This is a genomic window from Sphaerisporangium cinnabarinum, from assembly GCF_055567015.1.
This window is the reverse complement of record NZ_JBVHRG010000002.1, coordinates 455,604-569,256: the sequence shown is the minus strand read 5'-3', so window position 1 is coordinate 569,256 and position 113,653 is coordinate 455,604. Positions and strand designations below refer to the sequence as shown.

The 113,653-nt window shown below is 73.2% G+C and carries 108 protein-coding genes and 4 tRNA genes (2 of these 112 only partly in view); 88 read left to right on the top strand and 24 right to left on the bottom strand.

Going from position 1 to position 113,653, the window contains the following annotated elements; all coding sequences use genetic code 11:
* The 15 genes from ACZ4MO_RS05590 to ACZ4MO_RS05520 all read left to right on the top strand — a co-directional run.
* Positions 1-1,365, top strand: part of the annotated coding region (locus tag ACZ4MO_RS05590; protein ID WP_499278629.1) for a fibronectin type III domain-containing protein (this coding region is incomplete at its 5' end). The annotated region extends 1,319 nt beyond the left edge of the window; 1,365 of its 2,684 annotated nt are in view.
* A gap of 47 nt (positions 1,366-1,412) precedes the next feature.
* Complete coding sequence (locus ACZ4MO_RS05585; RefSeq protein WP_186810340.1) at positions 1,413-2,387, top strand: AAA family ATPase; 975 nt, start codon at positions 1,413-1,415, stop codon at positions 2,385-2,387.
* An 83-nt stretch (positions 2,388-2,470) separates the two neighbouring features.
* The gene (locus ACZ4MO_RS05580) at positions 2,471-3,814 is read left to right on the top strand and encodes a DUF58 domain-containing protein (protein ID WP_255436992.1); all 1,344 of its coding nucleotides are present in this window, start codon (positions 2,471-2,473) and stop codon (positions 3,812-3,814) included.
* Entirely contained in the window at positions 3,814-6,315 is a 2,502-nt protein-coding gene (locus ACZ4MO_RS05575; protein WP_175007811.1) for a transglutaminaseTgpA domain-containing protein, read from the top strand. Before ACZ4MO_RS05580 ends, ACZ4MO_RS05575 begins: the two co-directional genes overlap by 1 nt.
* Positions 6,312-7,928, top strand: a complete 1,617-nt coding sequence (locus ACZ4MO_RS05570; RefSeq protein ID WP_175007812.1) for an RDD family protein — start codon at positions 6,312-6,314, stop codon at positions 7,926-7,928. The genes ACZ4MO_RS05575 and ACZ4MO_RS05570 overlap by 4 nt, the downstream gene beginning before the upstream one ends.
* Entirely contained in the window at positions 7,925-8,782 is an 858-nt protein-coding gene (locus ACZ4MO_RS05565; RefSeq protein ID WP_175007813.1) for a protein phosphatase 2C domain-containing protein, read from the top strand. The genes ACZ4MO_RS05570 and ACZ4MO_RS05565 overlap by 4 nt, the downstream gene beginning before the upstream one ends.
* Positions 8,779-10,497, top strand: a complete 1,719-nt coding sequence (locus ACZ4MO_RS05560; protein ID WP_499278628.1) for an FHA domain-containing protein — start codon at positions 8,779-8,781, stop codon at positions 10,495-10,497. Before ACZ4MO_RS05565 ends, ACZ4MO_RS05560 begins: the two co-directional genes overlap by 4 nt.
* On the top strand, positions 10,494-12,287 hold the full coding sequence (locus ACZ4MO_RS05555; protein WP_175007815.1) for a protein kinase domain-containing protein: 1,794 nt from the start codon (positions 10,494-10,496) through the stop codon (positions 12,285-12,287). Before ACZ4MO_RS05560 ends, ACZ4MO_RS05555 begins: the two co-directional genes overlap by 4 nt.
* Positions 12,284-12,985, top strand: a complete 702-nt coding sequence (locus ACZ4MO_RS05550; RefSeq protein WP_043654136.1) for a hypothetical protein — start codon at positions 12,284-12,286, stop codon at positions 12,983-12,985. The genes ACZ4MO_RS05555 and ACZ4MO_RS05550 overlap by 4 nt, the downstream gene beginning before the upstream one ends.
* A 103-nt stretch (positions 12,986-13,088) precedes the next feature.
* On the top strand, positions 13,089-17,582 hold the full coding sequence (locus tag ACZ4MO_RS05545) for an FtsK/SpoIIIE domain-containing protein (RefSeq protein ID WP_175007816.1): 4,494 nt from the start codon (positions 13,089-13,091) through the stop codon (positions 17,580-17,582).
* Between the two features lie 135 nt (positions 17,583-17,717).
* Positions 17,718-17,990, top strand: a complete 273-nt coding sequence (locus tag ACZ4MO_RS05540) for a WXG100 family type VII secretion target (RefSeq protein WP_021482523.1) — start codon at positions 17,718-17,720, stop codon at positions 17,988-17,990.
* Between the two features lie 130 nt (positions 17,991-18,120).
* Complete coding sequence (locus ACZ4MO_RS05535; RefSeq protein WP_175007817.1) at positions 18,121-18,594, top strand: LpqN/LpqT family lipoprotein; 474 nt, start codon at positions 18,121-18,123, stop codon at positions 18,592-18,594.
* Positions 18,595-18,811: 217 nt separating this feature from the next.
* Positions 18,812-20,224, top strand: a complete 1,413-nt coding sequence (locus ACZ4MO_RS05530) for an FAD-dependent oxidoreductase (protein ID WP_074808848.1) — start codon at positions 18,812-18,814, stop codon at positions 20,222-20,224.
* A 230-nt stretch (positions 20,225-20,454) separates the two neighbouring features.
* Complete coding sequence (htpX, locus tag ACZ4MO_RS05525; RefSeq protein WP_074808849.1) at positions 20,455-21,339, top strand: zinc metalloprotease HtpX; 885 nt, start codon at positions 20,455-20,457, stop codon at positions 21,337-21,339.
* Positions 21,340-21,626: 287 nt separating this feature from the next.
* On the top strand, positions 21,627-23,384 hold the full coding sequence (locus ACZ4MO_RS05520) for an FAD-binding protein (protein ID WP_175007818.1): 1,758 nt from the start codon (positions 21,627-21,629) through the stop codon (positions 23,382-23,384).
* Here the strand turns inward: ACZ4MO_RS05520 and ACZ4MO_RS05515 are convergent.
* From ACZ4MO_RS05515 to rarD, 3 genes are read right to left on the bottom strand one after another with little or no spacing between them, the layout of a single operon-like run.
* Entirely contained in the window at positions 23,337-24,299 is a 963-nt protein-coding gene (locus ACZ4MO_RS05515) for an HAD hydrolase family protein (RefSeq protein ID WP_209827105.1), read from the bottom strand. The genes ACZ4MO_RS05520 and ACZ4MO_RS05515 overlap by 48 nt on opposite strands.
* Before the next feature lie 6 nt (positions 24,300-24,305).
* Positions 24,306-24,800 (bottom strand): YajQ family cyclic di-GMP-binding protein, encoded by a 495-nt coding sequence (locus tag ACZ4MO_RS05510; RefSeq protein ID WP_144680650.1) that lies wholly within the window; start codon positions 24,798-24,800, stop codon positions 24,306-24,308.
* Between the two features lie 56 nt (positions 24,801-24,856).
* On the bottom strand, positions 24,857-25,894 hold the full coding sequence (gene rarD, locus ACZ4MO_RS05505; RefSeq protein ID WP_175007819.1) for an EamA family transporter RarD: 1,038 nt from the start codon (positions 25,892-25,894) through the stop codon (positions 24,857-24,859).
* Between the two features lie 128 nt (positions 25,895-26,022).
* Here rarD and ACZ4MO_RS05500 point away from each other — a divergent pair.
* The 7 genes from ACZ4MO_RS05500 (at position 26,023) to ACZ4MO_RS05470 (ending at position 29,445) form a co-directional block, all read left to right on the top strand.
* Positions 26,023-26,104, top strand: a tRNA-Tyr gene (locus tag ACZ4MO_RS05500).
* Positions 26,105-26,269: 165 nt separating this feature from the next.
* Positions 26,270-26,342, top strand: a tRNA-Thr gene (locus tag ACZ4MO_RS05495).
* Between the two features lie 61 nt (positions 26,343-26,403).
* Positions 26,404-26,480: transfer RNA gene (locus ACZ4MO_RS05490), tRNA-Met, on the top strand.
* An 86-nt stretch (positions 26,481-26,566) separates the two neighbouring features.
* On the top strand, positions 26,567-26,737 hold the full coding sequence (gene rpmG, locus ACZ4MO_RS05485; protein ID WP_021482899.1) for a 50S ribosomal protein L33: 171 nt from the start codon (positions 26,567-26,569) through the stop codon (positions 26,735-26,737).
* Between the two features lie 28 nt (positions 26,738-26,765).
* Positions 26,766-27,227, top strand: a complete 462-nt coding sequence (locus tag ACZ4MO_RS05480) for an FAS1-like dehydratase domain-containing protein (RefSeq protein WP_175007820.1) — start codon at positions 26,766-26,768, stop codon at positions 27,225-27,227.
* Positions 27,224-27,658: a MaoC/PaaZ C-terminal domain-containing protein gene (locus ACZ4MO_RS05475; RefSeq protein ID WP_175007821.1), complete on the top strand. Its 435-nt coding sequence runs from the start codon at positions 27,224-27,226 to the stop codon at positions 27,656-27,658. Before ACZ4MO_RS05480 ends, ACZ4MO_RS05475 begins: the two co-directional genes overlap by 4 nt.
* Before the next feature lie 257 nt (positions 27,659-27,915).
* On the top strand, positions 27,916-29,445 hold the full coding sequence (locus tag ACZ4MO_RS05470; RefSeq protein WP_175007822.1) for a YyaL domain-containing protein: 1,530 nt from the start codon (positions 27,916-27,918) through the stop codon (positions 29,443-29,445).
* A gap of 9 nt (positions 29,446-29,454) precedes the next feature.
* Here the strand turns inward: ACZ4MO_RS05470 and ACZ4MO_RS05465 are convergent, their stop codons facing one another.
* Complete coding sequence (locus ACZ4MO_RS05465) at positions 29,455-30,597, bottom strand: LacI family DNA-binding transcriptional regulator (protein ID WP_168944725.1); 1,143 nt, start codon at positions 30,595-30,597, stop codon at positions 29,455-29,457.
* A 192-nt stretch (positions 30,598-30,789) separates the two neighbouring features.
* Here ACZ4MO_RS05465 and ACZ4MO_RS05460 point away from each other — a divergent pair, with 192 nt between their 5' ends.
* The 3 genes from ACZ4MO_RS05460 to ACZ4MO_RS05450 all read left to right on the top strand — a co-directional run bounded on the left by ACZ4MO_RS05460 (position 30,790) and on the right by ACZ4MO_RS05450 (position 34,947).
* A complete protein-coding gene (locus tag ACZ4MO_RS05460) occupies positions 30,790-32,271 on the top strand; it encodes an MFS transporter (protein WP_499278627.1) in 1,482 nt (493 codons plus the stop codon).
* Positions 32,268-33,581: an MFS transporter gene (locus tag ACZ4MO_RS05455; protein ID WP_175007824.1), complete on the top strand. Its 1,314-nt coding sequence runs from the start codon at positions 32,268-32,270 to the stop codon at positions 33,579-33,581. The genes ACZ4MO_RS05460 and ACZ4MO_RS05455 overlap by 4 nt, the downstream gene beginning before the upstream one ends.
* 178 nt (positions 33,582-33,759) lie before the next feature.
* A complete protein-coding gene (locus tag ACZ4MO_RS05450; RefSeq protein WP_175008177.1) occupies positions 33,760-34,947 on the top strand; it encodes a UDP-N-acetylmuramate dehydrogenase in 1,188 nt (395 codons plus the stop codon).
* A gap of 18 nt (positions 34,948-34,965) precedes the next feature.
* Here ACZ4MO_RS05450 and ACZ4MO_RS05445 read toward each other — a convergent pair whose 3' ends face one another.
* The 3 genes from ACZ4MO_RS05445 to ACZ4MO_RS05435 all read right to left on the bottom strand — a co-directional run bounded on the left by ACZ4MO_RS05445 (position 34,966) and on the right by ACZ4MO_RS05435 (position 37,457).
* Entirely contained in the window at positions 34,966-35,970 is a 1,005-nt protein-coding gene (locus ACZ4MO_RS05445; protein WP_499278626.1) for a L,D-transpeptidase family protein, read from the bottom strand.
* Positions 35,971-36,115: 145 nt separating this feature from the next.
* A complete protein-coding gene (locus ACZ4MO_RS05440; protein ID WP_175007825.1) occupies positions 36,116-36,511 on the bottom strand; it encodes a GntR family transcriptional regulator in 396 nt (131 codons plus the stop codon).
* Entirely contained in the window at positions 36,504-37,457 is a 954-nt protein-coding gene (locus ACZ4MO_RS05435) for a hypothetical protein (protein WP_175007826.1), read from the bottom strand. The genes ACZ4MO_RS05440 and ACZ4MO_RS05435 overlap by 8 nt, the downstream gene beginning before the upstream one ends.
* A gap of 148 nt (positions 37,458-37,605) precedes the next feature.
* Here ACZ4MO_RS05435 and ACZ4MO_RS05430 point away from each other — a divergent pair, with 148 nt between their 5' ends.
* Complete coding sequence (locus tag ACZ4MO_RS05430) at positions 37,606-38,934, top strand: aminoglycoside phosphotransferase family protein (RefSeq protein WP_175007827.1); 1,329 nt, start codon at positions 37,606-37,608, stop codon at positions 38,932-38,934.
* A gap of 64 nt (positions 38,935-38,998) precedes the next feature.
* Entirely contained in the window at positions 38,999-39,391 is a 393-nt protein-coding gene (locus tag ACZ4MO_RS05425; RefSeq protein ID WP_175007828.1) for a hypothetical protein, read from the top strand.
* A gap of 73 nt (positions 39,392-39,464) precedes the next feature.
* Here ACZ4MO_RS05425 and ACZ4MO_RS05420 read toward each other — a convergent pair whose 3' ends face one another.
* Genes ACZ4MO_RS05420 through ACZ4MO_RS05410 form a run of 3 tightly spaced genes read right to left on the bottom strand, consistent with a single transcriptional unit; the run spans position 39,465 to position 42,120 of the window.
* Positions 39,465-40,139 carry a winged helix-turn-helix domain-containing protein gene (locus ACZ4MO_RS05420; RefSeq protein ID WP_175007829.1) on the bottom strand — a complete coding sequence of 225 codons (675 nt, stop codon included), beginning with the start codon at positions 40,137-40,139 and terminating at the stop codon, positions 39,465-39,467.
* Complete coding sequence (locus tag ACZ4MO_RS05415; protein ID WP_255436995.1) at positions 40,136-41,803, bottom strand: sensor histidine kinase; 1,668 nt, start codon at positions 41,801-41,803, stop codon at positions 40,136-40,138. Before ACZ4MO_RS05415 ends, ACZ4MO_RS05420 begins: the two co-directional genes overlap by 4 nt.
* Positions 41,800-42,120, bottom strand: coding sequence for a hypothetical protein (locus tag ACZ4MO_RS05410; RefSeq protein WP_186810341.1), 321 nt, complete (start codon positions 42,118-42,120; stop codon positions 41,800-41,802). The genes ACZ4MO_RS05415 and ACZ4MO_RS05410 overlap by 4 nt, the downstream gene beginning before the upstream one ends.
* 121 nt (positions 42,121-42,241) lie before the next feature.
* Here ACZ4MO_RS05410 and ACZ4MO_RS05405 point away from each other — a divergent pair, with 121 nt between their 5' ends.
* Positions 42,242-43,012 carry a methyltransferase domain-containing protein gene (locus tag ACZ4MO_RS05405; protein ID WP_175007831.1) on the top strand — a complete coding sequence of 257 codons (771 nt, stop codon included), beginning with the start codon at positions 42,242-42,244 and terminating at the stop codon, positions 43,010-43,012.
* A 48-nt stretch (positions 43,013-43,060) separates the two neighbouring features.
* On the opposite strand, the gene ACZ4MO_RS05400 is transcribed toward ACZ4MO_RS05405, so the two are convergent.
* The 5 genes from ACZ4MO_RS05400 to ACZ4MO_RS05380 all read right to left on the bottom strand — a co-directional run bounded on the left by ACZ4MO_RS05400 (position 43,061) and on the right by ACZ4MO_RS05380 (position 48,032).
* On the bottom strand, positions 43,061-44,080 hold the full coding sequence (locus ACZ4MO_RS05400; protein WP_175007832.1) for an adenosine deaminase: 1,020 nt from the start codon (positions 44,078-44,080) through the stop codon (positions 43,061-43,063).
* A gap of 113 nt (positions 44,081-44,193) precedes the next feature.
* Positions 44,194-44,865 (bottom strand): response regulator, encoded by a 672-nt coding sequence (locus ACZ4MO_RS05395; protein WP_209827117.1) that lies wholly within the window; start codon positions 44,863-44,865, stop codon positions 44,194-44,196.
* Complete coding sequence (locus tag ACZ4MO_RS05390) at positions 44,862-46,184, bottom strand: histidine kinase (RefSeq protein WP_175007833.1); 1,323 nt, start codon at positions 46,182-46,184, stop codon at positions 44,862-44,864. The genes ACZ4MO_RS05395 and ACZ4MO_RS05390 overlap by 4 nt, the downstream gene beginning before the upstream one ends.
* Positions 46,171-47,028 carry an ABC transporter permease gene (locus ACZ4MO_RS05385; protein WP_175007834.1) on the bottom strand — a complete coding sequence of 286 codons (858 nt, stop codon included), beginning with the start codon at positions 47,026-47,028 and terminating at the stop codon, positions 46,171-46,173. Before ACZ4MO_RS05385 ends, ACZ4MO_RS05390 begins: the two co-directional genes overlap by 14 nt.
* Positions 47,025-48,032, bottom strand: a complete 1,008-nt coding sequence (locus tag ACZ4MO_RS05380; protein ID WP_175007835.1) for an ATP-binding cassette domain-containing protein — start codon at positions 48,030-48,032, stop codon at positions 47,025-47,027. Before ACZ4MO_RS05380 ends, ACZ4MO_RS05385 begins: the two co-directional genes overlap by 4 nt.
* Before the next feature lie 205 nt (positions 48,033-48,237).
* On the opposite strand from ACZ4MO_RS05380, the gene ACZ4MO_RS05375 reads away from it, so the two are divergent.
* From ACZ4MO_RS05375 to rplA, 5 genes are all read left to right on the top strand, one after another.
* Positions 48,238-48,310 (top strand) — tRNA-Trp (locus ACZ4MO_RS05375).
* 106 nt (positions 48,311-48,416) lie between these two features.
* Positions 48,417-48,698, top strand: a complete 282-nt coding sequence (gene secE / locus ACZ4MO_RS05370) for a preprotein translocase subunit SecE (RefSeq protein WP_083385244.1) — start codon at positions 48,417-48,419, stop codon at positions 48,696-48,698.
* A gap of 114 nt (positions 48,699-48,812) precedes the next feature.
* Positions 48,813-49,670 carry a transcription termination/antitermination protein NusG gene (nusG, locus tag ACZ4MO_RS05365; RefSeq protein WP_175007836.1) on the top strand — a complete coding sequence of 286 codons (858 nt, stop codon included), beginning with the start codon at positions 48,813-48,815 and terminating at the stop codon, positions 49,668-49,670.
* 96 nt (positions 49,671-49,766) lie between these two features.
* Positions 49,767-50,198: a 50S ribosomal protein L11 gene (gene rplK / locus ACZ4MO_RS05360; RefSeq protein ID WP_021482529.1), complete on the top strand. Its 432-nt coding sequence runs from the start codon at positions 49,767-49,769 to the stop codon at positions 50,196-50,198.
* 119 nt (positions 50,199-50,317) lie between these two features.
* A complete protein-coding gene (gene rplA / locus ACZ4MO_RS05355) occupies positions 50,318-51,034 on the top strand; it encodes a 50S ribosomal protein L1 (RefSeq protein ID WP_034653773.1) in 717 nt (238 codons plus the stop codon).
* Positions 51,035-51,150: 116 nt separating this feature from the next.
* Here the strand turns inward: rplA and ACZ4MO_RS05350 are convergent, their stop codons facing one another.
* The 3 genes from ACZ4MO_RS05350 to ACZ4MO_RS05340 all read right to left on the bottom strand — a co-directional run bounded on the left by ACZ4MO_RS05350 (position 51,151) and on the right by ACZ4MO_RS05340 (position 53,608).
* Positions 51,151-52,440, bottom strand: a complete 1,290-nt coding sequence (locus ACZ4MO_RS05350; protein WP_222592344.1) for a glycosyl hydrolase family 18 protein — start codon at positions 52,438-52,440, stop codon at positions 51,151-51,153.
* 209 nt (positions 52,441-52,649) lie between these two features.
* Positions 52,650-53,204 (bottom strand): hypothetical protein, encoded by a 555-nt coding sequence (locus tag ACZ4MO_RS05345; RefSeq protein ID WP_175007837.1) that lies wholly within the window; start codon positions 53,202-53,204, stop codon positions 52,650-52,652.
* Positions 53,201-53,608 carry a DUF4383 domain-containing protein gene (locus ACZ4MO_RS05340; protein ID WP_175007838.1) on the bottom strand — a complete coding sequence of 136 codons (408 nt, stop codon included), beginning with the start codon at positions 53,606-53,608 and terminating at the stop codon, positions 53,201-53,203. Before ACZ4MO_RS05340 ends, ACZ4MO_RS05345 begins: the two co-directional genes overlap by 4 nt.
* A gap of 332 nt (positions 53,609-53,940) precedes the next feature.
* On the opposite strand from ACZ4MO_RS05340, the gene ACZ4MO_RS05335 reads away from it, so the two are divergent.
* From ACZ4MO_RS05335 to ACZ4MO_RS05125, 43 genes are all read left to right on the top strand, one after another.
* Positions 53,941-54,576, top strand: a complete 636-nt coding sequence (locus tag ACZ4MO_RS05335) for an RNA polymerase sigma factor (RefSeq protein ID WP_167405793.1) — start codon at positions 53,941-53,943, stop codon at positions 54,574-54,576.
* Entirely contained in the window at positions 54,573-55,070 is a 498-nt protein-coding gene (locus ACZ4MO_RS05330) for a hypothetical protein (protein WP_034653625.1), read from the top strand. The genes ACZ4MO_RS05335 and ACZ4MO_RS05330 overlap by 4 nt, the downstream gene beginning before the upstream one ends.
* A gap of 144 nt (positions 55,071-55,214) precedes the next feature.
* Complete coding sequence (locus ACZ4MO_RS05325; RefSeq protein ID WP_175007839.1) at positions 55,215-57,005, top strand: S8 family serine peptidase; 1,791 nt, start codon at positions 55,215-55,217, stop codon at positions 57,003-57,005.
* A 14-nt stretch (positions 57,006-57,019) separates the two neighbouring features.
* Positions 57,020-59,587, top strand: a complete 2,568-nt coding sequence (locus ACZ4MO_RS05320; RefSeq protein WP_499278625.1) for a CHAT domain-containing protein — start codon at positions 57,020-57,022, stop codon at positions 59,585-59,587.
* Positions 59,588-59,854: 267 nt separating this feature from the next.
* A complete protein-coding gene (gene rplJ, locus ACZ4MO_RS05315; protein ID WP_024840304.1) occupies positions 59,855-60,385 on the top strand; it encodes a 50S ribosomal protein L10 in 531 nt (176 codons plus the stop codon).
* A 113-nt stretch (positions 60,386-60,498) separates the two neighbouring features.
* Complete coding sequence (rplL, locus tag ACZ4MO_RS05310; protein ID WP_024840305.1) at positions 60,499-60,891, top strand: 50S ribosomal protein L7/L12; 393 nt, start codon at positions 60,499-60,501, stop codon at positions 60,889-60,891.
* A gap of 524 nt (positions 60,892-61,415) precedes the next feature.
* A complete protein-coding gene (gene rpoB, locus ACZ4MO_RS05305; protein WP_175007841.1) occupies positions 61,416-64,928 on the top strand; it encodes a DNA-directed RNA polymerase subunit beta in 3,513 nt (1,170 codons plus the stop codon).
* A gap of 116 nt (positions 64,929-65,044) precedes the next feature.
* Complete coding sequence (locus tag ACZ4MO_RS05300) at positions 65,045-68,926, top strand: DNA-directed RNA polymerase subunit beta' (protein WP_021479868.1); 3,882 nt, start codon at positions 65,045-65,047, stop codon at positions 68,924-68,926.
* Between the two features lie 458 nt (positions 68,927-69,384).
* The gene (gene rpsL, locus ACZ4MO_RS05295; protein ID WP_021479869.1) at positions 69,385-69,759 is read left to right on the top strand and encodes a 30S ribosomal protein S12; all 375 of its coding nucleotides are present in this window, start codon (positions 69,385-69,387) and stop codon (positions 69,757-69,759) included.
* The gene (gene rpsG / locus ACZ4MO_RS05290; RefSeq protein ID WP_021479870.1) at positions 69,759-70,229 is read left to right on the top strand and encodes a 30S ribosomal protein S7; all 471 of its coding nucleotides are present in this window, start codon (positions 69,759-69,761) and stop codon (positions 70,227-70,229) included. Before rpsL ends, rpsG begins: the two co-directional genes overlap by 1 nt.
* 131 nt (positions 70,230-70,360) lie before the next feature.
* Positions 70,361-72,448: an elongation factor G gene (gene fusA / locus ACZ4MO_RS05285; protein ID WP_286186186.1), complete on the top strand. Its 2,088-nt coding sequence runs from the start codon at positions 70,361-70,363 to the stop codon at positions 72,446-72,448.
* Between the two features lie 128 nt (positions 72,449-72,576).
* Positions 72,577-73,773 carry an elongation factor Tu gene (gene tuf, locus ACZ4MO_RS05280; RefSeq protein ID WP_053369624.1) on the top strand — a complete coding sequence of 399 codons (1,197 nt, stop codon included), beginning with the start codon at positions 72,577-72,579 and terminating at the stop codon, positions 73,771-73,773.
* A gap of 479 nt (positions 73,774-74,252) precedes the next feature.
* Entirely contained in the window at positions 74,253-74,561 is a 309-nt protein-coding gene (rpsJ, locus tag ACZ4MO_RS05275) for a 30S ribosomal protein S10 (RefSeq protein ID WP_012867945.1), read from the top strand.
* Between the two features lie 14 nt (positions 74,562-74,575).
* Entirely contained in the window at positions 74,576-75,238 is a 663-nt protein-coding gene (gene rplC, locus ACZ4MO_RS05270) for a 50S ribosomal protein L3 (protein WP_021479874.1), read from the top strand.
* Positions 75,239-75,243: 5 nt separating this feature from the next.
* On the top strand, positions 75,244-75,948 hold the full coding sequence (gene rplD / locus ACZ4MO_RS05265) for a 50S ribosomal protein L4 (RefSeq protein WP_021479875.1): 705 nt from the start codon (positions 75,244-75,246) through the stop codon (positions 75,946-75,948).
* A gap of 5 nt (positions 75,949-75,953) precedes the next feature.
* The gene (gene rplW, locus ACZ4MO_RS05260) at positions 75,954-76,235 is read left to right on the top strand and encodes a 50S ribosomal protein L23 (RefSeq protein ID WP_499278637.1); all 282 of its coding nucleotides are present in this window, start codon (positions 75,954-75,956) and stop codon (positions 76,233-76,235) included.
* Between the two features lie 31 nt (positions 76,236-76,266).
* Complete coding sequence (rplB, locus tag ACZ4MO_RS05255; protein ID WP_021479877.1) at positions 76,267-77,103, top strand: 50S ribosomal protein L2; 837 nt, start codon at positions 76,267-76,269, stop codon at positions 77,101-77,103.
* A gap of 15 nt (positions 77,104-77,118) precedes the next feature.
* On the top strand, positions 77,119-77,400 hold the full coding sequence (rpsS, locus tag ACZ4MO_RS05250) for a 30S ribosomal protein S19 (protein WP_021479878.1): 282 nt from the start codon (positions 77,119-77,121) through the stop codon (positions 77,398-77,400).
* 58 nt (positions 77,401-77,458) lie between these two features.
* The gene (gene rplV, locus ACZ4MO_RS05245) at positions 77,459-77,830 is read left to right on the top strand and encodes a 50S ribosomal protein L22 (protein WP_021479879.1); all 372 of its coding nucleotides are present in this window, start codon (positions 77,459-77,461) and stop codon (positions 77,828-77,830) included.
* Positions 77,830-78,675: a 30S ribosomal protein S3 gene (gene rpsC / locus ACZ4MO_RS05240; protein ID WP_034654910.1), complete on the top strand. Its 846-nt coding sequence runs from the start codon at positions 77,830-77,832 to the stop codon at positions 78,673-78,675. Before rplV ends, rpsC begins: the two co-directional genes overlap by 1 nt.
* Positions 78,676-78,678: 3 nt before the next feature.
* Positions 78,679-79,098 carry a 50S ribosomal protein L16 gene (gene rplP, locus ACZ4MO_RS05235; RefSeq protein WP_021480428.1) on the top strand — a complete coding sequence of 140 codons (420 nt, stop codon included), beginning with the start codon at positions 78,679-78,681 and terminating at the stop codon, positions 79,096-79,098.
* Positions 79,098-79,334 carry a 50S ribosomal protein L29 gene (gene rpmC / locus ACZ4MO_RS05230; RefSeq protein WP_021480429.1) on the top strand — a complete coding sequence of 79 codons (237 nt, stop codon included), beginning with the start codon at positions 79,098-79,100 and terminating at the stop codon, positions 79,332-79,334. Before rplP ends, rpmC begins: the two co-directional genes overlap by 1 nt.
* A gap of 11 nt (positions 79,335-79,345) precedes the next feature.
* Positions 79,346-79,636, top strand: a complete 291-nt coding sequence (gene rpsQ, locus ACZ4MO_RS05225) for a 30S ribosomal protein S17 (protein WP_021480430.1) — start codon at positions 79,346-79,348, stop codon at positions 79,634-79,636.
* 207 nt (positions 79,637-79,843) lie between these two features.
* Positions 79,844-80,212, top strand: coding sequence for a 50S ribosomal protein L14 (rplN, locus tag ACZ4MO_RS05220; RefSeq protein ID WP_021480431.1), 369 nt, complete (start codon positions 79,844-79,846; stop codon positions 80,210-80,212).
* Positions 80,213-80,214: 2 nt separating this feature from the next.
* The gene (gene rplX / locus ACZ4MO_RS05215; RefSeq protein WP_021480432.1) at positions 80,215-80,556 is read left to right on the top strand and encodes a 50S ribosomal protein L24; all 342 of its coding nucleotides are present in this window, start codon (positions 80,215-80,217) and stop codon (positions 80,554-80,556) included.
* A complete protein-coding gene (gene rplE, locus ACZ4MO_RS05210; RefSeq protein ID WP_087471317.1) occupies positions 80,556-81,125 on the top strand; it encodes a 50S ribosomal protein L5 in 570 nt (189 codons plus the stop codon). The genes rplX and rplE overlap by 1 nt, the downstream gene beginning before the upstream one ends.
* 1 nt (position 81,126) lies before the next feature.
* Positions 81,127-81,312: a type Z 30S ribosomal protein S14 gene (locus ACZ4MO_RS05205; protein ID WP_021480434.1), complete on the top strand. Its 186-nt coding sequence runs from the start codon at positions 81,127-81,129 to the stop codon at positions 81,310-81,312.
* An 81-nt stretch (positions 81,313-81,393) separates the two neighbouring features.
* Positions 81,394-81,792, top strand: a complete 399-nt coding sequence (gene rpsH / locus ACZ4MO_RS05200) for a 30S ribosomal protein S8 (RefSeq protein ID WP_021480435.1) — start codon at positions 81,394-81,396, stop codon at positions 81,790-81,792.
* 19 nt (positions 81,793-81,811) lie between these two features.
* Positions 81,812-82,348 carry a 50S ribosomal protein L6 gene (gene rplF / locus ACZ4MO_RS05195; protein WP_021480436.1) on the top strand — a complete coding sequence of 179 codons (537 nt, stop codon included), beginning with the start codon at positions 81,812-81,814 and terminating at the stop codon, positions 82,346-82,348.
* A gap of 2 nt (positions 82,349-82,350) precedes the next feature.
* Positions 82,351-82,722, top strand: coding sequence for a 50S ribosomal protein L18 (gene rplR, locus ACZ4MO_RS05190; RefSeq protein WP_021480437.1), 372 nt, complete (start codon positions 82,351-82,353; stop codon positions 82,720-82,722).
* A gap of 40 nt (positions 82,723-82,762) precedes the next feature.
* Positions 82,763-83,419, top strand: a complete 657-nt coding sequence (gene rpsE, locus ACZ4MO_RS05185; RefSeq protein ID WP_021480438.1) for a 30S ribosomal protein S5 — start codon at positions 82,763-82,765, stop codon at positions 83,417-83,419.
* Positions 83,419-83,601, top strand: coding sequence for a 50S ribosomal protein L30 (rpmD, locus tag ACZ4MO_RS05180; protein ID WP_021480439.1), 183 nt, complete (start codon positions 83,419-83,421; stop codon positions 83,599-83,601). The genes rpsE and rpmD overlap by 1 nt, the downstream gene beginning before the upstream one ends.
* A 2-nt stretch (positions 83,602-83,603) precedes the next feature.
* Positions 83,604-84,158 carry a 50S ribosomal protein L15 gene (rplO, locus tag ACZ4MO_RS05175; protein WP_074808895.1) on the top strand — a complete coding sequence of 185 codons (555 nt, stop codon included), beginning with the start codon at positions 83,604-83,606 and terminating at the stop codon, positions 84,156-84,158.
* Between the two features lie 310 nt (positions 84,159-84,468).
* A complete protein-coding gene (gene secY / locus ACZ4MO_RS05170; RefSeq protein WP_175007842.1) occupies positions 84,469-85,767 on the top strand; it encodes a preprotein translocase subunit SecY in 1,299 nt (432 codons plus the stop codon).
* A gap of 50 nt (positions 85,768-85,817) precedes the next feature.
* Complete coding sequence (locus ACZ4MO_RS05165; protein WP_175008180.1) at positions 85,818-86,375, top strand: adenylate kinase; 558 nt, start codon at positions 85,818-85,820, stop codon at positions 86,373-86,375.
* Between the two features lie 40 nt (positions 86,376-86,415).
* Positions 86,416-87,252 (top strand): type I methionyl aminopeptidase, encoded by an 837-nt coding sequence (gene map, locus ACZ4MO_RS05160; protein ID WP_074808899.1) that lies wholly within the window; start codon positions 86,416-86,418, stop codon positions 87,250-87,252.
* 304 nt (positions 87,253-87,556) lie between these two features.
* Positions 87,557-87,778 (top strand): translation initiation factor IF-1, encoded by a 222-nt coding sequence (gene infA / locus ACZ4MO_RS05155; protein WP_012867920.1) that lies wholly within the window; start codon positions 87,557-87,559, stop codon positions 87,776-87,778.
* A gap of 96 nt (positions 87,779-87,874) precedes the next feature.
* Entirely contained in the window at positions 87,875-87,988 is a 114-nt protein-coding gene (rpmJ, locus tag ACZ4MO_RS05150; RefSeq protein ID WP_009740505.1) for a 50S ribosomal protein L36, read from the top strand.
* Between the two features lie 237 nt (positions 87,989-88,225).
* Positions 88,226-88,600 (top strand): 30S ribosomal protein S13, encoded by a 375-nt coding sequence (gene rpsM, locus ACZ4MO_RS05145; RefSeq protein WP_021479758.1) that lies wholly within the window; start codon positions 88,226-88,228, stop codon positions 88,598-88,600.
* A gap of 113 nt (positions 88,601-88,713) precedes the next feature.
* On the top strand, positions 88,714-89,118 hold the full coding sequence (gene rpsK / locus ACZ4MO_RS05140) for a 30S ribosomal protein S11 (protein ID WP_021479759.1): 405 nt from the start codon (positions 88,714-88,716) through the stop codon (positions 89,116-89,118).
* A 217-nt stretch (positions 89,119-89,335) separates the two neighbouring features.
* Positions 89,336-90,355, top strand: coding sequence for a DNA-directed RNA polymerase subunit alpha (locus ACZ4MO_RS05135; RefSeq protein ID WP_074808900.1), 1,020 nt, complete (start codon positions 89,336-89,338; stop codon positions 90,353-90,355).
* A gap of 74 nt (positions 90,356-90,429) precedes the next feature.
* Complete coding sequence (gene rplQ / locus ACZ4MO_RS05130) at positions 90,430-90,987, top strand: 50S ribosomal protein L17 (RefSeq protein WP_175007843.1); 558 nt, start codon at positions 90,430-90,432, stop codon at positions 90,985-90,987.
* Positions 90,988-91,206: 219 nt separating this feature from the next.
* The gene (locus ACZ4MO_RS05125; RefSeq protein WP_255436996.1) at positions 91,207-92,094 is read left to right on the top strand and encodes an alpha/beta fold hydrolase; all 888 of its coding nucleotides are present in this window, start codon (positions 91,207-91,209) and stop codon (positions 92,092-92,094) included.
* 16 nt (positions 92,095-92,110) lie between these two features.
* On the opposite strand, the gene ACZ4MO_RS05120 is transcribed toward ACZ4MO_RS05125, so the two are convergent.
* Positions 92,111-92,881, bottom strand: coding sequence for an ROK family protein (locus ACZ4MO_RS05120; protein WP_108050515.1), 771 nt, complete (start codon positions 92,879-92,881; stop codon positions 92,111-92,113).
* A 62-nt stretch (positions 92,882-92,943) separates the two neighbouring features.
* Between ACZ4MO_RS05120 and truA the strand changes: the two genes are divergently transcribed.
* Positions 92,944-93,891, top strand: a complete 948-nt coding sequence (gene truA / locus ACZ4MO_RS05115; RefSeq protein ID WP_175007844.1) for a tRNA pseudouridine(38-40) synthase TruA — start codon at positions 92,944-92,946, stop codon at positions 93,889-93,891.
* A 56-nt stretch (positions 93,892-93,947) separates the two neighbouring features.
* On the opposite strand, the gene ACZ4MO_RS05110 is transcribed toward truA, so the two are convergent.
* Entirely contained in the window at positions 93,948-94,349 is a 402-nt protein-coding gene (locus tag ACZ4MO_RS05110; RefSeq protein ID WP_175007845.1) for a DUF5709 domain-containing protein, read from the bottom strand.
* Between the two features lie 144 nt (positions 94,350-94,493).
* On the opposite strand from ACZ4MO_RS05110, the gene ACZ4MO_RS05105 reads away from it, so the two are divergent.
* The 9 genes from ACZ4MO_RS05105 to ACZ4MO_RS05065 all read left to right on the top strand — a co-directional run bounded on the left by ACZ4MO_RS05105 (position 94,494) and on the right by ACZ4MO_RS05065 (position 107,465).
* A complete protein-coding gene (locus ACZ4MO_RS05105; protein ID WP_175007846.1) occupies positions 94,494-95,093 on the top strand; it encodes a DUF937 domain-containing protein in 600 nt (199 codons plus the stop codon).
* Positions 95,094-95,156: 63 nt separating this feature from the next.
* Positions 95,157-96,851, top strand: a complete 1,695-nt coding sequence (locus tag ACZ4MO_RS05100) for an ATP-binding cassette domain-containing protein (RefSeq protein WP_175007847.1) — start codon at positions 95,157-95,159, stop codon at positions 96,849-96,851.
* A gap of 272 nt (positions 96,852-97,123) precedes the next feature.
* On the top strand, positions 97,124-101,962 hold the full coding sequence (locus tag ACZ4MO_RS05095) for a DUF7927 domain-containing protein (RefSeq protein ID WP_186810342.1): 4,839 nt from the start codon (positions 97,124-97,126) through the stop codon (positions 101,960-101,962).
* 129 nt (positions 101,963-102,091) lie between these two features.
* A complete protein-coding gene (trhO, locus tag ACZ4MO_RS05090) occupies positions 102,092-103,012 on the top strand; it encodes an oxygen-dependent tRNA uridine(34) hydroxylase TrhO (RefSeq protein ID WP_499278624.1) in 921 nt (306 codons plus the stop codon).
* 170 nt (positions 103,013-103,182) lie between these two features.
* On the top strand, positions 103,183-103,626 hold the full coding sequence (gene rplM, locus ACZ4MO_RS05085; protein ID WP_021479847.1) for a 50S ribosomal protein L13: 444 nt from the start codon (positions 103,183-103,185) through the stop codon (positions 103,624-103,626).
* A gap of 45 nt (positions 103,627-103,671) precedes the next feature.
* Positions 103,672-104,160 carry a 30S ribosomal protein S9 gene (gene rpsI / locus ACZ4MO_RS05080; RefSeq protein WP_074808912.1) on the top strand — a complete coding sequence of 163 codons (489 nt, stop codon included), beginning with the start codon at positions 103,672-103,674 and terminating at the stop codon, positions 104,158-104,160.
* 149 nt (positions 104,161-104,309) lie between these two features.
* Positions 104,310-105,671 (top strand): phosphoglucosamine mutase, encoded by a 1,362-nt coding sequence (glmM, locus tag ACZ4MO_RS05075; RefSeq protein WP_175007849.1) that lies wholly within the window; start codon positions 104,310-104,312, stop codon positions 105,669-105,671.
* The gene (locus ACZ4MO_RS05070) at positions 105,668-106,312 is read left to right on the top strand and encodes a peptide deformylase (protein ID WP_499278623.1); all 645 of its coding nucleotides are present in this window, start codon (positions 105,668-105,670) and stop codon (positions 106,310-106,312) included. The genes glmM and ACZ4MO_RS05070 overlap by 4 nt, the downstream gene beginning before the upstream one ends.
* 265 nt (positions 106,313-106,577) lie before the next feature.
* Positions 106,578-107,465 carry a VTT domain-containing protein gene (locus ACZ4MO_RS05065; RefSeq protein ID WP_175007850.1) on the top strand — a complete coding sequence of 296 codons (888 nt, stop codon included), beginning with the start codon at positions 106,578-106,580 and terminating at the stop codon, positions 107,463-107,465.
* 38 nt (positions 107,466-107,503) lie between these two features.
* On the opposite strand, the gene coaA is transcribed toward ACZ4MO_RS05065, so the two are convergent.
* Together coaA and ACZ4MO_RS05055 are read right to left on the bottom strand one after the other, a co-directional pair.
* Positions 107,504-108,448: a type I pantothenate kinase gene (gene coaA / locus ACZ4MO_RS05060; RefSeq protein ID WP_499278636.1), complete on the bottom strand. Its 945-nt coding sequence runs from the start codon at positions 108,446-108,448 to the stop codon at positions 107,504-107,506.
* A 139-nt stretch (positions 108,449-108,587) separates the two neighbouring features.
* Positions 108,588-109,484 (bottom strand): DUF72 domain-containing protein, encoded by an 897-nt coding sequence (locus tag ACZ4MO_RS05055; RefSeq protein ID WP_175007851.1) that lies wholly within the window; start codon positions 109,482-109,484, stop codon positions 108,588-108,590.
* A gap of 143 nt (positions 109,485-109,627) precedes the next feature.
* Between ACZ4MO_RS05055 and glmS the strand changes: the two genes are divergently transcribed.
* Complete coding sequence (glmS, locus tag ACZ4MO_RS05050; RefSeq protein WP_175007852.1) at positions 109,628-111,505, top strand: glutamine--fructose-6-phosphate transaminase (isomerizing); 1,878 nt, start codon at positions 109,628-109,630, stop codon at positions 111,503-111,505.
* Between the two features lie 119 nt (positions 111,506-111,624).
* Positions 111,625-111,975, top strand: a complete 351-nt coding sequence (locus tag ACZ4MO_RS05045) for a holo-ACP synthase (protein ID WP_021482029.1) — start codon at positions 111,625-111,627, stop codon at positions 111,973-111,975.
* A gap of 166 nt (positions 111,976-112,141) precedes the next feature.
* On the opposite strand, the gene ACZ4MO_RS05040 is transcribed toward ACZ4MO_RS05045, so the two are convergent.
* Both ACZ4MO_RS05040 and ACZ4MO_RS05035 read right to left on the bottom strand, forming a co-directional pair.
* Positions 112,142-113,068 (bottom strand): hypothetical protein, encoded by a 927-nt coding sequence (locus ACZ4MO_RS05040; RefSeq protein WP_499278622.1) that lies wholly within the window; start codon positions 113,066-113,068, stop codon positions 112,142-112,144.
* A gap of 210 nt (positions 113,069-113,278) precedes the next feature.
* Positions 113,279-113,653, bottom strand: partial view of a TIGR03560 family F420-dependent LLM class oxidoreductase gene (locus ACZ4MO_RS05035; RefSeq protein ID WP_175007854.1) — the final stretch only. 675 nt of this gene lie beyond the right edge of the window; only the last 375 of its 1,050 coding nucleotides appear in the window; its start codon lies beyond the right edge, outside the window; the stop codon is at positions 113,279-113,281.

Sequence of the window (113,653 nt, the reverse complement as noted above, 5' to 3'; positions counted from 1 at the left end):
ACCGACCGCTCGCCGATCCAGGCCGTCAACCTCGAGATCTCGCCCGCGCCTCCGGGCGGAGCCGTGCAGAAGACGGCCCTGACCGGGACGTCGGTGACGTGGGACGGCCTGCAGAACGGCGTCGCCTACAAGGTGCGTGCCCAGGCCGTGAACCTCGCCCCCGACCCCTCGGACTGGGGTGACTACTCGGCGGCCGAGACGCCGGCGGGCAAGCCGGCAGCGCCGGCCAAGCCGGCGGTGCAGCGCACCTCGATCGGCGACACGTCGCAGATGCAGGTCTCGTGGGGCGCCCCGGACGGCAACGGCGCCCCGCTCACGCGGTACACGATCGAGGCGCTGCGGGGCGGGAGCGTCGTGCAGACCGCGACCGCCGACGGCGGCGCGACGTCCACCACGATCGGCGTCCCGGCGGACACGACCGGGTACGCGTTCCGCGTGCGTGCGCACAACAAGGCGACGGACAAGCTCGGCGACGCCGAGTTCTCGCCCGCGTCCGACCCGGTGCGCGCGTTCGCGAAGCCTGGAGCGGTGTCGAACCTCAGCGCCGACGCCAACGGCGCGAACGGCGAGATCCAGCTGTCGTTCGGCGCGGCGTCGGGCAACGGCGTGCGGGCCGACGAGATCACCTACCAGTACGACGCCGGCGGCGGCTGGCAGGCGCTCGGCGCGAACAAGGTCGTCGGCGGCCTGTCGAACGGCAAGCCGTACCGGATCGCGGTACGCGCGGTCGCGGGTGTCGACGGCGCGCGCGAGCCGGGGGCGGCGGCGACGGCGAACGAGGAGTCGCCCTACGGGCCCATCCCGGCGCCGGAGGTGTCGATGAACGGCGGCGACCGCTCGATCACGTACAGCTGGTCGACCGCGGGCAACGGGCGGGGCTACTCCGTGCAGGTGCGCGGCGCCGTCCAGTCGGACCAGAAGCAGGGATCCGGGAGCCTCTCGGTGGGCTACTCCGAGACGCGCGAGATCTGCGTCCGGGTCATCCCGACGGAGGGCGCCGCGAAGGAGACGTGCAGGTCGGCGACGTCCGACAAGAAGCCCGAGCCCGTCCTCACGGTGAGCAAGGGGAGCAACCACAAGCTCCCTGACGGCAAGTGGCCGGGGTACTGCAGCCACTCGTCGTGCGCCGAGCTCTACCTCACCATCAAGGACGGTCCGGCCAACACCGCGTTCCGGGTGACGTGCTACGGCGGCGGGTCGCAGATCGGCTCCGGCAACTACAGTCGCGACGCCCAGGGCCGCGCCCTGCAGACGGACGGGAACGGGAACTACTCCGGCGGCCAGCAGTGCGTCTACGGCCAGCCGGGCGGCTCGGCGCGGATCGAGACGACCATCGGGAGCACGAACACCATGACGTGGTACTAGCGCGGACCGCGCCCCACCTCGGACAGCACAGCGAACGGAAGCGACGAATGACCACCATGACCCCCGAGCAGGCCACCTGGTTCGCTCAGACCTTCGACCGCCTCGTCGGCAACGTGGGCCAGGCCGTCCTGGGCAAGGCGCACGTGGTGCGCCTGACCCTGACGTGCATGCTCTCCGAGGGCCACATCCTCCTCGAGGACGCGCCCGGCACCGGCAAGACCTCGCTCGCGCGCGCCCTCGCCGCGAGCGTCCAGGGCACGAACAACCGCATCCAGTTCACCCCGGACCTCCTGCCGTCCGACGTGACGGGCGTGACGATCTACGACCAGAAGACGGGGAAGTTCGAGTTCCACCAGGGCCCGATCTTCGCGTCCATCGTCCTCGCGGACGAGATCAACCGCGCCTCGCCCAAGACGCAGTCCGCGCTCCTCGAGGTCATGGAGGAGGGCCGGGTCACGGTCGACGGCGTCGGCCACGAGGTCGGCCGCCCGTTCATGGTCATCGCGACGCAGAACCCCATCGAGCAGGCCGGGACGTACCGCCTGCCCGAGGCGCAGCTCGACCGCTTCCTCATGAAGGCGTCGATCGGCTACCCGGACCACGCCTCGACGGTCGAGATCCTCTCCGGGGCGTCGGTCCGCGACCGGAGCAAGACGCTCCAGCCGCTCATCACGACGCAGGCCGTGACGGAGATGGCCGAGCTCGGCGCGCGCGTGCACGTCGACGGCGCGGTGCTCGAGTACGTCTCGCGGCTCGCCGAGGAGACGCGCAACGCGCCGGAGGTGCGCGTCGGCGTCTCCGTCCGTGGTGCGCTCGCCCTCGTGCGCTGCGCGAAGGTGTGGGCCGCCGCGCACGGGCGCAACTACGTCCTGCCGGACGACGTCAAGGAGCTGGCGCAGCCGACGTGGGCGCACCGCCTCGTGCTCGACCCCGAGGCCGAGTTCGCGGGCGCGTCGAACGAGGCCGTGCTCGGCCGCCTGCTCGCCGACGTCGCGGCGCCGCAGGAGCGCCGCAGCGCCTGAGGCGACCGGCGTCCCGCACGCCGGCCGCACGCCGTCCCGCCGCCGGCGGATCCACGGCCCCGCACCGACCGAGAGCTCATGCCATGAACGCCACCCCCGGCCCGACCAGCGGTCGCCCGAGCGCCCGCTCCGGCCGCACCGCCAGCGGCGGCCGCCCGGGCGCACCCCGCGCGGGGTTCGCCCTCGCCGGGCTGCTCCGCCCCCTGGCCGCACCCCTCGCGCGGATCACCGCGCCGGTCGGGCGTGCGCTCGCGCCCGCCGCGCGAACGGTCCGGCCCGTGACGTCCGCCGTCAGCCCGTTCGGCTGGGCCGCGCTCGTCGTCACGGTCGCGTGCTGGTGGGCGGGGCTGGCGCTGTCGTGGCTCGAGCTGCTCGTCGTGGCGGTCCTGCTCACGGTCGCGCTGCTCGCGGCCGTGGCGTTCGTCCTGGGGCGCTTCCGGTACGCCGTCGTGCTCGACCTCGCGCAGCAGCGTGTCACGGTGGGGGACCGCGCGGTGGGCCGGCTCGACGTCCGCAACGACTCGGCCCGCCCGCTGCTCCCGTCGGTCATGGAGCTGCCCGTGGGGCAGGGCATGGCGACGTTCCCCGTGCCGCGCCTGCGTCCGCAGGGGAGCCACGAGGAGATCTTCACCGTGCCGACCCACCGGCGGTCGGTCATCTCCGTCGGACCGGTGCGCTCGGTGCGGGCCGACCCGCTCGGGCTCCTGCGCCGCGAGGTCGTGTGGACCGAGCCGGAGGAGCTCTTCGTCCACCCGCGGGTCAAGAACCTGTCCGGCTCGTCGACCGGCTTCCTCAAGGACCTCGAGGGCCGCGTGACCACCGACATCTCGAACTCCGACGTGTCGTTCCACGCGCTGCGCGACTACGTGCCCGGCGACGACCGCCGTCACATCCACTGGAAGACGACGGCCCGCACGGGTCAGCTCATGGTCCGCCAGTTCGAGGAGACGCGGCGCTCGCACCTCGCGGTGCTGCTCTCGACGCGGGCCGAGGACTACGCGCACGACGACGAGTTCGAGCTCGCCGTGAGCGCGTGCGGGTCGCTCGGGCTGCAGGCGATCAAGGAGGACCGCGGCGTCACCGTCCTCGTCAACGACGGCTCCCTGCGTGGCGACCACCGCACGCGCCTCCTCGACGACCTCGCGCGCGTGGAGACGCAGTCGCAGCGGACGTCGCTCGTCGACGTCGCGCGCGTCGCGGGCCTGACGATCACGGACGCGTCGGTCGTGGCGTTCATCGTCGGGAGCCGGGTCACCCCGACGGAGCTCCGCGCGGCGTCGGCGCGCCTGCCGCAGGACGTGCGCGTCATGGCGATCCAGTGCGTGCCCGGCGCGTCCCTCAGCCGGCACGCCATCGCGGAGCTCGTCGTCCTCACCATCGGCGAGCTCGGCGAGCTCCCCCTCGCCCTGCGGAGGCTGAACGACTGATGAGCGCTCCCAGCACCACGACGCGCGGCTCGCGCCGCGCCACGCCGGTCGGCACCCCGGCGCCCTCGTCCGGCACGTCGCAGCGGAACACCACCCGGCTGCGGGGCGCCGACACCCCGCGCGCCCTCACGGCGCTCGGCGCCGTCGACGCGCTCGCGCTCGTCCTCGTCCTCGGCGCCACGGTCGTCGGGTTCGGCCCCGTCTGGGGCTCCTCGGGCTACCTGCTCCCCGCGGCGGGGGGCGCCGTCGTCGGTCTCGGGGTCGCGTGGCTCGGCGCCTGGCGGCGCTGGGCGGCCTACACCGTGCTCCCGGTCGCGGTCCTCGCGTACCTCCTCCTGGGTGGCGTGCTCGCCCTGCCCGCCGACGCGATCGGCGGCGTGCTCCCGTCGCTCGCGACGATCTCCGACCTCGCGCGGGGGGCGGTGACGGGCTGGAAGGAGTTCGTCACGACGGTCCCGCCGCTGCACTCGTTCCCGCACCTCGCCGTCGTCCCGTACCTCCTCATGCTCGTCACGGGGCTCCTCGCGGGCACGATCGCGTGGCGCGCGCGCCGTGCCGCGTGGGCGCTCGTGCCGGTGGCCGTCGCGTTCGTGGCGGTCATCCTGCTCGGGACCGTCATCGCGGCGTACCCGGTCGCACAGGGCCTCGTGCTCGGCGGCGTCGGCCTGCTCTGGGCCGGGTGGCGCGTCACCGCCGCGCGGCTCGGCGCGCACCAGATCACGACGGAGGCGAGCCGCGCCGCGACCCGGCGCCTCTGGTGGCACCGCGTGCGTACGGGCGCGGCGATGCTCGTCGTCGGGGGCGTCGCGGCGGCGTTCGCGGCCCCCGCGCTCCTGCCCGACGACCCGCGCACGGTCTTGCGCGAGACGGTCGTCCCGCCGCTCGACCTGCACCAGTACGTCAGCCCGCTCACGGCGTTCCGCAAGTACGCCAAGGACATGCGCGAGGACGAGCTGTTCACCGTGCGGGGCCTGCCCCCGGGCGCGAAGGTCCGCCTCGCCGCGCTCGACACGTACAACGGCGTCGTCTACGACGTCTCGAGCGGGCTGCCCGGCTCGGGCGTCTACACGCGTGCGGGCCAGGAGATCGCGACGGTCGCGCCCGGCACGCCGACGCGCCTCGACGTCCAGGTCGGCGACTACACCGGGGTGTGGGTGCCCGACGCCGGCCAGCTCGCGGGCATCACCTACACCGGCGAGCGGGCGCGCGAGCTCGGCGACACGACGTACTACAACGCGACGACCGGCACGGCGCTGTCGACCGCCGGGCTGCGCCCGGGCGACACCTACACGCTCGACACGCTCGTCACGGCCGAGCCGACCGAGGACGACCTCCGCGCGGGGGCGATCGACCAGTCCGTGCAGGTCCCCACCCCGCCGAAGGGCGTGCTGCCCGCGTCGCTCGCGGGCAAGGCCGCGCAGTTCATGGGCGAGGAGACCGAGCCGGTCGACCAGCTCTTCGCGCTGCGCGACGGCCTCGTCGCGAGCGGCATCTTCTCGAGCGGGCTCGACACGCAGCCGCCGTCGCGACCGGGCCACTCGGCGGAACGGATCGACACGCTGCTCGCCGACGAGGAGATGGTGGGCGACGACGAGCAGTTCGCCGTCGCGCTCGCCCTCATGGCCAACCAGGCAGGCATCCCCGCGCGGGTCGTCATGGGCTTCTACCCCGACCTGGAGAAGAACCCGCTCGAGCCGGGCGAGCCGTACACCGCGACCGGGACCGACGTGCACGCGTGGGCCGAGGTGCCGTTCGTCGGGCACGGCTGGGTGCCGATCACGGCGATCCCGGACGAGGACAACAAGATCCAGCCGGAGCCGAAGAGCCTCCAGGTGCCCAAGCCCCCGATCCTCGAGGACCCGGAGCCGCCGGAGGAGCCCGCCGAGGCCGAGGCCGGGAAGATCGACGACGAGGAGAAGGAGAAGGCCGACAGCGACGGGTTCGACTGGGGCCAGGCCGTCCTCATCGGCGTCGCCGTGGTCGTGCCCCTCGCGCTGCTCGCGCTGCCGATCGTGCTCGTGCTCGCCTACAAGGCGCGGCGCCGGGCCCGGCGCCGCACCGCGGAACGGCCCGTCGACCGCGTGAGCGGCGGCTGGCGCGAGGTGCTCGACGCCGCGACCGACCTCGGGACGCCCGTCCCCGCCGGCTCGACACGCCGCGAGGGCGCGGGGGTGCTCGCGCAGGCGTACGGCGCCACGGCGACCATCCCGCTCGCGCACCGCGCGGACGCGACCGTCTTCGGCACCGGGGAGCCGACGGAGCAGGAGATCGAGGCGTTCTGGGCGGACGTCGACTCCGTCGTCGGAGGGCTACGCTCCTCCGTGAACCGTCGCGCTCGCGTGCGTGCCGCGCTCTCGCTGCGGTCCGTGCGCGCGGGCGGCGGTTCCGCGGGCCTGCGCCGGTGGCTGCCCGGCCGCCGCGCCGGGGCGCGGGGTGGCGCCGTGCCGCCGGCGGCAGGGTCGTCGTCGGGGCCGTCGAGACGACAGGGAGACGAGTCATGAGCGACGTGACGTGCCCCGCCTGCGGGTCCGCGCAGTCCCCGGGGGCCGCGTTCTGCGCGGTGTGCGGGCAGCCCTTCCCGCGGACGGGCCGGCCCGTCGCCGCACCGTCGTCCGGCCCGGTCGGCGGGGTCCAGGCCGTCGCCGGCCGCGGGGGCCCCGGTGGCCCGGAGCTGCCGTACGCCGCCGTCGCGCACGCGACCCCGGACACGACGACCGAGCCCGAGGTCTACGCGGCGACGCAGAAGGCCTTCGCCCCGGTCTCGTCCGGGGCGTCGCCGTCGTCCCTCGCGGCCGCGCCGTTCGCGGGGACCGGGCGCCGCTTCCTCGCGTACGTCGTCGACGTGGCCGTGCCGTCCGTCGTGGCGCTCGTGGTGCTCGTGGCCGGCCTCGCGATCGTGGGCGCGCCGCTGGGCAGCGTGCAGACGGTGACACAGGACGAGGCCGCCGCGCTGCTCGGCAAGATCCTCCTCGTCTACGTGGCGGCCGCGGTGCTCGCGCTCGCGTGGTGGGTCGGGGTGTGGTTCTGGGAGGGCTCGACGGGCAAGACGCTCGGCAACCTCGCGACCGGCGTCCGCACGGTGGACGCGGGGACGCGCGGTCCGGTCGGGTTCGGGCGCGCGGCGCTGCGCTGGATCATCGTCGGGGTCGTGCCGCTGGGCGGGATCCTCGTCGTGCTGCTCAGCCCGCGCTTCGACTCCTCGGGCCGGTCGCAGGGCTGGCACGACAAGGCGGGCCGGTCGCTCGTGCTCGACGTGCGCGGCGTCGCCCCCGCGTCCTCGGGGTACGACGGCGTCGCCTCGCTCGTGGAGCGCGGCCCGGCGGCGTACGGCGCCCCGGCCGGGTATCCCGCCGCCCCGGGCGGCCACACGGCGTCGTACCCGGTGCCCGACGCCGGGCGCCCGCCCGCCCCGTCGGCCGCGACCCCCGCCGCGTCGTTCGCGCCGCCGCCGTCTGCCGCCTCGCCCGCCCGTCCCGACGAGGCGGCAGGGGCGGTGCCGACGGCGTCCGCCCCCGTGCCGGACCCGTGGGCCTTCCCGTCCACGCCCGCGCCCGCCGAGGGCGGCCTCATCACGGGCGTCCCCGGCGTCGGGGGCGGTGCCTCCGCCCCGCCGCCCGCACCCGACGCGCCCCCACCTGCCCCCGCACCGACGCCCGCCCCGGTGCCCGCGCCCGCCCCGGCGGCTGCCGCCGCACCGGCGGCCCCCGAGGCGGCCGAGCCCGAGTGGGACAGCACCCGGATGTCCGCGCGCGACGTGCGCGCGATGGACCCCGCGCCGGACGTGGCCGTCGTCCTCGAGCTCGAGTCGGGGGAGCGGCGCACCGTCGACCGTCCGACCCTCGTCGGCCGCAACCCGCAGGCGCCCGACGACGGCCCGTGGACGCTCGTCGCGGTCGACGACCCGACGCGCTCCGTCTCCAAGACGCACGCCGAGCTGCGCGTCGACCCGAGCGGCCTGTGGCTCACCGACCGCGGCTCGACGAACGGCACCGTCGTCTCGGTGCCCGGATCACCGCCCCGTGTCGCCGAGCCCGGGACACGCGTGCGCGTCCCCGTCGGCGCGACCATCCACGTGGGCGACCGTCGCCTCGTCGTCCACCCGGGAGTCTCGTGACCACCGACCAGCCCGCCGAGGTGCACCTGGCCTGGGGCGCGGCGTCGCACCGTGGCGCCCGCCGCCTCCTCAACGAGGACCGCTTCCTCGCCGCGCGCTCCGTGTTCTTCGTCGCCGACGGCATGGGCGGGCACGAGGCGGGCGAGGTCGCGAGCGCGACGGCCGTCGAGGCCCTGCGCCCGCTCGCCGACCTCGAGGTCGTCACGCCCGAGGAGGTGCGGACCCGGATCGCGGTCGCGCAGGAGAACGTGCAGGCGATCGTCACCGAGCCGGGCCGCGGCGCCGGCACGACCGTCACGGGCGTCGTCGTCTCCGAGCAGGACGGCAACCCGTACTGGCTCGTCGTCAACGTCGGCGACTCGCGGACCTACCACCTGGCGGGCGGTCGGCTGGAGCAGGTGAGCGTGGACCACTCGGAGGTGCAGGAGATGGTCGACGCCGGTCTCCTCACCCCGACCGAGGCGCTCACGCACCCGCGGCGGCACGTCGTCACGCGCGCGCTCGGCTCGCGCAACGCCCCGCAGGCCGACTTCTGGTACCTGCCCATCGAGCGGCACGACCGCGTGCTCGTCTGCTCCGACGGCCTCACCGGCGAGCTGTCCGACGAGCGGATCGCGGAGGTCCTCCTCGCCACGCCGGACCCGCAGGCCGCCGCCGAGCGGCTGGTCCACGAGGCCATCGCCGCCGGTGGCCGGGATAACATCACAGTCGTCGTCGTCGACGCGACGGGCGTGTCCGACGACACGAGCGGCGGGAGCACGACACCGCGGGACCAGGCGGGGGCGCCGGGTCCGGTCGTCGACGAGGACACGCTGCCCAGGGATGTTCGTCTGCAGATCGGGGGTCTGACGTGACGCTGCGCTACGTCACCGGAACGGCACGCACCGTGGTGCGCGGGGGCGCGGTCGTCGTGCTGCCCGCACCGGTGGAGCCCTCGCTCGTCGAGCAGGTGTGGGACCAGCTCGGCACCGACGCGGGCGTCGTCGAGGTCCTCCAGGTCCTCACGGGCGCGTTCGGGTCGAGCCTGCGCACGGTGCCCCCGTTCGTCGTCGCGGTCGTCACCGGCCGCCGCGTCCACGTGGCCGCGCGCGGCCGCCTCTCCGTCACGCTCGAGCTCGACGGCGGCGACCGCGTCCAGGTCGAGGGCGAGGGCGTCACCACCTGGTCGGAGCGGGTCCTGGACGACGTCGTCGAGCTGCTCGTCCAGGCCGACGCGGGCGTCGTGCCCGTCGAGCCCGCCCCGCCCGGCGGGCCGCTCCTCGGGGATGCGCTCTCCGTGCCGCTCGAGTCGGGCGTGGTGCTCGCGGCCGCGGTCGCGTGGCCGCTCGTCGAGCGGCCGGAGCAGCCCGCCGCGACCGGCAGCGAGGACCGGGGCAGCGACGACCTCGGTCCCGACGCCGGAGCCGACGGCCGCCCGCTCGCCGCCCCGGAGACGGATGGGGCCGCCCGCCCCGAGCCGCTCGCGGGACCGGGCGCACACCACTCCGCCGCGGAGACCGCGACGCTCGCCGAGGCGCCCGCGGCGCCGTCGGCGACGACGGTCCTCGGCGGGCTCGGGGCGACGCTCCGGCTCCCGGAGGAGACGATCGCGCCGCAGCCCGACGCCGCCGAGCCGGCGCCCGTCGCGGAGCCGGCAGCGCCGGTCTCCGAGGCGCCGCCGGAGGAGGACGACGACTACGCCCACCTGTGGGGCTCCACCATCCTGCGGACCGTCGAGGACGCCGCGGTCCGCGCCGCGGAGGACGAGGAGACGGACGAGGCCGACGAGCCCGCGTCGTCCGCCCCGGTGCCGCCCGCGCCCCCGGCCGTCCCGGCCCCGCCGGCGGACGAGGCACCCGTGCCCGCCCCGCCGCCCGCGCCGGACGGCCTCATCGCCGGCGTCCCGCGCGAGTGGACGGGCGCGACGCCCGCCGCCGCGCACCGGGCGGCGACCGTCACGCCCGACGACGAGCCCGGGCAGGACGCGCCCGTCGCCGGTCTCGACCACGACGGCCACACCGTGCTCTCCTCGGCGATCGCCGACCTGCGCGCGGCGGCCCAGGAGCCGGTGGCCGACGACGCGCCCGCGCCGCCCCCTGTCCCGTCCTTCAGCCCGCCGCCCGCGCCCGGGCAGCAGCAGATCCTCGCGCGCACGTGCCCCGAGGGCCACGCGAACCAGCCGTCGCGCGACACGTGCGCCGTGTGCGACGCCCCGCTCGACGGCGACGCCGAGCTCGCCGTGCGCCCGCCGCTCGGCCGGGTCGTGGTGTCGACGGGCCAGACGCTCGAGCTCGACCGGCCCGTCGTCGTGGGCCGTCGCCCGCGCTCGCCGCGCACCCAGGCCGCGGAGCTGCCGCGCCTCGTCACGGTGCCGAGCCCGCAGCAGGACATCTCGCGCTCGCACCTGGAGATCACGCTCGAGGGCTGGCACGTCCTCGTCAGCGACATGGCGACGACGAACGGGACCACGCTCCTGCGCGGCGGCCAGCCGCCGCGGCGCCTGCACCCGTCCGAGCCGGTCCTCGTCGTCGACGGCGACGTCGCCGACCTGGGCGACGGCGTGACCCTGCGGTTCGAGGGGATCCGGTGAGCAGCAAGCGCGCACCGTCCCCACCACCGGAGATCCGCGGTTTCGAGTACGTCTCGCTCATCGGCTCGGGCGGGTTCTCGGACGTCTTCCTGTACCAGCAGCAGCGCCCGCGCCGCCGCGTCGCGGTGAAGGTCCTGCTGCACGAGTGGTCGAGCCACTCGCAGCGCGCGGCGTTCGACGCCGAGGCCGACCTCATGGCCACGCTCTCGACGCACCCGTCGATCGTCACGATGTACGAGGCGGACATCGCGGACGACGGCCGCCCGTACCTGGCGATGGAGTACTGCTCGCGGCCCAACCTCGGCGCGCGCTACCGCACCGAGCGGCTCCCCGTCGCGGAGGCGCTGCGCACGGCCGTCCAGATCGCCGGTGCCGTCGAGACGGCGCACCGCGCCGGGATCCTGCACCGCGACATCAAGCCCGCGAACATCCTCGTCACCGAGTACGGGCACCCCGCGCTCACGGACTTCGGCATCTCGTCCACGGTCGACGACGCGGCACGCGCCGAGGGCATGTCGATCCCGTGGTCACCGCCGGAGTCGTTCGCGGAGCCCCCGCGCAGCGGCATCGCGACGGACGTCTGGGCGCTCGCCGCGACGACGTACACGCTGCTCGCCGGGCGCACCCCGTTCGAGGTGCCCGGGGGGTCGAACTCGAGCGCGAACCTCATCTCGCGCATCGAGGGCTCGCCGCTGCCCCCGACGGGCCGCACCGACGTCCCCGCCTCGCTCGAGCGCGTGCTCGCGACGGCGATGGCGAAGAGCCCGGCGTCGCGCTACCCGACGGTCCTCGCGTTCGCGCGCGCCCTCCAGCAGGTGCAGAACGAGCTGTCGTACGCGGTGACGCCGATCGACCTGCTCGACGACTCGGGCCACGTCCAGGAGGAGGAGCCGGACGACGACGCCGGGACGCGCCTGCGCCAGGTCGTCTCGATCGACCCGTCCGGGACCGGGACGTCCGCTGGGCCCGTCGCGCCCGGCCGTCCGACGCAGCCGACGACCCCGCTGCACACCGTCCCGCCCGGCGCGTGGCCGGGGCAGACCGTCGCGCCAGGCACCGCGCCCGGGCAGCCGGCGCCGTACCGCCCGCAGGTGCCGTACGCGCCCGCCGCGTGGGACCAGGGGCCGGCGGCGGGGACGTCCGGCACCGTGCCGACGACCGCCGTCGGGCAGGGTGGTGCGTCCGTCGCGGAGCTCACGGACCCGTCCCGGATGTACCCGGGAGCGCGGCGTCCCGGCGGTTGGGGGACCCCGCCCGTCGAGGACACCGTGCACCGGACCGCCGGGCCGGAGCAGGGGGCCGACGACGCGTCCCCGCAGGAGCAGCGCTCGGGGCGTGGTGCGCTCTGGGCGACGGTCGCGGGCGTCGTCGGCGTCGCGGTCGCCGTCGGGGGGTTCTTCCTCCTGCGCCCCGACGCGACGCCGGACGACACGGAGACCACCGCGGGCGGCGAGAGCTCGACCGCGCCCGACGACGACTTCGTCCCGTCGGACAACCTCGGCGACCTCGTGCCCCCGGTGAACGACCTCGTCGGCACCTACGACCCGGCGCGCGAGGTCGCGACGTTCACGTGGGCCTACGACTCGGACAAGGCGCTCGAGGACGACTCCTTCTGGTGGCGCAAGATCGACCCGATCGAGGAGACGCCGTTCAAGGAGAACTTCGACAAGACGTCGGTCGAGCTCCGGGCCAAGCCCGGCGAGCAGGTGTGCATCGAGGTCATCGTCGACCGGGACGGCAAGGTCTCGGCCGCGCCGCAGAAGACGTGCGTCACGGGGGAGGCGGCATGAGCGAGCTGGCGGTCGAGTTCTGCGGCGAGTGGTTCCGCCCGTCCACCGACGGCGACCCGTTCGACATCGGGCGCGACGGGGACCTCGCGATCGAGGACAACCCGTACCTGCACCGGCGCTTCCTGCGCATCGCGCACGAGGGCGGCATCTGGTGGCTCGCCAACGTGGGGTCGCTCATCTCCGCGACGGTGTGCGACTCGGGCGGCGGCGTCCAGTCGTGGCTCTCGCCGGGCAACCGCCTGCCCATCGTCTTCCCGACGACGTCGATCGTGTTCACCGCGGGGCCGACGACGTACGAGATCACCGCGCAGCTGCGCGGCGCGCCCTACCAGGAGATCCGCTCGGAGGACCCGGAGGCGGGCGGCGCGACGACGATCGGCATGATCACGTTCACGACGAGCCAGAAGCAGCTCATCGTGGCGCTCGCCGAGCCGATGCTGCGGCGCGACGGCACGGGCCTGTCGGAGATCCCGTCGTCCGCCGCGGCGGCGGCTCGGCTCGGCTGGGCGACGACGCGCTTCAACCGCAAGCTCGACAACGTGTGCGACAAGCTCGACCGGATCGGCGTCAAGGGCCTGCGCGGCGGGCCCGGCGCGCTCGCGACGAACCGCCGGGCGCGGCTCGTCGAGTACGCCGTGGCGTCGCGCCTCGTGACGGCGGCCGACCTGCCCCTGCTCGACCTGACCGACGACGGCTGAGCCCGCCCGCTCCTGCGAGCGCGCGCCGCGCGTTCCGGTCGGTCGCGCCCGTCGACCGCTCGCCGTCCGCCGCTGACCACCCGGACCCGAACGAGGAACTCCCGTGCGAATCAAGCTCACGCTGCACCGCCCCGACGCCAGCACGACGAACGTCGCCGTCACGGCCGACGCGACGGCGTCGGTGCGCGACGTCGCCGAGGCGCTGTTCGCGGGCGACCCGACACGCGCGGGCACCGCCGTCCCGGACCGGCTCACGCTGCAGGTCGGGACGTCGCCGTCGGGCAGCGGCCAGGGTCGCGTGCTGTCGCCGACGAGCGACCTCGTCGAGGCGGGGCTGCGCTCGGGGTCGACCGTCTCGATCGTGCGGGTCTCCGAGCAGTTCGACTCGCCGGGCCAGGACCGCGGGGCCGCCGTCGCCGTGCTGCGCGTGCTCGAGGGCCCGGACGCGGGGCGCGAGTTCTCGCTGCCGGTCGGCACGAGCTACCTCGGGCGCGACCGCAACATGGACATCCGCCTGAGCGACCCCCAGGTGTCGAAGCGGCACGCGCGCATCACGGTCGGCGAGACGATCGAGATCACGGACACGAACTCCGCGAACGGCCTGGTCATGGGCGGCCAGCGGATGCTGCGCTCGACGCTCACGTCCGCGGACACGGTGACGATCGGGACGACCGTGGTCTCGGTCGTCGCGCTGCACCGCACGACGAGCCTCGCGCCCACGAGCCCGGTCGTGGAGTTCAACCGGTCCCCGCGCGTCGTGGCCCGCTTCCCCGAGCGCAAGCTCAAGGCGCCCAAGCCGCCGCAGCCGCCCGAGCCGCAGCGGTTCCCCTACCTGGCGATGGTCGCGCCGCTCCTCATGGGCGTGATCCTCTACTCCGTCACGCGCAACGTCCTGTCGATCGTCTTCATCGGGCTCAGCCCGATCCTCATGCTCGGCAACTACCTCGACCAGAAGGTGCAGGCGCGGCGCAAGCTCAAGGCGCAGCGCGAGCAGTTCGAGGCCGCCGTCGTCGCGATGCGCGACACGATCGACCGCACGCACGCGGTCGAGCGCGCGGTGCGGCTCTCCGAGGCGCCGTCGGTCGCCGACACGGTCGACGCGGTCCGTCGTCTCGGCGGCCTGCTGTGGACGCACCGCCCGGAGCACGACGCGTTCCTCTCCGTCCGGATCGGGCTCGGCTCCGCGCCCGCGCGCACGCAGCTCGAGCAGCCGAGCGAGAACAACACGCTGCCGGAGTTCTGGAACGAGCTCGAGAAGCTGCACACGCAGTGCGCCACGATCTCCGGCGTCCCCGTCGTCGCGCCGCTGCGGACCGTGGGCGCTCTCGGCGTCGCGGGGGCGGGCGCCGCGGTCGACGCCGTCGCGCGCGGCGTGCTGGTCCAGCTCGCGGGCCTGCACTCGCCGTCGGAGCTCGTGCTCGCGGCGGTGACGTCGCAGCGCTCGCGCGCGGACTGGGAGTGGCTCGAGTGGCTCCCGCACACCGGGTCGCCTCACAGCCCGCTCGGCGGCGACCACCTCGCCGACAACCCGGGGGCCGCGCAGTCGCTCCTGTCCCAGCTCGAGGACCTCGTCGAGCTGCGCGGCGCCGACCTCGGCACGCACGCCGAGCTGCGCGGGCCCATCGACCCCGAGGAGGGGGAGGACACCCCCAAGCCGGTCCTGCCGACCGTCGTCGTGCTCGTCGAGGACGACGCCCCGGTGGACCGCTCGCGCCTCACGCGCCTCGTCGAGCGCGGCGCGGACGCCGGCGTGCACGTCGTGTGGGTCGCGCCCTCCGTCGAGCAGCTCCCGGCCGCGTGCCGCACGTTCGTGCTCGTGGACAGCGCCGACACCGCCCACACCGCCGACACCGCCGGCCCGGGGGGCACCGCCGGCGCGACGAGCGGCGAGGTCCGCGTCGGCCGCCTGACGTTCCCCGTGGCGTGCGAGACGGTCGACCTCGCGACGGCGCACGAGGTCGCGCGCATCCTGGCCCCCGTGGTCGACGTCGGCGCGCCCGTCGACGACGACTCGGACCTCCCGCGCTCGGTCTCCTACCTCGCGCTCGCGGGCACGGCCCTCGCGGAGGACCCGAGCCGGCTCATCGACGCGTGGCGCGAGAACGGGTCGCTCACGCCGCGCGACGGCTCCCCGCCGGTGCGGCGCTCCGTCCCGACCAACCTCCGCGGGCTCGTCGGCCACTCCGGCACCGAGCCGCTCTACCTCGACCTGCGCACGCAGGGCCCGCACGCGCTCGTGGGCGGGACGACGGGCGCGGGCAAGTCCGAGTTCCTCCAGTCGTGGGTGCTCGGCATGGCCGCGGCGCACAGCCCGGACCGCGTGACGTTCCTCTTCGTCGACTACAAGGGCGGCGCCGCGTTCGCGGACTGCGTGAACCTGCCGCACACGGTCGGGCTCGTCACCGACCTCTCGCCCCACCTCGTGCGCCGGGCGCTCACGTCGCTGCGCGCCGAGCTGCGCTATCGCGAGCACCTGCTCAACCGGAAGAAGGCCAAGGACCTCGCGTCCCTCGAGCGCACGGGCGACCCCGACGCGCCGCCGAGCCTGCTCATCGTCGTCGACGAGTTCGCGGCGCTGGTCAACGAGGTACCCGAGTTCGTGGACGGCGTCGTGGACGTCGCCCAGCGCGGCCGGTCCCTCGGGCTGCACCTCATCCTCGCCACGCAGCGTCCCGCGGGCGTCATCAAGGACAACCTGCGCGCCAACACGAACCTGCGCGTCGCGCTGCGCATGGCCGACGAGGATGACTCGACGGACATCCTCGGCATCCCCATGGCCGCGCACTTCGACCCGTCGATCCCGGGCCGCGGCGCGGTGAAGACCGGTCCTGGTCGCATCACGCCGTTCCAGACCGGCTATGCGGGCGGCTGGACGACGTCGCGCCCCGAGCGTCCCCGCATCGACGTGCAGGAGATGTCGTTCGGCACCGGCGTGCGCTGGGAGCTCCCGGAACCCGAGGTCGAGGAGGTCACCGACCCGGGCCCCAACGACATCGCGCGCGTCGTCGCGACGATCTCCCGGGCCGCGACCGAGGCCGCGGTCCCGATGCCGCGCAAGCCGTGGCTCGCCGAGCTCGCGCCGACGTACGACCTCGCGCGCCTGCCGAACCCGCGCACGGACACGATGCTGCTGCTCGGCGTGGAGGACGACCCGAAGTCGCAGGCCCAGCCGACGGTGTTCTACGAGCCCGACCGCGACGGCAACATGGCGATCTACGGCACGGGCGGGTCGGGCAAGAGCGCGACGCTGCGGACGATCGCGGTCTCGGCCGCCATCACCGCGCGCGGCGGCCCCGTCCAGGTCTACGCGATCGACGCGGGCGCGAGCGGCCTGCGGATGCTCGAGGACCTGCCGCACGTCGGCGCCGTGATCTCGGGCGACGACGAGGAGCGCGTCCAGCGCCTCCTGCGCACCCTGCGCGACCTCGTCGACGAGCGGTCCGCCCGCTACGCCGCCGTCCGCGCCGGCAGCCTGGACGAGTACCGTCGGCTCGCGAACGCGCCCGACGAGCCGCGCATCCTGCTCCTGGTCGACGGCATCGGTGCGTTCCGCGAGTCGTACGAGTTCCGGCCCGCGCACGCGTTCCCGGTGTGGGGCGCGTTCACGGCCGTCGCGACCGACGGGCGCCAGGTCGGCGTCCACGTCGTCGTCGCGGGCGACCGCGCGGCGTCGGTCCCGACGTCGCTCGGCTCGACGATCCAGAAGCGGCTCGTGCTGCGCCTCGCGAGCGAGGACGACTACCTGACGCTCGGCGTCCCGAAGGACGTGCTGTCGCTGACGTCCCCGCCCGGGCGCGGCGTCCTCGACGAGAACGAGGTCCAGGTCGCGGTGCTCGGCGGCGACCCGAACGTCGCGCTCCAGGCGCGCGAGCTCGGCAAGCTCCGCGACGCGATGACGCGGCTCGGCATCCCGCAGGCGCCGGGTGTGGAGCGGCTGCCGGACGGCTTCGCGCTCGAGTCGCTGCCCGAGGTCACGGGCGGGCGTCCGACGATCGGTCTCGACGACCTCGACATCGCGCCCGTCGGGCTCCCCGCGCGCGGCACGTTCATGCTCTCCGGCCCTCCCGGGGGCGGGCGCACGACGGCGCTCGTCACCATCGCGCAGGCCGTGCGCCGGGCGCGCGCGGGCCGGGTCGTGTACCTCTCGCCGCGCCGCACGAGCATCTCGGCACTCGACGCGTGGGACACCGTCGCGACGTCGCCCGAGGAGGTCGTGACGCTCCTCGAGACGCTCACGCAGGCGATCGAGAGCGGGTCGCTGCGCCCGGGCACGCTCACCGTGCTCATCGAGTCGGTCACCGAGCTCACCGGCACCCCCGCCGAGCAGCCCCTCGTCGCGTTCGTGCGGGCCGCCACGCGGGCCGAGCAGCTCGTCGTGGGCGAGGCGGAGTCCTCGACGTGGGGCCAGGCGTGGGCGATCGCGCAGCCGTTCAAGGCGGGGCGCACCGGTCTGCTCCTGACGCCCGGCGACCTCGACGGCGACACGCTGCTCGGGACGGGCCTGGGTCGGATCCGCCGCGCGGACTTCCCGCCGGGACGCGGCTTCCTCGTGGTCTCGGGGAGGGCGCGCAAGCTGCACGTCGCGCTCCCGCGGTAGCGACGTGACGACCACGGGCACCTCATGGGGACACCTCCCCATCGACGGCGTTCGTGGGCCGATGGTTGAGTACTGCCATCGACAACGGGACGACGTCCACGCAGGGTGGGGGTCGAGACACAGAAGGAGAACACCATGGCTGGTGGCATGTGGGGCGCGAACGTCGAGGAGCTCCGTGGGCTCGGTCAGACGCTGCAGCAGAAGGCGGACGAGATCCGGACGACGATGCAGAACCTGAACTCCCAGATCCAGAGCGTGCCGTGGGAGGGCCCCGACGCCCAGCAGTTCAAGGGCAGCGACTGGCCGGCCGCGCAGACGCAGCTCAACAACGTCGCGCAGACGCTGACCGACGCGGGCCAGAAGGCCACGCAGAACGCGCAGCAGCAGGAGCAGGCTTCGAACAGCTGATCCGGCTGAGCTCCGCCGAGGGCGCGGGACCCCGAGAGGGTCCCGCGCCCTCGGCGTGTCCGCGACCGGCCCCGGGTGCGAGACTGCTGACGCGCCCCGCGGCGCTCACCCCGACGAGAGGACCTGACGCATGACCGAGCTGCGCTACCCGAGCGACGACTTCCCCGCCCCGGTGGGGGTGCGCGTCGTCGCGCCGGAGCGGTGGGTCCCGCTGCCGCACGTCGGGCTGCCGCTCGCGCTCGGCCGCGAGGTCGACCCGGGGGAGTTCAACCCGAACGTCATCGTCACGGTGTCGCGGATCCGGGCGGAGCAGACGCTCGACGACGCGCACGCCGAGGTGCTCCGCAAGCTCCGGCCGATGCCGCGCCTGCGCGAGCTCGACGGCGGCGAGGTGGACGTCGACGGCCTGCCGGGGCGCTGGCTGGAGGCGTCGTTCAAGGGCGGCGGGGGGAAGGTCCTCGTGCAGGCGGTGCGCACGGTCGTGGTCCCGCGCGGCCCCGTGGCCGACCTCGTGCAGACGACGGGGACGTGCACGCTGACGCAGCACCCGTGGGCCGCGGGGGAGATCCGCGCGGTCCAGGGGAGCCTCCGCGTCGACCGCTGACCCCCGGCGTTACATTCGCCCGGACCGCAAGACGGGGTATCCAGCAGGCGAGACCGGTGTCAGGCTGGTCACGGAGGAGAGGGTCCGAGTGAGGCAACCCTCACCCCAGTCGTACAATCGAGAGGTCTCCTGCGGCCGGTACCCACCGGTCGACGCGGAACGGCCCGTCGGCCGCGCGGGAGAGACCCCCGTCCTCGACCGGAAGGCGCCCTGTCCTGTGAGCAGCATCCGTCCACTGCGCGTCGCGATCGTCGGCGCTGGTCCCGCCGGGATCTACGCCGCGGACATCCTGTCCAAGACCGACCTCGACGTGAGCATCGACCTGTTCGAGCGCCTGCCCGCGCCGTTCGGCCTCGTGCGCTACGGCGTCGCGCCGGACCACCCGCGCATCAAGCAGATCATCGTGGCGCTCCACAAGGTGCTGAGCCGCGGCGACATCCGCCTGCTCGCGAACGTGGACTACGGCGTCGACCTCAAGCTGGACGACCTGCGCCAGTACTACGACGCGGTGATCTTCTCGACCGGCTCCATCCGCGACGCGGCGCTCCCGATCGAGGGCATCGACCTCCCGGGCTCGTACGGCGCGGCCGACTTCGTGTCCTGGTACGACGGCCACCCCGACGTCCCGCGCACGTGGCCGCTCGAGGCGCAGCAGGTCGCCGTCCTCGGCGCGGGGAACGTCGCGCTCGACGTCGCGCGCGTCCTGGCGAAGCACGCCGACGACCTGCTCCCGACCGAGGTCCCGCAGAACGTCTACGAGGCGCTCAAGGCCTCGCCGGTCACCGACGTGCACGTCTTCGCCCGCCGCGGTCCGGCGCAGGCCAAGTTCTCGCCGCTCGAGCTGCGCGAGCTCGGCCACGTCCCGGACGTCGACGTGATCGTCTACCCGGAGGACTTCGAGTTCGACGAGGGCTCGATGGCCGCCATCAGCTCCTCGAACCAGACGAAGCAGGTCGTCAAGACCCTTACCGACTGGACGCTCAAGGACCCGAGCCAGAACACGGCGTCGCGTCGCCTGCACCTGCACTTCCTCCACGCGCCGTCGGCCGTCCTCGGCGACGGCAAGGTCGAGGCGCTGCGGACCGAGCGCACGCGTCTCAACGGCGACGGCACGGTCTCCGGCACGGGCGAGTTCCACGAGTGGCCCGTGCAGGCCGTGTACCGCGCGGTCGGCTACTTCGGCTCGCCGCTCCCGGAGATCCCCTTCGACGAGCTCAAGGGCGTCATCCCCAACCGCGAGGGCCGCGTCGTCGACATCGACGGCGAGCACCTCCCCGGCGTCTATGCGACGGGCTGGATCAAGCGCGGCCCCGTGGGCCTCATCGGGCACACGAAGTCCGACGCGTCCGAGACCGTCCGGCACCTCGTCGAGGACGTCACGGGTGCGGGAGACGGCGGCGACGTCGCGGCGGCCGACCTCACGGCGGGCCGGGTCGCTCCGCTCGGCGAGCCCGAGGCCGTCCTGGACTTCCTGCGCGAGCGCGGCGTGGACCCGATCGAGTGGTCCGGCTGGGAGCTCCTCGACGCGTACGAGCGCTCGCTCGGCGAGCCGCACGGGCGCGAGCGCATCAAGGTCGTCCCGCGCGAGGACATGATCCGCGTCGCGCGCGGCCAGTCGCAGGCCGGCTGACCGTCCCCCTGCCGCACGCCGACGGCGTCCCACCCGCACCGGGTGGGGCGCCGTCGTCGTCCCGGGGGTGGTGCCGGGCCTCCCTCGCCGCGGGTGCCCGACGCCGTCGCCCCGCCCGGGAACGGGACGGTCGCCTCGGGCGTTCATCCAGGTGGGCGTCGGCAGGGTCGGCGCCCGTCGGGCGCCCGGCACTCCGCGCGGGGCCCCCGAGGCGCGGAAGGGAGCACAGCGTGGGGCGTCAGCACTTCAACGGTCTCAAGACGGCGGGCCTGTTCGGCGTCATGTGGGCCATCGTCCTGGGCCTGTGGGCCCTGTTCGGCGCGCGCGCGAACCTGCTGTGGCTGTTCGTCGGCATCGGCCTCGTCACGACGTTCTACGGCTACTGGAACTCCGACAAGATCGCGATCCGTGCGATGCACGCGCGCCCGGTGAGCGAGCTCGAGCAGCCCGCCATGTACCGGATCGTGCGCGAGCTCTCCACGGAGGCGCGCCAGCCGATGCCGCGCCTGTACGTGTCGCCCACCCAGGCGCCCAACGCGTTCGCGACGGGTCGCAACCCGAAGAACGCGGCCGTGTGCTGCACGGAGGGCATCCTGCGCCTCCTCGACGAGCGTGAGCTGCGCGGCGTCCTCGGCCACGAGCTCATGCACGTGTACAACCGCGACATCCTCACGTCGTCGGTCGCGGGCGCGCTCGCCGGGGTCATCACGTCGCTCGCGCAGTTCCTGCTGATCTTCGGCGGCGACCGGGACCGCGGCGGCAACCCGCTCGCGGCGATCGCCATGGTGGTCCTCGCGCCGATCGCGGCGATGCTCGTGCAGCTCGCGATCTCACGCACGCGGGAGTACGACGCGGACGAGGACGGTGCGAAGCTCACCGGCGACCCCCTCGCGCTCGCGTCGGCGCTGCGCAAGCTCGACGCCGGGACGCAGCGCGCGCCCCTGCCGCAGAACCGCGACCTCGTCGACGTCTCGCACCTGATGATCGCCAACCCCTTCCGCGGTGCGGGCGTCGGCAAGATGTTCGCGACGCACCCGCCGATGGCGGAGCGCATCAAGCGCCTCGAGGCGATGGCCGGCCACGGCCCGGGCTACGGCGGCATCACGTACCACTGAGGCCCCCCGCCGACCCCGGGTGAGAGCGCTGACCCCGGGTCGGGCGCCGGTGCTCCGCGGCGTCGGGTCGACGTGTGACCGAGCAGCGTGACCGGCGTGCGTGACCCAGCGGCGTGACCCAGGAGCGTGACCGGGGAGCGTGACGTACCGGCCGCGTGAGCCACCTCACGACCCGGACTATGGTCGCCGCCGTCGACCTAGCGTGGAGGGCAGGCCTGAGCCCCTCGGGCCCGTCTCCGCGGCCGGAGCGTCGCGAGGACCCGCGGTGCTCCGACGGAGGTCTCCCCATGCAGTCGAGTCATCGGCGTCTCGCCACGAACGTCCTGGTCGTCGGGACGGGGGGCGCGGGGCTGCGCGCCTCGATCGAGCTTGCGGAACGGGGTGTCGACGTCCTCGCGGTGGGCAAGCGCCGCCGTCACGACGCGCACACGAGCCTGGCGGCGGGCGGCATCAACGCCGCTCTGGGGACGATGGACCCCGAGGACTCGTGGCAGCAGCACGCGGCCGACACCCTCACGGAGTCCTACCTCCTCGCCGACCCCGAGGTCGTGCAGGTCGTCACGCGGAACGCGGCGCGAGGGATCGAGGACCTCGTGCGCTGGGGGATGCCGTTCGCGCGCGAGGCGGACGGGCGCATCAGCCAGCGCTTCTTCGGGGCGCACACCTACCGCCGCACGGCGTTCGCCGGCGACTACACGGGCCTGGAGATCCAGCGCACGCTCGTGCGGCGCGCGAACGAGCTGCACGTGCCGGTGCTCGACACGGTCTACGTGACGCGTCTGCTCACGGCGGGCGGGCGCGTCTTCGGCGCCTACGGGTTCGACGTGACGGACGGCACGCGCGTGACCGTCCACGCCGACGCGGTGATCCTCGCGGCGGGCGGCCACACGCGCATCTGGCGCCGGACGTCGTCGCGGCGCGACGAGAACACGGGCGACTCCTGGCGCCTCGCCGTCGACGCGGGAGCGCGCCTGCGCGACGCGGAGCTCGTCCAGTTCCACCCCTCGGGGATCCTCGAGCCCGACGACGCGGCCGGCACCCTCGTCTCCGAGGCCGCACGCGGGGAGGGCGGGATCCTGCGCAACGCGCTCGGCGAACGCTTCATGGAGCGCTACGACCCCGAGCGGCTCGAGCTCTCGACGCGCGACCGCGTCGCGCTCGCGAGCTTCACGGAGATCGCGGAGGGGCGCGGGACGCCGAAGGGCGGCGTGCACCTCGACGTCTCGCACCTGCCCCGCGAGCAGGTGCTCCAGCGGCTGCCGCGCGTCTACCGCATGATGCTCGACCTGCAGATGCTCGACATCACGACGACGCCCATGGAGGTCGCCCCGACGGCGCACTACTCGATGGGTGGGGTCCGGGTCGAGGCCGCCGACCATGCGACCGAGGTCGAGGGCCTCTACGTGATCGGCGAGGCGGCGAGCGGCCTGCACGGTGCCAACCGCCTCGGCGGGAACTCGCTCGTCGAGCTGCTCGTGTACGGGCGGCTCACGGGGGCGGCCGCCGCGGACTTCGCGATCGGGTCCGACGCGCCCCGGCGCGACCGCGACGCGGTCGCGGCCGCTGCCCACGAGGTCGACCTCGCCCTCGGGCTCGGCACCGCCGTCGGCGCCGAGCCGGCGGCGCAGGAGAACGCGCGGCGGCTGCAGCGCGCCGTGCGTGACGTCATGACCGAGCACGCGGGCGTGGTGCGGTCCGCCGACGGGCTCACCGAAGGGCTGCGGCGACTGGACGAGGTGGAGGACCGGACGCGGGCCGTCGTCGCGCACCCCGACATCGCCGGGTACGACGACCTCGCGCACGTGCTCGACCTGAAAGGATCCTTGCTCGCCGCGCGTGCGACGCTCGACTCGGCCCTCGCCCGTCGCGAGACGCGCGGGTGCCACAACCGCTCCGACTTTCCCGACACCGACCCGGCGCTGCAGGTGAACCTCGTGTGGTCGCCCCGGGAAGGCGTCACGGCCGAGGAGATCCCGCCCGTGCCCGCCGAGATCGCGTCACTCGTGCGCCACGACGACTCCGTGGTGGGCAAGCTCGTCGAGTAGGACGCGCGCGACGCCGTCGTCGTCGTTCGAGGCCGCGCCGTCGGTCGCCGCCGCGACCACGTCGGGGTGCGCGTTCGCGACGGCGAACGAGCGCCCCGCCCAGCGCAGCATCGGCAGGTCGTTGGGCATGTCGCCGAACGCCCAGACGTCGGCGGCGTCGACGCCGAGGCGTGCGCACCAGCGCGCGAGCGCGGCGTCCTTGGTGACCGTGGGGGCGAGCAGCTCCGCGAGCCCCGCCGCACCGGAGTAGGCGAGGTGGGCGCGGTCCCCGACGGCGTCGCGCACGCGCGCGAAGAACGACTCCTGCGCCGTCGTCTGGCCCTCCGCGACGACGACGGGTTGCGTCGCGGGGGCGTCCTCGACGGGGACGGCGGGGTCGCGCGCGAGGATCTTGCCGACCGGCTGCCGCACCGGGCCGTCGGGCGCGGTGCCGCGGCGGAGCGTGGTCTCGACCGCGGCGACGACGTCGGCGTCGTCGTCCGGGGTGGAGCGGAAGCCCGGGTCGAACGTCGGGCCGTCGACGCGCTCGAACGCGAGCGCGACTCCCGGGACGGTGGCCCGCAGGTCCGCGACGAGCGTCGAGGCCTCGCTGTCCGTGAAGCCGCACACGTCGAGCGGGCTCGCGGTCGCGAGGTCCCAGACGGCGGCCCCGCCGAGGCAGATGACGTGCCCGTGCCCACCCACGACGTCGGCCAGCGCGCCGAGCCAGCGCGGCGGCCGGGCGGTGACGAACACCACCTCGACGCCCGCGCGCTCGGCCGCGAGCAGCGCGGAGCGGGTGCGCGCCGAGACGGTGCCGTCGGAGCGCAGGAGCGTGCCGTCGAGGTCCGTCGCGACGACGCGCGGGAGCCCGCTCGACGACGCGGCGGGACGGCCCGGCGCGACCGGGCGCGGGCCGCCGTCGGGCAGGGTCACGGCGGGCTACCGGTAGTTGACGAACTGCAGCGCGACGTCGAGGTCGGCGCCCTTGAGCAGCGCGATGACGGTCTGGAGGTCGTCGCGCGACTTGCTCGTCACACGCACCTCGTCGCCCGTGATCTGGGTCTTCACGGCCTTGGGGCCCTCGTCGCGGATGATCTTGGTGATCTTCTTCGCGTTCTCGCTCGACAGGCCCTCCTTGAGGGTCGCGACGAGGCGGTACTCCTTGCCCGACGCCTTGGGCTCCTTGTCGCCCGTGTCGAGGGACTTGAGAGAGATGCCGCGCTTGATGAGCTTGGTCTCGAACACGTCGAGGATCGCGAGCACGCGCTCGGCCGAGTTGGCGACCATGACGATGGTCTCGCCGCTCCAGGCGATGGACGCGCCGACGTTGCGGAAGTCGTAGCGCTGCGAGACCTCCTTGGCGGCCTGGTTCAGCGCGTTGTCGACCTCCTGGCGGTCGACCTTGCTGACGATGTCGAACGACGAGTCGGCCATGGGTGGTCCTCTCTCGGGCCGGGAAGGGTGCTGGGTCCCACCGTAGTCGAGCGGGCTCAGGGACGGGCTGCGAGGCGCGTCGCCCGGGCGGTGCGCAGGCCGTCGACCGAGAGGACGACGAGCGCGAGCCAGACGAGCCCGAAGCCCGCCCAGCGCGTCGGCGACATGGGCTCGTGGAACACGAGCAGGCCGAACAGGAACTGCAGCGCCGGGCCCAGGTACTGCAGGAGCCCGACGACGCTGAGCGGCAGCCGCCGGGCGGCCGCGCTGAACAGCAGCAGCGGCAGGGCCGTGACGATCCCCGCGGAGGCGAGCAGCAGCGCGTGGCCCACGCCCTCGGTGCCGAACGTGCCGGCTCCCGTGGCGCCCAGCCACACCAGGTACCCGAGCGCGACGGGTGTGAGCACCGCCGTCTCGACGGCGAGCCCCGGGAGCGCCTCGACGGTGCGCCCCACGTGGTTCTTCACCAGGCCGTAGAGGCCGAACGAGCCCGCGAGGACGAGCGCGATCCACGGCAGTCCGCCGGCGCCGGTGCTGATGACGACGACGGCGGCCCCGCCGACGCCGACCGCGACCCACTGCGCGGGCCGCAGCCGCTCGCGCAGCACGGCGACGGCGAGGAGCACGGTGACGAGCGGGTTGATGAAGTAGCCGAGCGCGGCGTCGAGCACGTGCCCGGAGAGGACGCCGTACACGTAGACCGTCCAGTTCGTCACGATGAGGACGGCGGCGACGGCGAGCGTCCCGAGCGTGCGGGGCGACCGGAGGGCGGCGACGAAGCCGCCGAGCTGGCGCGTCGCGGCGAGCAGCACGAGGCAGAAGAGCAGGCTCCACACGACGCGGTGGGCGATGATCTCGAGCGGTGCGGCCGGCTCCAGGAGCGGGAAGTACAGGGGCATCGCGCCCCAGAGGAAAAACGCGCCGGCACCGAGCAGCAGGCCCCAGCGGTCCGTCGGGGCGGGTGCGCCGCGGCCCGTGCTCGACGGCGCGGGTGCCGCGGCGTCGGACGGTGCGGCGGGGACGGACGGGGCGTCGGGGGGTGCGGGCGTCCCGGTGCCGGGGAGGTGGTCCGGCGCGGGGGAGGGGTGGGTCACCGCACCACTGTACGGAGGGGCGCCCACACGCGGATTTCGCACCTGGTCCGGTCGGGCTGTATCGTTGGCTCGCCCGCACGGCAGGGGCTGCACCTGGTGCAGCGTCCTGGCGAGCGACAACTCCACACGGCAGGTTGCCCGAGCGGCCAAAGGGATCTGACTGTAAATCAGACGGCTCAGCCTTCGGGGGTTCGAATCCCTCACCTGCCACCGGAGCGACGGGGCGTCACCCACGGGTGGCGCCCCGTCGTCGTGCCGGTCCGGTGCGTGGGGAGTGCCCGTGAGGGCGTCGTCGGGCACGGTCCGACGGCCCGGAAACGGCGGAACGATGCCGATTTCTCTCGGCGCCGTGTTCCGTGTAGAGTTTTCCGCGCTGCCCCGATAGCTCAGTCGGCAGAGCGTCTCCATGGTAAGGAGAAGGTCAAGGGTTCGATTCCCTTTCGGGGCTCTGTGGTGACGCGGGGTCGTCTTGCTGGAATACTGCAAGGCGACCTCGCGTTCAGTCACGCGGCGGGGTAGCTCAGATGGTTAGAGCGCACGACTCATAATCGTGAGGTCGCGGGTTCGATCCCCGCCTCCGCTACCACTTTCGACAACCTCGCACGGCGGCCGGCGTCGTGCGACCTGCACAGCACATGCGCCCTCCGGAGGCGCGAGAGGTGGCTCACTACCGTGGCAAGCAAGAGCGCTGACGTTCGCCCCAAGATCACGCTGGCCTGCGTGGACTGCAAGGAGCGCAACTACATCACGAAGAAGAACCGTCGCAACGACCCGGACCGCCTGGAGCTCGCGAAGTTCTGCCCGCGCTGCGGCAAGCACACCGCGCACCGCGAGACCCGCTGAGCCTCCGGCTCCGCACCCGCGCCCCGCAGTGAGCGTCAACCTGGCCTACGTCGGCCGCGAGTACCCCGCGAACGCGCCGTACTCGGTGGGGCGCGAGAGGCTGCGCGAGTTCGCGGGCGCCGTCGGCGCCACCCACCCCGTGCACCACGACCTCGTGGCGGCGCGGGGTGCTGGCTATCCGGACCTCGTCGCACCTCCGACCTTCGCGGTCGTCGTCGCCCAGCGGGCGGAGGGGCAGCTCATCGAGGACCCGGAGGCGGGCATCGACTTCTCGCGCGTCGTCCACGCCGACGAGCGCTTCACGCACCACCGGCCGATCGTCGCGGGCGACGAGCTCGTCACCGTGCTGCACGTGGACTCGATCGTCGAGCGAGCCGGCCTCGCGATGGTCACCACGCGCTGCGAGATCGCCGCGACCCTGGCCGACGGCGGCACCGAGCCGGTCGCGACCGTCACCTCGACGCTCGCCGTCCGCGGGGAGGGCACATGAGCTCCGACGACACCCGTCCCGTCCTCGCGGACCTGACGGTCGGCGACGTGGTCGGCACGCGCACGGTCGAGGTCGACCGCGCCCGCCTCGTGCGGTACGCCGGGGCGAGCGGCGACTTCAACCCCATCCACTGGAACGACGCGTTCGCGGCCGAGGTAGGCCTGCCGGGCGTCATCGCGCACGGCATGTTCACCATGGGTGCCGCCGTCGCGCTGGTGGAGGACTGGGCCGGGGGCCCGGGTGCGGTCGTCGACTACCAGACCCGGTTCACACGTCCGGTGCCCGTGCCGAACCCCGGTGTCGCGACGCTCGAGGTGACCGCTACCGTCGGCGCCATCGACGCCGAGGCGGGCACCGTCCGCGTCGACCTCACGGTCACGTTCGAGGGCGCGCGCGTGCTCGGCAAGACCCAGGCGGTCGTCCGCCTCTGACCTGCGGTCGCCCCGGGCGACCACGTGCTCCTGACGCCACGAGGGCGCCGCACCCGACCGGGTGCGGCGCCCTCGTCGTCGGCAGCGACTCCCCGAGCGGACCGGGCCGAGGGCCTCGGCACCTTCGGCGCGTGTCGTGGCAGACGACGGGCAGGCGACGGGCTGAGCCTCCACGCCGCCAGCGCGGCACCCCTTCCGTCGTGAGAGCGCTCCCACTAGGGTGGGTCGCGCCACTCACGACGTCGAAGGAGACGCTCATGACCCAGCACGGCGGCCGCTCTGGACGGCCCGACCTCCCCGCGCACGACCCCGGTCCCGCTCGTGGCGTCGACCGACGCACCGTCCTCGCCCTCGGCGGCGCGCTCGCGCTCGCAGGGCTGACGGCCGCCCCGGCCGCGGCGACGAGCACCGGCCCGCTGCCCGCCGCGGGTGCGCTCGAGCGTGGCGGGCGCGGCGGCCCGTCCCGCGACCGGGCGGCGTCGGTCCGGCGCGCGCACGACTTCCTCACGGCGGCGACGGACGCGTACCCGGCCGAGAACCCCGGCCCCCGCCTCGCGCAGTCCTACGCCGACCAGCTCGGGCTGTTCTCGACGGCGTTCGTCTACGACAACGCCCTCGCGATCCTCGCGACGCTCACCGCGGGGCGCCGCTACCTCGACCGCGCCCGGGCGCTCGGCGACGGGCTCGTGTTCGCGCTCGAGCACGACCCCGACCACGACGACGGCCGGCTCCGGCAGGCGTACAACGTCGGGCCCTACACCTTCTACGACGGCACACCGCAGGAGCACGGGCTCGTGCTCCCCGACGGCACGGCGAACGTCGGGTGGCAGTTCGGGTTCCTCGGGACGGCGGTCGGGGACATGGCCTGGCCGGGCATCGCGCTGCTGCACCTGCACGCGGCGACACGTGACCGGCGCTACCTGGACGCCGCCCGGCGGATCGGCGAGTGGATCGTCGCGAACACGTGGTCGCGGGCACCTCTCGGCGGGTTCTCGTTCGGCGTGGACGGCACGAACACCCCGGTCCCCAACGGCTCGACCGAGCACAACGTCGACTGCGTCGCGTTCTTCCGCCAGCTCGGGTCGGTGACGCGCGACCGGCGCTGGAGCCGTGCCGCCGAGCACGCGCGCGCGTTCGTCGACCGCATGTGGGAGCCCGGCGGCGGCTACCTCTACACCGGCACGAACGACGGCACGGAGATCAACCGGGACCCGCTCCCGCTGGACCCGCAGACCTGGGGGTGGCTCGCGCTGCGCGAGCGGCGCTACGCCCGCGCGCTGGACTGGGCGGACGACGCGCTGGCCGCGCGCGACGTCGCAGGGGAGGGGGTGTCCCAGCTCCCGGCGGGCACGGTCGTCGAGGGCGTGACGTTCTCGAGCGCGAGCCTCACGTCGACCGCGTCGTACAACGGGCTGCCTGTGCACCAGCAGGGCGTGTGGCTCGAGGGGACGGCGCAGCTCGCGTCGGCGCTCGCGGACCGTGGGGCGCGCGGGCGGGGGAACCGCGACGACCGGCGGCGCGGTCGCCGAGGCTGCGAGCGCGACGACGACCGGGTGCGCGCCGAGGGCCTGCTGCGCGAGGTGCAGGGGGCGCAGGAGGCGGTCGGTGCCGGCCAGACGATGGGGGGCGCTCCGCTGCCCGAGCGTGCGGGCGTGGTCGCGGCGTCGAGCCTCCTCGACTCGGGCTTCGGGTTCGGGTACTTCCAGGTCCAGCACGTCGGGGCGACGTCCTGGTACCTGCTCGCCGCGGCCCGCGCGAACCCGTTGCAGCCGGGCCGCCTGGGCTGACGCGGGGCGTCAGGTGGTGGGGGCGGGGCCCGTCGTCGTCCCCACCACCAGCTCGACGTCGAGCTCGACCGTGGTGGGCGCCTCGCCCGCGAGCTGGCGGATGACGGCCAGCCCCAGCTCCGCGCCCTTGCGGGCGAGCGGCTGGTGCACGCTCGTCAGCACGTCGGGTGCCAGCCAGGGGAGGTCGAGCCCGTCGAAGCCCGCGACCGAGACGTCGTCGGGCACGCGCAGCCCGAGCTCGCGCGCGGCGAGCAGCGCGCCGGCCGCGAGGAGGTCGGAGTGGGCGATGACGGCGGTCGGCCGGGTCGCGGGATCGGCCGGCTCGGTCGTGCCGTCGGCTGCGGGGCGGCCGAGCAGGGCGAGCGTCGCGGAACGGCCGTGCTCGACGAGCGAGGCCTCGGTCTCCCAGCTCGCGACGGGCTCGACGACGTCGCGCACGCCCGCGAGGCGGTTGGCCGTCGGGGTCCGGTCCACCTGGGCCAGCCGCGCGGCGTCGAGCGGTCCGCTGCGGTCCGAGGTGTCGAGGGGGAGCGAGACCTCGGCGATGCGCGTGTGCCCGAGCTCGACCAGGTGCCGCACGGCGTCCGCGGTGCCGACGCGGTCGTGGATGAGGACGAGCGGGGCGCCCTCGACGGGCCGGCCCTCGCCGACGACGACGGGCACGCCGCGCCGCTGGAGCGCGGCGAGCGTCGCGTCGTCCGTGCCGACCCCCCACACGAGCACCGCGACGTCCATGGCGGCGCTCTCGACGAGCGGGTCGACGGCGCGCGCGGGGTCGTCGGACGGGATGCCGGGGATGAGCAGCACGCCGAGGCCGTTCTCGCCCAGGGTCGAGACGAGGCCGTCGAGCACCTGGACGGCGACGGGGTCGCGGAACGCGCGGCGGAGCTGGTCGCCGACGACGACGCCCACGACTCCCGACCGGCCCGAGCGGAGCTGGCGGCCCAGCGGGTTCGGTCCCGTGTACCCGAGCTCCTTCGCCGCGTCGAGGACGCGCGCGCGGGTCTCCGGGGTGATCGGGCCGGCGCCGGAGAACGCGAGCGACGCCGTCGAGACGGAGACCCCCGCGAGCTCGGCGACCTTGGCGAGCGTGGGCCGGTGAGCCGGCGCGGCGGGCGCCGCGGGCTCCCGGTTCCCGGGGGTGTCGCTCATCACGCTCCCTGCCTCCCGCGTGCGCGGGATTCTCGATTGACGCGCGGCCAGCGTACCCGCACACTGGTGACCATGCCTCGAATCGATTCGAAGCGCACTCTCGTCCGTCGGATCGAATCGATTCGAGGAGGTGCTGCGCAGTTCTCGTCCGGCCCCGCGTCCGACGCCCGCGCCCTGGCCAGGGCCCGCTGGGTGCTCCTCGGGGTGTTCGCGCTCAACGGCGTCATGATGTCGAGCTGGCTCGCGCGCCTCCCGTCCGTGCGCGACGCGCTCGGCCTCGGCCCCGCGGACCTCGGCGTCGTGCTCCTCGCGGGCGCCGTCGGTGCGCTCCTCACGGTCACCGCGGCCGGGCCCTTCGTCACGCGGTTCGGCGGCCGGGTCGCGTTCGCCGTCTCGGCGGGCCTGTTCGGCGTCGCGTTCCTCCTGCTCGGGCTCGGCCCCGCGACCGGGTCGGTCGCGCTCCTCGCCGCGGGCATCTTCGTCAACGGCATGGCGTTCTCGCTCGGCAACGTGCCGATGAACGTGGAGAGCGCGGGCATCGAGCGTCGCGTCGGGCGCACGATCCTTCCCCAGTTCCACGCCGCGTTCTCCGTCGGCGCCGTCGTGGGCTCGCTGGTCGGTGCGGCCTGCGCCCACGCCGAGGTGCCCGTCGTCGTGCAGTTCGTCGCGACCGGGGTCGTGGCCACGGTGTGGCGGCTCGCCGCGATCCCCGCCACGGTCCACGACACGCTCCCACTGCGGACCCCCGCGCCCGGCACCGCGGCGCCGGACCCGGTCGACGCGCTCGGCGACGCCGTCGTCGACGTCGAGACGGCGGGCCTGCGCGCGCGCCTCGCCCGGCGCGGTGCCCGGCTCGGCGCCGCGCTGTCGGCGTGGCGCGAGCCCCGCACCCTGCTCATCGGGCTCGTCATCCTCTCGGCCGCGCTCTCCGAGGGCTCCGCCAACGACTGGCTGTCGCTCGCCGTCGTGGACGGGTTCGCGCAGACCGAGGCCGTCGGCGCCGTCGTGTTCGGCACGTTCGTCGCCGCCATGACCGTCATGCGTCTCGCGGGCACGCGTCTCATCGACCGGTTCGGCCGCGTCACCGTGCTCCGCGCGTCGGGCGTCGCGTCGATCGCCGGGCTCGTGCTCTTCGGGTTCGCGCCGACGCTCCAGCTCGCGGGAGTCGGGGTCGTCCTGTGGGGCTTCGGAGCCGCCCTCGCGGTGCCCGTCGGGATCGCCGCGGCGTCCGACGAGCCGCTGCGGGCCGCGAGCCGGGTCTCGGTCGTCTCGGCGTTCTCCTCGATGGCGTCGCTCGCCGCGCCGCCGCTCCTCGGCCTCGCCGCCGAGGCGATGGGCGCGCGCCACGCGCTCGTCCTCATCGTCGCCGCGATGGTCCTCAGCGTCCTGCTGGCCCGCCAGGTCGCGCCCCTGGGCGCCGCCGCCGCCCGCGCGGCGCGCCCGGTGCGCGGCACGGACGACGCCGGACCCGTCGCGGTGCAGGATGGTCCGGTGGACGTCCCGGCCGGCGGCGCGCACGTCACGTCCGACGAGGGCACGCCCCGTCCTCGGCGGCCCCGCCGACCGTGGCGGAGCGTCCGCGCCGGGACCCCCACCGTCCACCGGGCCGCGCGCGCCGCGTCCCGCCGCCCCCGCAACCGCCCGTCGCACCGCCGCGAGGAGACCTCCGCATGACCACCGCCCGTCCTGACCGCCGTGTCGTCGCCCTCGCGACGTGGGCTGTCTTCGCCGTCTTCTTCCTCAACGGCTTCAACTTCGCGACGTGGGCCTCCCGCCTGCCCGCGGTGCGGGACTCGCTCGGCTTCACCGAGGCGCAGATGGGTCTCCTGCTGCTCTTCATGGCCGTCGGGTCGCTGCTCGCGCTGCCCCTGTCCGGCCTGGTCGTCCAGCGCCTCGGCGCCTCGAAGGCCGTCACGGTCTTCGCCGTCGCCAACGTCGTCGGGCTCGTCACCGCGGTCACGGGCGTCGCGACGGGGGAGGACGTCGTCGTGCGCGTCGGGCTGTTCCTCGCGGGGATCGGCACGGGCGTGTGGGACGCGGCGATGAACCTCGAGGGCGCCGCCGTCGAGCAGCGGCTCGGCAAGGCGATCATGCCGCGTTTCCACGCCGGGTTCTCGTTCGGCACCATGGCCGGCGCCGGCGTCGGCGCGCTCATGGCCGCGTTCCACGTGCCGGTCCAGGTGCACCTCACCGCCGCCGTCGTGCTGAGCCTCGTCGGCGTCCTGTGGTGCGTGCGGTTCTTCCTCCCGGCGGGCCAGGTGGACCACGCGGTCGCCGACTCCGTCGAGGACGCGACCGGCGCCGACCCCGCCGCCGCGGCCGGGAGCGGGTCGTCGCACGGCAGCGGCAAGGACCCGCGCGGGGCCCTCAGCGCGTGGACCGAGCCGCGCACGCTCCTCATCGGCCTCGTCGTGCTCGCCGCCGCGCTCACCGAGGGCGCGGCGAACGACTGGGTGAGCCTCGCCGTCGTCGACGGCTTCGGCACGTCCGACGCGATGGGCGCCGTCGGCCTCGCCGTCTTCCTCACCGCCATGACCGGGATGCGCCTGCTCGGGACCGGGCTGCTCGACCGCTACGGCCGCGTCGCCGTCCTGCGCCTCGGTGCGGGGCTCGCGCTGCTGGGCCTGCTCGTGTTCACGCTGTCCCCGAACCTCTGGGTCGCGCTCGTCGGCGTCGTGGCGTGGGGCATGGGCGCCGCGCTCGGGTTCCCCGTGGGGATGAGCGCCGCGTCCGACGACCCGGCGCGCGCCGCGGTGCGCGTCAGCGTCGTCGCGACCATCGGGTACTCCGCGTTCTTCATGGGCCCGCCGCTCATCGGCTTCCTCGCCGAGCACGTCGGCTACCGCGGCGCGCTCCTCGTGATCGCGGTGCCCGTCGTCGTCGGCCTGCTCGTCGTCGGCGCGACCCGCCCGCTCCCCACGGCCGCGGGCACCGCGGGCCGGCAGGCCACGCAGCGCACCGACCGCGCCGGGCGCGCCGACTGAGGGTCGTCCCGGCCCTCCGGGCGGCGCCCGGTCGACCGCCGTTCTCGCTCGGCGCAGCGGGCGAGCGCGGGAGGCGCGGCCCGGGCCGGGGAACCCGAACTACGCTGGACGCGTGACCTGTGAACCCGCCGCCCCCGTGGACCGTGACCTGCCCGAGATCGTCGGGACCGCTCCGGGGCTGCGCCCCGAGGCCGTCGGGACGCCGTCGCTCGCCGAGCTGACGACGCTGCGCGTGGGCGGCCCGGCGGACCGCTACCTCGAGGCGCACAGCGAGGCCGAGCTGCTGGAGATCGTGCGGGCCGCCGACGAGGCGGGGGAGCCGCTCCTCGTCGTCGGAGGGGGCTCGAACCTGCTCGTGGGCGACGAGGGGTTCGGCGGTGTCGTCGTGCGCGACCTGCGGCGCGGGATCACCGTCGACGCGGAGGACTCGTGCGGTGGCGCGAGCTTCCACGCCCCGGCGGGCCAGGACTGGGACGAGCTCGTGGCACGCGCGGTCGCGGAGGAGTGGGTCGGGGTCGAGGCGCTGTCGGGCATCCCCGGCACCGTGGGCGCGGCGCCGGTCCAGAACATCGGCGCGTACGGGCAGGACGTCGCGGGCGTGATCTCGACGGTCCGGGTCTGGGACCGCGCGCGCTCGCGCGTGCGCACGCTCGCCCTGGGCGAGCTCGCGTTCGGCTACCGGACGTCGCTGCTCAAGCGCAGCATGCACGTGGACGCCGACGCCGGGTCGGACGACGACGGCCCCTGGTACCCGTCACCGCGCTACGTCGTGCTGGACGTCGGCTTCCAGGCGCGCCTGGGGTCGCTGTCGGCGCCGGTCGCGTACCCGGAGCTCGCCCGCACGCTCGACGTCGAGGTCGGGGACCGCGCACCGAGCGCCGACGTGCGCGCCGCGGTGCTCGCCCTGCGTGCGCGCAAGGGCATGCTGCTCGACGGCGTCGGCCCCGACGTCGACCCCGCGGCGGGGCCCGACCACGACCGCTGGAGCGCGGGGTCGTTCTTCACCAACCCCGTCGTCCCGGCCGAGCAGGCGGACCTGCTCCCGGCCGAGGCCCCGCGGTACCCGGTCCGCACGGCGACCCCGACCCGGACCACCGGCCCGAGCCTCGGGGAGATCGACCCGACGCTCGTGAAGACGTCGGCCGCGTGGCTCATCGAGCACGCGGGCTTCACCAAGGGGTTCGGCGTGCACGGCCCGTCGAGCCTCGCGCGGCTGTCCACGAAGCACACCCTCGCGCTGACGAACCGCGGCGGGGCGAGCGCGGAGGACGTCGTCGAGCTCGCGCGCGCGGTGCGTGACGGCGTCGTCGAGGCGTTCGGCGTCGAGCTCGTGCCGGAGCCGGTGCTCGTGGGCGTCGCGCTCTGACTCAGCGAGGGGCCGGGCTCAGTAGACGAGGACCGTCGTGCCGGGGTCGGCGCGCCAGGTGTCCCAGAGCCAGTTCATCGCCGAGTTCGCGACGCGGACGCACCCGTGCGACGCGGGCCACGGCGGGATCGACCCCGACCCGTGCACCGCGATCCCCCCGGTGTAGAACTTGGGGCGCCACATGTCGCCGAGCTCGAGGCTCGACGAGTGGTTCCCGTCGACCTGCCGGCCCACCTGGAACGTGCCGCGTGGCGTGCTGGCGCGGTAGGTGCGCCCCTTCGCCTCGTACGACTCCCCGTTCCCGGACGACGCGTTGACCACCGTGACGACGCGACCGTCCTCGACGGCGAGCAGGAGCTGGCGGTCGAGGTCGATCTCGACGACCTTGCCCGACCCGCTGCGCGGCTGCGGCGTGACGCCCTCGTCGAGCGCGGCCTGGGTCGCGGGCCCGACGACGCCGTCGCGCGAGAGGCCCGCCGCCTTCTGCAGGGCCCACACGGCCTGCTGGGTGCCGCCGCCGAAGTCGCCGTCGGGTGCGCCGATGAAGTAGCCGAGGTCGGCCAGGCGCTGCTGGAGCGCGACGACACGCTCGCCGGTCGCCCCGCGCGCCAGCTCGACCGGCTCCGGCGGTGCCTCGGGCGTCGGCTCCGGCGCGGGCTCGGCGGCGGGCGGCGGCGTGCTGGGCTCGGGCGTCTCGGTGGGCGTCGGCTCGGGCTCGGGCGTCTCGGTGGGGGTGGGCTCCGGCGTCGTGGTCGGCGCGGACGGGCTCGGGCTCGTCGGCTCCGGCGACGCCGGGCTCTCCGAGGCCGACGGCGTCCGGCCGGGCTCCATGTCGGGCAGGCCCGCCTGGCAGCCCGCGAGGGCCAGCGCGGCGGCGAGCGCGGGCACGACGGCGCGCGCGACCACCCGCCGGACGGGGCCGCGACGGCGTGCTGCCGCCGCCGGCCGCGTCCCGGGCGCGGTCGCCACCGGGGTCGCCGCCGCGGTCGCCACCGCGGTCGAGCGGACGGTTCGCTGCTCCACCTGGTCCCCCTTCGTCTGGCGCGGCGTCGCCGCGGAGTCCATCATGCGCCGTGCACCGCGCCCCGACGGGCGACGGTACCGGTTCGCGGTGGATCGTGACCCGGTCGTGACGCACGGACCGCGGCACCGGTCGGCCGGGGCCAGGTCAGTGCGGTGCGGCCCGGTCCGTCCCGGGCTCGCCGAGCAGCGCCCCGCGCAGGACGTCGACGATCGCGTCGTCGGACAGCCCGGCCGCGCGGCCGGCGCGCACGAGCTCGTGCGCGGCGTGGCGCGCGGCGACGTCCGTGGGGGAGACGCCGTCGGCCACGACGGTCCCGGCGCGGCGACGCGTCGTGACGACCCCCGCCGCCTCGAGCTCCCGGTACGCGCGGGCCACCGTCCCGGGGGCGAGCCCGAGGTCGGTCGCGAGCGCGCGGATCGTCGGGAGGCGGTCGCCGACGCGCAGGCGCCCGGCGGCGACGTGCGCGACGACCTGGCTCCGGATCTGCTCGTAGGGGGCCAGGCCGGTGCGCAGGTCGATCTCGACGCGGAGCTCACCCATCGCCACGCCCGTGCCCCGCGGACGCCGGGGCGGCGGCCTCCGCGTCGGGGTCGGGGGCGGGCCGCACGCCGACGGCGATCGCCACGAGGGCGATCGCGACGGCGACGGCCACGAGCACGGCCGCCCCGGGGTAGCCCGCCCGGGCTGCGGCGTTCGCGCCGTAGGCGAGCGTTCCGGCCGCGGTGAGCCCGAGCGCGAGCTGGGTGCCGCGCAGGACGCGGTGCGCGGACGCGCGGCGCAACGCGACGTCCCACCCCGGCTCGACGCGCGGGACGGCGGGGCGGCGCGCGACCAGCCGGAGCACCCCCTCCGCGCCGGCCACGAGCAGCACCGCGCCGACCGCGAGCCAGACCCCGTAGAACCACCCGGGGTAGGGGCTCGTCGTCGAGGTGACGTCGCCGAGCACGCGCGTCACGGACCGCCCGTCCGCCCCGGCGGTGAGGCCGCCGACCGCGGTGAGCACGAGCACGAGGGCACCGAGGGCCCAGGTGAGGCGGCGCAGGCCGCGCGGCGCGACGTCGGCCACGGTGCGGGGCCGCAGCGTGGCCGCCCGGACCGCCGTGCGCTGGCGCGGCCACGTGCGCTCGCCCACGGCGTGCGCCCCGAGGAACGCCAGGCCGACGAGCGCGGGGGAGAGCCCCACGAGCACGCCCTCCGCGAGTCCGCCGACGGCGGTCGTCACGGCCTGCACGAGGACGACCCCGACGAGCGCGGCGGCGGTCGCCGCGGCGACGCTCACGGTCGTCGCGTGCCGTCGCGCGGCGCGACGCACCGGGTCCCCGTCGGCGAGCCCGTGCAGCGCGGGCGCCGGCTCGCGCGTCAGTGCGCGCACGACGAGCACCACGAGTGCTCCGACGCCCGCGAGCGCGGCGAGGGCGACGACGCTCCAGACCAGGTCGTACCCGGCAGGGAGGAACAGCGCGACCCCGCCCGGCTCCTCCGTCACGTTTTGTGTCAACACAACGGTACATTCGCACGCCGGCCGCGCCCGGGTCAAGGGTGTGCCGCTCCGGGCCCGTCCTTCGGCGTTCGGGATGAGAGGACTCTCATCGGGCTCTCACCCCGGGCCCACGCGCGCACGATGCCCTGGGTCCATGACGATCGCCCTCGCCGCCCCCGACCAGCGCGCCTGGCTCGACCTGCTCACCGGGCCCGAGGCGGAAGGGCTGCTCGCCGCGGCGCTCGGGGCCGACGGCGCCGGGCTCGGCACGTGGTGCGTCCACCAGGTGCACGCGCGCCCCGGTGCGGAGGTCACCGTCGGGTACGACGTCGTCGCCCGCCGCAGGCTCCCGGCCCGGCCCGGCGGGGCGGTGGCGTCCGTCGACGCGACCGCGTACCTGCTCGCGACGACCGCGCCCCTCCCGCCCGACGCCGTCGGGCCGGGCGTCGCGCGCCTGGAGGACGGGCCGCGCGTCGTGCACGTGTGGCGGCACCCGGCCGACCCGTTGCTGCCCGCGCTCGCGGCGGCGTGCGACGCGCCCGGGCTCACGCGCCGCCTGGACGACGCCGGCGTGCTCGCCCCGGGCGAGGTCGTCGAGTCCGTCGCGATGGTCGCCTACCGGCCGCTGCGCCGCGCGGTCCTCCGCGCCCGGACGCCTGTGCGGACGCTCTACGTCAAGGTCGTCCGGCCCGGCCGGGCACGCGCGCTCGCGCGCCGCCACGACCTCTTCGAGGACGGGGCCGTGCGTGCCCCGCGGTGCCTCGCCCGGGACGACGACGGACTCGTGGTCCTCGAGGAGGCGCGCGGCCCGTCGCTCGCGCAGCACCTCGCGGCGTCGGGTCCGGCCGCGCAGCCGGGGGCGATCGACCCGCGCGAGCTGCTCCGCGCGCTCGACGCGCTGCCCGCGCGTGCGACGACGCTGCGCCGCCGGCCCGCGTGGGCGGAGCGCGTGGAGCACTACGCGACGTCGGCGCTCGCGGTCCACGGCCTCGACGCCGAGCGTGTGCGGCGCGTCGCGCGCGCCGTCGGCGACGCGGTCGCGACGCGGGACCCGGGCCCCGTGGTCGCGACGCACGGCGACTTCTACGAGGCGAACGTCCTGCTCGCCGCGGGCTCGGACGCCGACGACGGCCCGGGGACGACGGCCCGGCCGCGCATGGCCGTGCTGCTCGACGTGGACACGCTCGGGCCGGGCCACCGCGTGGACGACCTCGCGTGCCTCGTCGGGCACCTCGCCGTCCTGCCCGCGCTGGCACCGTCCGTGTACGGGGGCGTGGGCGGTCTCGTCGAGCGGTGCCTCGCGGTGTTCGGCGCCGCCGTCGACCCGGTGGGCCTGCGCGCCCGGGCCGCGGGCGTCGTGCTGTCCCTCGTGCCGGGCGCCGGTTCGCGCGAGCTCGCGGAGGCCTGGCTCGCGGTCGCCGAAGGGCTGCTCCCGCTTCCTGAGAGCACTCTCATGACGGCCTCCTCGGTCTCTTACGCGTGAGCGGGAGGCTCGAGACCTGCACGGCCGAGGGGTCGTGCGCACCATCGGACGAAGGAGAAGCACCATGAAGGCACGCAGCGCATGGATCGTCACCGGGGCGCTCGGCGCGGTCGGTCTCGGGGCGACGATGGCCGCCGCCCAGGGCGCGCTCGACGCCCCCGACGGGGCGGTGGTCTCCCCGTCGGTCGAGGTGACGACGTCCGACGTCGCGACGGCAGCCACGACCGCGGCGGCCACCCCGAGCCCGACGGACGTCCAGAACGGGACGTCGATCACGACCGTCACCGCGAACACGTCCGGGTCGCCCGCGACCGCGGCCTCCGCCACCACGGCCCAGACCGCGAACAGCCCGGCGAGCGCGAACACCGCCCCGACGGCGAACACCGCCCCGACCGCGCAGACGGCGAGCACGCCGGCCAGCCCGGTGACGCCGCCGTCGCCGCAGTCCGCGGCCTGACCGGGGTCGGGCCTCGCCGCCCGCACCCGCGCGACGCCCGTCCCGGTCCCCCGGGGCGGGCGTCGTCGTCGGTTCAGGAGCGCCGCGACGCGTCCGCGAGGCGGTAGCCCATCCCGCGCACGGTGACGAAGTGCTCCGCGCCGAGCTTGTTGCGCAGGTACCGCACGTACACGTCCACGACGTTGGAGCCGGGGTCGAAGTCGTAGCCCCACACGCGCGACAGGAGCTGCTCGCGGGAGAGGACCTGCCCGGGGTTGCGCAGGAACGCCTCGGCGAGCGCGAACTCCCGCGCCGAGAGGTCCACCTCGCGGTCGGACGTCCGGGCCCGCCGCGTGCGCAGGTCCAGGCTCAGCGCGCCGTGCGTGAGCACCGTGACCTCGCCCGCCGGCTCGCTGCGCAGCCGGAGCCGGATGCGCGCGAGGAGCTCCTCGAAGCGGAACGGCTTGGCCATGTAGTCGTCGGCGCCGCCCTCGAGACCGGCCACGGTGTCCGTGACGGACGTGCGCGCCGTGAGGATGATGACGGGGATCGCGTTCCCGGTCTCCCGCAGCCGGCGCAGCACGGTGAAGCCGTCCTGGTCCGGCAGGCCGAGGTCGAGCACGAGGAGCGCGAAGTCGCCGCTGCTCGCGAGGTCGAACGCCTCGCGGCCGGTCGCGACCGTCGTGCTCGCGTAGCCCGCCGCGCGCAGCCCCTTGGCCACGAACGAGGCGATGCGGGTCTCGTCCTCGGCGACGAGGATCTGGCTCACCGGGTGGTCCTTCCGTCGGGGTCCGTGCCGGTCTCGGTGCCGGTCTCTGTCCTGGTCCGAGCGCCGTCCCCGTTCTCGGGGCCCGCCCCCGCGCTGGTCGAGTGCGCGCCCGGGGCGTCCGGGGGCAGCTCGGGGGTCGCGGCGGACGGCGCCGTGGGCGCGGTCGGCGCGGTGGCCCCGGAGGGGGTCGCGGCGTCGACGGCCGTCGTGGGGTCCGCCCCGGGGACCGGGACGAGCGGGAGGTCGAGCGTGAACGTCGACCCGACGCCGGGCGTCGAGTCCACGTGCACGCGTCCGCCGTGGCCGTCGGCGATCGCGGCGACGATCGCGAGCCCCAGCCCGGCGCCCTCGGGGTGCGCCGCGCCCGGCGTCGTCGCCTGCGCGAAGCGCTCGAAGACGCGGTCCTGCTGCTCGGGGGCGATCCCCACGCCCTCGTCGCGGACCCAGACGCGCACGCGCGCGCCGTCGTCGGACACGGCCGAGCCGAGCGCGACGGCCGAGCCGGGCGCCGAGAACTTCACCGCGTTGGCCGCCAGCTGGAGCAGCGCCTGCGTGAGGCGCTGCGCGTCCGCCCGCACCACGACGTCGGCGCGCGCGTCGACGAGCCAGCGCCGGTCGCCGAGCGTGCGGACCTTGTCGTGCACGTCGTCGAGCAGGCGCCCGAGGTCCGTGTCGAGCGGGCGCACGAAGTCTGGGCGGCCGGCGGTCGCGAGCGTCACGAGGTCGTCCACGAGGCGGTTCATGCGGTCGAGCTCGTCGAGCGCGAGGTCGCGCGTCTCGGTGGTGTCGGTCGGGTCGTGCGGGTCCATGAGCTCGAGATGGCCCCGCACCACGGTGAGGGGCGTGCGCAGCTCGTGCCCGACGTCGTCGATGAGCCGGCGCTGCGAGTCGAACGCGCCCTCGAGCCGGTCGAGCATGCCGTTCACGGTGCGGGACAGGTCGGAGAGGTCGTCGTTGCCCGTGACCGGGATCCGCGCGGAGAGGTCGGTCTCGCCGATGCGCTGCGCGGTGCGCGAGAGCGTGCGGATCGGGAGCAGGAGCCGGCCGGCCACGACCCAGCCCACGACGCCGATGAGCACGAGCGCGCCGAGCGCGACGACGGCGTACGTGCGGAAGACCTGGGCGAACTCGGCGTGCTCCGCCGAGCGGTCGTAGGCGAGCACGAGCGCCGCGGGAGACCCGGCGTCCGCCACGGTCGCGCGCACGGGCGCGACGAGCGCGCGGTAGTCCGCGGTCGCCGTCCGGACCGAGCGCAGCACCACGTGGTCGCCCGTCACGAGGGGCGACAGCGCGGCGACGAGCTCGGCGTCCTCCTCCAGGCGCAGGCGCACGTCCTGCTGCGACACGAGCGGCGCCCGACCCTCGCGGAGCCCGAGCACGCCCTCGTTGTGCGCGGGCACGGTGAGCTGGATCGACGCGACCACGACGTCGTCGGCGGACCGGAACGGCTCGCCCGTCACGGGGTTCACGCCGGAGCCCGCGACCCGCCGGAGCTCGTTCGCGCTCCGGGTGAGGCTCTCGTCGATGCGCGCGTCGAGCTGGCCGCGCTGCAGGAACCACGCGGCGCCGCCCGCGAGGAGCAGCGCCAGGGCGGACAGGCCGAGGAACGCCGCGAGCATGCGGGTGCGGACCGTCAGTCCCGCGCCGCGCGTCCGGCGCCTCACCCGTCGTCCTGGTCGTCGGTCGCGTCGTCGTCCGGGTCGTCGTCCGAGTCGGACGGGTCGTCGTCCGGGTCGTCGTCGCTCGACGGCGGGGCGGGCGTGACGCGGTCGTCGTCGTCCGCGTCGTCGTCACCGTCGTCCGTCGGGCCGGGCGCCGGGTCGGGCGTCGTCGGGGTCGTGGCCGGGGGAGCGGGCGTCACGACGACGGCGACGCCGACGTCGCGGTCCTGCGGGCGCGCGGCGAGCGCGCCGACGGCGGCGGCGCCGGCGAGGACGACGACGAGCGCCCCCACGAGCCACGCGACGGTCCGGCGAGTCATGGACCCAGTATCGGAGAGCCGGATGAGACGCACATGAGAAGCCCGCGCGACGCACCGTGATCCCATGTATCTTGATGTCAAGATTGTTGACGTCTAGACACTACGACCGGACGGAGCCGTGATGCCCCGCGACTGGGACCCTGCCCTCTACCTCCGCCACGCCGACGAGCGCACGCGCCCGATGGCCGACCTCGTGGCGCGCGTCGCCGTCGACGCACGCACGGTCGTCGACCTCGGGTCCGGCCCCGGCCACCTGACCCCGCTGCTGCACGCGCGCTGGCCCGAGGCCTCGATCACCGGGATCGACGCCTCACCGGCCATGGTCGACACGGCCCGGCGCGACGCGTCCGCCCCGTGGGTGCGGTACGAGCTCGCGGACGTGCGCTCGTGGTCGCCGCCCGCGCCCGCCGACGTCCTCGTGAGCAACGCGACGCTCCAGTGGGTGCCCGACCACCTCGGCCTGCTCTCCCGGCTCGCCGACCACGTCGCCCCGGACGGCGCGCTCGCGTTCTCCGTCCCCGGCAACCACGACGCGCCGAGCCACCGGCTCCTGCGCGAGCTCGCCGCCCGGCCCCCGTTCGCCGCGCACACCGCGGGCGTCGAGCGCCCCGCGGCCCACGACCCCGAGGTCTACCTCGACGCGCTCGCGGCTCTCGGCTGGACCGTCGACGCGTGGGAGACGACGTACCTCCACGTGCTCCACGGACCGGACCCCGTGCTGCGCTGGGTCTCCGCGACGGGCGCTCGCCCCGTGCTCCAGGCGCTCCCCGACGACCTGCGGGAGGCGTTCGTCGCGCAGTACGGCGCTGCGCTGCGGGACGCGTACCCGGAGCGCGGCGCGGGCACGCTGCTGCCGTTCCGTCGCGTCTTCGTCGTCGCGACGCGCGCGTGACCCCCGCGGCGCGCCCCCGCCCTCCGGCGGCCGGCGCGCCCGCCGGCGTCAGCCCGCCGCGAGCCAGTCGTCCACGCCCGCGAGGAGCCGCCGCTTGGTGCCCGACGACGCCCGGCTCGCCCGGATCGACGACCGCGCGAGGTCGGCGAGCTCCGCGTCCGAGAATCCGTGCTCGCGCCGCGCGGTCTCGTACTGCCCGACGAGCCGGGACCCGAACAGCAGCGGGTCGTCGGCGCCGAGCGCGACCTGCGCGCCCGCGTCGACGAGCGCGCCGAGCGGCACCTGCCCCGCCTCCTCGTAGACGCCGAGCGAGACGTTCGACGCCGGGCACACCTCGAGCGCGATCCCGCGGTCCACGACGTCGTCGAGGACGCGCCGGTCCTCCGCCGACCGCACCCCGTGGCCCAGGCGGTCCGGGACCAGCTCGCGCACGACCTCGTGCACGTGGCCCGGTCCCAGGAGCTCGCCGCCGTGCGGCACCGATGCGAGCCCCGCCCGGCGCGCGATCGCGAACGCGCGCGCGAACTCGGCGGTGTCCCCGCGCCGCTCGTCGTTGCTCAGGCCGAACCCCACGACCTCGCCCGCGCCCTCGCCCGCGTACTGCGCCGCGAGCCGCGCGAGGGTCCGCGCGTCGAGCGGGTGCCGCGTGCGCGACGCCGCGACGACCACCGCGACCTCGGTCCCCGTCGCGGCGCTCGCGGACCGGGCGGCGTCGAGCACGATCTCCACGGCCGGGGTGATGCCCCCGACGAACGGCGCGTACGACGTCGGGTCCACCTGGATCTCGAGCCGCCCCGACCCCTCCCCGGCGTCGTCCTGCGCCGCCTCGAGCACGATGCGCCGCATGTCGGCCTCCGACCGCACGCACGCGCGCGCCGCGTCGTACAGCCGCTGGAACCGGAACCAGCCGCGCTCGGTCGGCGGCAGGCGCAGCGGGTCGCCGTCGACGAGCGCGTGGGGGAGCCGCACGTCGTACTGCGCGGCGAGGTCGCGCAGCGTGTCGGGTCGCATGGACCCCGTGAAGTGCAGGTGCAGGTGGGCCTTGGGGAGCGTCGCGAGGTCTCGCACAGCGGGAGTCTGTCACGGGCGCCCGGCGCCCGCCGTCGGGCGCTGCCGGTCCCGCCGCAGGTCGCGCCGCAGGTCTGGGCCGCAGGTCCGGGCGTCGGTGACGCCCCCGCGCGTCACACGCCGGGGAGGAATCCGCGCTGCATCGCGACCGTCACGGCGGCGGTGCGGTCGTCCACGCCGAGCTTGGCGAAGGCCCGCAGCAGGTGCGTCTTCACGGTCGCCTCGGCGATGAACAGCTCGCGCCCGACGGCCGCGTTCGACAGCCCGCGGGCCACGAGCCGCAGCACCTCGACCTCGCGGTCCGTGAGCCGCTCCGTCCCGCGCACCGAGGTCACGAGGCGCGTCGCGACGCTCGGCGCCAGCACGGTCTGACCCCGCGCCGCGGCCCGCACGCCCGCCACGAGCTCGTCGCGCGGCGTGTCCTTGAGCAGGTAGCCCGTGGCGCCCGCCTCGACGGCCCGCAGGATGTCGGCGTCGGTCTCGTATGTCGTGAGCACGACGACGCGCGGCCCCTCGCCACCGCGCGCGTGCCCGCGGCCCGGGGCGCCGAGGATCGCCGCGGTCGCGCCGACGCCGTCGAGCACGGGCATCCGCAGGTCCATGAGCACGACGTCGGGCGCCAGCTCGCGCGCGAGCTCCACCGCCTGCGCGCCGTCGCCCGCCTCCCCGACCACCGCCAGGTCGGGCTCCGCGGCGAGCATCCCCACGATGCCCGAGCGCACGACCGGGTGGTCGTCCACCACGAGCACGCGCACCGCGCCGGCCCCGCCCGTCGTCCCCGTCACCGCACCGCTCCTCGCCTCGTCGGGGCCGCCCGGCCCGCGCCCGCGACCGCCGCGGGCAGCCGTACCGCGACGCGCGTGCCCCCGCCCGGCGCCGGGCCCACCTCGAGGCTGCCGCCCTCCGCGGCGACGCGCTCGCGCATGCCCCGCAGACCGTAGCCCTCGGCCGCGTCGCCGGGCAGCCCGCGGCCGTCGTCGCACACCTCGAGGAGGGTCCCGTCCGCGTCGTGGCGCAGCCCGACCCGCACCGCGCCCGCCCCGGCGTGGCGCCGCACGTTCGTCAGCGCCTCCTGCGCCGAGCGCAGCAGGACGACCTCCTCGGCGCTCGACAGCCCCGGGGCGTCGTCGGCCGCGAGGTCCACGGGCGTCCCCGTCTCCTCGGCGAACCGCACCGCGAGGCGGCGCAGCGCCTCCCCGAGCGTGCTGCCCTGCAACGGGGCCGGCGAGGAGGCCGCGACGAGCGCCCGGGCCTCGGCGAGGTTGTCGCGTGCCGTCGACTCGACGAGCGCGAGACGTTCGCGTGCTGCGTCCGGGGCGCCCCGGTCGAGGTCGGCGCTCGCGGCCTGCGCGAGCATGACGACGCTCGTGAACCCTTGGGCGAGCGTGTCGTGGATCTCCTGGGCGACCCGTTCACGCTCCGCGAGCACGCCCGCCTCGTGGTGCGAGCGCGCGAGCTCGGCCTGCGTCGCGCGCAGCGCGTCGACGAGGCGCGCGTGCCGCTCGGACTGGCGCATCGTGTGCGCCGTCCACAGCCCGAGGCTCAGCGCGAACGCGAGCGCGACGCCCATCTGCGGCGCGGCGCTCGCCAGCTCGTCGGGCTCGACGCGCCCCGTCGTCGGGTCGAACGCGAGCGCGAGCGCGGTGCCGGCCGCGAGCGCGACGCACAGCACGACCTGCGCCCCGAGGTGCTCCGAAAGCATCCAGATCTGCGTGAAGACGGCGAACAGCAGGAGCGTGCCGAGCGCGTCCTGCCCGACGACGACCAGCGTGCCCGCGATCGCGACGAGGAGGTAGAGGTGCGCCGGCACCTGCGCGCGCGTGCGCGCCGCGCGCCGCCCCCACGCGAGGTAGGCCAGGAGGATCGTCCCGAGCGCCGCGAGCGACACGAGCAGGGCCGTGCCGTCGACGCCCGCCGTGAGCAGCGCGAGCGCGCTGAGCACGACGATGACGTAGAACGCCACGTCCCACCAGCGCACGTCGCGCGCCCACGTGCCGTCGAGCTGGTCCGTGGCCGTGCCGTCCTCGTCTCGGGCCCCGGCCCCGGCCCCGGCCCCGGGCGCCGGGAGCCCGCCCGCGGGCGACGGCGGGTCAGCCGTCGTCACGGCGCCGCCACCGGAACGTCCGCGCGCCCACCACGAGCCCCACGACCAGCCATGCGACCAGTACAGCAGCGGTCGCCCCGTGCTGCCACGACCCGGACGGCTCGAGCGCCGCGGCCTGCTCGGGGAGGAAGACCGAGCGCATGCCCTGCGCCATCCACTTGAGCGGGAACACGGACGCGACGGTCTGCATCCACGTCGGCAGCGCGAAGAACGCGAAGAACACCCCGGAGATGAACTGCAGCACGAGCACGACGGGCGTGACGACCGCCGTCGCGGAGCGGCCCGACCGCGGCAGCGACGAGAACGCGACCCCGCACACGGCGCCCGCGGCGCACCCGAGCACGAACACCCAGGCGAACGTCGTGAGCCGGGTCGCGGCGTCGGGCATGTCCCACGGCATGGGGACGTCGTACACGACGGCCGCGAGGAGCAGCAGGAGCGCGGTCTGCACGAGCGAGGTCGCGAGGACCAGGCCCACCTTGCCGTAGAAGTACGCCGACGCCGGCAGCGGGGTCGCGCGCAGGCGCTTGAGCGTGCCGTCGTCACGCTCGACCGCGATCGAGATCGCGAGCGACTGGAAGCTCGTGAGCATGACGCCCGTGGCGATCATGCCCGGCAGGAAGTACTGCGCGAAGGGCACGGAGTAGCCCGCGGCGCCCTGGTCCTGGCCGTCGAAGACGGTCGCGAAGATCGCCAGCATGATGAGCGGGTAGGTGAAGATGAACACGACCGCGTCGCGCTCGCGGAAGAACCCGCGCAGCTCGGCGCGCGTGCGCTCGACGCCGAGACGGCCGGGGCCGGGCAGGGTGGCGCGCGGGGCGCGCGCGGTCGGGGCAGCGGTCACGGTCGGGCCTCCTCGGGGACGACGACGGTCGCGTCGTCGGGCGTGCGGGCAGCGGCGGGTGCGCTCGGGTCGGGTGCGGGCGACGGGTCGCCCGGAACGGCCGGCTCGCCGATGAGCTCGAGGTAGACGTCCTCGAGGCTCGGGCGCGTCACCTCGAGCCCGGGCACCTCGCCGTCCGCGTACCGCGCGGCGAGCGCCGCGACGACCGCGGTGGGGGAGTCGGTGCGCTCGGAGCGCCGGGTGCCGCCGTCGAGCCACCGCACGACCGGGCGGCGCGCCTCCGCGCCCCCGAGGCGGTCGGGCGCGTCGAGCGCGACGACCCGGCCCGCGCGCACGACCGCGGCGCGGTCGGCGAGGTGCGCCGCCTCGTCGAGGTAGTGCGTGGTGAGCAGGATCGTGGTGCCGTCCTCGCGCAGCGACCGGACGAGCGCCCAGAACGCGCGGCGGGCCTGGGGGTCGAACCCCGTCGTGGGCTCGTCGAGGAACAGCAGCTCCGGCCGCCCGACGATCCCCAGCGCGACGTCGAGCCGTCGGCGCTGCCCGCCGGACAGCTGGCGCGTGCGCGTGCGCGCCTTCTCCCGCAGCCCGACGGCGTCGATCACCTCGTCGGGGTCTCGCGACGTCGGGTAGAACGTCGCGAAGTGCCGGACGAGCTCGGTGACCGTGAGCTCGGCCTGGTCCCGCGAGTCCTGGAGGACGACGCCGATGCGCGAGCGCCAGGCGCGGCCTGCGATCTGGGGGTCCTCGCCGAGCACACGGACCTCGCCCGCGTCCCGGCGGCGGAAGCCCTCGAGGATCTCGACCGTGGTGGTCTTCCCGGCGCCGTTGGGGCCGAGGACCGCGAAGATCTCGCCGCGCTCGACGCGCAGGTCGATGCCGTCCACGGCCTGCTTGGGGCCGTAGCGCTTGCGCAGGCCGCGCACGTCCACGGCCGGTCCGTCCTGACCGGCGCCGGGGCCGGAGGCGGCCCCGCGGGGGCCTGCGGGGAGGGGTGTCGTCGTCATGGGACCAGCCTGTCGGCGCGGGGCCTCGGGCCGCGACGCCCGTTCGTCCGGACCTCGCGTCCACCGATCGGTGGACGGTGGTTCGACCAGGGGCGCCGCGTCGCGTACAGTGATCCCTCGGTGGTTGACGCCCGCCACGCTGGTCCGCGCCCGTGAGACGACTTTCGTCCGGGGAGCGAGGCCGTGCGGGGCGCCGTCGGCTCGAAGGGTAGTGGCGCAATTGGTAGCGCAGCGGTCTCCAAAACCGCAGGTTGCAGGTTCGAGTCCTGTCTACCCTGCACGGCGTGGCTCTCGTGGGACCTTCCCGGGATCCGCGCGCGGCCCGGCACCGGGTCGCACCGAGGGTTCGAGCAAGTCCCGTACGTGAGCGATGGGGAAGATCGAGTGAGCGAATCGCCGTCAGAGGCCGTGGGTGCAGGCGGTGCCCGCGCCGACGAGGTGAAGAAGAAGGGCGGTCCGTCCGCGGACAAGAAGCCCAACCTCTTCGCGCGCATCGCCCTGTTCGTGCGCCAGGTGGTGGCCGAGCTCCGCAAGGTCGTGACGCCGACGCGCTCCGAGCTCATCACCTACACGACGGTGGTCCTCGTCTTCGTCGTCGTGGTCATGGCGTTCGTGACCGTCCTCGACCTGGGGATCGGCCAGGCCGTCCGGTGGGTCTTCGGCTAGCGCACGACCTTCCCCGGCCAGGCCGGGTCAGCACGGCAGCCGGCGCCTCTCGGGGCGCCGTCGGCGCTTCCAGAAGAAGTCTTCGAGCAGTTCGTTGAGAAAGCAGGTTCGTTCGTGTCCCAGGAGTCGCTGGACCAGACGGAGAACGTCGACCCGACGCAGCCCGAGGGTGCCCAGGACGACGTCGACGAGACCACGGACGTCCCGGCGGTCGACGGAGCCGACGAGGCCCTCGACGCCGCTGACGAGACCGACGACGACGCGACGGACGGGGCCGACGACGCGACCGCCGACGACGCGACCGCCGACGACGCGGCGGGCGACGACGAGACGGACGAGGTCCGCCCGGCCGACGAGGACGGCGACGTCATCGAGGACCCGGTCGCGGAGTTCAAGCGCACGCTGCGCTCGCAGCCGGGCGACTGGTACGTCATCCACTCCTACGCGGGCTACGAGAACCGTGTGAAGGCCAACCTGGAGAACCGCATCCAGAGCCTGAACATGGAGGACTACATCTTCCAGATCGAGGTCCCCATGGAGGAGGTGGCCGAGATCAAGAACGCGCAGAAGAAGATCGTCCGACGCGTGCGCATCCCCGGCTACGTCCTCGTCCGGATGGACCTCACCGACGAGTCGTGGGGCGCCGTGCGCCACACGCCCGGTGTCACCGGCTTCGTCGGCCACACCCACCAGCCGGTGCCGCTGACGCTCGACGAGGTCTTCTCGATGCTCGCGCCGATGCTCACCCCCGCCCCGGAGGCCGGCAAGCCCGCGCAGGCCGCGGCGAAGGCTCCCGTCGAGGTCGACTTCACGGTCGGCGAGTCGGTCACCGTCACGGACGGCCCGTTCGACACGCTGCCCGCCACGATCTCCGAGATCAACGTCGAGAACCAGAAGCTCAAGGTGCTCGTCTCCATCTTCGGTCGGGAGACCCCGGTCGAGCTGTCGTTCAACCAGGTCGCGAAGATCTGACGCGCGGGCGGCCCGAGCCGCCCCGCGTGAGCGCAGTACTGCAACCGGGTCATCGCCCACGGCGTCGGCCCACGAGAAGAAAGCCAGGGAAGAGTCATGCCTCCCAAGAAGAAGGTCTCCGGCCTCATCAAGCTCCAGATCCAGGCCGGTGCGGCGACGCCCGCGCCGCCGATCGGCCCCGCGCTCGGTCAGCACGGTGTGAACATCATGGAGTTCTGCAAGGCCTACAACGCGGCGACCGAGTCGCAGCGCGGCAACGTCATCCCCGTCGAGATCACGGTCTACGAGGACCGCTCGTTCACCTTCGTGACGAAGACCCCGCCGGCGGCGGAGCTCATCAAGAAGGCCGCGGGCGTCCAGAAGGGCTCGGCGACGCCGCACACCACCAAGGTCGCGAAGATCACCGCCGACCAGGTGCGCGAGATCGCCCAGACCAAGCTCGAGGACCTCAACGCGAACGACCTCGACGCCGCGTCGAAGATCATCGCCGGCACGGCCCGCTCGATGGGTATCACCGTCGAGGGCTGACGAATGACCGAGGCCTGACCTGTGTGACGGCCTCGTGCACGACGTCGCTCCGCACCCCGCGGGCGACGGTGGCAGGGTCCGCGCGGACCCGCTGACCACGACTGCAGAAGGAGAAGCAGATGGCAACGCGCAGCAAGGCGTACCGCAACGCCGAGGAGAAGATCGACCGCGAGCGTCTCTACGCGCCGCTCGAGGCGATCCGTCTCGCCAAGGAGACGTCGACCGTGAAGTACGACGCGACCGTCGAGGTCGCGTTCCGCCTCGGTGTCGACCCGCGCAAGGCGGACCAGATGGTCCGTGGCACGGTCAACCTCCCGCACGGCACGGGCAAGACCGCCCGCGTCATCGTCTTCGCGAACGCGGCGAAGGCGGAGGAGGCCCGTGCGGCCGGTGCCGACGAGGTCGGCGGCGACGACCTCATCGAGAAGGTCGCCGGTGGGTACACCGACTTCGACGCCGCTGTGGCGACGCCGGACCTCATGGGCAAGGTCGGTCGTCTGGGCAAGGTGCTGGGCCCCCGCGGTCTCATGCCGAACCCGAAGACCGGCACCGTGACGATGGACGTGGCGAAGGCCGTGTCCGACATCAAGGGCGGCAAGATCGAGTTCCGTGTCGACAAGCACGGCAACCTGCACTTCATCATCGGCAAGGTCTCGTTCGACGAGAAGGCGCTCGTGGAGAACTACGCGGCGGCCCTCGAAGAGGTCCTGCGTCTCAAGCCGTCGTCCTCGAAGGGCCGGTACATCACCAAGGCCACGCTGACGACGACGATGGGCCCCGGCATCCCGCTGGACCAGTCCAAGACGACGAAGCTGCTCGAGGACGACGCCGCCTGACGGCTGTCCTCCCCGCGGACGGTCCTCCGTCCGCACCACGTACGACGGCGCGGCACCCGACCAGGGTGCCGCGCCGTCGTCGTCTCAGCAGGTCGCCCGAGGGCGTGCCGACCGGGTCAGCAGGCGCCGAGGTCCTTCCAGACGCCCCACTGCCCGCTCTGGGCGGGGTTCTCGTTGGTGGTCCACCACTTGGCTTCGTAGGTGCGGCCCTGGTACGAGACGCGGGCGCCCCCGGTGTAGACGGCGGAGGCCGACCACGCGGTCGCGGTGCAGGTGCCGGGGTTGGTGGGGTTGGTCGGGTTCGTGGGGTTCGTGGGGTTGGTCGGCTCGGTGGGCGTGGTCGGCCCGCTCGCGAGACGGCCGCCGATCACGGACGCGACCTGGTAGCCGTTGGTCTTGTCCCAGTTGATCGACCAGGTCATGACGCCGCCGATCTTGCCGTACGGCTTCGCCGGCTTGAAGGCGCCGCACCCGGTGCCGACCTCGAGGCAGTCGACGGCCTTGACGACGTTCGCGAGCGGCTGGTAGCCGCCGCCAGCTGCGCGCGGCACGGCCGGGACGCCGATGCCCACCTGGTCGGGGCGCAGGCCCATCTCGAGCTGGATGCAGGTGAGCGCGGTGAGGAAGTCGACCGTGCCCTGCGAGTAGACCTGCTGGTTGCAGCCCATCATCGAGCCCGAGTTGTAGTACTGGGTGTTGACGATCGTGAGGATGTCCTTGATCGCGAGGGTCAGCTGGTAGTACCCCATGCTCGTCGCCTGGTAGTCGATCGTCTGCGGCGCCATGGTGAGGATCAGGCTCGGACCGACCTTCGCCGCGAGCTGGTGGAGGGCGCTCGACATGTACGTGGCGTTGATGCCGTGCTCGAGGTCGATGTCGACGCCGTCGAACCCGTACTTCTGCATGAGGGCGTACGTGGTGTCGGCGAAGTTCTTCGCCTCGGTCGCGTTCGAGACGATGACGTTCCCCTTCTCGCCGCCCACGGAGATCACGACCTTGCGGCCCTGCGCCCGGATGGCCGCGACGTCGGCCGTGAACTGGGCCTCGGTGTAGCCGCCGAGCTCCGCGCTCGCGAGGTTGAACGTGATGCCGCCGGGGGTGCCGGCGAGGTTGTCCGCGAACGCGACGGCGACGAGGTTGTAGGCCTGGGGGATCTCGGACAGGCGCATCGTCACGGAGCCGTTGTCGAAGTTGTGCCAGTAGCCGGTGAGCCACTGCGTGCTGCCCGACGGCGCGGCGGCGCTCAGGGGAGCGGCGGCCGGTGCCGTGGTCGGTGCCGCGGCGGTCGCGGGGGCGGCGGCGAGCGCGCCGCCCGCGACGACGGTCGCCGCGGCGACCGCGGACGCGAGGGCGCGCAGCGCGCGCCCGGTGAGGCCGCGCGTGCGGCCGGTGAGGACTGTTCTCACGGAGGTGCTCCTCGTGCTCGGGCGGGGCGCGTCGTCGCGCCTCGCCGGTCCGCACCCGCGGTGTGGGTGCAGGGGTCGTTCCCGACGCTAGGCCTGGTGCCCGCCGTGCGGCATGAGGGATTCCCCGGAACTTCACGACCGTGGGTTACGGGAGAACGCGTACCCGCCAGGGGCGCCACGGCGGGTCCCCGGCCCCGCCGTCGGCGCGCTCACGGCTGGTCGAGGGAGCCACCGGCGTGCCCTGGGCCGTGACCCGGCAGGTCCCCCAGGGCGGGCAGGTGCGACCCGTGCGGCACGGCGCGCTGCGCGGCGTCGGTCCCGCCGAGGCCGAACGTCGCGACGGCGGCGACCACGACGGACACCGAGAACAGCGCGACGAGCCGCGCCCCGGCGCGCGCCGGCGGGCCGTCGGCGGGGACGCGCCCCGGGCGGGCGAGGACGCACGCCGTCGCGACCCGCAGGGCAGGCGCTGCGGTCGCACCCGCCGAGAGCGGCACGCCGGACGTGACGGGCACGACCACCCCGGCGACGGTCGCGACGAGGAGCAGGGCGATCCCGACGCGCGGCACCGCCGTCGGGCGCCCGGGCCGCGGCCCGCGGGCGAGGAGCACGAGCGCGGCGGAGAGCTCCGCGGCACCGGTGGCCAGCGCGAGCAGGCCCGCCGGCGCCGGGAACGCGCCCCGGACCAGCCCGAGGTCGACGATCCCGGCACCGAGCAGCGCGAGCGCGGCGCCGGCGCGCCGGGTGGGGACGGGGGCGGTCATGCCGTGACGGTGCGGCCCGCGTCCTCGCGGTCCGCGGCGAGCCCGACGCCGAGGAGCAGCAGCGCGCTGGCGAGGTGCAGCACGTTGTCGGCACCGTTGAGCGCGATGATGTTGGCGCCGGTGTCGACGAGGAACAGCCCCACCACGCCGACGAGGAGGTACACCGCGCCGATCGCGACGTTCGTGCCGCGCGCTGCCCGGACGCTGCGCGACGCGAGCAGGAGCGCTGCGCCGATGCCGAGGTGGACGATGTTGTGCAGGGGGTTCACCTCGAACAGCAGGAGGTCGCGGCCCTCGGTGGCGGCGAAGCCGACTCCCGACGTCACGACGAAGCCGGCGAGGCCGACCAGCAGGTAGACGGCGCCGAAGACGGCCGCGAGGAGGCGGTTCGGGGACGAGGTCATGGTGGTCTCCGCTCTGTGGTCGCGCGGGCTGTCCGCGCGTCGACCCTGGTTCGGAGCGGTGCGTGGCCCGGACGGGTCGCCCGGGACAGAACACGCGTGGACGGGATGTATCAGACGGGCGGTCCGCCCCTCTCGTCCGGGTGGAGGAGCGCCGACCAGACGCTCCCGCCCGTGTGCCGGAGGGACGAGATGGGACGCAACCGCACGAGCCGGGAGGGGTGTGACCAGTGACGATGGTTGTCGACCCCACCGGCCCGGCCGTAGAATCAGGCGCTTCCGGGGACCCCCCGCTGATGCCTGACCGGACGAGTGTGCCGAGGACAGTGCGCCCCATGACCAGAACGACCGACGAGGTGGCCGACACCGGCGAACCGGGCCTCAGCCTGGGGGACCGGGGCGCGTTCGCGCTCCTGGAGTATCGCGACGGCCGTCCGGAGGCTCTCGGGGACTTCGTCCGCGAGGCGTCGCCCCTCCTGTGGCACACGGTGCGCGCGCAAGGCGTGGAGCGCGAGCAGGCCGACGACATCGTCCAGACGGTGTGGGTCGCGCTCGTGCGCAACGCCATGACCATCAAGGAGCCGCACGCCGTCCTGAAGTGGCTGCTCATCACGGCCAAGCGCGCGGCCTGGGAGGCCGTGCGCAAGCACCGCGACGAGGCCCGACGGCGCACCGAGCTCCCGGACGACACCGACGAGGGCATCCCCGAGCTCCCGTCGGGCGACCCGACGCCGGACGTCGAGGTGCTCCGCAACGAACGTGACCGCTCCCTCTGGGCCGCGCTCGACCGGCTGCCGGAACGCTGCCGCCGGCTCCTGCACCTCGTGTCGCTCGCCGACCGTCCGGACTACAAGGCCATCTCGGCCGCCATCGGCATGCCCGTCGGGAGCATCGGCTCCACGCGGGGCCGCTGCCTCGCCAAGCTGCGCGACATCATCGACGACCAGGGGGAACCGTGGGAAGCATCATGAGCACCGAGCCGACGCACAGCCCCGACGAGCCGCTCGACGCCGTCGACCTCGCCCTCCTGGCCGACCTCGCGCGGATCGCGGAGGAGATCGACCCCGTCCCCGACGGCCTCGTCGAGCGGTCGCTCTTCGCGATCACGCTCGCCGGGCTCGAGGCCGAGGTCATGGAGCTGGAGTACGTCCAGGCCCCCGCGACGTCCGTGCGCGGCGACGCGCCGCCCGTCGAGGCGCGCACGATCACGTTCACGTCCGAGTCCGTCACGGTGATGATCTCGCTGTCCCCGACGGACGACGGCCGCATCCGCATCGACGGCTGGGCGGCGCCGGCGACGGCGCTGCGCGTCGAGCTCCACCGCCCCGGCGTGGTGAGCGAGACGACGAGCGACGACGACGGCCGCTTCGTCTTCGAGGCCGTCGACCGCGGCCCGGCGAGCCTCGTGGTCCGCCGCGCCGACGGCGCCGGCGGCGCCGTGAGCACGCCGGTCGTCGAGCTCTAGCGCCCGGGGGCCGCGGGCGACGCCCGCGGCCCACCGACCGCACCACCACCAGCAACCCTTCCCCGCGCAGCGGTGCGCGGGCGGCCGCCCGTCGACGACGACGCGTGCGGCACCGGACGAACGTCATCTCCCGAGGAGGAGCACGTGAGCGAGACCCCTGAACCCCCCGTCGGAGCCGCAGACCTCGGTTTCTTCGGCGACCGGCCGAGCCGGCTCCAGTGGCGCACCCGCACGATCGACCCGGTCGCCGCGCAGCGTCGCGCCGGGCAGCAGTCCCCGCACCCCACCTGGTACGTGGGCGACCGCATCCTCATCCCCGAGTCGCCGTTCGACCGTGAGGGGAACCGCTCGCTGCGGTGGCTCGAACGCGCGGCCGAGCGTCTCGGGCTCCGCGTGGAGGTGCAGCAGGAGAGCATCGACGACGCCGAGCTGGTGCGCGAGGCCGACCTCGACCCGGAGACGACGACCGACCTGCTCCGCACGTTCGGCTACTCCGTGCGCCTGCGCTACCGCGACGACGAGCAGGGGCAGCTTCCCGACGCCTGGCACCTCGTCGAGGAGCTGCGCGGACGGCTGTGCCCGGACGACCGGCACAGCCCGCGGCTCGCGCTCGACCACATGGTCGCGCCGACCCCGTTCATCGGCGGCCAGCCGTACACGCAGCCGTTCCCGTACACGCAGCCGCACCCGTACACCCAGCCGCACCCCTACACGCAGCCGCACCCGTACACCCAGCCGCACCCCTACACGCAGCCGCACCCCTTCGCGGGCACCGCGGAGTACTCCCTGCCGGGCTCGGGCGGCCGCACGCCCGTGAGCTGGATCGGCCCCGTGCCGCGCCGCGCGCTGCCCGCGGGGGAGACGCCGTGGATCGCGGGCGACGGCGTCCGTCGCCCCGTCGTCGCCGTGCTCGACACCGGTGTCGGCGAGCACCCGTGGTTCGACGACGACCTCGAGACGCGCGGGACGATCGTCGTGCGCGACCCCGAGCTGCTCGGTCAGCCGCTGTCGACCCTGCCGCCGACGGAGTACCCGTACGAGGACCCGGAGATCGGCGGCGTCTCCGTCTCGCCCCTGACGGGTCCGCTCGACCCGGTCGCGGGCCACGGGACCTTCATCGCGGGCCTCGTGCACCAGCTGTGCCCGGACGCCGTCATCCTCGCCCCGCGCCTCTACGGCGGGTCGGGCATCGTGCCGGAGCGCGACCTGCTGCGGACCCTGCGTCGCGTGCTCCTGTGGCACGTGCTCGGCCTGGCCGGGCGCGACGGCTACGCGCCGATCGACGTCCTCGTGCTCTCGCTCGGCTACTACCACGAGCGCCCGGAGGACGCGGACTTCGACGCCCCGTTCGGGGCGCTGATCCGCGCCCTGCGCCGGTACGGCGTCGTCGTCGTCGTGTCGTCGGGCAACGACGGCCAGACGCGCCCGACCTACCCCGCGGCGTTCGCTCCGCGGATCAACCGGAAGACGGAGCCCCCTGTCCCGCTGGAGGGGGTGACGCTGCTCCTCGAGGAGCCGCCGGTCCTCACGGTCGGCGCGGAGAACCCCGACGGGACGGTCTCGCTCTTCAGCAACGACGGCCCGTGGATCACGTGCACCCGCCCGGGCGCGGCGCTCGTGTCGACGATCCCGCGCACGATCGACGGCGCCGTCGCGCCCTCGCGTCACGTCCCGGAGCTCTGGGGACCGGGCTTCCGCGCCACGATCGACCCCGAGGGTTTCCAGGGCGGTTTCGCGACGTGGAGCGGGACGTCGTTCGCGGCGCCCGTCCTCGCGGGCGAGCTCGCAGCGTCCCTGCTCGAGCGGATCGGCGACGACCCGACGGACCCGGGCGTCCTGGAGCCCGGCCAGGGCGCGCCGGACCGCTGCGCCTGGCTGTGGCCGTCCATTACCCTGGCGACGGGTCTGGTCCCGACCCCGGGTGACGACGCATGAGGTGATGAGCGGTGGTGCGCAGCAGCCGGGAGGTGCTCGAGGCCCGGCTGGCTGCTGCGCAGGCCGTGAACGCCCGCGGCCAGCACCGCCGCGCGAGCCGCGCGTTCGCGCAGATCGTCCACGACGTCGATGCCGCCGGCGAGGGCGCGAGCCGGGACGACGCCTACCTCGCGGCGCGCGCGCTGCTGGGGCTCGCGCTCGCGGAGTTCGAGCTGACGGGGGACGTGGACGGCGCGTACGAACGGCTCGCCGAGGTCGAGGCGCGCGGCACCGCGCTGGCCATGCGCGACCTCGCCCTCGTCGTACGGTCCCAGCGCGGGCTCCTGCGGCTGCGGACCGGCGACGTCTCGGCCGCGCTGGACGAGATGGAGACGGCGGCCGAGGTCATCGACGACGCACGCCCCCTCGACGCCGCCGTCCTGCTGCTCAACCTCGGGTCGCTGCGCCTCGAGCTGGGTGACGCCGAGGGGGCGAGCCGCGACCTCGACGACGCCGTTCGCCGGGCCACCGCGCTCGGGGACGAGCTCCTCGTCTCCAAGGCACGGCACAACCTCGGGTACGCCGAGTACCTGCGTGGCGACCTCCCGGTCGCCCTGCGCGCCATGGACGAGGCCGCGGCGCAGGCACCGGACCGGCACGCGGCCGTCGGGCTCATCGACCGCGCGCAGGTGCTGCTCGACGCCGGGCTGCTGACCGAGGCCGACGAGGCGCTGAGCGAGGCGCGCGAGCACCTCTCCCGCTACCGCATGCTGCGCGACCTCGCGGAGGTCGAGCTGGTCCGGTCGCGCGTCGTGCTCGGCCTGCGGCGGTACGCCGAGGCGCGACGGCTCGCCCGCTCGGCGTCGCGCCGGTTCGACCGCCTCGGGAACACGCCGTGGATGCTGCGCGCTCGCGTCGCGGAGCTCCAGGCGGCTCTCACCGAGCACCGGGCGACGCCGGTCGGCCCGGCGCGCGCCCGTCGCCACGCGACCTGGGCGCTCGACCTCGCGCGCGACGGCGAGTCGCTGGATGGCCTCGCCGGGCTCGGGGTCACGGTCCCCGCGCGGCTGCTCGCCGTCGAGTGGCTCGTGTCCGCGGGCGACGTGCGCGGGGCGCAGGAGGTCCTCCGGGCGGTGCCCCCGCGCCTCGGCCGCGCACCGCTGCCCGTCCGGCTCCAGCACGAGGCGGTCCTCGCGCAGCTCGCGTTCGTGGCGGGGGACCGGCGTGCCGGCGTCCGCGCCGTGCGGCGCGGCCAGGCGGCGCTCGCGGACCACCGCGCGCGGCTCGGGTCCGTGGACGCCGTGACGGCGTCCGCGGTGCACGGGGTGCGCCTCGGCAACGTCGACGTCGAGGCGGCGCTGCGCACCCGGCGTCCCGGGACGATCTTCGACGCCGTCGAGCGCGGCCGTGCGGCGTTCGCCGGGACCGGCCGCGTGCGCCCGCCCGCCGACCCGGTCCTCGCGAACCTCCTCGCCGCGGCGCGGCGCGAGGTCGAGGCCGCCCGCGCGCTGGGGGCGCCCTCGGACGCGGCCAGCCTCGCGCGCCGGCAGGACCACCTGCAGGCGGCGCGGCGCCTCCAGGACGACGCGCGGCGACGCTCCTGGCAGCACGGCGGTGGGGCCGCGGCCCCGGTCCCCGCGTCGGAGCGGCGCCTGCGCGCCACGCTGGCCGACGCCGGCTCCGACGCCGTCGTGGCCGACCTCATGCTCGACGGCGACGACGTGCTCGCCGTCCGCCTCAGCGCGGAGGGCTCCCGGCTCGTGCGCCTCGCGTCGCGTGCGGCGGTCGCCGAGCAGGTGCGCCGTGCGCGCGCCGACTTCGCGGTCCTGTCGAACGTGCTCATCCCGGTCCCCATGCGCGAGGCTGCGGTCGGCTCGCTGTCCCGGACGCTGGCCGCGCTCGACGACGCGCTCGTCGTCCCGCTCGAGGCGGACGGCGACCTCCACGTCGCGGCGCGCGACCTGCTCCTCGCGCTGCCCTGGGCCTCGCTGCCCTCGCGGCGCGGGCTGCGCACGTGGGCGAACTCGTGGGTGGACCTGCGCGTCGGCGAGCCGGTGCGCCGGGCGGACGAGGCGCTCGTCGTCGCCGGGCCCGGCCTGCGCTTCTCCGGCGCTGAGGCGAAGCTCGTCGCGTCCGTCTGGGAAGGCGCGGAGGCGCTGACGGGGGAGGAGGCGACGTGCGAGGCCGTGGTCGACGGGCTGCGCACCGCGGGGGTCGTGCACCTGGCCGCGCACGGGACGCACGAGACCGACAACCCGCTGTTCTCGTCGCTGCGCCTCGCCGACGGCCCGCTGTTCGCGCACGAGCTCGACGGGACCGACCTGCACGGCGTGGTCGTCGTGCTGTCGGCGTGCGAGGTGGGGCTGTCGACGCCGAGGATCGGCGGCGAGTCGCTCGGCCTGACGAGCGTCCTGCTGCGGCTCGGTGCCCGTGCGGTGATCGCGAGCGTGGCCCCGCTGCGCGACGACGTCGCGGCGCGCGTCATGCCGTCGCTCCACGCCGAGCTGCGCGACGGCGCGATGCCGGGGACGGCGCTCGCCCGGGCCGTGGCCGACGAGCCCGAGCCGGTGCCGCTGGTCTGCTTCGGTCCGCTGGCGCTCTGACGGCACGGGCCGCGGTTTGGAGCACCCGCCGTCGTCCCGTACGATGAGCGTGTACCCAAGACCGCCGGTCGTCCGACGCTGCCCGCAGACTCCGTCTGCAGGACGCGACGGACCGAAGTCCCACCCACGAGGTGGAGGCCAGCGCAGGTAGCGAATCGACGACGTCCGCCCGGCCCCGCCGCGCGTGCGACTGCGAGCCCCGCGCCTGCGCGGGGCTCTTCTCGTTCCGGGACGGACGCCGGTGGTACCACCACCGGAAGGATTGCCATGGCGAGGCCGGACAAGGCAGCCGCAGTCGCCGAGATCTCGGAGAAGTTCCGCGACTCGAACGCTGCCGTGCTGACCGAGTACCGCGGGCTCACCGTCGCGCAGCTCAAGCAGCTGCGTCGGTCGCTCAGCGGCAACGCAACCTACGCCGTGGTGAAGAACACGCTGACCGCCATCGCGGCCAAGGAGGCCGGTGTCGAGGGACTCGACGCCGACCTGCAGGGTCCTTCGGCCATCGCCTTCGTCACCGGGGACCCGGTCGAGGCAGCCAAGGGTCTGCGTGACTTCGCCAAGGCGAACCCCGCGCTGGTCATCAAGGGCGGTGTCCTCGACGGGCGCCCCCTGACCGCTGCGGAGGTCACGAAGCTCGCGGACCTCGAGTCCCGCGAGGTCCTGCTGGCCAAGGCGGCCGGCGCGATGAAGGCCAAGCTCTTCCAGGCTGCCTACGTCTTCACCGCGAACACCGCCCAGGCCGCCCGCGTCATCGATGCCCTGCGTCAGAAGCAGGAATCGGAGGGCGCTGCCGCCTGATCCCGTGACCGGGCCCGCCCGGTCTCGCGATCGACGCAGCGCAAGCACAACACCCCGCTTCTGGCAGGCCCGCACCGGGCCGCTGCCGAGCACCGACCGAAAGGAACGCCATCATGGCGAAGCTCAGCACCGACGAGCTCATCGAGCAGTTCAAGGGCCTCACCCTCATCGAGCTCAACGAGTTCGTGAAGGCCTTCGAGGAGACCTTCGAGGTCACCGCCGCCGCCCCCGCCGCCGTCGCGGTGGCCGCCCCCGCGGGTGGCGCCGGTGGCGACGCCCCGGCCGAGGAGGAGAAGGACGAGTTCGACGTCATCCTCGAGGCTGCCGGCGACAAGAAGATCCAGGTCATCAAGGAGGTGCGCGCGCTCACGTCCCTCGGCCTGAAGGAGGCCAAGGACCTCGTGGACGGTGCCCCGAAGCCGGTCCTGGAGGGCGCGAACAAGGAGACGGCCGAGAAGGCGAAGGCTGCCCTCGAGGGCGCCGGCGCCACGGTCACCCTCAAGTGATCGCACCGGTCCCGTCCTGACGGGACCGGTCGCACGCCGCACGAGGCCCGCACCCCGCCCGGGGTGCGGGCCTCGTCGTCGTCCGGGCCGGTCGGGTCCCGGGCCGGCGGCCTTCCGAGCGGCCCGGAGGCTCCCGGGCACCCCGCGGCGCCGCCGGGTCGGCGCACCGGCTTCACGGAACGGCCACGAGTGTGCCACCATGTGCGGGTCGACGACGCAGGACAGCGAGGTCGACAGCAGCAGGTTCGAGGCCCGCACGGCGGGCCGGAGGGCGGGCGACGAGGCCCGTGCGAGTACCGGCGAGGCGCCCAGCGCCCAGGCCGGGCGGGGGAGTGTGCCCCGGGGTTGTGCAGCGACGCCTTCTTGGGGTATGCTCACGCTTTGCGCTGTCCTGTGCCCCCGATCTCATATACCCCCGACCCCCTCGCCGACGTACGTGCGCGTCCGCGAGGTGTCGTGGCGGCGGTGATCGTGTCCAGCCCGGCCGGTGCAGCGTTCTTTCGATCTGCAGGGAAGGACCCCTCTTGGCTGCCTCGCGCACCCCTTCTGCTCCGTCCGCCGACGCCATCGCGAACCGCACCGCATCGCGTCGCCTCTCCTTCGCCAAGATCTTCGAGCCGCTCGAGGTCCCCGACCTGCTGGGCCTCCAGACCGAGAGCTTCGACTGGCTGCTCGGCAACGAGGCGTGGCAGGCGCGCGTCGCCGCCGCGGCCGAGGCCGGGCGCCAGGACGTGCCCTCGACGTCGGGCCTCGAGGAGATCTTCGAGGAGATCTCCCCGATCGAGGACTTCGGGTCCTCGATGTCGCTGTCGTTCTCCAACCACCGCTTCGAGCCGCCGAAGTACACGGCCGACGAGTGCAAGGAGAAGGACTTCACGTACGCCGCGCCGCTGTTCGTCACCGCGGAGTTCGTCAACTACAACACCGGTGAGATCAAGAGCCAGACGGTCTTCATGGGCGACTTCCCGCTCATGACCGAGCGCGGCACGTTCATCATCAACGGCACCGAGCGCGTCGTCGTCTCGCAGCTCGTCCGCTCGCCCGGCGTCTACTTCGAGCGCGCTGCCGACAAGACGAGCGACAAGGACATCTTCTCCGCGAAGATCATCCCGTCGCGCGGTGCCTGGCTCGAGTTCGAGATCGACAAGCGCGACGCCGTCGGCGTGCGCGTCGACCGCAAGCGCAAGCAGTCCGTGACCGTGCTGCTCAAGGCGCTCGGCCTCACGGAGTCCGAGATCCGCGAGCAGTTCGCGGACTTCCCGTCCGTGCTCGACACGCTCGAGAAGGACCACGTCCACACGCAGGACGAGGCGCTCGTCGACCTCTACCGCAAGATCCGCCCGGGCGAGCCGCCGACGGTCGAGGCCGGCCGTGCGCTCCTCGAGAACTTCTACTTCAACCCGAAGCGCTACGACCTCGCCAAGGTCGGCCGCTACAAGGCGAACAAGAAGCTCGGCATCGACGCGCCGCTCAGCGACTCCACGCTGTCGGTCTCGGACGTCGTCGCGACGATCAAGTACCTCGCGGCGCTGCACGCGGACCACGCGAGCATCCCGGGCACGCGCAACGGCGAGGCCGTCGAGGTGCGCGTCGAGACGGACGACATCGACCACTTCGGCAACCGCCGCATCCGCGCCGTCGGCGAGCTCATCCAGAACCAGGTCCGCACGGGCCTGTCCCGGATGGAGCGCGTCGTGCGCGAGCGCATGACGACGCAGGACGTCGAGGCGATCACGCCGCAGACGCTCATCAACATCCGCCCGGTCGTGGCGTCCATCCGCGAGTTCTTCGGCACGTCGCAGCTCTCGCAGTTCATGGACCAGAACAACCCGCTCGCGGGCCTGACGCACAAGCGTCGTCTCTCGGCCCTCGGCCCGGGTGGCCTCTCGCGCGACCGCGCCGGCATGGAGGTCCGTGACGTCCACCCGTCGCACTACGGCCGCATGTGCCCGATCGAGACCCCCGAGGGTCCGAACATCGGTCTGATCGGCTCGCTCGCGTCGTACGGGCGCATCAACCCGTTCGGCTTCATCGAGACGCCGTACCGCAAGGTGACCGCGGGCAAGGTGACCGACGAGGTCGTCTACCTCACGGCCGACGACGAGGACCGCCACGTCATCGCGCAGGCGAACCAGACGCTCAACGCCGACGGCTCCTTCGCGGACGAGCGCGTGCTCGTGCGCACCAAGGGCGGCGAGGTCGAGATCGTCCCCGGCGCGCAGGTCGACTACATGGACGTCTCGCCGCGCCAGATGGTCTCGGTCGCGACGGCGCTCATCCCGTTCCTGGAGCACGACGACGCGAACCGCGCCCTCATGGGTGCGAACATGCAGCGCCAGGCCGTGCCGCTGGTCCGCTCCGAGGCCCCGCTCGTCGGGACCGGCATGGAGTGGCGCGCGGCCGTCGACGCGGGCGACGTCGTCGTCGCGACGAAGCCCGGTGTCGTCACCGAGGTCTCGGCCGACCTCGTGCTCGTCGCGAACGACGACGGCACGACCGGCAGCTACCGCATCGCGAAGTTCCGCCGCTCGAACCAGGGCACGAGCTACAACCAGCGCGTGCTCGTCGACGAGGGTCAGCGCGTCGAGCCCGGCTCCGTCCTCGCGGACGGCCCGGCGACCGACGAGGGCGAGCTCGCGCTCGGCCGCAACCTCCTCGTGGCGTTCATGTCGTGGGAGGGCCACAACTACGAGGACGCGATCATCCTCAGCCAGCGTCTCGTGCAGGACGACGTGCTCTCCTCGATCCACATCGAGGAGCACGAGGTCGACGCGCGCGACACCAAGCTCGGCCCCGAGGAGATCACGCGGGACATCCCGAACGTCTCCGAGGACGTCCTCGCGGACCTCGACGAGCGCGGCATCATCCGCATCGGTGCCGAGGTCGGCGCGGGCGACGTCCTGGTCGGCAAGGTCACGCCGAAGGGCGAGACCGAGCTGACCCCGGAGGAGCGCCTCCTGCGCGCGATCTTCGGCGAGAAGGCGCGCGAGGTGCGCGACACGTCGCTCAAGGTGCCTCACGGCGAGTCCGGCACGGTCATCGGCGTGCGCGAGTTCAACCGCGAGGACGGCGACGAGCTGCCCGCGGGCGTGAACCAGCTCGTGCGCGTCTACATCGCGCAGCGCCGCAAGATCACGGACGGCGACAAGCTCGCCGGCCGTCACGGCAACAAGGGCGTCATCTCCAAGATCCTGCCCGTCGAGGACATGCCGTTCCTCGAGGACGGGACGCCGGTCGACGTCGTCCTCAACCCGCTGGGCGTCCCCGGCCGTATGAACGTGGGCCAGGTCCTCGAGACGCACCTCGGGTGGGTCGCGAAGCAGGGCTGGGACATCACGCTCGCCGAGGGCAAGGACCTCTCCTGGAAGGAGAACGTCCCCGAGATCGCCGCGACGTCCGAGCCGGGCCGTCCCGTCGCCACCCCGGTGTTCGACGGCGTCCACGAGGACGCGCTCACGGGCCTGCTCTCGACGACGATCCCGAACCGCGACGGCGACCGCATGGTCGGCGCCGACGGCAAGGCGCGCCTCTTCGACGGCCGCTCCGGCGAGCCGTTCCCCGAGGCCGTGTCGGTGGGCTACATGTACATCCTCAAGCTCCACCACCTGGTCGACGACAAGATCCACGCGCGCTCGACCGGCCCGTACTCGATGATCACCCAGCAGCCGCTCGGTGGTAAGGCGCAGTTCGGCGGCCAGCGCTTCGGCGAGATGGAGGTGTGGGCCCTCGAGGCGTACGGCGCGGCCTACACGCTGCAGGAGCTCCTCACGATCAAGTCGGACGACGTGCCCGGTCGCGTCAAGGTCTACGAGGCGATCGTCAAGGGCGAGAACATCCCCGACTCGGGCATCCCGGAGTCCTTCAAGGTCCTCCTCAAGGAGATGCAGTCGCTGTGCCTGAACGTCGAGGTGCTCTCGAGCGACGGCGTGTCCATCGAGATGCGGGAGTCGGACGACGACGTGTACCGCGCAGCCGAAGAGCTCGGCATCGACCTGTCGCGCCGCCCCAACGCGGCGTCCAGCGTCGACGAGATCTGATCTCGGGCAGGTGGGAGCGGGTCACCCCGCTCCCACCGACGACCCCCACACCAACCGTCTTTTTGGCGTCGGGGCCGGCCACGGCCGGTCCCGGCAGGCGAAGGAAGTAGGACAACTTGCTCGACGTCAACGTCTTCGACGAGCTGCGTATCGGCCTGGCCACGGCCGACGACATCCGTGCGTGGTCGCACGGTGAGGTGAAGAAGCCCGAGACCATCAACTACCGCACCCTCAAGCCCGAGAAGGACGGACTCTTCTGCGAGAAGATCTTCGGCCCGACCCGGGACTGGGAGTGCTACTGCGGCAAGTACAAGCGCGTGCGCTTCAAGGGCATCATCTGCGAGCGCTGCGGCGTCGAGGTGACGCGCTCGAAGGTGCGTCGTGAGCGCATGGGCCACATCGAGCTCGCCGCGCCGGTCACGCACATCTGGTTCTTCAAGGGCGTGCCCTCGCGCCTCGGCTACCTGCTCGACCTCGCCCCGAAGGACCTCGAGAAGGTCATCTACTTCGCGGCGTACATGATCACCTCGGTCGACGAGGAGGGCCGCCAGGAGGACCTCCCGAACCTCCAGAACGAGATCGACCTGGAGAAGAAGGAGATCGCGGACGCCCGCGACAACGACATCAACTCCCGCGCCCAGAAGCTCGAGGCCGACCTGGCCGAGCTCGAGGCCGAGGGTGCCAAGGCCGACGCGCGCCGCAAGGTCCGCGACTCGGCCGAGCGCGAGATGGCGCAGATCCGCAAGCGCGCCGACGCCCAGCTCGACCGTCTCGAGCAGGTGTGGGACCGCTTCAAGAACCTCAAGGTCGCCGACCTCGAGGGCGACGAGATGCTGTACCGCGCCCTCCAGGACCGCTACGGCACCTACTTCGAGGGCTCGATGGGCGCCGCGGCGATCCAGAAGCGTCTCCAGGACTTCGACCTGGAGGCGGAGGCCGAGTCCCTGCGCGAGACCATCCGCTCGGGCAAGGGCCAGCGCAAGACGCGTGCCCTCAAGCGCCTCAAGGTCGTCAACGCGTTCCTCACCACGACCAACTCGCCCACGGGCATGGTGCTCGACGCCGTCCCGGTCATCCCGCCGGACCTGCGCCCGATGGTGCAGCTCGACGGTGGCCGCTTCGCGACGAGCGACCTCAACGACCTGTACCGCCGCGTGATCAACCGGAACAACCGCCTCAAGCGTCTGCTCGACCTGGGTGCGCCGGAGATCATCGTCAACAACGAGAAGCGGATGCTCCAGGAGGCCGTCGACTCGCTGTTCGACAACGGCCGCCGTGGTCGTCCGGTCACCGGCCCGGGCAACCGCCCGCTCAAGTCCATCTCGGACATGCTCAAGGGCAAGCAGGGTCGTTTCCGTCAGAACCTGCTCGGCAAGCGCGTCGACTACTCGGGCCGTTCGGTCATCGTCGTCGGCCCGCAGCTCAAGCTGCACCAGTGCGGCCTGCCGAAGCAGATGGCGCTCGAGCTGTTCAAGCCGTTCGTCATGAAGCGCCTCGTCGACCTCAACCACGCGCAGAACATCAAGAGCGCGAAGCGCATGGTCGAGCGTGCCCGCCCGGTCGTGTGGGACGTGCTCGAAGAGGTCATCACCGAGCACCCCGTGCTGCTCAACCGTGCACCGACGCTGCACCGCCTGGGCATCCAGGCGTTCGAGCCGCAGCTCGTCGAGGGCAAGGCGATCCACCTGCACCCGCTCGTCTGCGCCGCGTTCAACGCGGACTTCGACGGTGACCAGATGGCCGTCCACCTGCCCCTGAGCGCCGAGGCGCAGGCCGAGGCCCGCATCCTCATGCTCTCGAGCAACAACATCCTCAAGCCGTCGGACGGCCGTCCGGTGACCATGCCCTCGCAGGACATGATCATCGGTCTGTACCACCTGACGAGCGACCGCGAGGGCGCCGAGGGCGAGGGTCGTGCGTTCGGCTCGGTGGCCGAGGCGATCATGGCGTTCGACCAGGGCACCCTGGACCTCAACGCCCGGGTGAAGATCCGCACGACGGACCTCGTCCCGCCGGTCTCCGGCTTCGAGGCTCCCGAGGGCTGGGAGGAGGGTCAGCCGATCCTCTTCGACACCACGCTCGGTCGCGCCCTGTTCAACGAGACGCTCCCCGTCGACTACCCGTACGTGAACTCGGTCGTCGACAAGAAGCGCCTCTCGGCGATCGTCAACGAGCTCGCGGAGCGCTACCCGAAGGTCGAGGTCGCGGCGTCGCTCGACGCGCTGAAGGCCGCCGGCTTCCGCTGGGCGACCCGCTCGGGCGTCACGATCGCGATCTCCGACGTGGCGACGCCCAAGGAGAAGGCCGTCATCCTCGAGCAGCACGAGGAGCGCGCGCTCAAGGTCCAGCAGCAGTACGACCGTGGTCTCATCACGGACGACGAGCGCCGTCAGGAGCTCATCGAGATCTGGACCCAGGCGACGGACAAGGTCGCGTCGGTCATGCGCGAGAACCTCGAGGCGAACGACCGCAACACCGTGTACCGCATGGTCGGTTCGGGTGCCCGTGGTAACTGGATGCAGGTCCGTCAGATCGCCGGTATGCGCGGTCTCGTGGCGAACCCGAAGGGCGAGATCATCCCGCGCCCGATCAAGTCCAACTACCGCGAGGGCCTGTCCGTCCTCGAGTACTTCATCGCGACGCACGGCGCCCGCAAGGGTCTGGCGGACACCGCGCTGCGGACCGCCGACTCGGGCTACCTCACGCGTCGTCTCGTGGACGTGTCGCAGGACGTCATCGTCCGCGAGGAGGACTGCGGCACCGAGCGCGGCCTGACGCTGCCGATCGCCGAGGAGCTCGCGGGCAAGCTCGTGCGCCACCCGAAGGTGGAGACGAGCGTCTACTCGCGCACCCTCGCGGCCGACCTGGTCGACCCCGACGGCAACGTCGTCGGCAAGGCCGGCGACGACGCGGGCGACGTCCTCATCGACGCCGCGGTCACCGCGGGCGTCCGTGAGGCCAAGGTCCGCTCGGTCCTCACGTGCGAGTCGCGCGTCGGCACGTGCGCCAAGTGCTACGGGCGGTCGCTCGCCACGGGCAAGCTCGTCGACATCGGCGAGGCGGTCGGCATCATCGCTGCCCAGTCGATCGGTGAGCCGGGCACGCAGCTGACGATGCGTACCTTCCACACCGGTGGTGTCGCCTCCGCGGACGACATCACGCAGGGTCTGCCGCGTGTCACGGAGCTCTTCGAGGCCCGCACCCCCAAGGGTGAGGCGCCCATCGCGGAGTTCTCGGGCCGCATCGCGATCGACGACTCGGAGCGCTCGCGCCGTCTGGTGCTCACGCCGGACGACGGCTCGGAGGAGATCGCCTACCCGGTGACCAAGCGTGCCCGCCTGCTCGTGCAGGACGGCGACCACGTGAACGTCGGCACGCAGCTCGTCCAGGGTGCGGTGGACCCGAAGAAGGTCCTGCGCATCCTCGGCCCGCGCGCCACGCAGAAGCACCTGGTGGACGAGGTCCAGGAGGTCTACCGCTCGCAGGGCGTGGACATCCACGACAAGCACATCGAGGTCATCGTTCGGCAGATGCTGCGTCGCGTGACCGTGCTCGACTCGGGCGACTCGCACCTCCTGCCGGGCGAGCTCGCCGAGCGCGGCCGCTTCGAGGACGCGAACCGTCGCGCGGTGGCGGAGGGTGGCCAGCCGGCCTCCGGCCGTCCCGAGCTGATGGGCATCACGAAGGCGTCGCTCGCGACGGACTCGTGGCTCTCGGCCGCGTCGTTCCAGGAGACGACGCGCGTGCTCACCGAGGCGTCGATGAGCGGTCGTCGTGACCCGCTCCTCGGCCTCAAGGAGAACGTCATCATCGGTAAGCTCATCCCGGCCGGTACCGGTCTTCCCCGGTACACCAAGGTCCAGGTCGAGCCGACCGAGCAGGCGAAGACGGAGCTCTACCCGAGCTTCGGCTACGACGAGATCGACTTCCCGGCGCTCGGCATGGGCTCCGGCGAGGCGATCCCGCTCGAGGACCTGGACTTCGGCGACTACCGCTGACGTCCCCCGACGGGTGCCCGTCGGCCCGCCGCACCTCGTGTGCGGCGGCCGGCGGGCACCCGTCGTCGTCCCTCCTGCGGGACGACGACGCAGCCCGGGGGAGCGTCCGCGGTCGCGACCTGCTCCTTTGACTCCTTGCCGGGTGGCAGGTAACCTGGTAAACCGTGCCCGCGCCGTCGGGCCCTCCGTGATGTCCCTGGCGGGACGGTGCGGGCGAGAGATCGTCGCACACCGCCGCGTGGCGGTCTCCGGACGGGCCGATGTGAGTGCCCGGGCACTCCGGATCCCGGTCCTGGTGGCGCCGTCGCGCCCACGGTCGGGAGACGGACCATCGAGCCGGTGGTAGGTGGCTGCTGCAGCGTCTCTCGCGCTGCGGGTGCCTCGTGCGATCGGCTCCAGCAGCCAGCACGACCACCATCGGGGATAGCCCCGGTAGCTCGAGAAGACACGGAGACGTAGTGCCTACGATCCAGCAGCTCGTCCGCAAGGGGCGGACCTCGAAGGTGGGGAAGTCCAAGACTCCCGCCCTCAAGGGCTCCCCGCAGCGGCGCGGTGTGTGCACGCGCGTGTACACCACCACCCCGAAGAAGCCGAACTCCGCGCTGCGCAAGGTCGCTCGCGTGAAGCTCTCCTCCCAGGTCGAGGTCACGGCCTACATCCCCGGCGTCGGCCACAACCTCCAGGAGCACTCCATCGTGCTCGTGCGCGGCGGTCGTGTGAAGGACCTCCCGGGTGTGCGCTACAAGATCGTGCGCGGCGCGCTCGACACGCAGGGCGTGAAGAACCGCAAGCAGGCCCGCAGCCGCTACGGCGCCAAGAAGGAGAAGAGCTGATGCCTCGCAAGGGCCCGGCCCCGAAGCGGCCGCTCATCGTCGACCCGGTCTACGGGTCTCCCGTCGTCACGCAGCTCATCAACAAGGTGCTGCTCGACGGCAAGAAGTCCACCGCCGAGTCGATCGTCTACGGCGCCCTCGAGGGCGTCCGGGCGAAGACGGACGGCGACCCGGTCGTGGTGCTCAAGCGCGCGCTCGAGAACGTCCGCCCGGCGCTCGAGGTCCGCTCGCGCCGCGTCGGTGGTGCGACCTACCAGGTCCCGGTCGAGGTGCGCCCCGCGCGTGCGACGACCCTCGCGCTGCGCTGGCTCACGGACTACTCGCGCGCCCGTCGCGAGAAGACCATGACGGAGCGCCTCATGAACGAGATCCTCGACGCGAGCAACGGCCTCGGCGCCGCGGTCAAGCGCCGTGAGGACATGCACAAGATGGCGGAGTCCAACAAGGCCTTCGCCCACTACCGCTGGTAGTCCGCACGACGGGCCCCGGGGACCGGAGCGTCCCCGGGGCCGTCGGCGGGTCGAGGCCGGTCACCCCGGTCCGAGCAGCGCCCCCGACTCAACCCATCTAACGAGGGAAGCAGACCGTGGCACTTGACGTGCTGACCGACCTGAGCAAGGTCCGCAACATCGGCATCATGGCCCACATCGATGCCGGGAAGACCACGACCACCGAGCGCATCCTGTTCTACACGGGTGTGAACTACAAGCTCGGCGAGACGCACGACGGCGCGTCCACGACCGACTGGATGGAGCAGGAGAAGGAGCGCGGCATCACGATCACGTCCGCCGCCGTCTCGTGCTACTGGAACAAGAACCAGATCAACATCATCGACACGCCCGGCCACGTCGACTTCACGGTCGAGGTCGAGCGCTCCCTGCGCGTCCTCGACGGCGCCGTCGCCGTCTTCGACGGCAAGGAGGGTGTCGAGCCGCAGTCGGAGACGGTGTGGCGCCAGGCGGACAAGTACAACGTCCCCCGCATCTGCTTCGTCAACAAGATGGACAAGCTCGGCGCGGACTTCTACTTCACCGTCGACACGATCATCAACCGCCTCAAGGCGAAGCCGCTGGTCATCCAGCTCCCGATCGGTGCCGAGAGCGAGTTCACCGGCGTCGTCGACCTGCTCGAGATGAAGGCGCTCGTCTGGCACGGGGAGACCCAGCTCGGCGAGGCGTACGACACCGAGGAGATCCCCGCGGACCTGGTCGAGAAGGCCCAGCAGTACCGCAGCGAGCTCGTCGAGGCCGTCGCCGAGGCCGACGAGGAGCTGCTCGAGAAGTACCTCGGTGGCGAGGAACTGACGATCGCCGAGCTCAAGGCCGGCATCCGCAAGCTCGTCATCGCGGGCGAGGCGTTCCCGGTCCTGTGCGGCTCCGCGTTCAAGAACAAGGGCGTCCAGCCCATGCTCGACGCGGTCATCGACTACCTGCCGTCGCCCCTCGACGTGCCGGCGATCGACGGTCACGACCCGAAGGACGAGGAGAAGGTCATCCAGCGTCACCCCGACGCCTCGGAGCCGTTCTCCGCGCTCGCCTTCAAGGTCGCGGCGCACCCGTTCTTCGGCAAGCTCACCTACGTCCGCGTGTACTCCGGTCGTGTCGAGCCCGGCCAGCAGGTCGCGAACTCGACCAAGGGCAAGAAGGAGCGCGTCGGCAAGATCTTCCAGATGCACTCCAACAAGGAGAACCCGGTCGACGAGGCGAGCGCCGGTCACATCTACGCGGTCATCGGCCTCAAGGACACCACGACCGGTGACACGCTGAGCGACATGGCGAACCCGGTGATCCTCGAGTCGATGAGCTTCCCCGAGCCCGTCATCGACGTCGCGATCGAGCCGAAGACGAAGGCCGACCAGGAGAAGCTCTCCACGGCGATCCAGAAGCTCGCCGAGGAGGACCCGACCTTCCGCGTGAAGCTGGACGACGAGACCGGCCAGACCGTCATCGGCGGCATGGGCGAGCTCCACCTCGACATCCTCGTCGACCGCATGCGTCGCGAGTTCAAGGTCGAGGCGAACGTCGGCAAGCCGCAGGTCGCGTACCGCGAGACGATCCGCCGCAAGGCCGAGAAGATCGAGTACACGCACAAGAAGCAGACCGGTGGGTCCGGGCAGTTCGCGAAGGTCCAGGTGACCTTCGAGCCGCTCGACACGTCCGAGGGCGAGCTCTACGAGTTCTCCAACGCGGTCACCGGTGGTCGCATCCCGCGCGAGTACATCCCCAGCGTCGACGCCGGCATCCAGTCCGCGATGGAGCTCGGCGTGCTCGCCGGCTTCCCGCTGGTCGGGGTGAAGGCGATCCTGCTCGACGGCGCCTACCACGAGGTCGACTCCTCGGAGATGGCGTTCAAGATCGCCGGCTCGATGGTCCTCAAGGAGGGCGTCAAGCGGGCGGACCCGGTTCTGCTGGAGCCGGTGATGGCGGTCGAGGTGCGTACGCCCGAGGAGTACATGGGCGACGTCATCGGCGACCTGAACTCACGTCGTGGAATGATCCAGTCCATGGAGGACGCGACGGGTGTGAAGGTCGTCCGGGCCCACGTACCGTTGTCAGAGATGTTCGGGTACATCGGTGACCTCCGGTCCAAGACCCAGGGTCGTGCGGTGTACTCGATGCAGTTCGACAACTACGCCGAGGTTCCTCGGAACGTTGCCGAAGAGATCATCAAGAAGACCCGGGGCGAGTGAGTCCCCACAGGTCGAAGACCCGCACAACCATCAACCTGTAGGAAAACCGCAACGCCCCGCGGATGTAGGATCTCTCGGTCGACATTCGCAACGTTCGGCACATCTACCCAAGTCCCAGGAGGACCCCAGTGGCTAAGGCCAAGTTCGAGCGGACCAAGCCGCACGTCAACGTCGGCACCATCGGTCACGTCGACCACGGTAAGACGACGCTCACGGCGGCGATCTCGAAGACGCTCGCGGACACGTACCCGGACCTGCCGGCGAACACGCAGCGCAACTTCGACGAGATCGACGCGGCTCCCGAGGAGAAGCAGCGCGGTATCACGATCAACATCGCGCACATCGAGTACGAGACGCCGAAGCGCCACTACGCGCACGTCGACGCCCCGGGTCACGCCGACTACATCAAGAACATGATCACCGGTGCCGCCCAGATGGACGGCGCGATCCTGGTGGTCGCCGCGACCGACGGCCCGATGGCCCAGACGCGCGAGCACGTCCTGCTCGCCCGCCAGGTCGGCGTGCCGTACCTGCTCGTCGCGCTCAACAAGTCCGACATGGTCGACGACGAGGAGATCCTCGAGCTCGTCGAGATGGAGGTGCGCGAGCTCCTCTCCTCGCAGGAGTTCGACGGTGACAACGCGCCGGTCGTGCGCGTCTCCGGTCTCAAGGCGCTCGAGGGCGACCCCGAGTGGACCGCGAAGATCCTCGAGCTCATGGAGGCCGTGGACGAGAACGTGCCCGAGCCCGTCCGCGAGCTCGACAAGCCGTTCCTCATGCCCGTCGAGGACGTCTTCACGATCACCGGTCGTGGCACCGTCGTCACCGGCAAGGTGGAGCGTGGCACGCTCGACCTCAACTCGGACGTCGAGATCGTCGGCATCCGCGCGCCCCAGAAGACCACGGTCACGGGCATCGAGACGTTCCACAAGCAGATGGACCAGGCTCAGGCCGGCGACAACACCGGTCTGCTCCTGCGCGGCATCAAGCGCGAGGACGTCGAGCGCGGCCAGGTCGTCGTGAAGCCGGGCTCGATCACCCCGCACACGCAGTTCGAGGCGCAGGTCTACATCCTGGGCAAGGACGAGGGCGGCCGTCACAACCCGTTCTACTCGAACTACCGTCCGCAGTTCTACTTCCGCACGACGGACGTCACCGGCGTCATCACGCTGCCCGAGGGCACCGAGATGGTCATGCCCGGCGACAACACCGAGATGACGGTCGAGCTGATCCAGCCGATCGCCATGGAGGAGGGCCTCGGCTTCGCCATCCGTGAGGGTGGCCGCACCGTCGGCTCGGGCCGCGTCACCAAGATCCTCAAGTGATCTGACGCTGCCTCCGCAGCATCTCGTCGAAGGCCCGGTCCCGTCCGCGGGGCCGGGCCTTCGGCCTGCGGTCACCGTCACAGCGACGTCGTGCCGTCCCGACTTGGACGACGGCACCTTCGTGTGGCAGACTGTTCAGGTTGCCTGTTACGGGTGCGCTCTTTCACGTGTCGAACAGTGTGTTGAACCGGTCCTCTCGCCGAGGGCCAGGACCCCGGGACATCTCCCGGGTCTGCGGGTTGAGCTCTCTGTGTCGCCATGGATCGAGTACCCCGCGGAACACACGTTCCGACAGGCTCGCACAAACGTTGTGGTCCGGTTCGCGGAGCCGTGCGTCAGCACGGAGCCCGGCGGGAGTCCACATATCCAACGGCCCTGCGCCTCTCGGCGTGTGCGCCCAGGTGCGTCGCGACTACGCGACACGCCCGAGCGCGGGGGTCGGACAGCTAGCGGTTCGAGAGAGAGAGTCAGACGACGCCATGGCGGGACAGAAGATCCGCATCCGGCTCAAGTCCTACGACCACGAGGTCATCGACAGCTCGGCGCGCAAGATCGTCGACACGGTGACGCGCGCTGGTGCAACGGTCGTGGGTCCGGTGCCGCTGCCGACGGAGAAGAACGTCTTCTGCGTCATCCGGTCGCCTCACAAGTACAAGGACAGCCGCGAGCACTTCGAGATGCGCACGCACAAGCGGCTGATCGACATCATCGATCCCACGCCGAAGGCGGTCGACTCGCTCATGCGTCTCGACCTGCCGGCTGACGTGAACATCGAGATCAAGCTCTGAGGCTGGAGGACATCATGACTACCCCCCAGCAGAACGCGCGCCCGGTCACCGCGGTGCTCGGCACGAAGCTCGGGATGACGCAGCTCTGGGACGAGGCCGGGCGCCTCGTGCCCGTGACCGTCGTCGCGGTCGGCACGAACGTCGTGACGCAGGTGCGCACGTCGGACGCCGACGGTTACGCCGCCGTGCAGCTCGCCTACGGCCAGATCGACCCGCGCAAGGTCACGAAGCCGCTCAAGGGCCACTTCGAGAAGGCCGGCGTCACGCCGCGTCGTCACGTCGCCGAGGTCCGCACCACCGACGCCACCGAGTACTCGCTCGGCCAGGAGATCACCGCGGAGGCCTTCGAGGCCGGCGCCGTGGTCGACGTCGTGGGCACGACCAAGGGCAAGGGCACCGCCGGTGTCATGAAGCGTCACGGCTTCTCCGGCGTGGGTGCCTCCCACGGCTCGCACCGTAACCACCGCAAGCCCGGCTCGATCGGTGGGGCCTCGACCCCGTCGCGCGTCTTCAAGGGCCTGCGCATGGCCGGTCGGATGGGCAACGTCCGTCAGACCACCCAGAACCTGACCGTCCACGCGGTCGACGCCGAGAAGGGTCTGCTGCTCGTCAAGGGCGCGGTTCCCGGCCCCAAGGGCGGCGTCGTCCTCGTGCGCAGCGCCGCGAAGGGAGCGTGAACCCCATGTCCGCTCTGACCGTTGACGTGCTGGACCCCAAGGGCAAGAAGGCCGGCACCGCCGAGCTCCCCGCCGAGGTGTTCGACGTCGAGCTCAACGTCCCGCTGATCCACCAGGTCGTCGTCGCCCAGCGTGCCGCTGCACGCCAGGGCACCCACGACACCAAGTCCCGCGGCGAGGTCCGCGGTGGTGGTCGCAAGCCGTACAAGCAGAAGGGCACCGGCCGCGCCCGCCAGGGTTCGACCCGTGCGCCGCAGTTCGCCGGGGGTGGCGTCGTCCACGGCCCGACGCCGCGCTCGTACGACCAGCGGACGCCCAAGAAGATGAAGGCCGCCGCCCTCCGCGGTGCCCTCTCGGACCGCGCCCGCAACGGCCGTGTCCACGTGGTGACCGGCTTCGGCGTCGACGGCCTGCCGTCGACCAAGACCGCCGTCACGACGCTCGCCAAGCTCTCCGGGCGCAAGCACGTCCTCGTCGTCACCGAGCGTGGTGACGAGCTGACGATCAAGTCGCTGCGGAACGTCGAGCAGGTCCACCTCCTGGTGGCCGACCAGCTCAACACCTACGACGTGCTCGTCTCCGACGACGTCGTCTTCACGCAGGGCGCGCTCGACGCGTTCCTGACGGGCCCGGCCACGGGTCGCTCCGCGAAGGCCGTCGCCACCTCCACCGAGGCGGACGAGACTGCTGCCGAGGAGGCCGCGAAGTGACCACCGTGACCAAGGACCCCCGTGACGTGATCCTCGCGCCGGTCGTCTCCGAGAAGAGCTACGGCCTGCTCGACGAGGGCAAGTACACGTTCGTCGTCGACCCGCGGGCCAACAAGACCGAGATCAAGATCGCCGTCGAGCAGATCTTCTCGGTCAAGGTCGCCTCGGTGAACACGATCAACCGCAAGGGCAAGACGCGTCGCACGCGTTTCGGCCTGGGCAAGCGCAAGGACACCAAGCGTGCGATCGTCACCCTCCGCGAGGGCACGATCGACATCTTCGGCTGAGCCGACGAGAGCAGATTGAGGACAGATCCCCATGGGAATCCGTAAGTACAAGCCGACGACGCCCGGCCGCCGCGGCTCGAGCGTCGCCGACTTCGCCGAGATCACGCGCTCGCAGCCGGAGAAGTCTCTGGTCCGCCCGCTCTCCAAGAGCGGCGGCCGCAACAGCTCCGGTCGTATCACCACCCGTCACAAGGGTGGTGGCCACAAGCGTGCGTACCGCGTGATCGACTTCCGTCGTCACGACAAGGACGGCGTGCCGGCGAAGGTCGCGCACATCGAGTACGACCCCAACCGCACCGCGCGCATCGCGCTCCTGCACTACGCGGACGGCGAGAAGCGTTACATCGTCGCGCCGGCGAAGCTCAAGCAGGGCGACGTCGTCGAGGCGGGCGCGGGCGCGGACATCAAGCCCGGCAACAACCTGCCGCTGCGCAACATCCCGACCGGTACGGTCATCCACGCCATCGAGCTCAAGCCCGGTGGCGGCGCGAAGATCGCCCGTTCGGCCGGTGCGTCCGTGCAGCTCGTCGCCAAGGACGGGCCGTACGCGCAGCTGCGCATGCCCTCCGGCGAGATCCGCAACGTCGACCTGCGCTGCCGCGCGACGGTCGGCGAGGTCGGCAACGCCGAGCAGTCGAACATCAACTGGGGCAAGGCCGGCCGCATGCGCTGGAAGGGCAAGCGCCCGACCGTCCGCGGTGTCGCCATGAACCCGATCGACCACCCGCACGGTGGTGGTGAGGGCAAGACCTCCGGTGGTCGCCACCCGGTGAGCCCGTGGGGCCAGCCGGAGGGTCGTACCCGCCGTCCCAACAAGCCGAGCGACAAGCTGATCGTGCGTCGTCGCCGTACCGGCAAGAAGCGCTGATAGGAGCCTGGAGACATGCCTCGTAGCCTGAAGAAGGGCCCCTTCGTCGACGACCACCTGCAGAAGAAGGTGGACGCTCAGAACGAGAAGGGGACCAAGAACGTCATCAAGACCTGGTCCCGTCGGTCGGTCATCACGCCCGACTTCCTCGGTCACACGTTCGCCGTGCACGACGGTCGCAAGCACACGCCGGTGTTCGTCACCGAGTCGATGGTCGGCCACAAGCTCGGCGAGTTCGCTCCCACGCGGACCTTCCGCGGCCACGTGAAGGACGACAAGAAGGGTCGTCGCCGCTGACCCCCGGGTCAGTCTGGTGACGACCTGGACGGTCAAGAGACAAGAAGGCAGGACAGCAATGGAAGCCAAGGCGCAGGCGCGGTTCGTCCGTGTCACGCCCCAGAAGGCCCGGCGCGTCGTGGACCTCATCCGTGGCAAGCAGGCCTCCGAGGCCGTCGCGGTGCTGAAGTTCGCACCGCAGGCGGCGAGCGAGCCCGTCCGCAAGGTCGTGGAGAGCGCCATCGCCAACGCCCGGGTGAAGGCGGACCGCGCGAGCGAAGCGTTCGAGGAGCAGGAGCTCGTCGTGCGTGAGGCGTTCGTCGACGAGGGCCCGACCCTCAAGCGTTTCCGCCCCCGGGCCCAGGGCCGTGCGAACCGCATCCTCAAGCGCACCAGCCACATCACCGTGGTCGTCGCTCCGCGTGAGAACACGAAGGGAAGTGCCCGATAGTGGGACAGAAGGTTCACCCGCACGGGTACCGCCTCGGCATCACCACCGACCACCGGTCGCGCTGGTTCGCCGACAGCACCAAGCCCGGACAGCGGTACCGCGACTACGTCCGCGAGGACGTCCAGATCCGCAAGCTCATGAGCACGGGTCTCGAGCGCGCCGGCATCTCCAAGGTCGAGATCGAGCGCACCCGTGACCGCGTCCGCGTGGACATCCACACGGCGCGCCCGGGCATCGTCATCGGTCGCCGTGGCGCCGAGGCCGACCGCATCCGCGGCGAGCTCGAGAAGCTCACCGGCAAGCAGGTGCAGCTCAACATCCTCGAGGTGAAGAACGCCGAGACGGACGCGCAGCTCGTCGCCCAGGGGATCGCCGAGCAGCTCGCGAGCCGCGTCTCGTTCCGTCGTGCCATGCGCAAGGGCATCCAGTCCGCGCAGCGCGCCGGCGCGAAGGGCATCCGCGTGCAGGTCTCCGGCCGCCTCGGTGGCGCGGAGATGAGCCGGTCGGAGTTCTACCGCGAGGGTCGTGTGCCGCTGCACACGCTGCGCGCGTACATCGACTACGGCTTCTTCGAGGCCCGCACCACGTTCGGCCGCATCGGCGTGAAGGTGTGGATCTACAAGGGCGACGTCACCGAGAAGGAGTTCGCCGCGCAGCAGGCCACGGCCGCTCCGCGCCAGGGCCGTGGCGGCCCGCGCGGTGAGCGCGGCGGCGACCGTCGTGGTGGCGGCCGTCGTCCCGAGCGTTCGGCCGAGCGGACCCCCGCGTCCGAGTCGCCGGCGGCGCCCGAGCAGGCTGCTCCCGCCGCGGAGGCGAAGGCCCCTGAGACCGGAACGGAGGCCTGAGTCATGCTGATCCCGCGCAGGCTCAAGCACCGCAAGCAGCACCACCCGTCGCGCTCCGGCGCGGCGAAGGGTGGCACCCAGATCTCGTTCGGCGAGTACGGCATCCAGGCTCTCGAGCCGGCGTACGTGACGAACCGCCAGATCGAGGCTGCTCGTATCGCGATGACCCGCCACATCAAGCGTGGCGGCAAGGTCTGGATCAACATCTACCCGGACCGTCCCCTGACCAAGAAGCCTGCCGAGACCCGCATGGGCTCCGGTAAGGGTTCGCCCGAGTGGTGGGTCGCCAATGTCAAGCCCGGCCGGATCGTCTTCGAGCTGGCGGGTGTCCCGGAGGACCTGGCTCGTGAGGCCATGCGCCGCGCGATCCACAAGCTCCCGATGAAGTGCCGTTTCGTGGTGCGCGAGGGTGGTGGCAACTGATGGCAATCGGAACGAAGGGGCTCGCCCCCGTCGACCTCGACGCCATGGACGACGAGACGCTCGTCGCCGAGCTCAAGAAGGTCAAGGAGGAGCTCTTCAACCTCCGTTTCCAGTCGGCCACCGGCCAGCTGGAGAGCCACGGGCGCCTCAAGGCCGTCCGCCGCGACATCGCGCGGATCTACACGATCCTGCGTGAGCGCGAGCTCGGCATCCGTACCGCGCCGAGCGCCGAGTGAGTGAGGCTGGAATGAGCGAGAACGCAACGAACGCGCCCGAGGCAGCCGAGGAGCGCGCGCACCGCAAGACGCGCCGCGGCTACGTCGTGAGCGACAAGATGGACAAGACCGTGGTGGTCGAGGTCGAGGACCGGGTCAAGCACCCGCTCTACGGCAAGGTCATCCGCCGCACGAGCAAGGTCAAGGCGCACGACGAGCAGAACTCTGCCGGCGTGGGCGACCTGGTGCTCATCATGGAGACCCGCCCGCTGTCCGCGACCAAGCGGTGGCGCCTCGCGGAGATCCTCGAGAAGGCCAAGTGATCCACCGGTCGTGACGGGCGGGCCCCGGCTCGCTCGTCACGACCGCTCTCGTGCCGCACCGCGGTGCGGCAACCAGTGAGGACAGGACGGGCGGGTCCTCCGCCCCGCTCCTGGCCGGTTCACCCGCGAGGGACCCGGCACTGACAGCTATCCGTTCGGCAAGGCTCGCCCTCGGCGAGAACCGGCTCGACGACAGGAGTTCATTACATGATCCAGCAGGAGTCGCGACTTCGTGTCGCCGACAACACGGGTGCCAAGGAGATTCTCTGCATCCGTGTTCTCGGTGGCTCGGGCCGTCGCTACGCCGGAATCGGCGACGTCATCGTCGCAACCGTCAAGGACGCGATCCCGGGCGGCAACGTGAAGAAGGGCGACGTGGTCAAGGCCGTCGTCGTCCGTACCGCCAAGGAGCGCCGTCGTCCGGACGGTTCCTACATCAAGTTCGACGAGAACGCCGCCGTGATCCTCAAGAACGACGGCGAGCCGCGCGGCACGCGCATCTTCGGCCCGGTCGGGCGCGAGCTGCGCGACAAGCGGTTCATGAAGATCATCTCGCTGGCTCCGGAGGTGCTCTGACCATGGCCAAGATCAAGAAGGGCGACCTCGTCGTCGTCATCGCGGGCAAGGACAAGGGCAAGCAGGGGCGCGTCCTCGAGGTGCTCACCGACCGTGACCGCGTCATCGTCGAGGGTGTCCAGCGCGTCACCAAGCACACCAAGGTCGGCCAGTCGCAGCGCGGCACGCGGACCGGTGGGATCGAGACCGTCGAGGCCCCGATCCACATCAGCAACGTGATGGTCGTCGACCCGGAGACCAAGAAGGGCACCCGCGTCGGGTACCGCACCGAAGAGGTCGAGCGTGACGGCCGCAAGCGCACCGTGCGCGTGCGTGTCGCCAAGCGCTCCGGGAAGGACATCTGATGAGCACCGAGATCGTCGCCCCCGAGGTGCCCCGCCTGAAGCAGCGCTACCGCGAGGAGATCGTCGCCGGTCTGCGCGAGGAGTTCGGGCACGAGAACGTCAACCAGGTCGCCCGCGTCACGAAGATCGTCGTGAACATGGGTGTCGGTGACGCCGCCAAGGACTCGAAGCTCATCGAGGGCGCCATCCGCGACCTGTCCGCGATCACCGGCCAGAAGCCGCAGGTGACCAAGGCCCGCAAGTCCATCGCGCAGTTCAAGCTGCGCGAGGGCATGCCGATCGGCGCGCACGTCACGCTGCGCGGCGACCGCATGTGGGAGTTCCTGGACCGCCTGCTGTCGATCGCCCTGCCGCGCATCCGCGACTTCCGCGGCCTGTCGCCCAAGCAGTTCGACGGGCACGGCAACTACACGTTCGGTCTCACGGAGCAGTCGATGTTCCACGAGATCGACCAGGACAAGATCGACCGTGTCCGCGGTATGGACATCACGATCGTGACCACGGCGACGACCGATGACGAGGGCCGCTCCCTGCTGCGCCGTCTCGGCTTCCCCTTCAAGGAGAACTGACATGGCGAAGAAGGCCCTGATCAACAAGGCGGCCGCCAAGCCGAAGTTCGCGGTCCGCGCCTACACCCGGTGCCAGAAGTGCGGTCGCCCGCACTCGGTGTACCGCAAGTTCGGCCTGTGCCGCATCTGCGTGCGCGAGATGGCCCACCGTGGTGAGCTTCCGGGCGTCACCAAGAGCAGCTGGTAACAACTACGTCGTAGGTCCTGGCGGAGCGCGTCGCTCGACGCGCCCCGCCCGGATACCACGTCGAGGAAGGGCTAGAGCCCGATGACGATGACCGACCCGATCGCAGACATGCTGACGCGTCTGCGGAACGCGAACTCGGCTTACCACGAGACGGTGACCATGCCGTACTCGAAGCTGAAGTCGCACATTGCCGAGATCCTCCAGGCCGAGGGCTACATCTCCGGCTGGAGCGTCGAGGACGCGACGGTGGGCAAGAACCTCACCATCCAGCTCAAGTTCGGCCCGAACCGTGAGCGCAGCCTCGCCGGCGTGCGCCGCGTGTCGAAGCCCGGCCTGCGCAAGTACGTCAAGTCCACCGAGCTGCCGAAGGTTCTCGGCGGCCTGGGCGTGGCGATCCTGTCCACGTCCTCCGGCCTGCTCACCGACAAGCAGGCCGCCACGAAGGGCGTGGGCGGCGAAGTCCTCGCCTACGTCTGGTAACCCGGAAAGGAGATACGCCATGTCTCGAATCGGCAAGATCCCCGTTCCGGTTCCCGCCGGAGTGGACGTCACCATCAGCGGCGCGCTCGTGACCGTGAAGGGCCCCAAGGGCTCGCTCGAGCACCACGTGCCCGCCCCCATCCAGGTCGCTCAGGAGGACGGCACCCTCGTGGTGTCGCGCCCGAACGACGAGCGCGAGTCCCGCGCGCTGCACGGCCTGACCCGCACCCTCCTGGCGAACCTCGTCCAGGGCGTGACGCAGGGCTACGAGAAGAAGCTCGAGATCGTCGGCACCGGCTACCGCGTGACGGCCAAGGGCTCGGACCTCGAGTTCGCCCTCGGCTTCAGCCACCCGGTCGTCGTGACGCCGCCCGCGGGCATCACGTTCGCGGTCGAGAGCCCGACGAAGTTCTCGGTCTCCGGCATCGACAAGCAGCAGGTCGGCGAGATCGCAGCGAACATCCGCAAGATCCGCAAGCCCGAGCCGTACAAGGGCAAGGGTGTGCGTTACGCCGGCGAGGTCGTCCGCCGCAAGGCTGGAAAGGCTGGTAAGTAACGATGGCTCTGAAGGTTCTCGGCAAGGGCAAGGCCGTCGCGCGTCAGCGCCGGCACCTGCGCCTGCGCAAGAAGATCAAGGGGACCGCCGGTCGTCCGCGCCTCGTGGTGACGCGTTCCACGCGTCACATCACGGCTCAGGTCGTGGACGACACGATCGGTCAGACGCTCGCGTCGGCCTCGTCGCTCGAGGCGGACCTGCGTGCGCTCGACGGCGACAAGAGCGCCAAGGCCCGCAAGGTCGGCGAGCTCGTCGCCGAGCGTGCGAAGGCCAAGGGCGTCGACTCCGTCGTCTTCGACCGTGGTGGCAACAAGTACCACGGTCGGGTCGCTGCGGTCGCCGACGGCGCTCGCGAGGGCGGTCTGTCCCTGTGACGACGCCGACCATCCCCACACGGAAGCAAAGGATTCTCTGATGGCTGCAGGGCAGCGCAGCAACACCGGCGCCCCCACGGGTGCCGCCAACGAGTCGAGCGACCAGAACGCGCGCGGGGGGCGCCGCGACGACCGTCGCGGTGACCGTCGCGACGGTCGCCGTGGCGACGCAGCCGAGAAGAACGCCTTCGTCGAGCGCGTCGTCACCATCAACCGCGTCTCCAAGGTCGTCAAGGGCGGCCGCCGCTTCAGCTTCACCGCGCTGGTCGTGGTGGGCGACGGCGACGGCACCGTCGGCGTCGGCTACGGCAAGGCGAAGGAGGTGCCCGCGGCGATCGCCAAGGGTGTCGAGGAGGCCAAGAAGAACTTCTTCAAGGTCCCGCGCATCCAGGGCACCATCCCGCACCCCATCCAGGGTGAGGCCGCCGCCGGCGTCGTGTTCCTCCGTCCGGCCGCTCCGGGTACCGGTGTGATCGCCGGTGGTCCGGTGCGCGCCGTGCTGGAGTGCGCGGGCATCCACGACGTGCTGAGCAAGTCGCTCGGCTCGTCCAACGCGATCAACATCGTGCACGCGACCGTCGAGGCACTGCGCAACCTGGAGCAGCCTGAGGCTGTCGCCGCGCGCCGTGGTCTCCCGCTCGAGGACGTGGCCCCGGCCGCGCTCCTGCGTGCCCGTGCTGCGGGGGTGAACGCCTGATGGCCAGGCTCAAGGTGACCCAGACGAAGTCCGCCATCGGCGGCAAGCAGAACCAGCGCGACACGCTGCGCACTCTGGGCCTCAAGCGGATCGGCGACACCGCCGTGAAGGAGGACCGCCCGGAGATCCGCGGCATGGTCGCGACGGTGGCGCACCTCGTCACCGTTGAGGAGGTCGAGTGACCATGGCTGAGAAGGCCACCAAGGAGACCGCCGAGGCTCCGAAGAAGAAGACCGCTGCGAAGGCGTCGGCTCCGGCGAAGGCCGAGCAGACCCCCGCGCAGACCGAGGGTGCCGGCGGCACGCTCAAGGTCCACCACCTGCGTCCGGCTCCCGGCGCCAAGAAGGCCAAGACCCGCGTGGGTCGTGGTGAGGCGTCGAAGGGTAAGACGGCGGGCCGCGGTACCAAGGGTACGAAGGCTCGTTACCAGGTTCCCGAGCGCTTCGAGGGTGGGCAGATGCCTCTGCACATGCGCCTCCCGAAGCTGCGCGGCTTCAAGAACCCGTTCCGCACCGAGTACCAGGTCGTGAACCTGGACAAGCTCGCGGCGCTGTACCCCGAGGGTGGCCAGGTCACCGTCGAGGACCTCGTCGCGAAGGGCGCGGTCCGCAAGGGCCAGCTCGTCAAGGTGCTCGGCACGGGTGAGATCACCGTCAAGCTCGAGGTCGCGGTCGACGCCCTCTCGGGCGCGGCGCGCGAGAAGATCCTCGCGGCCGGCGGTTCGGTCTCGGAGGACTGACACCCCTGGACAGGGCCGGTGGCGCGTACGCGCCGTCGGCCCTGTCCGCGTCTGGGGCCGTCTCCCTGCACGACCCGTGGTCCGTCCGGCAGCGCACCACGGTCTAGACTCTCCGACGGCTGTCTCCCCGCACCCCGGGGGTGACCGCCGTCACTCCCAGGTCCACGGCCGGCCCGTCCGGTGATCGGGACCGACTTGCCGTTCGACGCGGCGCTACGGCTAGGGTGCCTCTTGGCGCCCGTGCCGTGCGTCACACCTCGCCGGGCCTCCCGGCGACACGACATCCCGCCTCGGCGGGCCAGGAGGATAGGTGCTCAGCGCATTCGCCCGGGCTTTCCGGACGCCCGACCTGCGGCGCAAGCTGCTGTTCACGATCGCGATCATGGCGATCTTCCGGGTGGGGTCGTTCATCCCCACGCCCGGCGTGGACTACCCCAACGTGCAGCAGTGCATCGCGGAGACCGCCGACGGCAACGACCTGCTCAGCCTGGTCAACCTCTTCAGCGGCGGCGCGCTGCTCCAGCTGTCGATCTTCGCGCTCGGCATCATGCCGTACATCACCGCGAGCATCATCGTCCAGCTGCTGCGCGTCGTGATCCCTCGCTTCGAGGCGCTCCACAAGGAGGGCCAGTCGGGCCAGTCGAAGCTGACGCAGTACACGCGCTACCTGACGATCGCGCTCGCCATCCTCCAGTCGACGACCGTCATCACGACGGCGCGCAACGGCCTGCTCTTCCAGGGCTGCTCCGTCGACGTCATCCCGGACGCCAGCTTCGTCACGATGGCCCTCATGGTGATCACCATGACCGCGGGCACCGGCCTCATCATGTGGCTCGGCGAGCTCATCACGGAGCGCGGCGTCGGCAACGGCATGTCGCTGCTCATCTTCACGTCGATCGCCGCGAGCTTCCCGACCGCCCTGTGGTCGATCGCCGGCGGCGCGAACGGCGCGACGAACTTCATCATCATGATCGCGGTCATCGTGCTCGTCATCGGGCTGGTCGTGTTCGTCGAGCAGTCGCAGCGCCGGGTGCCGGTGCAGTACGCCAAGCGCATGGTCGGGCGCCGCATGTACGGCGGCTCGAGCACCTACATCCCGATCAAGATCAACATGGCGGGCGTCATCCCGGTGATCTTCGCGGCCTCGCTGCTCGCGGTCCCGGGCCTCATCGCGCAGTTCGGCGACCAGAGCGCCGACTGGGTGATCTGGATCAGCACGAACCTGGCCGACCCGGCCGCGCCGCTGCACATCCTGCTGTACGTGCTGATGATCCTGTTCTTCTGCTTCTTCTACACGTCGATCACGTTCAACCCGGACGAGGTCGCGGACAACATGAAGAAGTACGGCGGCTTCATCCCGGGCATCCGCGCCGGCCGGCCCACCGCCGAGTACCTCGACTACGTCATCACCCGCATCACCTCCGCGGGTGCCATCTACCTCGCGCTCGTCGCACTGCTGCCGACGCTGGTCCTCATCGGGCTCGGCGTGAGCACGAACATCCCGTTCGGTGGCTCCTCGATCATCATCGTCGTCGGCGTCGGCCTGGAGACGGTCAAGCAGATCAACTCCCAGCTGCAGCAGCGCCACTACGAAGGGTTCCTCCGTTGAGCAACGCCACCGACGGCCAGTCCGCACCGCGCCCCGCGCGCCTCGTCATCATGGGCCCGCAGGGAGCGGGCAAGGGGACGCAGGCCGCCCGGCTCGCCGAGCGGCTGTCCGTCCCGGCGATCTCGACCGGCGACATCTTCCGGGCGAACATCAAGGGCGGCACGGAGCTCGGTCGCCTCGCGCAGGAGTACACCGCGAAGGGCGACCTCGTCCCCGACTCGGTGACGAACGCGATGGTCCGCGACCGTCTCGCGCAGGACGACGCCGCGCAGGGGTTCATCCTCGACGGCTACCCGCGCAACGCGGCCCAGGTCGTCGAGCTCGACGCGATCCTCGCCGACCTGGGGGTCGCGCTCGACGGCGTCGTGGAGCTCACGGCGGACCGCGACGAGCTGCTCGGCCGCCTCGCGAAGCGCGCGGAGATCGAGGGTCGAGAGGACGACACGGAGGAGGCCATCGCGCGCCGCCTCGACATCTACGCCGAGCAGACGGCGCCGCTCACCTCCGCCTACGCCGACCGCGGTCTGCTGGTCCGCGTCGACGGCATCGGCGACATCGACGAGGTCACCGGCCGCATCGTGTCGGCGCTGACTGCGCTCGTCGGCTGAGCGCGCGTCCGTCCGTCCGTCGGTACTGAGGAGCAGCAGGGTGTTCGGTCGCGAGCGCATCGAGTACAAGACGCACGACCAGGTCCGGTCGATGCGCAGCGCCGGCCTCGTGGTGGCGCGTGCGCTCGGGACGGTGCGCGACGCCGTCCGCCCGGGCATGACGACGGCGGACCTCGACGCGCTCGCCGCGGCGGTCATCGCCGACGCCGGGGCGACGCCGTCGTTCCTCGGGTACGAGGGGTACCCGGCCTCGCTGTGCGTGTCGGTCAACGACGAGGTCGTCCACGGCATCCCGGGCCCGCGCGAGCTGCGCCCGGGGGACGTCGTCTCCGTCGACTGCGGGGCCGTCGTCGACGGCTGGCACGGCGACTCGGCGGTCTCGTTCGTCCTCGGCGAGGGCGACCCGCACGACGAGGCGCTGGTCGAGGCGACGCGTCGCGCCATGTGGGCGGGCATCGCCGCCCTCGCGACGAGCGAGCGGCTGTGCGACGTCGGGGCCGCCATCGAGGACTCGGTGCGCGCCTCGGGGGAGTCGGACGGCGTGACCTACGGCATCGTCGAGGACTACGTCGGCCACGGGATCGGGTCGGCGATGCACCAGCCCCCGGACGTCCCGAACTACCGCACGCGTGACAAGGGCCCGCGGCTGCGCCCGGGCATGTGCCTCGCGATCGAGCCGATGCTCACGCGGGGCGAGCGGTTCACCGAGGTGTGCGAGGACGACTGGACGGTCGTGACGGACGACGGCACGCGCGCCGCGCACTGGGAGCACAGCGTCGCGATCCTCGACGAGGGCATCTGGGTGCTCACCGCGCCCGACGGCGGCGCCGCGGAGCTCGCGGAGCTCGGCGTCCGCGTCGCACCGCTCGCGGCCTGACCGCGCACCGGCCCGTCGCGGCCCGGCTCGCTCCCGTCCGGCAGCGCCCGACGGCACCCGTCATGCGACGGGGGAGTGACGCGTCGCACCGCGTTCGTCCCCGCCACGGTTTCCCGTCTCTTGCCGGATGCCGTAGGATGGTCCGTCGGGTGTAGTCCGTGCACGTCGTTCATCCGGCCCCCGTCCCTCGGGACCCGGGCGACCGACCCCCGCACGCGGCTCCACGCACCTCCCACGATCGGACGACCCTCGGGTCGGGCGTGCGCGGGAGTCCTAGCAGTTCAGACGAGAGTTAGCGGAGGACATGGCAAAGAAGGACGGTGTCATCGAGATCGAGGGCAGCGTGGTCGAGGCCCTGCCGAACGCGATGTTCCGCGTGGAGCTGGCCAACGGGCACAAGGTTCTCGCGCACATCTCGGGCAAGATGCGCCAGCACTACATCCGGATCCTCCCCGAGGACCGGGTCGTGGTCGAGCTGAGCCCGTACGACCTGTCCCGCGGCCGCATCGTCTACCGCTACAAGTAGTCGTCACGCGTCCACCCACTCACCCGCCTCGCACCCGGGACCACCGGGGCCGCTCGTCGGTCGCGCCCGGAGCGGGGCACCACTGAGGGAACGAAGATGAAGGTCAAGCCCAGCGTCAAGAAGATCTGCGACAAGTGCAAGGTGATCCGCCGGCACGGTCGCGTCATGGTGATCTGCGAGAACCTGCGGCACAAGCAGCGCCAGGGCTGAGCCCTCACCTGCGCCACGGGTGACGGTCCTCCGGGACCGCGATCACCAGGCCGCCCGTCACGACGACGGCCGGCCACCAGCGCACCACCACGAACCTGCTCGGCACCCCGGACGCGAGTCCGGGAGGAGAACGCCACAGGCAGGGGAACCCCCGGCTCGGAGGCCGGGGCCCACGGAGCTCCCCGTGGGAGGGCGGTGCGACAGACCTCCGACGAAGCACGAGGAGCCGAAAGGCACATGGCACGTCTCATCGGCGTCGACCTCCCCCGCGACAAGCGGCTCGAGGTCGCGCTCACCTACATCTACGGCGTCGGCCGTACCCGCGCCCAGCAGACGCTGGCCGCTACCGGCATCAGCCCGGACGCCCGCGTCAAGGACCTCGGCGACGCCGAGCTCGTCGCGCTCCGCGACTACCTCGAGGGCAACTACAAGCTCGAGGGTGACCTCCGTCGTGAGGTGGCCGCCGACATCCGCCGCAAGGTCGAGATCGGCACCTACCAGGGCCTGCGTCACCGCCGCGGCCTGCCCGTGCGCGGCCAGCGCACGAAGACCAACGCGCGTACGCGCAAGGGACCGAAGCGCACCGTGGCCGGCAAGAAGAAGGCCCGCTGAGCCAGTCCGCAGGGCGGGCCCTGCTCGCGCACTGACCCGGACCTCATGGTCCGTGCCGTGCCGGGTGGAGATCCCCGCGGTCAGACCACCTCAGACCAGGAGAGAAGAAGGACATGCCTCCCAAGACTCGCGCCGCCGCTGGGCGCAAGCCTCGTCGCAAGGACAAGAAGAACGTCCCCGCCGGCCAGGCGCACATCAAGAGCACGTTCAACAACACGATCGTGTCGATCACGGACCCGTCGGGCGCCGTGATCGCGTGGGCCTCCGGCGGCGACGTCGGCTTCAAGGGCTCCCGCAAGTCGACCCCCTTCGCCGCCGGCCTCGCGGCCGAGGCCGCTGCCCGCAAGGCGCAGGAGCACGGCATGAAGAAGGTCGACGTCTTCGTCAAGGGCCCGGGCTCGGGTCGTGAGACGGCGATCCGCTCGCTGCAGTCGGCCGGCCTCGAGGTCGGCTCGATCCAGGACGTGACGCCGCAGGCGCACAACGGGTGCCGGCCGCCCAAGCGCCGTCGCGTCTGACCCTCGTCGTCGGCGTGCCGTCGACGGGCCGCCCGGTCTTCGACCGGCCGAGCCCGTCGACGGCGCCCGTCACGGGGCAGCCGCCTCCTGACGGGGTCGACGCACCCTTCCCGGCCGGGTGGACAGAGTCCCGGCCGGGGCCGCGTGCCGCAGGCACGCACCTCGCCTTGAACCGTGCAGCGTCATATGGCGGACGCTCACCGAAAGGAAACCACCAGTGCTGATCGCACAGCGCCCCACCTTGACCGAAGAGGTCATCTCGGAGAACCGTTCGCGCTTCTCCATCGAGCCGCTGGAGCCCGGCTTCGGCTACACGCTCGGCAACTCGCTGCGTCGCACGCTGCTGTCGTCCATCCCGGGCGCGGCGGTCACCTCCATCCGCATCGACGGTGTGCTCCACGAGTTCACCACCGTGCCGGGTGTGAAGGAGGACGTGACCGAGGTCATCCTCAACATCAAGAACCTCGTCGTCTCCTCGGAGAACGACGAGCCCGTCGTGATGTACCTGCGCAAGCAGGGTGCTGGTGCGGTCACCGCGGCGGACATCGTCCCGCCCGCGGGTGTGGAGGTCCACAACCCCGAGCTGCACATCGCCACGCTCAACGACAAGGGCAAGCTCGAGATCGAGCTGACCGTCGAGCGCGGCCGTGGCTACGTCTCGGCCTCGCAGAACAAGTCGTTCGACGCCGAGATCGGCCGGATCCCGGTCGACTCGATCTACTCGCCGGTCCTCAAGGTGACCTACAAGGTCGAGGCGACGCGTGTCGAGCAGCGCACGGACTTCGACAAGCTGGTCGTGGACGTCGAGACGAAGCCGGCGATCTCGCCGCGCGACGCGCTCGCGTCGGCCGGCAAGACGCTGGTGGAGCTCTTCGGCCTCGCCCGCGAGCTCAACGTCGAGGCCGAGGGCATCGAGATCGGTCCGTCGCCGACGGACGCGGCCCTGGCCGCGGACCTGGCGCTGCCGATCGAGGAGCTCAACCTCACGATCCGCTCGTACAACTGCCTCAAGCGCGAGGGCATCCACCAGGTGGGCGAGCTCGTCGCACGCAGCGAGGCGGACCTGCTGGACATCCGCAACTTCGGTGCGAAGTCCATCAACGAGGTGAAGGAGAAGCTCGCCGAGCTCGGCCTGTCCCTCAAGGACTCGCCGCTCGACTTCGACCCGTCGGCCGCCGCGTACTACGAGGGCGACGACGACGAGGCGACGTTCTCGGACACCGAGCAGCAGTACTGAGCCTGCGGCTCTAGACACCTCAGCGCGTCCGGGTCCGCACCTGCGGCGCGATCACTTCCCAAGGAGCACATCCCATGCCTACCCCCGCCAAGGGCCCCCGGCTCGGCAGCGGACCGGCTCACGAGCGCCTGATGCTCGCGAACCTGTCCACCCAGCTCTTCGAGCACGGCCGCATCACGACCACCGAGACCAAGGCGAAGCGCCTGCGCCCGGTGGCCGAGCGCCTCATCACGTTCGCCAAGCGCGGCGACCTGCACGCGCGCCGTCGCGTCCTGCGCGTCGTCCGCGACAAGTCCGTGGTGCACACGCTGTTCACCGAGATCGCCCCGCAGATGGCGGAGCGTGAGGGTGGCTACACGCGCATCACGAAGGTCGGCACGCGCAAGGGCGACAACGCGCCCCTCGCGGTGATCGAGCTCGTGACCGAGCCCGTCAGCCCGAAGCAGGCCGTCGTCCGCGAGGCGGAGAAGGCTGCCGAGAAGGCGAGCAAGAAGAAGGCCGACAAGCCGTCCAAGAAGGCCGACAAGGTCGAGGACGCGCCCGTCGAGGACGCCGCCGTCGAGGACGCTCCCGTCGAGGACGTCCAGGACGCGCCCGTCGAGGACGCCGCGGAGGAGAAGAAGGAGGCCTGAGCCTCCTCTCCCCGCCGAGCCCGCCAGGGGTTCGTCGCGCAGGGCCCGGGACCGCACGGTCCCGGGCCCTGCCGCGTTCGGAGGACGGGGCGCCGTCGGGCACGGCGGGGCCGCCCGGTGAACGCCGAGATCGGCCCGAAGGGTGGAGATCGACCCTCGGGAGGTCGACGGCGCGACCTCCGGGTCGATCTCGCGTGGAGGAGGACCTACCGTCGAGACGTGACCTTCGTCGACGCGTCTCCCGGGACCGGGGCGTGGCCGCCCGTCGTCCTCGTGCACGGCTCGCGCACGTCGCGCTCGATGTGGCGCGACCAGCTCGCGGCGCTGCGCCGCGCCGGGGTGCAGGCCGTCGCGGTGGACCTGCCGGGCCACGGCGTTCGGCGCGGCGAGGCGTTCACGCTCGACGGCGCGGTCGAGGCGGTCGCGGCCGGGATCGACGAGGTCGGCGGACGCGCGCTCGTCGTCGGGCTGTCCCTCGGGGGCTACGTCGCGATCGAGACGCGCGCGCGCCACCCGGAGCGCGTCGTGGGGCTGGTCGCCGCCGCGTGCTCGACGCCGCCGTCGACGCGTCTGCGCGGCGGCTGGCTCGTCCTCGCGCGCGGCATCGAGCGGCTCCCGGACGGGGGCGCCGGGCTGAACCAGGCGCTCGTCGACCGGGCGATGGCGCCCCAGGCCGGCGCCGACCTCGCGGCGGGCGGGTTCGCCCTCGACGTCATGAGCGCGATCCTGCGCGAGGTGGGGGCGGTCGACCCGGTCCGCGCTCTCGCGGCGGCGGACTCGCCGGTCTGGCTCGTCAACGGCCGCTGGGACCACTTCCGGCTCGGGGAGCGCGGGTTCCTCGCCGCGGCGCGCGCGGGCGGGGCCTCGGCCCGGCTCGTCGTCGTCCCGGGAGCGCGGCACCTGGTGAGCCTGGACGCCCCGGTGGCGTTCAACCGCGTCCTGCTCGACGCCCACCGGACGCTGGCCGCGGGCGCGTCGCCCGGGGACGGGGGAGCGGACGCCGCGCCGGGCTCCTCCGAGCCCGTGGCGGGACTCCGCACCGCGGGAGCCGCGCCGGGTCCCCGCCCCGCCGAAGGGGCGCCCCAGCGCCGCACGGCCCGTCGCTGAGAAGGTGGCTGAGGGGTCAGGCGGGCGGGAGGTCCCATGCGCGAGCGCCCCCGACGAGCGCCGCGGAGTTCGGTACCACGACGACGTCGTCGCCGAGCCGGTCGAGGACGCTCGGCGTGATCCGCCGCGAGTTGCCCCCGCCCAGGTAGAGGCGGTCCCACCAGAACACGGGCCGCAGGCCCTCGACGACCGCGAGGACCCGCCGCGACCAGAGCCCGTCGCCGAGGCGACGACGCTCGGGCTCGCCGACGTACTCGTCGTACGTGGTGCCGCGACGCACGGGTGCCCGCGACCACTCGAGGTGCGGGGCGAGCCGGCCCCCGTGGAACAGCGCGGAGCCGAGCCCCGTCCCCAGCGTCAGCACGAGCTCCAGCCCGGACGCCGCGACGACGCCCGCGCCGTGCACCTCGGCGTCGTTGAGCACGAGCGCCGGGACGCCGAGCCGGTGCTCGACGGCGGCGCGGACGTCGAAGCTCGTCCACGCCTCGACGAGCGCGGGGTCCACGCGCGACCGCGGCCCGCTGCGCGTCACGTAGTGGGGCGTGTGCACGACGACGCCGCGCCGGATCATCCCGGGCATGCCCACCGTGACCCGGTCCGCGGGAGGCAGCGTGGCCGCGATGCCCGCGACCGTCTCGACGAGGAGGTCGGGCGGGAGGGGGTAGGGCGTGGGGACGCGCACGGCCGCGGCGTGCGCGGTGCCCGACGCGTCGAGCACGTTCGCCTTGATCCCGCCCCCGCCGCAGTCGACGGCGAGCGTGCGGACGTCGTGCGGGTCGCCGGTCATGGGCGGCAGCGTAGGCACGGTGGCGCGCGCGGCGCACGGGCGGGCGACTACGGTGATCTCCCGTGACCGCCGTCCCGCCCTCCGCCCCGCCGGCCCCCGACCCCCCGCGCCCCGACGGGCCGGACGACGTCGTGCGCGTGCGCCTGGACCTCGCCTACCAGGGGACGGCGTTCGCCGGCTGGGCCCGGCAGCCGACGCTGCGCACGGTGCAGGGGACGATCGAGGAGGGGCTCGCGACGATCCTGCGGGGCGCGGCTCCACGGCTCACGGTCGCGGGTCGCACGGACGCGGGCGTGCACGCGCGGGGCCAGGTCGCCCACGTCGACCTCGGGCGCGCGCAGTGGGAGGCGCTGCCCGGCCGGTCCGACCGCGCGCCGGGGGACGCGCTCGTCGCGCGGCTGGGCGGCGTGCTGCCGGGGGACGTCGTCGTGCACCGTGCGACGCGGGCACCGGTCGGGTTCGACGCCCGCTTCTCCGCGCTGCACCGCGCGTACACCTACCGCGTGGCGGACGACCCGGCGCAGCGCGACCCGCTGCGCCGGGAGTGGGTGCTGTGGAACCGGCGGCCGCTCGACGTCGCGGCGATGGACGCGGCCGTGCGGCCGCTGCTCGGGGTGCGGGACTTCGCCGCGTTCTGCAAGCCACGACCCGGCGCGACGACGATCCGGGAGCTGCAGCACCTGTCGTGGTCGCGCCCGACGGACGGGCCCGACGCGGGTCTCGTCGTGGCGCACGTCCGCGCGGACGCGTTCTGCCACAACATGGTGCGCGCGCTCGTCGGCGCGTCGCTCGCCGTCGGGGAGGGGCGGCGCGGCGTGGGCTGGCCCGCCGAGCTCCTCGCGAGCCGGCGCCGGGACGCGGGGGCGGGCGTGGTGCCCGCGCACGGGCTCGTGCTGGAGGAGGTCACCTACCCGCCCGACGCCGAGCTCGCGGCGCGGGCCGACCGCATCCGCGCCGTGCGGAACGAGGAGGACGTCTGGGAGGACGCGCCGCCCCGCGGGCCGGCCTGAGCCGGCTGCGGGCGGGCGCTCGTCCTCGGTGCTCCCGAACTCAGGGCTGCTCGACCTCAAGGCTCCTCGACGACGTGGATGGCGGCCTCCTCGGCGCCGGCGGCGCCCCCGGAGATCCCCTCGTCGTCGGCGTACGTGTCGTTCTGGCGCCCGTCGAGGGCGTCGGGGTCCGCGACGAGGCGGCCCGCGCGGGTCTCGTCGGGGCGCTCGGACGGGTCGCGCTCCCACTCCTCCGGCTCCTCCTCGGCCAGGCGCTGGTCGAGCGTCTCGCCGTGCACCTCTTCCCACGGCGTCTCGCCGAAGTGGTTCGAGCGAGGGCGCTCGGGCGGGGAGTAGCCCTCGTCGAGCACGTCGTCCACGCCGCGGTCGAGGAGCGTCTCCTCGGGCTGGAGCTGGTCGGTGTCGCCCTCGGCGCCCGTCTCCGGGTCGGGGCTCGTGGCGGTGGTGTCTTCGCTCATGCGTTCCACCCTGGCACCTCGCGGGGACGGACGCAGCCCCGGAGGCTCGTGCCTGCGAGGACGTCGCGCCGGGACTACGGTGGGGCCGCACCGCGCCCCCCGGCGCGCAACCCCTGGAACACCCCCGAACCGGAGGACGACCCCATGGCCGGCATCGACGACATCCTGTCCACCGTCCCGCTCGACCAGCTCGCCGGTCGGCTCGGCGTCGACGAGGCGACGGCGCAGCGCGCGGTCGACGCGGCGCTGCCCGCGCTGCTGGGCGGGCTGCGCGCGAACGCCCAGGACCCGGCGGGCGCGGCGTCGCTCGGCGAGGCCGTCGCGCAGCACGACCCCGCGCTCGTCGAGGGCGGGGTCGACCTCGACGACGTCGACACGGACGACGGCCGCAAGATCGTCGGGCACGTGTTCGGGCAGAACGAGCAGGCGGTCGTCGCGCAGCTCGCCGACTCGACGGGCACCGGCAAGGACCTGCTCGCGAAGGTGCTGCCCGCGCTCGCGCCGATCGCGCTGGCCTTCCTCGCGAAGCAGCTCGGCGGCGCCGGGTCGTCGGGCGGCGCCCCGACCGGCACCGGCACCGCGGCGGGGGAGGGCGCGGGCGAGCGGTCGGGCGCTCCGCAGACCGGCGGGGGCGGCCTGGGCGACGTCCTCGGCGGGCTGCTGGGCGGCGGCTCGGGCTCCGGGGGCGGTCTCGGGGACCTCCTGGGCGGGCTGGGCGGTCTCCTCGGGGGCGGCCGGCGCTGAGCCCTCCGGGCGGGCGCGCGCAAAGCGCGTGACCGCGCGGCCGACGTCGGGGACCATGACGGGGTGGGACACCTCGACCTCAGCGACGTCACGTATCACCTGCCCGACGGGCGCACCCTGCTCGACGGCGTCGACCTGCGGGTCGCGGACGGCGCGCGCGTCGCGCTCGTGGGGCCCAACGGCGTCGGGAAGTCGACGCTGCTGCGCATCGTCACCGGCGAGGTCGCACCGCACGGGGGCGCCGTCGTGCGCAGCGGCGGGCTCGGGGTCATGCGCCAGGACGTGGGCCGCATCGACGACGACCGCACGGTGCGCGACCTGCTCGTCGGGCTCGCGCCGACCGCCGTCCGCCAGGCGGCGCTCGAGCTCGCGGCCGCCGAGCACGACATCATGACGGTCGACGACGAGCCCGCCCAGCTCCGCTACGCACAGGCCCTCGTGGACTGGGCGGACGTGGGCGGCTACGACGCCGAGGCCGGCTGGGACGAGGTGACCGACGAGGTGCTGTCGGTCCCGTTCGAGAAGGCGCAGTGGCGCGACGTGCGGTCGCTGTCCGGGGGCGAGCAGAAGCGGCTCGCGCTCACGGCGCTGCTCCGCGGGCCGGAGGAGGTCCTGCTGCTCGACGAGCCGGACAACCACCTCGACGTGCCGACGAAGCGCTGGCTCGAGGAGCGGCTCGTCGCGTCGTCCAAGACGGTCCTCTTCGTGTCCCACGACCGCGAGCTGCTGTCGCGCACCGCGACCCAGGTCGCGACGCTCGAGCCGACGCCGGGCGGCGGCACGGTGTGGGTGCACGGCGGCGGCTTCGCGACGTACGCCCAGGCCCGTGCGGACCGGCGCGACCGGCTCGCCGAGCTCGCGCGCCGCTGGGACGAGGAGCACGCCAAGCTCCAGGAGCTCGTGCGGACGCTCAAGACGAAGGCCGCGTTCAACGACGGCCTCGCGAGCCGGTACCAGGCCGCGCGCACGCGCCTGCGCAAGTTCGAGGAGGCGGGGCGTCCCGAGGTGGTCGCGCGCGACCAGAACGTGACCGTGCGGCTCACGGGCGGGCGGACGGCCAAGCGCGCGGTGACGTGCGAGCGGCTCGAGCTCACGGGGCTCATGAAGCCGTTCGACGTCGAGGTGTTCTTCGGCGAGCGCGTCGCGGTGCTCGGCTCGAACGGCTCCGGGAAGTCGCACTTCCTGCGCCTCCTCGCCGCGGGCGGGAGCGACCCCGAGCCGGGCACCGTGCCCGACGACGTGGCCGGCGGCCCGGCGGCGCCCGCTCCCGTGGCGCACACGGGCCGGGCCGTGCTCGGGTCGCGGGTGCGGCCGGGGTGGTTCGCGCAGAACCACGACCACCCGGAGCTGCGCGGGCGCACGCTGCTGGAGATCCTCCACCGCGGCGAGGGGCACCGGGCGGGCATGGGGCGCGAGGGCGCGAGCCGGGCGCTCGACCGGTACGAGCTCGTGGGCCAGGCCGAGCAGCGCTTCGAGACGCTCTCCGGTGGCCAGCAGGCGCGCTTCCAGGTCCTGCTCCTCGAGCTCGACGGCGCGACGCTCCTCCTGCTCGACGAGCCGACGGACAACCTCGACCTGCACTCGGCGGAGGCGCTCGAGGCGGGGCTCGCGGCCTTCCAGGGCACCGTGCTCGCGGTGACGCACGACCGGTGGTTCGCCCGCGGCTTCGACCGGTTCCTCGTGTTCCGCGAGGACGGTGAGGTCGTCGAGGCGCCGGAGCCGGTCTGGGACGTCGAGCGCGTCCGTCGGGCACGCTAGGCACGGACGCGACGACCCCAGAGAACTGGAGCGTCAGCAGGTCGGCCCCGACCGCTCCCCGGCCGACGAATCCCGACCACGATTCACGATCGCGCTCCGCGACGTCCCCGCCGTGCGACCACGGAGCCGCGCCCCAGAGGTCGCCAGACGCGACACGCGGTGTCACTCTGAATGCAGGCCGCGCCATCGGCGGTGTGGTAAGCGCGAGCGAAGTTGGCTCGTGGGAGACGACAGTCCGGCCGCAGGGGGAAGCAATGCGACAGGTACGTACCGTGAACTCGACCAGCTCCAGGAAGCGGCACACGGTGTCGGGGCTCACGGCCTCGCTGGCCGTCGCTTCCCTGATCGTGATCGGAGCGGTGGCCCCTGCGGGGGCGGACCCGGCACCCGCGGCGGAGTCGAGCAGCGCGAGCGCTGCGACGGACCCGACCCCCGCACCGGAGTGGACCCAGGCACCGACCGAACCCGCAGACCCTGCGGACCCGGACCCGGACCCCGGTGGTCAGCCGCCCGCCACGGACAGCCCGGCGCCCGGCGGCGAACCAGTCACGCCGCCGACGGAGCCCGGCCCGGCCGGGACGACGGACGCGCCGGGCGGGGCCGAGGTGCAGGAGGCTCCCACCCCGGAGGCCACCTCATCCGAGACGCCGGTCGAGGCCGAGGATCCCGGCAGCACACCGTTCCTGGTTCCTCCGGCGACCGGCAACAACGCGGTCATCACGGTCAAGGTGGGCGACGACCGCACCAGTCTGGTCGCGATCGGGCCGTTGGCCGGGGTCACCCTCCGGCTCTACGACGGCGGCAGCGCGCCTACGACCCCGGTCGCCGACGCATGGGCGACGTGCGTGTCCGACGCCGACGGCGACTGCTCGTTCGTCGTGCCGAGCACGCAGCTGGGCGGGGCGAACCGCGACCGCCGGTTCTGGGTGGTCCAGGACGGAGCGCCGACAGACTGGTACCAGAACCCGGAGCTCGGGACCGGGAGCGTCGGCGGGACCATCACGCCGTACGACTTCCGGACCGGGACCCAGCTCCGGGCCGGTACGACCTACACGTCGCAGGGGTCGTTCATGCTCGGCACGGGCAACACGAACAGCGCGGCCTCGGGCGGCATCTGGCAGAGCTCTCGTGTCAACCCGATCTTCCCCGCACAGTGCGGGATCGACGTGGCTCTCGTGCTCGACCTCTCCGGCTCCGTCGCCGGTAATCTCTCGCAGCTCAAGGCCGCGGCGAACCAGCTGGTGGATTCGCTGACCGGCACACCTTCGAACGTCGGACTCTTCACGTTCAGCTCTCTCGCGCCGGCGACGGGCAACCCGAACCTTGCGCTCACGCCGGTGTCGACCGCCACGAGCGCCCAAGGCGTGAAGAACCGGATCAACTCCTACACCGCGGGCGGCGGCACCAACTGGGACCGGGGGATCTATCAGGTGGCGGCCGACGCCAACACGTACGACGTCGCGGTCGTCCTGACCGACGGCAACCCGACCTTCTACGGCAACCAGGAGGGTCCGGGGAACTTCACGCGCCTGCGCGAGGTCGAGAACGGCGTCTTCAGCGCCAACGCGGTGAAGGCCAAGGGGACCCACCTGGTGGCCTTCGGTGTCGGGGACGGGATCGAGAACGCCGGCAGCGGCCTCAACCTGCGGGCCATCTCCGGAGAGCTCGCGGGGACGGACTACTACCAGACCGACGACTACCAGGAAGCGGGGAACCAGCTGCGCGATCTCGCCCTGGGCAGCTGCGAGGGGTCGGTCTCGGTCATCAAGCAGGTGATCCCCTCGAGCGCACCGGCAGGGTCGATCGAGGGTGCCGAGCCGGCAGGCGGGTGGCAGCTCACCGCGGAGGTGCAGGACGGGGACGTCAGCATCGTCCCGCCGACGACCGCGACCACGGATTCCGATACGGGCGCCGCGAACTTCGACCTCTCGTATCCCTCGTCGACCTCCTCGGGCGTGCTCGGCATCACCGAGACACCGCAGGGCGGCTACACCCTCCAACCGGTGGACGGCGACAACGCGGTCTGCACGAACATCGCGACCGGCGACCCCATCGCGGTGACGAACAGCGGGGAGGCAGGGTTCACGGTCCCCGTCGACCCGACAGCCGCCGTGACGTGCACGGTCTACAACCGGGCGCCGAACCCCGTCGCCTCGCTGACGCTCAGCAAGGAATGGGTCGTCAACGGTCAGACCTACGCGGACGGCGACCAGCCGCAGGGGCTCTCCGCGTCGGCGTCGATCGCCGGGACCCCCCAGGGGTGGGGCGTGCCGCGCACCGGTCTCCAGACGGGCCAGACCCCCAGGATCGGCGAGCAGACGACGGTGATCCTCACCCAGTGCACGCTCGACTCGACCGCGGTGACCGAATTCAACGGCACCGATATCTCGGAGCCGCTGCCGTACTCACCCACCCTCGTGACCGGGAGCAACACCGCCACGGTCACCAACACCGTCACCTGCACCAGCCGCCTCACGCTCGCCAAGCTCGTGGAGGGCGGGGACGGGGACGACGACCCGGCGCCCACGGACTGGACGCTCGACGCGGTCGCCCCCTCGGGGGCGCTCCCCGGCCCCAGTGGTGTCACCGGGTCGCCGGAGGCGACCGCGGAGGTCACGCCGGGTGTGGTCTACCCCCTGAACGAGTCCGGCGGTGATCCCAACTACGCCCAGTCGACCGAGCCCAACGCGGTCCCGATCCCCGGTTCGACGACGAGCTGGTCGTGCGTCGAGCTCGCCGCGGACGGCACCACGGTCATCCCGGGCTTCTCCGACGGCCTCAACGGTGGCGTCAACGTGCCTTTCGGGCGCTGGATCCGATGCACCGCCGTCAACCAGACCGCGACGCTCGAGCTTCGCAAGGTCGTCGAGAACTCCTACGGCGGGACGGCCGAGCCGGAGGACTGGAGCATCACGGCGACGCCCACCGGGACCTTCCCTGCCGGACTCCAGCCGCAGACCGTCACGGGCTCCACGGCCGGCACCACGATCAACGTGCGGCCCGGCGTGGCGTACGAGATCACGGAGTCGGGGGCACCTGTGGGCTATGTGCAGCAGGACACCAGCTGCGTCACCGACTCGGGTGGACCGCTCGACGGGACGACGATCACCCTCCAGGCGCTGGACACGGCGACGTGCACGTTCACCAACGCGGACACGCCGGCCCGGTTGACGCTCGTCAAGGAGGTCGAGGCCGGGACGACCAGAGCCACCGAGGTCCCCGCGAGCTGGACGCTCACCGCCTCACCGGACGGCATCGTCGGTCAGGGTGAGGTCTCCGGCAACGGCGACCCGACGAGCGCGGGTGGTATCGCCCAGGTCGAGGTCTTCGCCGGGACGTACGACCTCGCGGAGTCCGTGATCGCGGGCTACACGGCGGGGGCCTGGAGCTGTACCGGGGCGACGGTCACCGGCGCCGCCGTGTCGATCGAGCCGGGGGCGGACGTGACGTGCACGATCGTCAACCGCGCGCAGCAGTCGACCCTGACGCTCGTCAAGGACGTCGACAACGGGACGACCGGTGGGACGTACGAGCCGTCCGACTGGACGCTGACCGCGGCCGGCCCGACGGTCGTCTCGGGTGCGTCGGGCTCGGAGGCCGTGACCTCGGCCCCCGTCGCGATCGGCGACTACGTGCTCTCCGAGGAAGGCCCGGAAGGTTATACGGCCGACCCGTGGACCTGCACCGGGGGGACGCTGGAAGGATCGACCGTCACCGTCCCGCTCGGGGCGGACGTGACGTGCACGATCCTCAACACGGCCCGGCAGCCGTCGCTGACCCTGGTCAAGGAGGTCGTCAACGACGACGGCGGATCCGCGGAGCCCACCGACTGGACGCTCGAGGCCGACGGGCCCACGCCGCTCAGCGGCGTGAGCGGTGACCCTGCGGTCACGGGAGCGGACGTCGAGGTCGGCGCCTACGCGCTCTCCGAGACGGGCGGCCCGGCCGGGTACGAGGCGTCCGACTGGACGTGCGAGGTCCCCGGCGTCGACGGCGGGACCGCCACGCCCGTGGCTGTCTCCGACGGGACGGTCCAGGTCGACGTCGGGCAGACGGTCGTCTGCACCGTCGTGAACGACGACGTCCCGGCGCCGTTCACCGTCGTCAAGTCGAGCGAACCGGGCAGCGGCGCGACGGTCCTGCCGGGCGACGTGATCACGTACACCGTGACTGTGGCGACGGTCGGCGAGGGGTTCGACCCGGACGTCGTCATCACGGACGACCTTGCGGAGGTACTGAGCAACGCGACCTTGGTCGAGGGCACCGTCGAGCCGTCGACGGGCGGTGTCGTGCTCACGGGGACCACGCTCGTCTGGACCGTCGGGGACCTGGTCGGCACCGAGACCATCACGTACCAGGTGCGCGTCGACGACGGCGCGTACGGGGTCGCCCTGACCAACGTGGTCACGGCACCGGGCGCCGAGCCCTGCGTCGAGCCGGAACCGCCCGTCGAGCCTGAGGCGGCACCAGGGGGGTCCACCCGGGAGGCGACCACGCTCGCGGCCGACGCGGCGGCGGCCGTGGCGGCCGCGCCTGACGCGCTCGCGGTCGTGGACCCGGCGGAGGCCTGCCGCACGACGTCCCATCTCACGCCCGCGTGGACGCTCGCGAAGACGAGCGACCCGACGACGGGCACGACGGTCCCGGCGGGCAGCGTCATCACCTACACGCTGACCGTGACGAGCACGACCGACGCCGTGGTCAGCGGGGCCGTCGTGACCGACGACCTGTCCCAGGTCCTGCAGCACGGGAGCCTGCTCTCGCAGCCTCTGGGGACCACGCTCTCCGGGACGACCCTCACCTGGACCGTGCCGGACCTCGGGCCCGCGGGAGCGACGTCCGAGATCTCCTACCAGGTCAGGCTCTCGCCGAGCGCCCACGACGTGACGGTCACCAACGTCGCGACGCCGGGCCCGGGGGGCGGGTGCGTCTCGTGCAGCACGACGCACAAGGTCCCGCCCGTGGCAGCGGCCGCGGCGGCGACAGGGCAGCCGGGTCTGCCGGCCACCGGAGCCGATGTCGCCGCCGTCCTCACGGGTGCGCTGCTCCTCGTGCTCCTCGGAGGGTCCCTCGTCACGGCGCGCCGACGCCGGGCGAACCCCGGGCTGTGATGTGCAGCGAGGGTCGTCGCCCGCTCGTCGGCGGCCGCTCGCCGATCCCGCTGCGAGGTCTGAGGTGGGCGTCGACAGGGAGGGCGGCGCGGAGGGAGGCACGCCCTGGCCGTCCCTATCCTGGTGGGCATGGCCGTCCACAAGATCGTGCTCTTCTACGCCTTCACGCCGTTGCCGGACCCGCGTGCCGTGCAGCTCTGGCAGCAGGCGCTGGGGGAGCGGTGGCACCTCACGGGTCGCGTGATCGTGTCGGAGCACGGGATCAACGCGACCCTCGGCGGGACGGTCGAGGACCTCAAGCAGTACGTGAAGACCACGCGCCGGTACCCGGGCTTCGAGGGCGTCGACGTGAAGTGGTCCGACGGCACGGGCCGCGACTTCCCGCGCCTGTCCGTCAAGGTGCGCCCCGAGCTCGTCGCGTTCGGGGTGCCGGACGAGGTCCGGGTCGACGAGCACGGCGTCGTCGGCGGCGGGGAGCGGCTGAGCCCGCAGGCCCTGCACGACCTCGTCGAGGAGCGCGGCGACGACGTCGTGATGCTCGACGGCCGCAACGCGTTCGAGGCGGCGATCGGTCGCTTCCGCGGGGCCGTCGTGCCCGACGTCGCGACCACGCGGGACTTCGTCGCCGAGATCGACTCGGGCCGCTACGACGACCTCAAGGGCCGGCCCGTCGTCACGTACTGCACGGGGGGCGTGCGGTGCGAGGTGCTGTCGGCGCTGCTGCGCGCCCGCGGGTTCGAGGAGGTCTACCAGCTCGACGGCGGCGTCGTGCGCTATGGCGAGGTGTTCGGCTCGCAGGGACTGTGGGAGGGGTCGCTCTACGTGTTCGACGAGCGCATGCACGTCGAGCTCGGCCCGGGGTCGACGCCGCTCGGCGCGTGCACGGCGTGCGGGGCGCCGACGGCGAAGTACGAGAACTGCGCCGACCCGAGCTGCCGGAGCCTGCGCCTGTACTGCTCCGGCTGCGTCCACGAGGCCCGCTCGACGCGCTGCGAGACGTGCGTCCGGGAGCGCCCGGCCGCTTTGACCGGCGGCCTGCCTCGCGGGTAGTCTGGTGAGTCGTTGTGCTCATCTCACGACACCCGTGTCGCTAGCGCGCCCACTCGCTGCCGGCCAAGGAGCGGGTGTCGACCGAGCCCGCCGCGCAACGACCTGCCCTCTCGGCCGCACGCTTCAGCGGTCGAAGAAGACATCCTGAGACAGAAACGAAGGCTACGACCGTGCGTACGTACACCCCGAAGCCCGGCGACGTCCAGCGCGACTGGTACGTCATCGACGCGACCGACGTCGTCCTGGGCCGCCTGGCCACCCACGTGGCCACCCTGCTGCGCGGCAAGCACAAGCCGACCTTCGCTCCGCACGTCGACGGCGGTGACTTCGTCATCGTCATCAACGCCGGCAAGGTCGCCCTGAGCGGCAACAAGCGCGAGCAGAAGATGGCCTACAACCACTCCGGTTACCCGGGTGGTCTGCGTGCCGTCGCCTACGGCGACCTGCTCGACAAGCACCCCGAGCGTGCCGTCGAGAAGGCCGTGCGCGGCATGCTCCCCAAGACGACCCTCGGTCGCGCCCAGTTCGGCAAGCTGAAGGTCTACGCGGGTGCCGAGCACCCGCACGCCGCGCAGCAGCCGAAGCCGTTCGAGATCACCCAGGTCGCGCAGTAATCGCCGCTCAGGCGTAGCGCACAGAGAGACGCGAGGACACCACCCGTGGCCGAGACCACCGTCGACACCGACACCCTGGGCGACGAGACGCCCAGCACCTACACCTCCGAGTCCGCCGCCCCCACGGGCCGCGGCCAGAGCATCACCGCCCCCGGCCAGGCCCTGGGCCGTCGCAAGGAGGCCGTGGCGCGCGTGCGCCTCGTCCCCGGCACCGGCCAGTGGAAGGTCAACGGGCGCACGCTCGAGGACTACTTCCCGAACAAGGTCCACCAGCAGCTCGTCAACTCCCCGCTGAAGCTGGTCGACGTCGAGGGTCGCTTCGACGTCGTCGCCCGCATCACGGGCGGCGGCTCCTCGGGCCAGGCCGGCGCGCTGCGCCTGGCGATCGCGCGCGCGCTCAACGCGATCGACGCCGAGCACAACCGCCCCGCGCTGAAGAAGGCCGGCTTCCTCACTCGCGACGCCCGCGTCGTCGAGCGCAAGAAGGCCGGTCTCAAGAAGGCCCGCAAGGCACCGCAGTACTCCAAGCGCTGATCCTGCGCTGTGCGCTCGTCGGCCCCGGTGGACCTCGTCCACCGGGGCCGACGGCGTTTGTGAGGAGCGGTGACCAAGGCTCGCCGACGGCGGGCAGCGGCTGACGGTCGTACGGTCGGCGTACGTCCGGTACGAGGGGAAGGACTTCCATGGGACGGCTTTTCGGCACCGACGGGGTGCGCGGTCTCGCGAACGGGAACGTGACGGCGGAGCTCGCGCTGGACCTCGGCGTCGCCGCGGCCCGCGTGCTCGCGAGCGGCCAGGAGGAGGGGCACCGCCCGCGCGCGGTCGTCGGGCGCGACACGCGCGTGTCCGGGGAGTTCCTCGGCGCGGCGCTCATCGCGGGGCTCGCGAGCGCGGGCGTCGACGTCAAGGACGTCGGCGTCCTGCCGACCCCGGCGGTCGCCTACCTGACGAGCACCATGGACGTCGACTTCGGCGTCGTCATCTCGGCGTCGCACAACCCCATGCAGGACAACGGGATCAAGTTCCTCGCGCGCGGCGGCGTGAAGCTCGACGACGCCGTCGAGGACCGCATCGAGAGCCTGCTGGGCCAGGAGTGGGAGCGCCCGACGCACGGCGTCGTCGGCCGCATCTCCCCGGACTCGGGCCGTGCGGGCGGCGCGTACGTCGAGCACCTCATGTCGAGCATCGGCGCGGACGAGGACCACAAGCCGCTGGCCGGCCTGCGGATCGCCGTCGACTGCGCGAACGGCGCGGCGAGCGACGTCGGTCCCGCGGCGCTGCGCGCGGCCGGTGCGGACGTCGTCGTCATCAACGCGAGCCCCGACGGTCGCAACATCAACGCGGCGTGCGGCTCGAACCACCCGGAGCAGCTCCAGGCCGTCGTCGTCGCGTCCGAGGCCGACTTCGGTGTCGCGTTCGACGGCGACGCGGACCGCTGCATCGCGGTCGACCACGGCGGCACCGTCGTCGACGGCGACCAGATCATGGGCGTCCTCGCCCTCGCGCTCAAGGACGAGGGCGCGCTCCCGCACGACACGCTCGTCGTGACGGTCATGAGCAACCTCGGGCTCCTGCTCGCGATGCGCGCGGCAGGGATCAGCACCGTCCAGACCGCGGTCGGCGACCGGTACGTGCTCGAGGAGATGCGCGCCCACGGCTACGGCCTGGGCGGCGAGCAGTCCGGCCACATCGTCATGTCGCGCTACGCGACGACGGGCGACGGCGTGCTCACCGCCCTCCAGCTCGCGGCGCGGGTGCGCGCGACGGGCCAGAAGCTCGCGGACCTCGCGGGCGTCGTGCAGCGGCTCCCGCAGACCCTCCTCAACGTCCCGGGCGTGGACAAGGCGCGCGCGTCGACCGACGAGGCGCTGCTGGCGGCGGTCGCCGGTGCTGAGCAGTCGCTCGGCGAGACGGGCCGCGTGCTCCTGCGGCCGTCGGGCACCGAGCCCCTCGTGCGGGTCATGGTCGAGGCGGCGACGCAGCAGCAGGCCGACGCGGTCGCCGGGCAGCTCGCGGGCGTCGTGCGCGAGCGGCTCGCCCTGTGAGCGCGTCGGGACGACCGACGGGACGCGAGGCGGGCACGACCGTGCGGCAGGGGGTGGACGAGGCGCTGCGCGAGCACGTCCTCGCGCTCCTCGCCGCCTACCCCGACGGCGTCCTGCCGATCGTGCAGGCCGGCCACCCCGTCCTGCGCACGCCGGCCGTGCCGTACGCGGGCCAGCTCGGTGACGCGCTGCCGCGCTTCCTCGACGCGATGCACGCGACGATGCGCGCGGCGCCCGGGGTGGGGCTCGCCGCGCCGCAGGTCGGCATCGGCCTCGCGGTGGCCGTGGTCGAGGACCCGGGTGCACCGGACGTCGACGACGACCGGGAGCGAGGCCCCCTGGAGTACCGGGTGCTCGTGAACCCGCGCTACGAGGTCGTCGGCGAGGAGACGCGCACCTTCTTCGAGGGTTGCCTCTCCGTGCACGGCTGGCAGGCCGAGCGGACGCGCGCACGCACCGTCCGGCTCACCGGCCAGGACGAGGCCGGCGAGCCGTTCGACGACGTGCTGACCGGGTGGCCCGCGCGCATCGTCCAGCACGAGACGGACCACCTGCGGGGCGAGCTCTACCTCGACGCCGCCGACCTGCGCACGCTGTCGTCGACCCTCGGCGTCGCGCGGCTCCCGGGCGCCGGGAGCTAGCGCTCCGGGCGTCCGCGGACCCCTGGTCCTCACGACGTACGCGACCGCCGCGGGATGTCGTCCGTCGGGATGACGACCCGCGGCGGCCCGGCACGGCAGACTCGGCAACGGCGCGGCGCCGTCGCGCCGGGGTCCTCAGGGGTGAACCGGGGGTCTCCCTGATGGTCGTCGTCCTCGCGCTCCGTAGGCTTGTCCTGGTGCAGGACGACCGACCTGCCACCACCGCCCGCCTGGCCTCCCCGCCAGCAGACGAACGAGGACGCCGTTGCCCGACGCCGTGTCGATCTTCCTGGAGAATCTCGAGCACTGGATTCTCGCCCTCGCGGCGTCCGTGTGGATCTATCCCGCGCTGTTCGGCTTCGCGACGATCGACGGGTTCTTCCCGCCGGTCCCCAGCGAGTCGGTCGTCATCACGCTCGCGGTCTCCGCGCACTCGACCGGGGAGCCGAACCTCGTCCTCGTGCTCCTCGTCGCGGCCCTGGGCGCCTGGACCGGTGACCAGATCGCGTTCGCGATCGGCCGCGCCGTCGGCACGGAACGCCTCCGCATCCTGCGCACGCCCCGTGGGCGTCGCGCGGTGGCCTGGGCGGAACGTGCCCTCGCGCACCGGGGCGCGTCGTTCATCCTCGCCGCGCGCTACATCCCCGTGGGCCGCGTCGCGGTGAACATGACGGCCGGTGCCGTCGGGTACCCGCGCCGTCGCTTCATGGCGTTCTCCGGCGTCGCGGCGGTGACGTGGGCCGTCTACTCGGTGCTCATCGGGCTCGTCGCCGCCCAGTGGCTGGGGCACGAGCCGCTGCTCGCGATGGTCGTCGGCATCGTGCTGGGCGTCGGGAGCGGGTTCGTCATCGACCGCGTGCTCATGATCCGCGCGCGCCAGCGCGGCGAGCTGCCGCCGACGCCGCGGGCGCCGGCCGGCGAGGGTGGCGCGGCTCCCGACGCCGCTCCGACGGCCGGCGGGGCGCCGGTCGCGACCGCGCCCGGCGAGCGCGCGACGCCCGACGGGAGCCCGGCGACCGAGGCGGTGACCGGGTCGGCCAGCGGCGAGCCCGCGGCCGGTCCGCGCGCGACGGGTGCCCCCGGGACGGTGCCGCCCGGGTCGTCGGGGGCGACGTCGTCGGGCGCACCGGGCTCGACACCCCGCGCGAGCTGACCGTTCCCGGCGGCGTGCCCAGCACGCCGCCGGCCGCGTCAGAGCTTGCGCAGGCGGACGCGCTGCACCGAGTGGTCCGAGCCCTTCGTGAGGACCAGGGTGGCGCGGCCGCGCGTCGGCAGGATGTTCTGCTCGAGGTTCGGCGCGTTGATGGCGTCCCAGATCGACTTCGCCCGCTCCACCGCCTGCTCGTCCGTGAGGTCGGCATAGCGGCGGAAGTACGACTCGGGGCGCGCGAACGCCGTGCGACGCAGCGCGAGGAACCGGTCGACGTACCACTGGCGGATGTTGCGCGTGCGGGCGTCGACGTAGATCGAGAAGTCGAAGAAGTCCGACACGGCGACGGTCGACTCGTCGTGCGCGCTCGGGCGCGCCGGCTGGAGCACGTTGAGGCCCTCGACGACGAGGACGTCGGGCTTGCGCACGACGGCCTCGGCCCCCGGCACGATGTCGTACGTCAGGTGGTCGTAGACGGGCGCCCGCACCTCGGCGTGGCCCGCCTTGACCTTGGACAGGAACCGGATGAGCGCGCGACGGTCGTAGGACTCGGGGAAGCCCTTGCGGTCCATGAGCCCCCGGCGCGCGAGCTCGGCGTTGGGGTAGAGGAAGCCGTCGGTCGTGATGAGCTCGACGCGCGGGGTCTCCGGCCAACGGGCCAGCATCTCGCGCAGCACGCGTGCCGTCGTCGACTTCCCGACGGCGACCGAGCCCGCCACGCCGATGACGTACGGCGTGTTGCCGGTCTCCTCGCGCAGGAACGTCGACGTCGCCTCGTGCAGGCCGGACGTCGCGGTGACGTACAGGTTGAGCAGGCGCGACAGCGGCCGGTACACGGCGTCGACCTCGGCGAGGTCGATCGGGTCACCGAGGCCGCGCAGGCGCGCGACGTCGTCGTCGGTCAGCGGCAGCGGCGTCGACTCCGACAGCCGGCTCCACACGGCCCGGTCGAGATCGACGTACGGCGAGGACGACGGCGCGGCCAGGTGGGCCCGCAGGAGGTCGGACGGGTCGTCGGCGGGGGAGGACACCCGCCCGATTCTGCCGGATGCGCGACCGTGCCGGTGCACGGCACGTCCGTCGCGCCCCGACCACGCCTCGCGGGGCCGTCCTCCGCGGGTCTGCTCAGCGCGCGTCGTCGGGCCTGCGTGCTACGCGACGGCGGCGCGGCGCCGGTTCGACGGCGGGCCCCGGACCGGGGAGCGCGAGGTCGGGCAGGCGGGACATGAGGGCGAGCGCGTCGGCCGGGGCGTGGGCGTCGACGTCGTTGTCGAGGTAGACCTCGACGTCGTGGCCCGCGGCGTGCCAGGCGCGCACGCGCTCGGCCCACGCGTCGAGCACGTGCGGCCGGTAGCCGCTGCGGTAGAGCTCTTGGTCCCCGTGCAGGCGCACGTACACGAGCGGGCTCGTGACCGCCTCGACGAGCGGCCACCGGCCCGCGCCGTCCGAGACGGCGAACGCCACCCCGTGCCGGCGCAGGAGGTCGAGCGCCTCGGGGGCGGCGAACGAGGCGTGCCGCGGCTCGAGCGCGTGCACGAGCGGGCGGTCCGCGTCCGCCTCCGTCCACGCCGGCGCGCGCAGGCGGTCGTCGTGCTCCTGCGCGAGCCGCGCTGCCGCGCCGGTGGTGCGCGGCAGGAGCGTGAGGAACGCGTCGAGCAGGTCGTGGTCGAAGGCGGTGCGCGCCGGGAGCTGCCACAGGACCGGCCCGAGCCTGCTCCCGAGCGCGAGCACGCCGCTCGCGAAGAAGTTGGCGAGCGGCGTCCGCACGTCGCGCAGCCGTCTCATGTGCGTGACGAAGCGCGGGCCCTTGACCGCGAACGTGAAGCCCTCGGGCGTCTGGTCGCGCCACGCGACGAACGACGACGGCCGCTGCATCGAGTAGAACGACCCGTTGAGCTCGACGGCGGGGAAGAGCGAGGCGACGTGCTCGAGCTCGCGGCGCTGGGGGAGTCCCACGGGGTAGAACGGTCCGCGCCAGTCCGCGTACCGCCACCCCGAGAGACCGATCCGGACGGTGGGCACGAGCACCAGCCTCGCGGCGGCGCGCGTCGCACGCCCGGCGAACGCGGCGCGGACCGCGCGGCGATTAGGCAGCGGACCTCACGAAGAACCGCGAGATCGTGCGGCCCCGAAAGGACACGGGTCCGTGGCTAGACTCGATCACCATGTGCGGAATCGTGGGCTACGTGGGCCCTGGAACCATGGTCGGAGAGGCCTCGGGGCGACCCCTCGACGTCGCTCTCGAAGGACTCGGACGGCTCGAGTACCGCGGCTACGACTCGGCCGGGGTCGCGCTCGTCGCGCCCGGAGTCGACGCTGTCGCGTTCGCGAAGAAGTCGGGCAAGCTCGCGAACCTCGTGCAGGAGATCGAGACGCACCCCCTGCCCGCGGCCACCGCGTCGATCGGCCACACGCGGTGGGCGACGCACGGCGGCCCGACGGACACCAACGCGCACCCCCACCTCGCGGACGACGGCCGCCTCGCCCTGATCCACAACGGCATCGTCGAGAACTTCGCGACCCTCAAGGCCGAGCTCCTCGCCGAGGGCGTGACGTTCCGGTCCGAGACGGACACCGAGGTCGCGGCGCAGCTCCTCGCGCGGGCGTACCGCGACACGAAGGACCTCACGCTCGCGATGGGTCAGGTCGCGCGACGGCTCGAGGGCACCTTCACGCTCCTCGCCGTGCACGCGGACGCACCCGACACGGTGGTGGGCGCACGGCACGACTCGCCGCTCGTCGTCGGGCTGGGCGAGGGCGAGAACTTCCTCGGCTCCGACGTCGCGGCGTTCATCTCCCACACCAAGGAGGCGCTCGAGCTCGGGCAGGACCAGATCGTCACGATCACCCCGACGTCGGTCGAGGTGACCGACTTCGACGGCAACCCCGCCGAGGCGAAGCGCTACACGGTCGACTGGGACGCGGCGGCCGCGGAGAAGGGCGGCTTCTCGTCCTTCATGGACAAGGAGATCCACGACCAGCCGCACGCCGTCGCCGACACGCTGCTCGGCCGCACCGACCCGTCGGGCAAGCTCGTGCTCGACGACCTGCGCATCGACGAGGCCGTGCTGCGCTCGGTCGACAAGATCATCGTCGTCGCGTGCGGCACGGCGGCGTACTCGGGCCACGTCGCGAAGTACGCGATCGAGCACTGGTGCCGCATCCCGGTCGAGGTCGAGCTCGCGCACGAGTTCCGCTACCGCGACCCGATCGTCGACGAGAAGACGCTCGTCGTCGCCGTGACCCAGTCCGGCGAGACCATGGACACGCTCATGGCCGTGCGCCACGCGCGCGAGCAGGGCGCGAAGGTCATCTCGATCGTCAACACGCACGGGTCGACGATCCCGCGCGAGTCCGACGCCGTGCTCTACACGCACGCCGGCCCGGAGATCGCGGTCGCATCGACGAAGGCGTTCCTGTCGCAGATCACCGCCGCGTACCTCCTGGGCCTCTACCTCGCGCAGCTGCGCGGGAACAAGTTCCCCGACGAGATCTCGGCCATCCTCGAGGACCTGCGCGAGATGCCGCGCAAGATCCAGACGGTCATCGAGCGCGGCGAGTACGTGCGCGCGACCGCCCGGTCGATGAAGGACGCCTCGTCGGTGCTGTTCCTCGGGCGCCACGTCGGCTTCCCCGTCGCGCTCGAGGGCGCGCTCAAGCTCAAGGAGCTCGCGTACATCCACGCGGAGGGCTTCGCGGCGGGCGAGCTCAAGCACGGGCCGATCGCGCTCATCGACGAGGGGCAGCCGGTGTTCGTCGTCGTGCCGTCGCCGAAGGGCCGCGAGGGCCTGCACTCCAAGGTGATCTCGAACATCCAGGAGATCCGGGCGCGCGGCGCGCGCACGCTCGTCATCGCCGAGGACGGGGACGACGCCGTGCGTCCCTACGCGGACGAGATCTTCTGGATCCCCGAGTCGCCGACGCTGCTCTCGCCGCTGCTGGCCGTCGTGCCGCTGCAGATCTTCGCGATGGCGCTCGCGACGGCGAAGGGCCTGGACGTCGACCAGCCGCGCAACCTCGCGAAGTCGGTCACGGTCGAGTAGCCCTCCCGGCCCCGCCCACGCGTCGACCAGGTGGTCCTGGTTCGTCCGGTCTCCCGGACGGACCAGGACCACCTGCTCGTGGAGGCGGGGAGGCCTGGTCGCCGCCGTAGGGTGGACGCATGATCAAGGGCGTGGGGATCGACGTCGTGGACGTCGCGCGGTTCATGGAGACCCTGGAGCGCACGCCCCGGCTCCGCGAGAAGCTGTTCACCGAGGCCGAGCGGGACCTGCCGCCCGCGTCGCTCGCCGCGCGGTTCGCCGCGAAGGAGGCCATCGCCAAGGCGCTGGGCGCCCCCGCGGGCATGCGCTGGCACGACGCGACCGTGCACCGCGTCGTCGGCGGCCCGCCGGAGGTCGAGATCACCGGCACGGTCGCGGCACGCGCGGACGCGCTCGGCATCACGGCCTGGCACCTGAGCATCTCGCACGACGCCGGCATCGCCTCGGCCATGGTCGTCGCAGAGGGCTGACCCCCGCGCCCCGCGCCCCGCGCACCGGTCGAGCAGGTGGTCCTGGCTCGTCCTGCATCGCCGAGGCGCCAGGACCACCTGCTCGGCCGACGCGGATCGCCTGCTCGACCCACGAGCAGGTTCCGGTCGACCGCGGTGTGCCCACCGTCGGGCGGTGAGGTGCCCGTCAGACGGCGAGGTGGCGGCGTACGGTCCCGGCGACCCGGCCGAGGTCGCGCGACGTGAAGCGCAGGAGGTCTACGGTGCCCGAGCCGGTGAGGAGGTTCTGGCGACGACGGTCCGCGAAGACCGCGACGGGGGTGTCGTGGTGCTCGCGGCCGTCGAGCTCGGCGACGAGCCAGCGACCGCCGGGCCGCCGCCATCCCATGTCACCTCGAGCGACCACGGCGCCCGTCTCGTCGCGCACGGGGAGCTGCAGGGTGTCTGGCGGCACACCCTCCTCGATGCACTCCAGACGGGCGAACGACTCCAGCGGGGACTCCGCTCGGCCGTCGGACAGCTTCCAGAGGTCGTGCCGGGTGGCGATGCCTCGCCGTCCGCGAGCGAGGTCGTGCGCGCGGGTGAGCTCGTCGGGCGCCAGGAGTCGGAGGCGCCGGACCGTGTCGAGGACGGCGAGCCCGTGGGGACGGGGAAGCTCCGGGACGGCCTGAGCGAGAGCCCAGTCGAGCGTCACGACCCGGAACCCGTCGATGGTCGTCGTGCGCATCCCGTCGTCGAACTGGCGCAGTCGGACGCCGTCGCGATGCCTCCGGCGCGACGCCTCGTCGAGGGCGACCTGAGGGGTGAGCCGGTGCGGCAGGCCGTCCACGCCGTGCAGCACCAGGGCGCAGGCGCCGACGGCGACGGCCTCCGCGCCGTAGGCGAGCAGGCCGAGGAGCGCTGCGCGACGTCGTCGGCCGTCGAGGCCCGCCACGGCAGACGACCGGAGCTCGTAGACGTTCATCGCGGCGCGGCGCCACTCTCGCCGGTCGACGAGCCCACGGACCTTGCCCCGCGACAGTCCTGCTGCACCGGCCTGCGCGGTCGTGACCAGTCCCGACTGCCGGGACGCGATCCGGAGGAGCTCGGCGGGGACGGCGGTGCGTGCGTGCATGAGGCGATCACAGCGGGTCGTGCGCCGCCACCGCAGCCTCGTCGTCGCGATCTGTGGACGACGCTCGGCGCCGCATTCCCTGTGGTCGGCGTCGACCATGCGATCCACGCCAGACGAGCAGGCGATCCTGGTTCGTCCCCTCGACCGGACGAACCAGGACCACCTGTTCGCGCGGGGAGGGGGAGGGTGGAGGGGGCGGGAGGTCGCGGGTCAGAGCTGGAGGGCCGGGATGACCTGGCGCTGGAAGAGCTCGAGCTGGTCGCGGTCGGTCGCGGCGAAGGGGAAGTAGCCGATCGCGTAGCCGAGGCCCTGGGCGCGCAGCGCCGTGAGTGTCTCGACGATCTGCTCCGGCGTCCCGACGAGGGGGCCGTCCCGCCACGACGCGATGCTGTCGTCCGCCTTCTCGGGGAAGTACCGGCGGGCGTGCTCCTCGACCCGGGCGAGGCGGTCCGCGACGTCCTGCTCGGTCTCGCCGATGACGACGTTGTAGTTGGCCGACCGCGTGATCTCCCCGAAGTCGCGGCCGAGGTCGCGGCAGTGCTGCTCGAGCACCGCGGACTTGTGGGCGAAGCCCTCCGGCGAGCC

What these genes read in the sequence shown, in the direction of transcription:
- ACZ4MO_RS05585 (WP_186810340.1), top strand. Translation starts at nt 1,413, where the DNA reads ATGACCACCATGACCCCCGAGCAGGCCACCTGGTTCGCTCAGACCTTC.
- ACZ4MO_RS05580 (WP_255436992.1), top strand. Translation starts at nt 2,471, where the DNA reads ATGAACGCCACCCCCGGCCCGACCAGCGGTCGCCCGAGCGCCCGCTCC.
- ACZ4MO_RS05575 (WP_175007811.1), top strand. Translation starts at nt 3,814, where the DNA reads ATGAGCGCTCCCAGCACCACGACGCGCGGCTCGCGCCGCGCCACGCCG.
- ACZ4MO_RS05570 (WP_175007812.1), top strand. Translation starts at nt 6,312, where the DNA reads ATGAGCGACGTGACGTGCCCCGCCTGCGGGTCCGCGCAGTCCCCGGGG.
- ACZ4MO_RS05550 (WP_043654136.1), top strand. Translation starts at nt 12,284, where the DNA reads ATGAGCGAGCTGGCGGTCGAGTTCTGCGGCGAGTGGTTCCGCCCGTCC.
- ACZ4MO_RS05540 (WP_021482523.1), top strand. Translation starts at nt 17,718, where the DNA reads ATGGCTGGTGGCATGTGGGGCGCGAACGTCGAGGAGCTCCGTGGGCTC.
- ACZ4MO_RS05535 (WP_175007817.1), top strand. Translation starts at nt 18,121, where the DNA reads ATGACCGAGCTGCGCTACCCGAGCGACGACTTCCCCGCCCCGGTGGGG.
- ACZ4MO_RS05520 (WP_175007818.1), top strand. Translation starts at nt 21,627, where the DNA reads ATGCAGTCGAGTCATCGGCGTCTCGCCACGAACGTCCTGGTCGTCGGG.
- ACZ4MO_RS05510 (WP_144680650.1), bottom strand. Translation starts at nt 24,800, where the DNA reads ATGGCCGACTCGTCGTTCGACATCGTCAGCAAGGTCGACCGCCAGGAG.
- ACZ4MO_RS05475 (WP_175007821.1), top strand. Translation starts at nt 27,224, where the DNA reads ATGAGCTCCGACGACACCCGTCCCGTCCTCGCGGACCTGACGGTCGGC.
- ACZ4MO_RS05470 (WP_175007822.1), top strand. Translation starts at nt 27,916, where the DNA reads ATGACCCAGCACGGCGGCCGCTCTGGACGGCCCGACCTCCCCGCGCAC.
- ACZ4MO_RS05465 (WP_168944725.1), bottom strand. Translation starts at nt 30,597, where the DNA reads ATGAGCGACACCCCCGGGAACCGGGAGCCCGCGGCGCCCGCCGCGCCG.
- ACZ4MO_RS05455 (WP_175007824.1), top strand. Translation starts at nt 32,268, where the DNA reads ATGACCACCGCCCGTCCTGACCGCCGTGTCGTCGCCCTCGCGACGTGG.
- ACZ4MO_RS05440 (WP_175007825.1), bottom strand. Translation starts at nt 36,511, where the DNA reads ATGGGTGAGCTCCGCGTCGAGATCGACCTGCGCACCGGCCTGGCCCCC.
- ACZ4MO_RS05430 (WP_175007827.1), top strand. Translation starts at nt 37,606, where the DNA reads ATGACGATCGCCCTCGCCGCCCCCGACCAGCGCGCCTGGCTCGACCTG.
- ACZ4MO_RS05425 (WP_175007828.1), top strand. Translation starts at nt 38,999, where the DNA reads ATGAAGGCACGCAGCGCATGGATCGTCACCGGGGCGCTCGGCGCGGTC.
- ACZ4MO_RS05410 (WP_186810341.1), bottom strand. Translation starts at nt 42,120, where the DNA reads ATGACTCGCCGGACCGTCGCGTGGCTCGTGGGGGCGCTCGTCGTCGTC.
- ACZ4MO_RS05405 (WP_175007831.1), top strand. Translation starts at nt 42,242, where the DNA reads ATGCCCCGCGACTGGGACCCTGCCCTCTACCTCCGCCACGCCGACGAG.
- ACZ4MO_RS05380 (WP_175007835.1), bottom strand. Translation starts at nt 48,032, where the DNA reads ATGACGACGACACCCCTCCCCGCAGGCCCCCGCGGGGCCGCCTCCGGC.
- rplK (WP_021482529.1), top strand. Translation starts at nt 49,767, where the DNA reads ATGCCTCCCAAGAAGAAGGTCTCCGGCCTCATCAAGCTCCAGATCCAG.
- rplA (WP_034653773.1), top strand. Translation starts at nt 50,318, where the DNA reads ATGGCAACGCGCAGCAAGGCGTACCGCAACGCCGAGGAGAAGATCGAC.
- ACZ4MO_RS05345 (WP_175007837.1), bottom strand. Translation starts at nt 53,204, where the DNA reads ATGACCGCCCCCGTCCCCACCCGGCGCGCCGGCGCCGCGCTCGCGCTG.
- ACZ4MO_RS05340 (WP_175007838.1), bottom strand. Translation starts at nt 53,608, where the DNA reads ATGACCTCGTCCCCGAACCGCCTCCTCGCGGCCGTCTTCGGCGCCGTC.
- ACZ4MO_RS05335 (WP_167405793.1), top strand. Translation starts at nt 53,941, where the DNA reads ATGACCAGAACGACCGACGAGGTGGCCGACACCGGCGAACCGGGCCTC.
- ACZ4MO_RS05330 (WP_034653625.1), top strand. Translation starts at nt 54,573, where the DNA reads ATGAGCACCGAGCCGACGCACAGCCCCGACGAGCCGCTCGACGCCGTC.
- rplJ (WP_024840304.1), top strand. Translation starts at nt 59,855, where the DNA reads ATGGCGAGGCCGGACAAGGCAGCCGCAGTCGCCGAGATCTCGGAGAAG.
- rplL (WP_024840305.1), top strand. Translation starts at nt 60,499, where the DNA reads ATGGCGAAGCTCAGCACCGACGAGCTCATCGAGCAGTTCAAGGGCCTC.
- rpsG (WP_021479870.1), top strand. Translation starts at nt 69,759, where the DNA reads ATGCCTCGCAAGGGCCCGGCCCCGAAGCGGCCGCTCATCGTCGACCCG.
- rpsJ (WP_012867945.1), top strand. Translation starts at nt 74,253, where the DNA reads ATGGCGGGACAGAAGATCCGCATCCGGCTCAAGTCCTACGACCACGAG.
- rplC (WP_021479874.1), top strand. Translation starts at nt 74,576, where the DNA reads ATGACTACCCCCCAGCAGAACGCGCGCCCGGTCACCGCGGTGCTCGGC.
- rplD (WP_021479875.1), top strand. Translation starts at nt 75,244, where the DNA reads ATGTCCGCTCTGACCGTTGACGTGCTGGACCCCAAGGGCAAGAAGGCC.
- rplB (WP_021479877.1), top strand. Translation starts at nt 76,267, where the DNA reads ATGGGAATCCGTAAGTACAAGCCGACGACGCCCGGCCGCCGCGGCTCG.
- rpsS (WP_021479878.1), top strand. Translation starts at nt 77,119, where the DNA reads ATGCCTCGTAGCCTGAAGAAGGGCCCCTTCGTCGACGACCACCTGCAG.
- rplV (WP_021479879.1), top strand. Translation starts at nt 77,459, where the DNA reads ATGGAAGCCAAGGCGCAGGCGCGGTTCGTCCGTGTCACGCCCCAGAAG.
- rplP (WP_021480428.1), top strand. Translation starts at nt 78,679, where the DNA reads ATGCTGATCCCGCGCAGGCTCAAGCACCGCAAGCAGCACCACCCGTCG.
- rpmC (WP_021480429.1), top strand. Translation starts at nt 79,098, where the DNA reads ATGGCAATCGGAACGAAGGGGCTCGCCCCCGTCGACCTCGACGCCATG.
- rpsQ (WP_021480430.1), top strand. Translation starts at nt 79,346, where the DNA reads ATGAGCGAGAACGCAACGAACGCGCCCGAGGCAGCCGAGGAGCGCGCG.
- rplN (WP_021480431.1), top strand. Translation starts at nt 79,844, where the DNA reads ATGATCCAGCAGGAGTCGCGACTTCGTGTCGCCGACAACACGGGTGCC.
- rplX (WP_021480432.1), top strand. Translation starts at nt 80,215, where the DNA reads ATGGCCAAGATCAAGAAGGGCGACCTCGTCGTCGTCATCGCGGGCAAG.
- rplE (WP_087471317.1), top strand. Translation starts at nt 80,556, where the DNA reads ATGAGCACCGAGATCGTCGCCCCCGAGGTGCCCCGCCTGAAGCAGCGC.
- ACZ4MO_RS05205 (WP_021480434.1), top strand. Translation starts at nt 81,127, where the DNA reads ATGGCGAAGAAGGCCCTGATCAACAAGGCGGCCGCCAAGCCGAAGTTC.
- rpsH (WP_021480435.1), top strand. Translation starts at nt 81,394, where the DNA reads ATGACGATGACCGACCCGATCGCAGACATGCTGACGCGTCTGCGGAAC.
- rplF (WP_021480436.1), top strand. Translation starts at nt 81,812, where the DNA reads ATGTCTCGAATCGGCAAGATCCCCGTTCCGGTTCCCGCCGGAGTGGAC.
- rplR (WP_021480437.1), top strand. Translation starts at nt 82,351, where the DNA reads ATGGCTCTGAAGGTTCTCGGCAAGGGCAAGGCCGTCGCGCGTCAGCGC.
- rpsE (WP_021480438.1), top strand. Translation starts at nt 82,763, where the DNA reads ATGGCTGCAGGGCAGCGCAGCAACACCGGCGCCCCCACGGGTGCCGCC.
- rpmD (WP_021480439.1), top strand. Translation starts at nt 83,419, where the DNA reads ATGGCCAGGCTCAAGGTGACCCAGACGAAGTCCGCCATCGGCGGCAAG.
- rplO (WP_074808895.1), top strand. Translation starts at nt 83,604, where the DNA reads ATGGCTGAGAAGGCCACCAAGGAGACCGCCGAGGCTCCGAAGAAGAAG.
- ACZ4MO_RS05165 (WP_175008180.1), top strand. Translation starts at nt 85,818, where the DNA reads ATGGGCCCGCAGGGAGCGGGCAAGGGGACGCAGGCCGCCCGGCTCGCC.
- infA (WP_012867920.1), top strand. Translation starts at nt 87,557, where the DNA reads ATGGCAAAGAAGGACGGTGTCATCGAGATCGAGGGCAGCGTGGTCGAG.
- rpmJ (WP_009740505.1), top strand. Translation starts at nt 87,875, where the DNA reads ATGAAGGTCAAGCCCAGCGTCAAGAAGATCTGCGACAAGTGCAAGGTG.
- rpsM (WP_021479758.1), top strand. Translation starts at nt 88,226, where the DNA reads ATGGCACGTCTCATCGGCGTCGACCTCCCCCGCGACAAGCGGCTCGAG.
- rpsK (WP_021479759.1), top strand. Translation starts at nt 88,714, where the DNA reads ATGCCTCCCAAGACTCGCGCCGCCGCTGGGCGCAAGCCTCGTCGCAAG.
- rplQ (WP_175007843.1), top strand. Translation starts at nt 90,430, where the DNA reads ATGCCTACCCCCGCCAAGGGCCCCCGGCTCGGCAGCGGACCGGCTCAC.
- ACZ4MO_RS05120 (WP_108050515.1), bottom strand. Translation starts at nt 92,881, where the DNA reads ATGACCGGCGACCCGCACGACGTCCGCACGCTCGCCGTCGACTGCGGC.
- ACZ4MO_RS05110 (WP_175007845.1), bottom strand. Translation starts at nt 94,349, where the DNA reads ATGAGCGAAGACACCACCGCCACGAGCCCCGACCCGGAGACGGGCGCC.
- ACZ4MO_RS05105 (WP_175007846.1), top strand. Translation starts at nt 94,494, where the DNA reads ATGGCCGGCATCGACGACATCCTGTCCACCGTCCCGCTCGACCAGCTC.
- trhO (WP_499278624.1), top strand. Translation starts at nt 102,092, where the DNA reads ATGGCCGTCCACAAGATCGTGCTCTTCTACGCCTTCACGCCGTTGCCG.
- glmM (WP_175007849.1), top strand. Translation starts at nt 104,310, where the DNA reads ATGGGACGGCTTTTCGGCACCGACGGGGTGCGCGGTCTCGCGAACGGG.
- glmS (WP_175007852.1), top strand. Translation starts at nt 109,628, where the DNA reads ATGTGCGGAATCGTGGGCTACGTGGGCCCTGGAACCATGGTCGGAGAG.
- ACZ4MO_RS05045 (WP_021482029.1), top strand. Translation starts at nt 111,625, where the DNA reads ATGATCAAGGGCGTGGGGATCGACGTCGTGGACGTCGCGCGGTTCATG.
- ACZ4MO_RS05040 (WP_499278622.1), bottom strand. Translation starts at nt 113,068, where the DNA reads ATGCACGCACGCACCGCCGTCCCCGCCGAGCTCCTCCGGATCGCGTCC.